Origin of the sequence: Paenibacillus sp. cl123 (assembly GCF_900101595.1) — a bacterium.
GTDB lineage: Bacteria > Bacillota > Bacilli > Paenibacillales > NBRC-103111 > Paenibacillus_G.
In genome coordinates, this window is record NZ_FMYY01000016.1 from 57,299 (window position 1) to 144,900 (window position 87,602).

Here is an 87,602-nt window from a genome sequence, read left to right on the forward strand (position 1 = left end):
CAAATGACGGAAATACGGCCAGCGGAATATCTGGAACAACAGCGCCAGCAAGGCCAGCACGTCCATCATGCCCAGCACAAGGTACATGCCAATCATCCGAGCTCACCTCTTCTCAATCAGTCCGGACATCTCTCTCAATATACGTGATGCCCGCCGGTATCGCAACCTTGTCCCGCGCGAACACAGGCGTATAATAAGAGAGACGCGGAAGCAGCGCAAGTTATCCTTCTTTTTTGTGCACGGAATGTCGGATAGGGCGCAGTCGTTCCTGATACGATGATGAAGCAGGGAGGTTATAGCAATGGATTTGCTTAAGAGCATGAATGGAGCCCTTCAGTACTTGGAGGACAATCTGCTCAATGAGCTGGATTACAAAGAAGTGGCGAAGCGGGCTTGCTGCTCGGAGTATCATTTTAAGAGAATGTTTTCCTTCCTAGCCGGCGTTACGTTGTCGGAATATATCCGCCGCAGGCGTCTTACGCTCGCAGCCTTCGAGCTGACCAGCGGCCAGGCCAGAGTGCTCGACGTAGCCGTCAAATACGGGTACAGCTCCGCCGACTCATTTGCGCGTGCTTTTCAAGGATTGCACGGCATATTGCCGTCGGAAGCGCGGCAGCAAGGCCAGCCGCTCAAAGCTTTTCCGAGAATGACCTTTCAGCTGACCATCCAGGGAGGGAATGAAATGAATTATCGTTTGGTTGAGAAAGAGGCTTTCCGCATTGTCGGCATCCATAAGCGAGTGCCGCTCATCTACCACGGGGTCAATCCCGAGATCGCGGCGATGTGGCAGAGCTTGACCGAGGACAACATTCGCACGATTAAACAAGCTTCGAACATCGAACCGCACGGACTTATCAGCGCATCCGTGAACTTTTCGGAAGGGCGGCTGGACGGAGCCGGGGAGCTGGACCATTATATCGGGGCGGCGACCACCTCGGAGTGCCCGGACGGCTTGTCTCACCTGGAAGTGCAGGCATCCGCCTGGGCCGTATTCGATTCGGTAGGACCGTTCCCGGCTACGCTGCAAAATATTTGGGGACGCATTTATTCGGAATGGTTTCCATCCTCCTCGTATGAAGCGGCGGAAGGACCCGAGATTTTGTGGAATGAACACAAGGATACGTCTTCGCCGACCTTCAGAAGCGAAATCTGGATACCCGTGAAGAAGAAATTGGCGGCGACCGACTAAAGCCGCGCCGGTCTGCGCCGCCATCCGGCGACAATGCCGGGTGGCCCAGGGCGCCCGGCAATCTGTATCAGTTCCTTTGGAATGGGGTAATATAGGTTATGCCCTTATTTCACAGGAAAGGAAAGATGTGCTATGAGTAAGCATAAAAAAGAACCGGATGTGTCCGGCACCTTTGCCGGGATTACCACACCGATGGATCAGCAGGACATGGCATCTACGGATAAAATCAGCGGTTATGTCGAAACCTTGATGGACCGTATGGCCGGCAATGAGGACAAGCTGCCGCATGAAGATAGGCCAAGCTACCGTGCCGAGGGGACGGCGTCCGACAAGCCCCGCCAGAATCGCTGATCCAGCCTGAGCCCCGAATGCGAATCAGCCGCTGTCTTCTCCCCCGCGGGGAAAGCAGCGGCTGATTGATGTGCCTGCCCAATCGCCGTCCTCAGCGCTTCTTCTCAACCCGGCTGATTTTCTCTCACGATAAATGCCATCCGCATTCCTCCCCTAACAACATTTGACACTTAGGGGAGTTTTCCTGCCTGGCCGGCGTCCTTCTACGTCTGTCCGCGTCTGTCCGGTTAATTCACCCGGTTCTTGTACTTGCCCGAATGCAGCAGCCTCAGCTCCAGATCAACCGTCTCCAGCTCCGTTATATCCTTCACCGGCTTGCCCGCTATATAAGTTTTCCAATCCTCATGGTGGTAACGGAACAGATCATCATTCAGATTGTAAATATCCGCATGGATGTCCAGACCTTTCTGGAAGGAGGTGCGAATCTGCCTGTCCACATCCTTCTTCACCCTCTCGATGATGGAACTCTCCTCCATATTTTTATACAATTCTTCGATAAATGCCGTCGCCTTCAGCTTCACGGTATATTTAACCTTCCCGCCCTCGATCCGGTAATCCACCCTGCAGTCCTTGACGTGGACAACCAGCGTAGCTAGCGTTTTTCCCGCCTCATGCAGGGTGACCGGCAGCCGGGACATTTTTTTATCCAAATACCTTTTGCCCATCATTTCCTCGAACAGCAGGCTCCCCTTATACATCCGGTCATGGAAGAAATACGCGCCTTTAAGCTTCATCTGCCGGCTCGCCTTCCCCCCTTCCTTCCACTCTGTCTCGGCGGACGACAATACCGGAAGCATTGCCGTCCTGCCTCGTTCGAGATAATCGGCCAGGAAGTCCACCAGATAGATCGGCTTAATGTCCGAATATTGCTGATAAGAGTCCTCAGGGTTCATCAGGATGGTCTGGTACGCCGTCATGCCGAAAAAGGAGTCCAGGTTGAACAAGCGCTCGATCGGCTCCTCCGTGGCGTACAGCCATACATTATAGCGGATTTCTCTGTATCTGTTGATAAAATCAACCAGTTCCTTTATATCCGCATGCTTGACGGCATTTTTGCTCAGGACGACCGCGCTCACATGCCCCCAATAGATGCGCATCTGCTCGCTCCTGTACAATTGGAAAATCGCATCCGTCAATGTCTCTCCCTTGGCGCTGCCGACGAGGATCGGATAACTTTTGCCGGTATCCCCGCCTTCCTGCTTGGCCAGGTCATTGAAATTCAGCGCCTGGAGATAAACGGTATATTGATCGTCCTTGTAGTCGATGCCGAAGGACGTTGTATAGATGAGATAGGTGAGCTCCTTATAGTCCCAGCAGCCGGGGACGACCAGCAGCACCGCCACTATAAGCTGCAGCTTGATGTAAAAGCTCCACGGTTTCACGGCAGCACCTCTTATTTTCTTTTTAGATGTTCCGGCTTCCTTCCACGCCACTTGCGGGGCAGCAGGATGACAGCGCGCAGCACATCCTTCGGATTGACGGGGGACAAGGGAGATAAGTACGGAATCCCGTAAGAGGTCAGGCCGGCTATATACACAATGACCAGAATGCAGGACAGCATAAATCCGTACATCCCAAGGACAGAGGCCAGCAGCAGATTAAAGTAGCGAATGACGCTGACCGTCCCCGTCAAGGTTTGGTTAATCAGGGTGGAGCCGGCCACTACGGATACGGCAGCCACCACAACGATCGTCGGAGACGTTAGCCCCGCCCGGATAGCGGCATCCCCGATGATAAGCCCCCCGACAACGGTAATGGTCTGGCCGATCGACGACGGAAGCCGGTAGCCCGCCTCGCGAAATACTTCCATCAGCAGCAGAATAAGCAGCATCTCGACAGGCACGGAAAAAGGTACGCCCACGCGGGTCATCGAGATCGTGGACAGCAGTGGAAAAGGCAGCTGATCCTGATGAAAGCCTGTCAGCGCGATGTAGAAGCTGGGCAGAAAAATAGACACGTATAAGCTGACCAGTCTCAGCAGCCGGCCGGACGTGGCGGATATGAAGTTAAAATGGGCGTCCTCGGCTGTTTTGAGCAGCAGGGTCATAGTAGCGGGAGCGACGATCGCTCCCGGCACGCCATCGATCAAGATGACGAACCGTCCCCGCAGCAGCGAGGATGTAATGAAATCGGTTCGCCCCGTATAGACGCTGAGCGGAAACAGGCTGTACGGCTGGTCGGAGATAAGCTCCTCCAGCTGGGTGGCGCTGCTCAGCTCCTCGATCTGTTGCTCCAGAGCGGATAATTTAGACGTGATCAGGGACAGCGTATCCGGCGAGAGCTTATCCGTACAATACATCAGGCCTACCCGCGTCTTCGATTTCGTACCGACCGTATAGGAGGTAAAGGCTACGGTAGGACTCGGCAGCCGTTGACGGATAAGTCCCAGATTCGTCATCAAATTTTCCACCAGACCGTCCTTAGGCCCGCGGATCGACACCTCGATATTGCTCTCCTCCGTATCGCGCGCCAGCCGCTTGCCGCCGTGATACGAGTAGCCAAGCCCTAGCCGGGGAAACCAGAGCACGACATTGCCCGCCAGCACCTGGCCGGCCAGCTCCGCGTCATTCAAGCTCTCGATCTCCTTCAGAGGAATCGTGGCCGCCCGTTCGATGGCCTCCCCGCTGGAGAAGCGCGTAAACAGATAGATCCGCTGCAGGTCGGGCAGCACGTCCTCAGTCAGCACCCTGGCGTCGCACAGCGTCCGGCATTGGATGATCGTGATCGTATCCCGGCCTTCCGGATCATAGCTTTTCTGCGTGGAGATGACGTCTTCGCAATGCGACAAGATGGCGAGTACAGCTTCGGCCCGGTCATTCATGAGCGGTTCCCCGCTTTCTGTGCGCGGATATCAGCACCAGTATGTAGAGGACAGCCACCAGAGCGAGCAGCCCGGCAAACATAAGCGGATAATAGCCATTTTTCATGAAATTGTAGAAGGTGATGTCTCCTACCGGATACAGCGCCCCGATGGCACAGAGCGCCGTAATGCCAACCAGGAAAAGATTCGAGGGAACGAACTGCCTGACAATGTACAGAGCCAGCGCGATGCGGACAAAAGCGCCGCCGACCCATTGAAAAATAGACAGAAAATCGACATGCTCCATATAATTGCCCACCTTCACCAAACGCCACTGCTCGAAGGCCGCATTGCGCTGCTGAGCCGCTTCGATCGGCCCGAACGCGCTGATCGCCCCCATCGTCGGTCCCAAGGTAAGCCCGGCCAGCAGCAGGCCGAGGATCAGCATTTGCCACATGCCTACCTTGCTGGACACCTGATGCTGCATGAACACCAGGAAAATCAGCTCAACGAAGCCTGCCCCGATATACATGACTCCTTTCCACATGGGCAGGGGTCCATATTCGAAGATGGGAAACAGCAGCGAATAGTCCTTGATCTGGAAGTTCGCCATCATCACGAACTCGCCCAGCAGTACGATAATCGGCAGGAAGATGCCGGCCGTCGCCACGAGCGTACGCAGCCCTTTCATCGCCGTATACAGCGCGGTGGCCAGGAAGGAGACCACAATGACTCCCATCGGGGTATTGGGCATATACGAAGCGTTCGTCCATATGCTCATATCTTTCGTCGTGATGATGATGGCGGCGGTCAGCAGCACGCCGGCCGCCGCGGAGAAAGCGACGCTCGCCCACCGGCCGTAGGCTTTGGTCAGCCACTTCCGGATGTCTTGCTGCCCCGTCTTTTTTATAATGTAGCCGATCGTCAGAAATACGGGAATAAACAGCGCGGTCGTCAACAGAATGGATAACCAGGAGTCGCGCGCTGCCACATCCAGGATCAGCGGAATAACTTGAACATGGTTCATCATGCCTACGGACAATAAAAAGACGGTCGACAGCTGAAGTATCGTAAATTTCTGCGGCGGCATCTGTTTCTCCCCTTTGCCAGCATTTGTCGTGTTACAATTATGCCTCAAATTGACTTGGTTATACTTGGCTGGAGGATGTTGTGGAGAAGCGGCCGCAGCCTTCCGGAGCATGCTTAAGAGGGCTGCGCGCAGCGCAGCCCTTCTCAATCCTTTTAGTTACACAACAAACGCACAACTAATAATCACCAGCAGAATGAAAAGCACCAGAATCGCGCCAGTGGAAGTATAACCGCCGCATCCGGCACCTGCGCCGCCAACATAACCCATTGAGGAAAACCTCCTTTTTCAGAAGATAATCCATCATATTGCACGGCGTCCTTCTCCGTCTGTGCGTTTGACCAGTTCCTTCATTATTCTTTGTTCCGCTGTCCCGGCCCGGCTTCTCTCCAAGGGTACGGCATCATTTCCCCGGCTTCTTCATCCGGTAGATCTGCTTGTTCTCCAGTACTCTTACCGGAGCAGACCATTCGTCGTTTGCGTTCATCGCATCCAGCGCGTCCTCGACAGCCTGAAGCTTCGCATCCAGCTGATCGATATGATGCAAAGCTACGGCTTCCGGCAGCTGAGGCTGCACCGGGCTTCCCCATTCGCCGAGATTATGATGCGACAGCACCAGATGCTGGAGGGCGATGACGTTCTCGGCGCCAGGGTCCAGTCCCAAGCGGATGGCCGCTTCGGTGATCCAGCCGGATACGAGGGAGATATGGCCGAGCAGCTTCCCCGTCAGGCTATACTCCCGCACCACGCCGAGTTCGGCATTCATTTCCTCGGTTTTTGCGATATCATGCAAAATAATGCCGGCCTTCAGCAGCTCCGCATTCAGGAACGGGCGCTGGCCCGCTATAAATTCGCCCAGCTCCAGCATCCGCGCGGTGTGGTAGGCGAGACCCGCGTAATAAGCGTGATGCATTCCTTTGGCCGCCGGGTAGTGCAGCAGCTTGTCGCCTGCCTTGGCGATGCAGAAATCGACGATCGCCCGCATCTCCTCATCGCGGATGCTCGCCGCGGCGCCTGCGATAGCTGCGACCAGATCCTCGGCCGCCACCGGAGCGGTGCGCAGAAAATCCTGTATCGAGCAGCCGTCTTCGGGGGTGACCTTCCGGATACGGGCTATTTTCAGCTGCAGCCGGTCCCGGTACAGCTGCACCACTCCCTGGACCTTGACGAGCATCATCGAAAAAAACGTTTCCTTGTCCGCGCTTGAGATATCCCACAGCTTGGCTGATATTTCACCGGTGCTGTCCGCCAGAATCAGATCGAAATAAGGCTTGGGCGGGGTAGCGTTCGTCTGCTTCACCTCCGCCAGCTTGAGTAGAAAAAAACCGGTAACCTCATCGCCATCCGCAAAGCTTTTAATTGCTGTCATTCTTCTTCCCCTCTCTTGCAACAGGCCCATCCCTCATGCTGCGGGCGGCCTATTCTCCCCTTTTTTCCGCTATTTAACTGTAAGCCATGCGCCCGGACAGATCAAGCCTAATATGATGAAGAAACCCCGGCAGGCAGACAAGTCATGTTCCCGCAGATTCTGCATAGTGTTAATAAAGGTGCAGGGCATGTACAAGGAGGAATGCAGGATGGAAGCGGAGCTTATCGCAATAGGGGCATTTGTCGGAATGCTTATCGGGATGACGGGCGTCGGGGGAGCTTCGCTGCTCACTCCGCTGCTCGTAGCTGCGGGCATTCAGCCTATGGCAGCCGTTGCTACCGATCTGGTCTATAACTCGGTAACTAAGCTGTTCGGCAGTATTCAGCATCTGCGCCAGCGAACGGTCGATCTGGCATTGGCCCGCCAATTCGCGCTGGGCAGTCTGCCCGGCGCCGCGGCCTCCATCCTGCTGCTGAAGTGGTACCCTCCGCTGCATGCGTATCAGGACCTGATTATCCGCCATGCGCTGGGATTCATGCTCGTCCTCGTCGCTTTGCTGAATCTGGTTCAGCTGGCTTTGAAGGACAAGGGGACCTCTCGTCTTCAGGAGCTGTCCCTGGAACGCAAGCTCCCGCTCACGATCATTATCGGCTTCGTCCTCGGTTTTATCGTCGGCTTCACCTCGATCGGCTCGGGCTCGCTGTTCGCGCTGGCCATGATGCTCTTCTACCGGATGTCCTCGGCGGAGCTCGTCGGGACCGATATTGTCCATGCCTTCCTGCTGGTTACCGCGGCCGGCCTGCTTCATATGGGCCTCGGTCATGTCCATTACGGGCTTGCTTTTCAACTGCTGATCGGCTCGGTACCCGGCGTTCTGCTGGGCAGCAGGCTGGCCCCCCGCATGCCGGCCAAGCCGCTCCGCATAGCCATAGCTCTGCTGATTCTTCTCAGCGGAGTGAAGCTCATCGCGCATTGAGTCCGAGGCGCGCGCATCTTTTTTCGAACAGCGGCCGGGGCCTTCTGTCTGAGACGGAGGCTGAGATCGTATGTTTATTTGACCGTTGATGCTCATAAACCGCTTGACATGATACATAATGTAACATATATTTACCTATGTGAGGATCATTCTCAAGCGCTAGACGTGTCTTATATGCCGGAGTGATGGAACGATTTCCCGGTTTTTATCGGCTCCTTGGCATGGCCCGTTACATAGTGTATCTCCCTCCACAGGGAGCACTGCCCTTTGTCGCGAACAAGTTGAACTTCTTATTCTTACTCCTGACCCTTGAAGGGGGATATATATGTCTTATTTGCTGGAGCTGAATATTGCCGAGCATCGTCTCGCGGTTGAATTTCCTTCCGACACCCTCTGTTCCTGGGCGGTGCGCACCTTCAGCGCCGTACCGGCTACAAGCTACACCTTCGCTTCTCCGATCGACATGCTCGTCAGCGTGGAGATGGGTTACGGCAGAGCCTGGGACGCTCGTCTGCCGCGGATTGTATTCACGGCGGATCGCGTCTGGTATTCGCGCAGCGATCTGCAGCTCTCCGCTTCGCGCGATTATGCGGAGGCGACGATCGACGCTTACGACGAGGCCGCTCTCGAGCACGCCCTGATGGTGCTGTATAACGCGCTGATTACGCAGCGCGAGTGGGGCTTGCTCGTCCGTGCCTCCTCTGTCGCCGAAGGAAACAAAGCCAGCTTGTTTATGCTGCCTGCGGACCATCCGGACACGAAACGTCTGCCGCAGCAGTCCGGCGCTCTGCTGGCCGACGAAGCCGCCGTGCTGAAGGTGTCGGGAGGACAGGTCCGGGTCTTTAACTCTCCCTTCCGTCAAGGCATCTGCCGCCAGCCGCAGGATATTCATCTGACGTATGACGTCGGCGCTTATTACCTGCAGCGCACCGCGCCGCTCCACCACCACTCGCCCATGAGCAGGACGGACGCCGTGCTTCAGCTGCATAGCTCCTTGCTGCTTAAGCCGCTCGATCCAAGCGACACCTCCAAAACGATCGCCATGTGCCGCAAGGCTACGGATAAAATCCCTTTCTATGAGCTGTACGCTCCGACGGACTGGCTATGGGAGAGGGATGTCGTAGGGACGGCCGGCATGCCGTCCAAGCGCCTCCAGCACGGCTAACCGCCATACGGCTGCCCTCTCTACGCTTTCCCGCCTCCCGGATTTCTGGTAAGATCGGGTGGATGAAAGGATGTGCAGGTTGTGAGAGACGAGAATCAGGTCAAGCGAAAGCTGAATGAGCTGCTCATGCAGCGCAAAATCATGGAAACGCAAGCCGAAGCCGCGGCCGGCTCCTCCCAAGCCTCTGCGGCGGGAGAACGGCTCGAACGGCTGGACGAGCAAATTCTTCTGCTCGAGTGGGTGCTCAACGAGCCGCGCGGCCGCTACCACGCCTAAGACCACAGGCATTCCCCGCTCCGGGCTGGGCCGCCCCGCCGGACGAGCGCAGGCGGCGATGCTGCCGCCTCCGGGACTAACGCTCGCCGCCGCATATGAGAGAAGACCGTCAGGACATAAGGGAAACGCCCCCTCCTGGTCAGCATGGACTGACGCTGGGGAGCAGGTTCCCTCATCCTGACGGTCTTTGGCACGCTTGGGCTTTGCTTGAGAGCCCGGCTCCGCGGCAGTTCGCTTCACGGACGGGCGCAGCCGCTCCCCCCCCCCCGGTTATACCATCGCCGTCGCTCTCGCCTTCTCCCGGCGCTCGGCGCGTTCCTCTTCCTTCATCCTCGGGCAGGTGTAGCAATAATAGCCGCCTTCTGTGCGGTAATACATACAGCAGGCATTTTTCATCCGCATCTGCTTGCCCGGCTCCTTCAAATCTTCGATCCAGCGGATTTTCACATCCAGCGGGTTCTTCTTGCGTCCGAACATCTCGGCCGGGAATTCCTCCCGCAGGTACCGGTAATCCTCCCGTACCCTCCCAAGCAGCGCCTCATCGGCGATCTCGGCTTCCCAGTACGCCATATAATAATTAAACTTGGTCGGGAACTGGCCCCACAGCTGTCCGATTTCGGCGCCCCCCGCCTCCGCCGCCGCCTCCAGCAACGGACGAAGCGTACATCCGTACAAGGCTTCGAGGGATGAGTCAAGCCAGGCGGTCCGCTCGCAAGCATTCTCCGGCGCAGACGTTTCCCCGCCCGCCCCCAGATTGAAGGTCATGATCGTATGGCCATTGTGCTCCTGCAGCATGATCTCCAGATTGGTCAACGACAAGTCCAGGGACGTATTGCCGGCGGACATGGCATATTGCTGGCCGAGAGCCAGGAAGCCGAGCCAGCTGCCGAAATAGACCGCTGCCACAGGCAGCTCGAGCGCCTTGATCCGCTGGGCGAACAGCTCCAGAAAATCCTTCATCACGGCGGGCTGGAGCAGCTCGGCCGCAGGGCTGGACCACAGCGGCGGCTGAAGCGGAGCTGCTTTGCGGATATAGAACTTATTCTCGATAAAAGCGTAATCTATCGTCATATGAATATCGCCTTCCTCCAAGCGTCAGCCTGCGGCAGCGGGCGGCGCTCCTTAATTGAATTATGTATGATAACGATTTTCATTTTCAATTATAATCGAAAACTTCTCATTTTTCCATCCTCTTCTTGAGAAAGAAAAAAGCCCCTGCATCGGGGGCGGACAAGTCTACTCTGGTCTACTCCTGCCCATTGCGCATTGTTCCCGCTCCGCTTCCGGAGAGGAGCGTCGAAGCTGCGCCGCCATGACGATCGGCCGTCTCCCCGGCCGGACCGTCCTTAACCTGCCCAGCCGTGAAGCACCAAAGTTCCCCATTGCGCCAGCCAGCGGAGCCAGCCGATCACCGCCATCCACAAAGGAATGCTGAGCAATGCCCCAAACGCCATGCCTACCGAAAACCGATTCTCCATTCCCCCGCACCTCCTGCATCGAGCTCCCCCCTAGCCGGAGACCGCCCGATTCGCTTTAGGCCAAGCATACCAAAGCTTTGTTGGGAATTTGTTAGTATATCGTTAGATTTCGGTCAGTCTGGCTTTCCTGGAAAAAAAGCGGGGGCGCGACAGGAGTCATAACCACCGGCTTAGCCGGTGGCTTCCATCAGCCCTATAAGGGCATGTTACTAGCAAGCGCCTAAGAAGGCGCACTGAAAGTCTGCCAACCGCGATGAGTCTCAGGCTTGCCCCTCAAAGGGGCTTCTTTATTTGCCCTTTCCTACCGACTCACCCGTAAACGGGTCGAACAGTTCCTTCATCGTGAGTTGTTCGTAGTTCTTGTCCTCCGTTAGCTGATTGCGAATGTATTCGGCGATCACTTTCTTGTTTCGTCCTACCGTATCCACGTAATACCCTCTGCACTAGAACTGGCGGTTTCCATATCGATACTTCAAATTGGCAAATTTATCGAAGATCATCAACGAGCTTTTTCCCTTCAAATATCCCATAAATTCTGACACACTCAGCTTTGGCGGAATACTCACCAACATGTGGATGTGATCGACACAAGCCTCCGCTTCCAGAATTTTCACGCCTTTTCGCTCACATAGCTCTCGAATGATTTTCCCAATTTCTCTTTTTAATTTCCCATAAATGACTTGCCTTCGATATTTCGGTGCAAATACGATGTGATATTTGCAGTTCCAACGGGTATGTGCTAGACTGCTCTTATCCATTCCCTTGTCCTCCTTGATTTGATGATGCGGTTGGCAGACCGGCTATCATTTTATCATAGAGGTCAAGGGATTTTTACTTATAGCTATAAGCTTTCCTGAACCCCCAGTCGAACTGGGGGTTTTCTTATACAAGAAAAACCCGGCCGGCGGCCGGGTGCTTGAAGATCTTTGGTACTGCTCCATACTTTTGGCGCGCGGGGAGAGATCGGCATGGGGGGCAGCCGCTCTTGCAGTCGTCCCTCTCCGATCTATTCCTTGCCTGGTTCTACTTCTGTCTTTCTTTCCCAGCCGGCTCCTATTTTTGTATGTTTTTCCATACAACCATGGCTCTGCGCAATACGGCTACGGCTATTTGTACGATTTTACGTATAATATATACGCTGCATCCGTTTACTTTAGCCTATTTATACGGCTTTTCGTACAAGTTCAAGCCTTATCCTATGATATCTAGCCGGTTATATGTTTTTTCGTACAAAGCGCCGCTCGCTCCCATTTTTTCATCGTCATAAGAGAAGCTCCCGGCTTCCGTACCCAACTGGTACGGCAGTCTGTCTAACTCTCGTATAATTCCAGCGGCAATCCGTCCGGATCGGCGAAGAAGGTAAAACGTTTGCCGGACGTTTCGTCCACCCGGATCGCTTCCACCCGGACGCCTCGGGCAGCCAGCTCGGCTGCCGCCGCTTCGACGTCATCGACCTCGAAGGCCAGATGCCGCAAGCCGCGGGCTTCCGGATAACTGGGCCGCTCCGGGGCGCCGGGGAAGGAGAACAGCTCGATCTGATACTGCCCGCCGACCGCAAGATCCAGCTTATACGAGCTGCGCTCGGCGCGGTAGGTTTCATTGACGACCTCCAGCCCGAGCACCTCCACGTAGAAGCGTTTCGATCTCTCATAATCGGAGCAGATAATGGCGGCATGGTGAATTTTTTTAATAGCAAGCATACAATGTGATCTCCTTAGATTTAAGTACTTTAGTAGCTGATCAGCGATGCCATCAATCCTCCGGAGGCGACGCTGAGGCAGAACGAAAAGATGCCTACCGATACGTTCCCCTTGGGAATTTCCGCGGTCACCCGAAATGGCGTCAACAGCTCGAATATGTAAAATACGATGATCTGAAACGCGATGCCGAGCAGTCCCCAGATGATCAGATCAAGCAGGCCGACGGAGTGGTATACCGCCGAAGCAAGCACCAGCACCTGACCGATCAGCTTGCCTCCCAGATCATAAGCCGCCGCCTTGCCCGCCGCGGCCTTGGCCGGATGCGCAACATCGCCCGCATCGCGGATCAGCGCGAACTCATTGTAGGGAGTCACCAGATTGAAAAACAAAATGCCAAGTCCCATCAAGGGAACCGTTACGCCCAAATACATCAAAAAGCTTAACACATTATCCAACTGGCTCACGTTCTCGACCTCCCGGTTATCTTCCGCCTTATTCTGTCTTCAAGGCACATGGCAAATAATAAGACATATTGCTTGTGATCGCTCCCCCGACCCGTGCAACTACCGCAGAGCCCTGCCCGTCGATCAGAAAGCAGCCCCACAGCAGCCGGCCGTCGAACGGCCCGTTCAGCGTCTCTACCCGGATGCGGGGAAGCTCGACGAACGGCTGGTACACCATCGGCTGATCCGCGTACTCCAGCTCGCCGCTCGACTCCAGCACCGCGCCGCTGCCGTCATAGATCGTAACGCTGCTGCCCTCGCGGCCCAAGATCGGCTTGCCTACATGAGGGATGCCGGCCTCCAGAGCCGTGGAAGGCTCCATATAGGTAGGCAGCATATACCGCCCGATGGCCGCATGCTCCTCTTCCGAGTAAAATTGCCCGCTCTCGTGCAAGCTCCAGATCAGCGCCTGCAGCGCCTTCGTCTGAGCGGCAAAGCCGGAGGGCGGATTAATGATCGCCACGCGGCCCGCCGCGATCAGCTCCAGCACATGGGCGCCCGTCGGATAACCGTCATCGTCCCGGTCCTCGGCCAGCTTCTCCAGCGCATGCAGCCGGTACAGCACGTCGACCGGGGCCATCGGCACCTCAGCGCCTTCACCGCCTCCCGCCGCTCCGGCCTCTGGAGCGAGCAGCCGGTCGTCCTGCACGCGCAGGTCTTCCAGCGGCACAAACACCGCGCCCTCCAGCCCGGACCGCTCCAGCAAATAGCGGGTCGTTCCCGCATCCTCTTCATGCCATCCGAGCGCGCTGAACACGATGCGGACTGTCCCGCAGCCGGCTTCCCGGTACAGCTCCACCATGCGCCGGAAGGCTCCGGCGAGCTGCTCCGAGCAGCCTGCATTCGGATCCGCTTCCCCATAGGCCGCACAGATGCGGCCGTTCGCGTGGAACGCCTCGACGATGCCGGTCGGCGTATCGCTGTTGAACTCCAGCATCTTCCAGCCCTCCGCAGTATGCGCAAAATCGAAGCGTCCGATCATCGTCGGCACGGATTCGTCGAATCGCAAGCGCAGCGCTCCGAACGCCGCTTCGGGCAATCCGAGCTCCGTCCATAGGGGCGGACCGCCCTGCTGCACGACGCTGACCGTTCGGGCATAGATGCGGCCCAGCGCTTCGGCAGCCTCGCGCATCTCCGCCAGCTCCCCGGGGCTTAGCTTATACAGCCCCGCAAGCGCATACTCTTCGCCGTACATATGGTCCCATGTAAATACGCCTTCGCGCCGCAGCGGCCCATAAAGCGCTTCGCGCCGGCTGATATAATCGCCCGGCATGCCGCCGTCGTCTTGCTTATCGCCTTGCAAGCCAGCACCTCCATTTCCCCGTCAGATTTTTTGCCGCTCCTGACCAGCCTCACTGCCCGCCTCGCGCATCAAGAGCTGGAGCTGCCGCTGCTGCCGATACCGCCCTTGCTGATGCCGGAGGACGGCTTGGAGGAGGCGCCGCTGTTCAGCTTGCTGCCGCTGCTGCCCGAGCTGCCGCCATAATAATAGCTGGAATGCCCTCCTCCTCCGTCATCGCAATATCCGTCCTTGTTGCGGTCGGTGCAATTGTTGTTCGTGCAGCCGGCCGTTGTGGCGGCTACCAGCGCAGATGCGACGAAGAGAGACAGGATACGGTGTGTTCGCGTATTTCCCTTCGGTGAATCCATATTGAATCTCCCCTCTCCCTAGCTGACCGGACAGACCGGATCGGAGCAGGCCAAACCGGCCGGTATATCGAAGCATTCGCGAAACGAAGGCCGCTCCGCTCGCCCGACTCGCCGGAACCTGCTGCGAGCCTCGGACTGCCGCCCGGTCCTTGGCCCTTTATACAGGTGACGCATAGAAAACGTACGTCTCGCGGTCCTCATCGACCTCCGTACTCATTCTCTCCCATTCCCGCTCTTCGGCGTACAAATAATTGGCCTGCATATGCAGCATCAGGTCCAGCGTATCCGCAAACTGCAGCGTTTCCACCAGTCTGTAGTCCGCCATGCCCTCCCGGTATTCCCTCAGCTCCATATAAATGCCGCGCGGTCCGTCCGCATCCGGACGGCGCCACGGCATCGTGCGCTCATCGGAGGCCTCCTTGACATAGATCACATAGGTATGCGCCTCTACGGCGCAGGACGTTTTCTCATATACCCGTCCGCCCTTGACGAAGTAGTCGCAGGCGAAGCGAAGCGCCGCCTCGTCCCGGCCGATCCGGTCGTATTCGTAAAGCACCGGAAACATGCTTTCACTTTCCGCATACAGACGATATTCCAAACGTGCCACGTTCTATTCCTCCTCTCCCGAAGCCTGGCTTGACGGCTTACCTTGTGATATACGCGCCAAAGCCGAACCGGATTCGCCTTTACCTCCCGGGTATCCGGATGTTTCCCTTCGCTTAGACGCAGCAAACCTCGGGAAAGTTGCGTTCTTTGCCCTGCGCGCAGCTTATGTAAACCGGCGGAAGATTGGCCTTAATGCGCATGCCCGTACGTCTGCTGACCCATCCAGATATACAGCGCCATCAGTCCGAACAGCAGCACGCAGAAATTAACCAATACAAAGGCATAGCGGCGCACAGCCGAGCCGTGGAACTGAAAAGGAGTTTTGAACGCCCCTCTTCCCTCGATCAGGAACATGATCAACAGCGTGTGGATGATCGTATGTCCGACGATCTCCTTGAAGCCGAACACCATCGTCGTTGTGACAAATACGAGCGTAACCAGAAGCGAGGTAAACCGGCTCAGAATGCCGACGATAAACGTCCAGGCCAGGCCAAGCTCGATAAAGCCGCTGATCAGCACGAACTCTTCGACCGTGAACCCGAACGTAGGGATATCGAACTCATGCACGATATCATAGGCCAGCTCCGGCAGCGTCATCTTCTCTAGCCCGACCCAGGCCAGCGAAAGCCCAGTGAACACATACAGCACCGGCGTCGCTCCGCGCCTCCACCGCGTGCCGGCCACGATCAGATAATAGACGATCCCGACATAGAACATATAATCCAGCCCATGGAACAAGCCGTATTTCCAGAGCGCGTACACGTACAGCACGGCTAGCGCGCCTCCGCTGACCGGCAGCAGCTTTCGGTGCAGCAGCCCTGCGAGGGCGATCGCCAGCATCGCCGTGACCCAGCTTCCGCTGGAAGCAAGCTCCGGCGCGAGGAAGGTTCCCGTGACGAGCTGCAGAAGCAGTCCGATCCCCAGCCCAAGCCGCAAAATTAGCGTTTCGTACGGCTTCAGCTTATCCAACAGACTGTGGATGCGGCGAACGGGACGCAAGCGCTCGAGCGGTTCGTCGAAGATTGCGGACAGCAGCAAGCCGGCCAGCGTTACCCCTAGCCAGAACAGAAAGGAGGGCGTAATTACCTCCGCAAACGAAAGCGGGGACCAATGCTGTTCCCCTGTAAACCATTTGACATGGGCATACATGCGCTTCATGCCGGTATCGGACAAAAACATAGCTCGCTTCATCTCCTCTTCCTCAGTAGATAGGCAGTCCGGCGGCGGCATCCGTTTTAGCGGCGCGCCGTTTCCCGCCGGTCCGGTCTGCATCCTTGATATGCCGGAGGGGGCCTGCCAGGCCGGGTTCTACCTTCTACTACCCGCTGCGCCCCGGCCCGAATAACGGCGGACTGGCGCTGCTGGACGCGGCTTTTCCATACATGCTATACGACGCTTTCGTTCTATACAGGCTTTGTACAGGCTTTAAACGTTCTGCTGCGCAAAAAACCTTGGAAAACTCCTCCAAGGTTCCTTGTTCACTTCACCATATAGCCTACGCCCGGATAAGTAACGATCAAGTCAAGAGTGTCGTCAGCCTGCTTTATTTTTTGCCGGATTCTTGCAATGGCTACCCGCAAATATTCGACGTCGTCGCGATATTCGTTCCCCCATATTTCGATCAGAAGCTGCTCGTGCATCATCACCTTGCCCGCATTTTGGACGAGCAGCGCAAAAAGATTATATTCCGTTTCCGTCAATTTAATCTCTCTCTCGCGAAACCATGTCCGCCTTTGGGCAAAATTGACTTTGATATCTCCCAATTGAATCTCGCTTGAAACGGCGTCTTGTACAGATATGCGCCCGTCCGTTCGGCGAAGCACGGCATTTACCCTGGCGAATAATTCCTCCAGCGAAAAGGGCTTTGTTAAATAATCGTCAGCCCCCAGATTCAAACCCTGCACCTTATCATGGGAATCGCTTCTTGCCGTCAGGACGATAACAGGCACGTTGCAAAAACTCCGCAAACGCCGAAGCACTTCAAATCCGTCCATGCCGGGCATCATAATATCCAGCAATATAAGATCCGGATCAAATATATCCACCATGTCGAGTGCCTCCGGTCCGCTTAAGCTGGAAGCTGTCTCATGACCCAAAGACTTTAAATTCGCCGATACAAAACGGATGATTTTCGGCTCGTCGTCCACGATGAGAATCTTATGCTTCTTCATGCCCGTCTCCCTCCTCCCAATCATATTTCGGTACGGAAATGATAAAGGAGCTTCCGGCGCCCGGACTGCTCGTTACGCTCAGGTATCCCCCGTGGGCTTCCATAATCCCTTTGCAGATCGTTAATCCGAGGCCGGTGCCTCCCGTTTGGCGGCTTGACGACACGTCTACGCGATAAAATCGTTCAAAAATTTTGTCCAGGTGCTCGGCTGCCATCCCGATCCCATTATCCTGTACCCGAATATGCACGTAATCCGCGTCCGGCTCGGCAGTTACCCGAATATGCGGCCGGTTCACATTATAACGGACAGCATTCAGGAATAAATTCACCATAACCTGTTCCAATCTGGATTTGTCCGCACGAATAAGCGGCAAGCCGCTATCCAGCTCTACCTCAAAGCGCGCATCGGCCATGCCGGCAAACCGCGGTATGCGCCGAATCGCGCTTTGGATCACAGCATGTAAACGTACAGGCTGCAGGTTAACCCGCAAGGCGCCCGATTCAATTTTGGAAATGTCCAGCCATTCGTCAATCAAATCCTGGATGCGCCCGATATCCTCGCGTATTCCTTCGAGCAGCTCTCGCTTAAATGCTTCGTCCCATTCGGCATCCGTTCGGAGCAGCGTTTCAACCCCGCCTCGAATACTCGTAATCGGCGTTTTAAATTCATGGGAGGCCAGCGAGATGAGGTCATTTTTAAGCGCATCGATTTCATGCTCCTTCGTAATGTCCCGCCAAATATATCCTTTTCCGAAGCTGCGTTCCTCGCCCATAACATGAAAAACGGAAACCGAAATAAACCGTTCCTTGCCGTTTTCGTCCAACACAGTACAGGTGGCGGGAATACGCGGATTCGTCCTTAACCCGGTCCATGCCCCGTCCTTCTTCAATAACTTGTCTTCCATGATCTGAAAAAGCTCGTCCTCCGTCATGGAAACCAATTGATTGTCCTCCAGCTGAAACATATCCGACATGCGTCGGTTGGCATACACAACTTTATGGTCCGTATCGATCAGCACGATCGCCTCCGACATGCTTTCCAGGACAGCGTTCCATGTCGCATGCTCGTGGCGGATGCTGCTGTGAAGCATATCGTTATGCAGGATGATGGCGGTCGTATTCGCGAACGTCTGCAGAAATCTCCTGTCGCCCTCGGCAAGGGAGCTTTCCGCGCTAGTCGGAAGAATCAGTCTGCCAAGCTCGACATTTCCGGCATGGATGGGCACAACCGGTCTGCGAACGTCCTCCTCATGTTCGGCCCGGCTGGCTTCCTGGAGACCGTCCCCTCCTGTTCTCCCGCCCAATGACAGCCTCCCTTGATGCGGATACAAATACAGCTTGACCTCCTGCCCGATTAAATCACGCAAGCTCGTCATGCTTTCTTCGATCAGATCGTTCGTCGTCCGATTGGGCATAACAGGCGTAAGCAGCCTATTGACTGCCGCCAGCTCCCGGTTTTTACGCAAAAGGCTTTGCGTCCGCTCCGTGACCCGGCTTTCCAGCTCGGCATTCAGCGCTATGAGCGCATGCTGGTTTTCCTTGATTTGTTCGGCCATCCGGGAAAAATGCTCCGCCAGCATCATTAATTCATAGGGTCCCCTGCGAGCGGCGATCGATTGTTTATCGGGCTCGCCGAAATCCCCGTCAGCCAGCTTTTCCGTATAGCCGACTAAGGCGTGGATGGTGTTATTTAACCTTTTGGCCAGCAGCGTACCTACGATGACAGTCACCAGCAGCGTCAGAACCAGCAATAAAAACGTTGTCCAAAGCGAATGGATGAAAGCGGCATTGACCGCTTGGTACGACCTCGCTACCCACACCGTCCAATCGAGATCCTGAATATGCTTGTACGTGATCAGCTCCTCGGCGGCTTCTACAGACAGACGATATTTCCCTTGTCCTTTTTCATGCGTCCTTGTATCGGAGACCACTTGTTCGCCGGATAAATCGGTCAATGCGTCGACGATGCTGCCGCTCGGGTGATAGATGGCTCTCCCCATGTTGTCCAGCACAACCGGATAAGCATCTGTCCCATAATCGTATTTGGCGACCAGCTGAGCGAACGCCTCCAGATCGAGCACGCCGACGATCAGTCCGTCCCACTGCTTCCATTCGTTATAAACCGGCGAGACGATGGCCAGCACCGGTTTCTTCGGGTTCTCGAAGCCGCGGAACAAGGGCGTAATCGTCGTCGTATTCGTCTTCTTCACTTCTTGAAAATAATCGCGGCCGCTCACATCGGCGCCCAACACGCTCGTTTGACCCCTGCCCGGGTAAGCGGCATTTATTTTACCGGCATTATCGACCACGTACAGCTCGGCAAAGCTCGGAAGGTTGCTGTGAACAGATTGCAGCTTAAGCGTCAGGCTTTCCCGGGTTCGAAACGGAGGGCTGGAGGCGCTGACGGTAGTTGCCAACGTTTCCACGGCGTTTTTATGATAATAAATATACGTTTGAACCGCGTCCGCAAGCCGGTATGTCGTCTGTGCCTGCGTCTTGTTGTAATCATCCGTAATCCTCTTGATCTGATATACCTGCAATCCGCCAAGGACCAGAATCGGGATCAGAGCAACGATGGCGAAAGCAAACGTTAAGTGCATCCTCATGGATTGATTGTTCACGGCTTCCTCCGTTAAGTTGAACTAACTTTAACATCTATTGTACCACGTCCGGTATCCGGACACTTGGAATTTGCGGCTCCGCTTAATCCAAGATGGCAATATCGAGCGGATAATCCGGAAGATTCATTTCCTTCGTCGCTTTCGTTGTCAGATCCACGACCGTCACCCCGTTCCAGCCGCTGTCCGCGAAGGTAACGCCGCCCGTGAGATACGCCAGCCTTCCATCCGGACTGCCCGCTACCATCTGATGCGTTTTGGCCAACGGAATAATTTCTTCATGCATAGTTTGTACATCCAATACGGTCAAGTTAGGATCACCGCTCGCGCTCCCGGCAGCCCCATTGCCGACAATAAACATTTTGCTGCCATCCTCGGACAGAGCGACGCCCTCCTGATGCGTGTTGCCCGTAAGCGGCTTCGTTTCATAGGTGCCCCGAACCGGGTCCAGAACGGCTAGCCCGCGCCCTTGATAGGGAAGCAGCAGCTTGCCGTCGTCCCGAACTACGGCATAATGAGGTTTCTCGAAGCCTCCCGCGCCAAATGGAGCAACTTTGATGCGCTTTGCGCTCCCTTGCAGCGGATCTACGATCGTAACGGAATAGGAATCATGATCAATGCTGTATACTTCACTGCCGTCCCGGCTTACTGCGACATCGAAAGGTCTGGTTCCGACAGGAACACTTCCGGAAAAAGCAAGCTTGCTCGTATCCATGATCTCCAGTTGGCTCTCCTTGCCCGGCAAATATACGCCGACATACACGTAACGGCCATCGGGAGACACGGCAATACCCATGCCACCCGGCCGGTATTCCCCGCTCGTGACCTTGTCAATGTTCGATTGGTACGGAACAAGGGCTATGCGCTTCCGCTGCTTGGTGTCGACGACCGCAACGCCTTCGGCCGTGGATACATAAGCTCTTTCGTCCCCGTATAAGACAAGGCCGAACGGGAAAGAGCCCACTTCCAGCTTATCCATTTTGCCCGTTTCCGAATCCGTAAACGATATATAATTCCCTTTCGAATGGGTGATCACTAATTGATAGGCTTTCATTGCGTCTTCCTCTCTTTTCGATACTGCCGGTGAGTTTGGCTGCTGCGCTTGACTATCCGATTGTTCAATGTCAGGGCGGCTAGAAGCCGTCTGGGTTTGACAACCTGATAAAGCGATCGCGAGCAAAAGAGCTATCCATACTGACATTCGTGCCATCCCTGGTCCTCCTCCCTGTTACTTCTTGGGGAGGAATGGATATGGGGTTCCAACCGCTTTCCCTTTTCCACCCCACATCCATTCTCTTCCTTCGACTTTATATTAAAAAAGGAGAGCCCTTCAGCAGCAGGCGCTCTCCCGGTACATTTATTTCCCGACAAGGCTGATATCCGCAGCTGCAGCCCAATTCCCTGCGGGGGTCACCGCATATGTCGTGCCGGCGGATAGTTTTTCCCCATTTTGAAGCTCGAATGTTCCTGTAGCGCCCTTTCTGCTCGTCAGCTTATATTGCGCGGTTAATGGAGCGCCTCCATTGGCGGGCGTCAGTGTTACGCTGCGAAGCGCAAACAGTTCGTCCTTCGGATCTTGTTTTAACGTGATGTTGATCGTGGTTTCGTTTACTTGTTCGGCCGACGCTATGGCGAGCGGAGCGATTTCTCTAGCTGTAAAAGTCGAATTGGCAATAGTCGCCCAATCGGAAGTGACTGTGTAAGTGACGCCAGGCTGGAATGTTTGCCCGGCGGGCAGCCGAAATTTCGGAGCCTGTCTGCCGTCAGTCGCTTGAGTGAACGGGATGTAATTAGCGATCATCGTTTCGCCGTTTTCAGGCGTAATGTATACCTGCTTGTCTCTCATGGAAGATAGAATGTCGTACTGTTTTCCGTTATACCTATTGTTTTCGTCGACAATAAAAGCTCCTTTACGGCTCGATTGATAAGCGGCAATAATATAGCCATAATCCGCTACGCCGTCCTCCAGGCTGGACTCGACTTCAAAGGTGTCGGCAGCGATCTGCTGAGTTTGGCGGAGCGCAAGCTTTTCGGTGTTCGCGCCGAAGGTTACGGCCGATTGTCCTTTATAGCTTAACGAATACGTCGTCGCTTCCTTTTGCGGAGTTACAGGCACGATATAAGTGGAGGCCGAACCCGACTTCAGCTGTGGAATATTCAACACGCCCAATCCATTGTCGAAAACAAAATTTTCCTTGGCCTTGGCAACCTCAACATCTTCTTGAGGAAGCGGCGCGGAGAACGTAATTTGTAGAGTTATTGCATTCAGCGGCGTAACGCTGACAATCTGCACCGGCGCTGCTTGCTGCGCGGCATAGGCGAAGTTTACCGCCTCTCCGCGGGAAACCAGCTGATCCTTGGCGTAATTGCCTCCTAATATTCCTTTCACCCTATCCGCATTATCGTGAAATAGGGAGGCCGCAATCTGTACAAGCTGCTCTTGGGTTACCGGCTGATTCGGATTAAATTTGCCGTTTTCAGTTTTCATAGCGCCCGTGTGCACGAGGGCTTCCGCATAAGGCCGGTACCAGTCGCTCTCAGCTACATCGGAGAGTGCCGAACTTTTTTCGGCGCTTTCTTGCACATGAAAAGCGAGTGCGAATATTTTAGCCAGCTCTGCGCGAGTGACGGGTTGACCGGGACGAAATTCATGATCGGAGTAGCCTGTGATGACATGCTGTTTAATCATCTCTTCGATAGCCGTTTTATACGATGCCGACGGTGGAACATCGGAAAATGCCGCCGCGAAAACCTGGTTCCCCCATAAAGATAAACTTACTGCCGAAGTGACGGCCAGAACTGCGATCTTTTTTCTCATCATCTTATGCTCCCTTGGCTTTATAATGTAAGATCCGTCATTGATCTTGTGTTCAGCATACACTCTCTAGCATTGCGATCGAATAAATAATCGCGGCGAAGCATTACAAAAACATAACAATATAAAGAAATGCTCACGGAGACGCCGTCATAATTTACCATAAAATTTTTCTTGAATAACGAATGTATGTTCGTAGTATAATAAGGAACAAGAATATATGTTCCTATGTCGGGTGGTGTTAGTTTGAGTATAAGTCCACGGATTGAAACAGAAGAAGATATTCAACTCATCAAGGATTATACGTTGCTGCCTATTTTGCTTGATATGCTGGCAAGAGATATCGATGAGCTGCAGCTGTACAAGGACAAAATTGTTTACCATCACGTTATCTTTCATCTGAGCGAGATCGAGAATGCCGTTCGTTCCGAAGTGCTGCGCCTTAAGAAGAAGATGAGGGCGGCGAACATCATCGTTCTGACCACGGACATGAATGCGTCCGGTATCGAGGTCGAATACAAGGTTCGCGGTTATATCCATCATTTCAAGATGCTGAGAAGCTTGGTGAAAGCGGAATTGTCGAGCTTGCTTGCCGACATGCGGAGGCGATCAGGATGAGCAGCGCTGAAGAAAAATCCACCATCCTGTTGGCGGACTGCCTCAGCTTCTACGCCAGCATAGAGAAGGCGGATCATCCGGAGTGCAAACATAAACCTGTTGCCGTGGCAGGCGACCCTTCCCGCCGATCCGGCATTATCCTGGCTGCTTGTCCGATCGCCAAAAAGTACGGGGTGACGACAGCGGAACGATTGGGCGCGGCTCTGGCCAAATGTCCCGAGCTTGTTGTCATGCGCCCTCGCATGCAGCATTATATCGATGTGTCGCTCATGATCACGGACATTTACAAGGAATACACGAACCTGGTCGAGATATTTTCCATAGACGAGCAATTTCTGGACATTTCGGGGAGCCTTGCCATCTTTGGCGATGCTGAAACGGTCGCCCGGTCCATTCAGCAAAAAGTGCTCAAGCAAACAGGAGTCTGGGTGAGGATAGGCATTAGCTCCAATAAGATGCTTGCCAAAATCGCTACGGATATTTGGGCGAAAAAGAACGACTGCGGCATTTTCACCTTACCCAAATCGGATATCGAGACGCTGCTCTGGCCTCAGCCGGTACAAAAAATGTTTGGGGTCGGATCGCGTATGACCGCTCATTTTGCAAGGCTGGGCATGCTGACGATAGGCGATATTGCGAGAACTCCCCTGCCGCGGCTTAAGGAGAAATTTCGGGTTCGCTTCGGCAAACAAAGCGATATCCACGCCGAAGTGATGTGGCGCACGGCCAATGGCCTGGATGACTCCCCCGTTACCCCCGGCACCTTCCGGACGCCGCCCAAATCCATCGGCCATATGATGACGCTGCCCAGGGACTATCAGAAGAACAGCGAAGTCGAAACGATTCTGCTGGAGCTTGCCGAGGAGGTTTGCCGGGACTGCCGCCGCAAAGGATATATGGGCTGGGTGGTTTCCGTCAACTGCATGTGCAGCCCTTACGAGGCTCCGACCGGATTCTCCAGGCAGATGAAGCTGCCGGACCCCACCAACCATACGAATACGGTCTTCGAGGCCGTCAAGCTGCTGTTCTATCGTTTTTGGGATAAAATGCCGGTTCGCCGCGTCGGAGTCACGCTGAGCGGCCTTGTAGACGATCAAGATTACCAGTTAACGCTTTTTGAGGATCAAGTGAAGTCGCGGGCCCTGGATAAGGTGACGGACTGTATCAAAGACCGCTACGGCAGCGCCGCCCTCATGAGAGCTTCCTCTCTGACCGCATCCGGGCAAGCGCTTGAAAGGTCGCAGAAGATCGGGGGACATTATAAATGAGCAAGAAGCTCCAGGGCAACGGCTTGTGGGAATCTCACCGCATGATGCTGCCGCAGCACAAAGAGCAATCGATGCTGAACGAGGACAACCAGACCTCCCCGTCCGCCAAACCTCCTACGAGCAAGGAATTCGAGATGATGCGAGACTCCGTTGTCCTTTCGGTTGCGCTTCAGATTGTGGAGAAGAAAAGCATAGAGATGGAAACCTCCTCCCACATGCTCCAACTGCTGTATTCGGCCGCAGCCAAGGTGCTGGTTCAGATGATGAGGGAGGATATGCGCAAGCTCAAAAAACATCTGCTCGAAAAACATATTCGCGTGTACGAAGCGGCGAAAGACGATGCCTCGCTTCATTACCGTTTCGTCTGCCGCGGTCAGGAAGACGGATTTACGATGACCAGGGAGTTTATGCGGGGAGAAATCAGCAGAAGGATCGGCAGCTACGTCAAAAAGCTCGTGACTACCCTTCATGAGGGAGCTAGGAGCAAATAAGAGAAAACGGCAGCCATCGCCTGGGGCATACAGGCGCGGACTGCCGACGTCTTATATTTTGATACTGACCACGAGTATCACGGTAACGATCAGCGCCATGAACACGGACAACACCGCGATATAACGCGACACCTGAACGGCTCTTGCCTGGCCGGCCTGCTGCGCTGCGCCCGTCTGTCCGACGGAAGCCTCCTGGGCAAGTTTTTTCGTCAGCCGGCTTCCCATGATCCCGAGCACAACCAGCGCCAGCAAAATCAAGGTGCCGCCCCCCTTTTCCATCACTTCCAGCCAAAGCGGCTTGTCCTTGCCCAGATCCATCTGGATGATCATATATACGCCGCTCCCCAGAACCGCCACCGCTCCCGAATGACCGAGCCGCTGGAAGATGCGGATCAGCCTCGCGCCAAGCGCCTGGAGCCCGCCTGCCTCCTGCTGACGCTGACGGCTTATGGCCGACAACGTAACAGCTGCAGCCAGCAGCGCGCCGAGCCAGAGGAACAATCCTGTAAAGTGCAGAAATAACATCAAACCGAACATCATCCTTGCCTCCCTTTCTCGTGCTGGTTTGCCTCACCTCTCTTATAGTAGCTTTCTTATATAAACGGAAGGTAAACAAAACATTACAAACCGGATTTGGCGCGGAGCGGCAATCTGACGGTGAAGACAGCTCCCTGCCCCGGCTCGCTCCCCGCCTGTATGGTTCCGCCATGCAGAACGACGATCCGCTGCGAGATGGCCAGCCCCAGGCCGCTGCCGGTCGATGCGCCGCGGCTACGAATCTTATCGGCCTTATAGAAGCGGTCAAAGATATGAGGCAGATCCCCCGGGGCAATACCGGCTCCGGTATCGCTGACGGTTACGATCGCCCCCTCGCTCTCAGCCGCAAGGCTTATCCGGACAGTTCCTCCTTCCGGGGTAAACTTAATCGCATTCGCGATCAGGTTAAGCCAGACCTGAAGAAGCAGCCCGGCGTCAGCGGATATCATAACCTCATCGAGCTCCGGCTCGACGGCCAGCCCTTTCCCGGTCCACTGCCATTCCGTCAAGATCAGCGCCTGCCGGATCTGCTCGTCCAGCCGGAACGAGGCGGCTTGCCTGACGCCCTCCTCCTGATCCAGTGCGGCCAGCGTCAGGAGCTGCTTGCCCAGCGAAGATAACCGCCGGCTCTCTTCCTCAATGAAAGCGAGATACCGCCGCCCTTCCTCTTCCGTAGCTTCCCCGGAGCGCATCGCCTGCGCGAAGCCCTGAATCGTCGTAAGCGGAGACTGAATCTCATGAGACACATTGGCGACGAACTCCTGCCTCATGCTGTCCAGCCGCTTAAGCGATTCGGCCATGTAGGCAAAGTGGCGCGACAGCTCCCCCAGTTCATCCTGCCTGGCCGTATCCGCCTGGATGCTGTAATTGCCGCCGGCAAGCGCCCGCGTAGCCTGAGTCAGCCGCTTGACCGGCTTGACGATATAGCGGGTGCAGATCATCATAAACACGATGCTCAGCACGAAGGTCATCCCCAGCAGCACGGCGAGCATATTTCGGACCTCGCCGACCTGCTGCCGCATGTCCGGACGGATAAATAACGCGTAAGCTTCCCCCTCCCACATCACACGCAGCCCGACTGTATTCACCACGCTATTTTCGAAGTAGCCGTTCACCATCAGGAGCCTGCGCTCCTCGAGCAGCCCCTGGTAGACCTCCCCTTGCAGCACCCGGCGGATAACCTCTTCCCCCAGTGCCGTATCCTTGAACGGGGCGCCGTAAAATTCTCCGTGCCGCTCTCCGTCAGCCGCATAAATCTGGAAGCCCATATTCCCCATACGCGACAAAAAAGCAGGCAGCTCCGCACCGGGCAAGCTCTCGTACAAGGTGCGAATCTCGCTCGCCAGATGCAGCGCCCGGCGTTCGCTGAATGATCTTAAAGTCTCCAGGTAATACCAATTGGTCAGCAGCAGAGCCAACACGCCGCTCACCATGGCGATCACCACATAAGTCAATACGATCCGTACGTATAACGTCTTCACCCTTCGCGCACCTCGAGCTTATAACCCAGGCCGCGCAGCGTCTTGATGGCAAAATCGTCCGAGCGGCTCTGAAACCGCTCGCGCACCCGGTTGATATGCACGTCGACCGTCCGGCTCCCGCCTTCATAATCCGCTCCCCAGATCAGTTGAAGCAGCTGCTCGCGCGTGAAAATGCGGCCGGGATGCGCCGCAAGCTGGGCAAGCAGCTCGAACTCCTTCAGCGGCATCGCAACCGCGGCGCCGTCGACCGTCACCTCATAGCTGCTGCGGTTTATAACTGTGCCGTTCAGCCGGATCATCTCCGGCGATACGACCTGATAACGGCGGAGCAGCGCCTTGATGCGGAACAGCAGCTCTTGCGGCTCGAACGGCTTTACGATGTAATCATCCGTGCCGGAGCGGAAGCCCTGCTCCTTATCGCTCAGCTCTCCTCTGGCCGTCAGCAGGATGACCGGGATATCGTAGTGCTCGCGAATATCCCGGCACAGCTCCCAGCCGTTCCGGAGCGGCATCATCACATCGATGACCGCTAAGTGAACCGGCTCGCTCTCCAGCAGCCGGGCCGCTTGCTCGCCATTCTCCGCCTCGTATACGTGATAACCTTCCTTCCGCAGCACAAGTCCGAGCAGCTCCCGGATAGGAGGATCGTCATCGGCCACCAATATGCGCGCTCTCATTGCCCACCCTCCTTTGATCATGCATCGGCATCGGGCCTGCAGTCTGCTTGCGCCCATTCCGCGGCAAAGCCTCTTTGTCGCTAGTATGCCCGCTTCGCGCTTGCGGCTTGTCCATGTCGAAGAAGCCCGGCTGCAATCGCCGGGCTTCCGGGTACTCCTTGGCTAGAAACCGGTGCGGACGGTATCCTGGCCTTTATCGGAGATGGCCTCCCCGTTGGCCGCTCCGCCATTGCCGAAGACGGCATTGGCCTGACAGCGAGGCGAAGCGAGCTGCACGCCCGCTTCCGTGCAGCGGAACAGCGTATTGCCGGTGATGACGTTGTCGCGGCAATACGAGCCTTCTTTCTCTCCCTGCACCGCGAGACGGATGCCGGCCTTGGACCGCCGCACATCATTGCCGGTTACCGCGTTGGCATCGCCGTTCACCAGCGCGATGCCGGTCGGACAATCGATCAGCTGATTGCCCGTGATCTGATTGCCGCTCAAACGCTCCGTCGCCGACGCAGCATCGCCCTCCAGCAGAATACCGGTCTCGGCGACCCGGGCGATTCTGTTGCCCTCGATCACATTATCGATGCAATAGCCCTTCAGCACGATACCGTGCTTGCCGCTGGTCTCGCCTTTGGCCAGTCCTGTGGAGGACACCTGGTTCGCGCCGATCCGCAAGTAAGCGCAGGACTTCAGCGGAGACGACACCGTCACCAGCGGGGCTTTGCACTGCTCGGACACATTGCCGGCAATGACCGAGTGGGAGCATCCGGCCGATACATAGATGCAGGAGTTTTCCAGCTGCATGAACCGGTTGTTCTGCATCAGATTGTGCTCGCCCCCCTCCATATAGATGCCGTAGCCGTGAGAGGTGTTGTCGATAGGAATAAAGCGATCGAAAGAGCAGTCCTCGATGGTTACCCGGCGGCTGTTTTTCACGCCGATCCCGTTAACGATCCAGTGAAAGGAGCAGTTCCTCACAAGCACCTGCTCGCAATCCTTCAGATCGATGCCCCGTTCGACAAGCTGGTTGTCGGCGGAGACGACCATTCCTTGCCCCTCGAAGGACAGCCGTTCAATGATCGCCTTTTTCACTTGATGTCCGAGCAGCAGCGGCATGCTGGCGCGGGTCGATTTGATCATCGTGGCTCCGAACCCGTCCCCAACCAGATGAACGTTGGACAACAGGACCACGCTGGCATCAATCAGGTAAGTCCCGGCAGGCAAATAGACCGTACCGCCGAAGCGGCCTTGGCCCGCCGCGTGGATCGCGGCTTGAATGGCGGGCGCATCGTTCTCATAAGCAAACCCGTTGCCCTTGGCGCCATAATCCTTCACGTTCAGCCAGCCTGCAGCATTCCCGCTCCCGGGAGCCCCAGGAGGCAGGGCGGCGGCTGCCGCCAATTGCTGACCCCCGCCGCCAAGCATAAGCCCTGCTGCCGTCGTCCCCATAGCGGCGAGCAGCTTGCGGCGCGACCATGTCGCTTCGCTCCGCGTATCCGAATCCTTAGACATTCCGATCCCTCCAGCCAGCATTCTAGTTCTCTATGAAAATTATAGCTTTGTATGCATCCATTTACAATTCATAGTTTTTCTTAGGTGAGAGGCTTGGCGTGTCCTGAAATGGGCAAAAAACCGGAAGCGCCGCCTCCGGTTCCTGCACGGCTTCCGGAGCTATTCCGGAAACCGTAAACTCATGTATGCCGCATGCCTGCCGCCAGGGGCCGCACGCGCTCTTCCCATCAAAATCAGCGAAACATCGACCACAGCTTAATCAGATGAAACGTGTTGTTAGGATCGATCCTCTGCGAGATGACAAAGCTCACCAGATGCTCGGCCTGCTGGTCTGTCACTTTCTCACCCAGCGCCTTGGTCAGCATGCCGACAAATCTGCGAACTTTGGCTCTGTCCTGCAGATCGGCTTTCGTGACGCCGTGCAAAATCATCTTCACCCGTTCCTTCGTCTCCGGATGCTTCATCTTCTGCTTAATGCGCTCGATCTGCACGGGATCAAAACCGTGTTTCAAATAGCCCATGGGCACGCCCCTCCGTTTCTGTTCCGACTTTGACTTTATAGCCTAACCCTACAAAGTAAGTCTATGACGGTGGGCCTGTCCATGTGTACCGATTTTATTGAAAGGACAGGGATAACCCTGCCCGGGCAGATCAATCCAGCATATCGCTGTCGAATATATGCTCGCGATGGAGGAAAGCCCGCAGCGGCAAATAGGCGGCTCCCGTCCAGAAGTCGGACAGCTTGACCAGCTCGGCCGCATCGTCGCGAGCCTGCTCCATCGTCTCGAAATCGACGACCATATCAGCCAGACGGAAGTCCGGAACGCCGCTTTGCTTCGTGCCGAAAAAATCGCCCGGCCCCCGCAGCTCCAAGTCGCGCCGGGCGATCTCGAAGCCGTCGTTCGTATCCGTCATCGCCTTCATCCGTTCTTTGCCAACCTCATTTTTCGGATCGGCGATCAGCACGCAATAAGACTGATGCTCGCCCCGTCCGACACGCCCGCGCAGCTGATGCAGCTGCGACAGTCCGAACCGGTCCGCGTCGTAAACGATCATCAGCGTCGAATTCGGCACATCGACGCCAACCTCGATAACGGTTGTCGAGACGAGCACATGCACGCGCCCTTCACTGAACTCGCGCATGATCTCATCCTTCTCGGCTGAAGCCATGCGCCCGTGCAGCAGCCCGACCCGGTAAGCCGGAAACGCGAATTGCAGCTGGGCATGAATATCGATCGCATTCTGCACGTCCAGCTTCTCCGACTCCTCGATAAGCGGGCAGATCACATAAGCTTGTCTGCCTGCATCGACTTCACGGTTGATAAAGCCGAGCACCCGCTCCAGCATCGAATGCGGCACCGAATACGTCAGGATCGGCTTGCGTCCCTTCGGCAGCTCGCGCAGCGTGGAGACGTCGAGATCCCCGAATGCCGTAATGGCCAGCGTCCGCGGAATCGGCGTCGCCGTCATTGACAGCACGTCCGGGTTCATCCCTTTGCGCCGCAGTACGCTCCGCTGATTCACCCCGAAGCGGTGCTGCTCATCCGTCACAACCAATCCGAGCGACCGGAAGAAGACATCCTCCTGGATCAGCGCATGCGTCCCCACGACGATATCGACCATCCCCATCTGGATGGAGCCCAGCACATCCCGCCGCTGCCGGGCCGTCAGGCTACCAGTCAGCAGCGCTACCTGAATGCCGTACGGCTCGAACAGCCGCTCCAGCGAGCGCTTATGCTGCTCGGCGAGTATCTCGGTCGGCACCATCAACGCTCCCTGATACCCGGCCTTGACGACGGCAAACAGCGATATCGCGGCCACAACCGTTTTCCCCGCACCCACATCCCCCTGCAGCAGCCGATTCATACAATACGGACGCTGCAGATCGTCCAGAATCTCGGCCGTTACCTTCTTCTGAGAATCCGTCAGCGTGAACGGCAGAGACCGGACGAAGGCGCGAACCGCCGGCAGATCGACCGGATGCGCCACCCCGTCGGCCCGCTTATGATTAAGCGCCCGGTAAGCCTGCATTTTGAGCTGGAACAGAAACAGCTCCTCATATACCATCCGCCGCCGCGCTCTCTGTCCCCGAGCGAGCTGGCCCGGCATATGCAGCAGGCTGACTGCCGTCTTGCGCGGCAGCAGATCGTACTTGCGCATCAGCTCGGCCGGCAGCACCTCGGGGATCAGCTCGGCGAACTGGGTCAGCGCCTGCTTGGTAATTTGCCGGAACCACTTCTGCGTGAGCCCCGCAGTCAGCGAATAGACCGGCTGCAGCGTCCCGGTCTGCGAGCTGCCCTGGCCGGGAAACTCAGCCTCCGTCACCGTCAGATGCATCCGCTTCTGATCCCACTTGCCGGTCAAAATAATTTCGGCCCCGTTCAGCAGCCTGTCCTTCATAAAATGCCTGTTGAACCACACGGTCGTCACAAACCATGTGTCCACCATCACCTTGCAAGTCATCCGGGACTTGGTACGGCCGTACATCTGTACTTGCGGCAGCCCGACAATTTTGGCCTGCACCGTAACCTTGTCCCCGTCCTTCACCTCGGTCAAATCACGCAGCGTGTAGTCTTCGTAACGGAAGGGATAATAGTCAAGAAGCTGCCCCACGCTTGAGATTCCAAGCGCGTGCAGCTCCTCCAGCTTTTTGCCCTTCACGCCGACAACCTGATTGACCGGTAGGGTGTACAAATCTATCGACATGGTCAATCACTCCTGGCGTTAGTGTTCCAAGCCTGCCCTTGCCCTTGCATGAGCATCCGGAACTTGACTAAAATGCGGGATAAGCGAATACCGCGATCGTCCCGGGCCCCGTATGTGTCCCGATGACTGAGCCGATCCGGGTGTAGCCGATGCTCTTGACCTGCAGCAAGGGCTTAAGCTGCGTCTCCAGCTCCCGCACATCCTCTTGGTTGTTCGTATAAGCGAGAATCAGATGAACCGGACGATCGCCGAAATCCTTCAGCAGCATCTCGCTGATCCGGCCGATCGCTTTTTTGGTGCCTCTTACTTTATCGACGGAATATACTTGGCCTTCATCATGAATGGATAATATCGGCTTGATATTCAGCAGAGAGCCGACCAGCGCCGCCGCTTTGCCGATCCGGCCGCCCCGCTGCAAATATTCCAGCGTATCGACCAGGAAATAAATCCGGGTGCCGGCACGCAGCTTCTCGATCAACTCGAGGATTTCTTCCTTGCTTTTGCCCGCCTTGGCTGCTTGGGCCGCAGCGACCGCAAGCAGCCCGAAGCCGTAGGACGCCGACTTGGAGTCGTAGACCGTCACATCGGCCTTATCCTCCAGCATGGACATTGCCAGCTGAGCCGATTGGTAAGTGCCGCTCATCGCCGAGGACAGATGCAGAGAAATGATAGGACCGTCGCCGGCTTCCGCCAGCCTCTGATACACCTCAAGAAATTCAGCGGGCGAAGGCTGCGACGTTGTCGGCGAAACCTTGGAGCCTGCAAGCCGGCTATAGAAAACGTCCGGGCTAATGTCCACCGCATCGCGAAAAGCTTCGGTGCCGAATAATACTTGAAGCGGCACCATCTCGATCCCGAGCTCCTTCCGAAGCTCTGCGGGAATGTCCGAAGTACTGTCCGTTACGATGCGTACTTGGCTCATAGGCCCCCTCCTGTTCGATTCATATTGATATAAAGCGCGGCATTCCCCCGGACGAGCCGCAAGACTGACAGCCTCACGTCCCGCCTGGCGCTACTCTGCCGAAATAATGTAATAGTAAAGCGGCTGTCCGCCGTCATGCACTTCCACCTCGACATCCGGGTGGGCTTCCTGCACATAGCTCTCGAGCAGCCCGGTGACCTCTTCTTCAGCATCCGTGCCGGCGTATAAGGTCAAAATCTCCGCCCCGTCTGCAAGCAGACTGTCGATAAGCCTGCTGCACGAAGTGATCAGGTCGGGATCGGATGCTACGATCCTGCCGTTATGAATGCCGATATAATCGCCCTGCTTAATAGCTATGCCGTCCATCTGCGTGTCGCGGACCGCATACGTAACCTGTCCAGCCTGCACCTGTCCGATTGCCCGCCCCATGGCTGCCGTGTTATCCTCCGGAGTCTCCGTCTCCTGGAAGGCAATGACGGCCGCTATGCCTTGAGGAATCGACTTGCTTGGAATGACGATCAGCGATTTGTCCTCGATCAGCTGAGACGCCTGCTGTGCGGCCATAATAATGTTCGAGTTGTTAGGCAGCACAAATACCGTTTGCGCTTCCACCTCCGATACCGCCTTAACGATATCCTCGGTGCTCGGGTTCATCGTCTGTCCGCCGTGCAGCACCTTGTCGACCCCGAGACTGGCAAATATGCCACTCAGCCCGTCGCCGACCGAAACAGCTACGAATCCGTAAGGCTTCAGCCCGCTACCGGCAGCCGCTTCAGGCTCCGAATCAGCCGAGGAAACAACCTCCTCCGCTTGAGCAGCACCGGTCTGGACGTCTGCATGGGACTCCGACTCCAGAATATGCGTATGCTGGTCCCGCATGTTCTCGATTTTGATCCGGCTGAGCTCTCCGTACTGCTGGGCATGAGTCATGACCGTTCCCGGATATTCCGCATGGATATGCACCTTCACGATATCGTCGTCGGCAACGACAAGCAGAGAATCGCCGTAGGCGGACAGCTCGTCGCGGAATCGGCTCTCTTCGAACGTCTGGGAACCAGGCCGGGCTTTATCGAGCCGTACCATAAATTCGGTGCAATAACCGAATTCGATGTCCTCCGTCGCCATATGCGCCTGGGCGCTTCTCGGTTCAGCCCGCACGCCGGCGCCAACCGCCGGCTTCACGGCTTCCGCGAGGTCGTCCAGCGGCTGCACCGCTCCGAATGCCACATAAGGCATATCCGCAGGCTCCTCGATCTCCCGTTCCGATTCCAGCACCGCCAAAAAGCCTTCATAGATCAGCTGCAGGCCTTGTCCGCCTGAATCGACAACGCCGACCTGCTTGAGCACCGGCAGCAGCTCAGGGGTATGATCGAGCGCCTCCTGCCCGCTGCGGACCAGCTCAGCCATGACGGCCGCAATGTCCGTCTGCCGCTTGGCTGCCGCTACCGCATGCCTCGCCGCTTCCTTGGCTACAGTGAGGATCGTCCCTTCCACCGGCTTGACGACCGCCTTGTAAGCCATGTCCACGCCATTCTGGAACGCGGCCGCCACCGCTTGCGAGCTTGCCTTCTCTTGATCGGCCACCGCCTTGGAGAAGCCGCGGAACAGCTGCGACAGGATTACGCCCGAATTGCCCCGCGCGCCCATCAGCAGCCCCTTGGCCAGCGTCTCGGCGGCCTTCCCCAGATGGGCGGTAGGCTTGCGCCGCAGCTCCTCGACGCCAGAGGTCAGCGTCAGATTCATATTCGTGCCTGTATCTCCATCCGGAACCGGAAAAACGTTAAGCGCATTGACCCGGTCGACATTCGTCCTGAGCCGGAGTGCTCCTTCCTCCACCATGCGGATAAAATCCGTTCCGTCTAATTCAATGAAGCGCTTACTCAAAAAGACCATTCCCCTTCCTGCTGATCCCTATCGCGCCGGCCATGCCGGTCACCGTGCTGCCTAAGTAGTCTTATTGTGCAATACGTACGCCTTGAACAAAGATGTTGACAACTTCCACGTTAAGTCCCGCTACCTCGCGCAGCATATATTTGACCTTGGTCTGCACATTATGTGCGACTACGGATATTTTCGTACCGTAGCTGACGACAATATAGAGATCGATAGCCAGAATGCCGCTATCGTCGCGGTGAACCTCGACGCCCCTGCTCAGGTTGTCCCTGCGCAGCAGCTCCGCAATCCCATCCTTAAACTGGTTGCGCGAAGCCATCCCGACCAGGCCGTAGCAATCCAGCGCGGCAGAGCCTGCCAGGACGGAGACCACGTCGTCGGTCACGTAAATTTTGCCGTATGGTGAAGCCAGTTCAATAGCCATCCGCAGAACTCTCCTTTTAATTGAAATACGATGGGCTATATGCAAAAATCAGTCGTCTGCCAGGACGCTTGGACGGCTCGCCGGCCGCGCCATGCGATTCCGAGCGCAGAACAAGCCCGCCCTGCAGGCTGCAGCTTTGTTCCATTGTACTATAATCGCAACAAGAAATAAACAAACAAGCGGGGAAAAGCGGCAAGATTCCCCACCGCCCGCGTTGACGGCCCAATCGCTCTATGCTATGATGTTTAAGTATGTTTATGAGTGCGCATGTTGTAAGGAGGTGTAATCGATGTCCCGTAAATGTTTTATCACAGGTAAAAGTCCTAGCACCGGTAACCATGTTTCCCATGCTAACAACAAAGCGAAACGCACCTGGGGAGTCAACGTCCAGAAGGTCCGTATTCTGGTGGACGGCAAGCCTAAGCGTGTTTGGGTAAGCACCAAAGCTTTGAAATCCGGTAAAGTTACCCGTGTGTAACTTCCTGCCTGCAGACAAAAAGCACCTGTTCCAGGTGCTTTTTTTGTTGGCCTCCGGCCCTCCGGGGCGTGGAAGGGAAGGCGGGCTGGAAGTGTTGAGCGCCGCAGGGCTTTTGGCCCAATCTTCTTAGGATGACATGTGGAAGATGCTTTAGACCGCTTCTGGTTCCCGGCTCCCCGCTCGTGTTGTGCCGGACCTCTAGTTTTTGCTGAATGTGTTCAGTACGGCCTTCACGAATCCACCTAAAAACTTCGGAAGCTTGATTGTGTAAAATTTCATTGCGCACCCTCCTTCCAAGCTTTGCTTGCAAAGCCACTTCGCCAGCAGGTCCATCCGGGCTTCGCTTCGTCAACTCTTTCCTCCGCTGTGCTCTGTCTCTAGCAGGGCCGGATGGCGGAGTCCTTCCCTTCCGCTCCGCAGCCGCCTTGCCGCCTGTACGGGCACTGCCCGCACCATCGTCTCCTCAGAAGTATATTCCGCCTGCGGCCAAAACGTGACTTGAATCCTCTGCCGGCCGCCAGTTTTTGAGAGACGTCCGGCTTTCCGGCGTCCGGGCTCGTTTGTCTTCCCCCGCGGTACACACGGTACAACACGCTACACACAAGGATAAACGCCTCGCGGCGCCTTTGGAAACCGTGTGTTGGCCGGGAAATTGAAACAATCTCCGGAGCTTATACTTTCTGAAATTGCAAAAAAGGCTACAAAAGCCTTTAACTTTTGTAACCATGTTATGCCGCCTTACGGCCGTTTATGCTCTTTTTTGTCCTAGCCGGCTGATCCGAATGAACACCCGGGCCTCTATGCTTCCGGCAGAGGCAGCTGAGTGAACTGGTAGACGGCGTAGAAAAAGGTGTATATAAAATAGAAGACAATCGACGTACACACAAATCCGATACGCATGCCGCGGGAATCGTTGCGGGTGAAAAACTGATAGCCGATATACAGCGCCCCCAGCGAGAACACATATTTCAACATGTCATTCCAGATGGAGAACACGAAAATCAGGCCGCCGCATAACATGCCGAATAAAATAACTTTCCATACACGCATCTGCTCGAATCAGCTTCCTTCCCCGCGAATCGCCCGAATAGCCGCCGCGCGATCCGGCTGTCCGAATATCGCGTTGCCCGCTACCAGCACATTCGCTCCCGCTTCAATAACCTGCCGGGCCGTAACCGGGTTAATACCCCCGTCCACTTCAATATCGACATGGGACAATCCTCTGCCGTCCAGCAGCCGGCGCAGCTCGGCTATTTTGCCAAGCATGCTCGTAATAAAGCTCTGTCCGCCGAACCCCGGATTGACCGTCATGACAAGCACCAGATCCAGCAGCTCCAGCGGCGCATAGGCAATAGACGATAACGGGGTAGCCGGATTCAGCACGACCCCCGCCTTTACGCCCGCTTCCTTGATGCCATGCAGCGTCCGGTCCAGATGCACGCAAGCTTCTGCATGGACGGAGATAAGGTCGGCTCCCGCGCGTGCGAAAGCCGGTATGTAACGGTCAGGCTGCTCGATCATCAGATGAACGTCCAGCGGCAGCTGCGTCTTGGGACGCAGCGCCTCCACCACAAGAGGTCCGATTGTCATATTGGGAACGAAATGGCCGTCCATCACATCGACATGAAGCCAATCGGCCCCGCCGCGCTCCACATCGGCGACCTCCTCGCCGAGTCTCGCGAAATCCGCGGATAATATAGATGGCGCAATGCGCAGCATCGCTAATACCTCCTCTTCTGCTCTCGAATTTCCTCGAGAAATTGATTGTAGCTGGAATAGCGCGAAGCGGCGATCAGCCCCTTCTCCTGCGCCTCCTGTACCCGGCAGCCTGGCTCATGCAGATGCAGGCAGCCGCGGAAGCGGCATTCCGCCGCATAAGGGGCAAATTCGCGGAAGCAGGCTCCGAGCCCTTCGGCGTCGACCTGCAGAAAATCCAGCTGGCTGAAGCCCGGCGTATCCGCCACGATGCCGCCTCCAGGCAGACGGAGCAGCTCCACATGCCGGGTCGTATGTTTCCCGCGGCCCAGCTTCATGCTGATCTCGTTGGTCTCCAGCTCGAGCCCCGGGATCATCGCATTCAGCAGCGACGACTTGCCTACGCCGGATTGGCCCGCGAATACGCTGATGCGGCCGGCCAGGCGATCCAGCACCTGATCGACGCCAAGCCCTTCCTTCGCGCTTGTCAGGATTACTGTATAGCCAATCGATTCGTAAAGGCGCACAGCCCGGTCCAAATCGTCGGCGCTGGCATCCTTCTCCTCCTGCCCCATACCTTGCTCCGCCTCCGGCGAAGACCACAGATCGCGTTTGGTCAGGCAAATAATCGTGTCCAGGCCTGCGCTTTCGGTATGTACGAGAAACTTGTCCAGCAGCGGCAGGTTCAACGCCGGCTCATTGATCGAGAAGACGAGAACAACCTGGTCCACGTTCGCGATCGGAGGACGGATCAGCTCCGAGGTGCGGGGATAAATCTCCGTCACCGTCCCCTCTCCGTTATCCGTCAATTCATACCCGACGCGGTCCCCGACTAGCGGGGACACGCCGCGTTTCTTAAATACGCCCCGGGCCCGGCATTGAATCGACTCCAGCTCGCCGGTGTGCTCCGGAAGCACATAATAATAACCGCTCAACGCCTTGACGATCAGTCCGATTGCCATTATGGATTCGCGCCTCCCGTTGCCGTATTCGCTCCCGCCCGGCCCGCCGGAGCGTTGGCGCCCCCGGCAGGAGGAGCCGTTGCTCCGCTTGTTCCGCTGGTTCCGTTAGCTGCACTTGTTCCACCCGTTCCGCCGCCGGCTGGAGGGTTCGCTCCCGAACCGGAACCGGAGCCACCGCCTTCACCAGGCGCCGTTCCCGTTCCGGTTCCCCCTGTCCCCGTGTTCGGCGTTCCGGTGCCCGGCGTGACGGGCTTCCCGCTTTTCTGAGCCAAATAATCCGTATAGGTCACCGTTGTCAGATCCGCCGTCGTGTTATCGACCTTCACCTGGATGACGGCGTTTTTATCCGGAGAAACGATAAGCTTCACCTGCAGCATTTCCGTTGTTGTCACATTGCTTAGCGTCTGATATTCAAATGGCGTGTCGTTGGCGGCATCCGTAAGCAAAATTTTGATGGTGGACGGATGTCCTTCCCGGGCCGGCTTGAGCGGGATATTCACCGACATCGGTCCCGCCTCCGGAGGAAGTCCCGAGCTGACCGTAATGGAAATCTCCGTTCCCGGCGCCACGTCGTCATTTGGCTCGAACGGGAACTGCTTAATCACTTTTCCTTTGGACTGCTTGTAGTTCGCTTCCTGGGTGACGCCGTCCTTGGCCAGCTTCAAGCCGCTGACCAGAATCATGTTTTTCGCTTCGTTCTCCGTTTTGCCGATGAGGTTAGGCATCTTCACCTTTTCCCTGCCCTGCGATACGGTCAGCTTCACCATCACCGCCGACGGGTCGGCGAACTCGGTTGCGGCCGCAGGGAACTGGCCTACGACGGTGTCCACCTCGGCATCCATGAATTTCGGCTCGACGACGATGTTGTTGTCCGGGATGCCCAGCGCGACGAGCTGAGCCTTGGCGTCGGCGACCTTGAGCTTGTTCAGCTCGGGGATCTTCAGCTTATCGGGGCCTTGGCTGACCGTCAGCTTCACCTTGGAGCCTACGGTAACCTTCATCTTCTCCGGGCTTTGCCTGAACACCGTGTCCTTGGGCGAGTTTTTCTCGTCCTTGGCATACTCGAACTCCGGCTCCAGCCCGGCGTCAATCAGCTCCTGCTGCGCCTGCACGAGCATCTTGCCGACGACAGGCGGAACCTCGACAGTCTGGACCGCGACCCGATTCTTGACCTCTCCGACGGCATACCACATACCGCCGAGCAGCCCCAGCATCACGATCACGATAATCAGCGGCTTCACCCAGCGATTCTTCCGCCGCGGCTCCTCTTCCTCCTCCGGTTCATCGTCATCCGCTCCGGGACCCGGCGGCACCCGGACCGGCTCATAGCTGCCCGGCCTCAAGGCCGGCATGACGCGCGTCCGCTCCTCGTCCAGCTCATCGTCGTCGAGGAAGCTTGTCTTCGGCTCGTTGCGCCGGTGCGGCAGCAGGCAGGTCTCCAGATCGGCCAGCATGTCGATGGCTGAGCGGTATCTTTCCGTCGTGCTTTTGCGCATCGCGCGCAGGATGACATTCTCCACGCTCTGCGGGATAAGCGGATTGACCTTGCGCGGTTCCTCCACATCCTCCTGCAGATGCTTAAGCGCCACGCTGATCGGACTTTCGCCCAGGAAAGGGAGCCGTCCCGTCAGCATCTGGTACATCACGATCCCGAGCGAATACAGGTCAGACTGCTCGCCGGTCGGCGTTCCTTTTGCATGCTCCGGGGAGAAATAATGAACCGAGCCGACGACGGAGCCGGTCTGGGTAATCGTTGAGGAGGTAACGGCCCTGGCGATGCCGAAATCGGTTACCTTGACGCGTCCGTTTTTGCCGATCAGAATATTGTGGGGCTTGATGTCGCGATGAATGATTTGATTATGATGGGCGTGGTCGAGCGCATCGCAAATCTGGCTGGCAACATGCACAGCCTCCTCCACCTGCAGAGGCGCTCTCGCTTTGATCAGATCATTAAGCGTGGTGCCCTCGATATATTCCATGACAATATAATGCACATCTTCTTCCTGACCGACATCATAGATGCTGACTACGTTCGGGTGGGATAAGGAAGCGGCTGCCTGAGCTTCCCGGCGAAAGCGCTGGATGAACTCCTCGTCGTGCACATACTGCTGACGAAGCACCTTGACGGCCACATGGCGGTGCAACAGCATATCCAGCCCTTTATACACGATAGCCATCCCGCCTCCGCCGACCCGCTCGAGAATTTCGTACCTTCCTCCTAGCTGTCTGCCGATCATTCCAGTCCTCACCCCGCTTCTCCGTCAGATTGTACCGCACCCGGCTCCGCTGCATTTTCGATCAGGATCACCGTTACATTGTCATCCCCGCCCGCCGAGAGCGCTTCCTCAACCAGCAAGCGTACTTTGTCCTCCAGCGGGCTGTCCGTCCGGACCGCCTTAAGCATCAGCTGCCGCTCGACCAGATTGCTGAGGCCGTCGCTGCACAGCAGCAGCACGTCTCCGGGCTGCCAGAGGATTTCCTGCACGTCCACCTCGATAGTGGACTCTGTGCCGAGCGCCCGTGTCAGCACATTGCGCCGCGGGTGATGCTCCGCTTCCTCGCGGGTGATCTGGCCGTTTTTCACCAGCTCGTTAACGAGGGAATGATCCTCGGTAAGCAGCTCGATCTGTTCTCCGCGGATGCGGTAAGCGCGGCTGTCCCCGATATGGCCGATGACGGCATGATGACGGGAGGCCAGGACGGCGACGACCGTCGTCCCCATCCCGTGATAGTTCTCCCGCTCCGAAGCAAATTCAAATATTTTGCCGTTGGCCGCTTCGATCGCGGCCCTCAGCCGCTCCCCGCGCTGCTCGCCGGTCAGATGAGCTTCCAGCGACTGCAATCCGCGGGGAATCCATTCGATCGCCATCCGGCTCGCCACATCCCCGGCCTGATGGCCTCCCATACCGTCCGCGACGATAGCCAGCGACCAACCGTCTCCCTGCTCTTGGACGAAGGCGCTATCTTCATTAACAGCCCTAACCAATCCCACGTCGGATAAATAGGCCACTTTCAGCATCGCTTTGCTCACCTCGCACCCGATTCCATATGTTTCGCCCTCAGCTGGCCGCATGCGGCGGCGATATCGCTGCCCTGCTCGCGGCGAATCGTGGCGTTGACCTTATTTTTCTCGAGGATACGCTGGAAGGTGAAAATGTCATTGCGCGGCGTGCGCACATAATCGCGCTCCGAAACGAAGTTCACCGGAATCAGGTTCACATGCGCCATCGGGAACGTCTTCAGCACCTGAGCCAGCTCTTCCGCATGCTCAGGACGGTCGTTGACATTGCCCATCAAGGCATACTCGAACGTAATGCGGCGGCCCGTTTTGGCCACATAATACCGGCACGCCTCCAGCAGGTCGCTGAACGGAAAGCGGCGGTTGACCGGCATCAGCTTCGAGCGCAGCTCATCATTGGGAGCATGGATCGAGATCGCCAGATTAATCTGCGTATCTTCATCGGCGAACCGGTAAATGTTCGGCACGATGCCGCTCGTCGACACCGTAATATGACGCTGTCCGATATTCAGCCCCTTAGGATGAATCATCACCTTCAGAAACTTCATCACGGCATCGTAATTCTCGAACGGCTCCCCGATCCCCATGATGACGATGCTGCTGACCCGCTCTTCCGTCGCGTCGAGCAGCTGCTGGGCTTTGACCACCTGCGCGATGATCTCGCCGGAGGTCAGATTGCGCTTCAGCCCTCCGAGCGTAGAGGCGCAGAACGTACAGCCCACCCGGCAGCCGACCTGCGTCGTCACGCAGATGCTGTTGCCGTAGCTATGCTTCATGATGACCGTTTCGATCGCATTCTTATCCGTCAACTCGAACAGAAACTTGACCGTACCGTCCTTGGAGCGGTAATGGGCAACTTCATTGAGCGTAACGAAATCAAACTGTTCGCGCAGCTTGTCCCGCAGCGACTTCGGCAGATTCGTCATCTCGTCGAAGCTTGAAACTCTTTTCACATACAGCCAGTCGAAAATTTGTCCGGCCCGAAAGCCCGACTCTCCCTGCTGCTTGGTCCACTCCTGCCAATCCTCCAGCGTATAATCGTATACGTAAGGCTTCAGATTGGTAGGCATCTTGCTTGCCGGCACATCCATCATTTATCACAACCTGTTTTGTCTAAAGTGAAGGCCTTTCGGACATTGCACCCGAGAAGGCCACGTTTTATTTTACCACAATTTGCGGGATTATGCTTGCTTGCACAGCCGGGCGATAAAAAATCCGTCCGAGCCGTACTCATACGGCATGATCTGCACCATCGCCGCAGCCGGCGTCCCGGGATCGGATGATCCGGACGGCGCCGCCGAAAGCGGCGGCGCATCCAGCCTAAAACCGTCATGCTCGGCCAAAAATTGCTCGACCGCCTCTTCGTTCTCGCTGCGCTCTACCGTGCAGGTGCTGTACACCAGCACCCCGCCCGGTTTCAGCAGCGGCGCGACAGCAGCCAGCAGCTCGCGCTGGAGAGCGGCAATTTCCGCAATCTCCGCTTCCGACTTGCTCCACTTCAGATCCGGCTTGCGGCGAATAACGCCCAGACCGGAGCAAGGGGCGTCAAGCAGAATGCGGTCGAAGCTGGCCGGCGGATAATGCTCGGCCAGCCTCCGCGCGTCAGCGGTCAGCGTATGAATCGACTTCAGCCCCAGCCGCTCCGCTTGTCCAGCGACCAGCTGGCGCTTATGCTCATGCAGATCGCATGCGATCACCTCGCCGCGGTCTCCCATCTTCTCCGCCAGATGAGTCGTTTTGCCTCCCGGCGCGGCGCAGCAGTCCAGTATCCGCTCCCCCGGCTGGGGATCGACCCATTCGGCGACAAGCATGGAGCTCTCATCCTGAACCGAGAACAGGCCCCGGGCAAATTCGGGCGTCAGCGCCATGTTGCCGCCGCCCCGGATGATGAGACCGGACGGCGCAAACGCCGAAGCTCCGGCCTCCAGCCCTTGCGCGCGAAGCCGGTCCATCAGCTGCGCCGGCTCGGTCCGCAGCCGGTTGACGCGCACGCTGACGCGCGGCGCTTCATTATTGGCCCGGCAGATCGCAATCGTCGCCTCCTCGCCGTATTGCTCCAGCCAACGCCCTACCAGCCACTCCGGATGCGATTCCTCCAGAGCGATCCTCGCGGCGGGAGCGAGCCCCTGCGGCAGAGCGAGCTCTGATTTACTGCGAATCACGCTGCGCAGCACCCCGTTCACCATGCCCGAGATGCCGGCATGGCCGCGCCGCTTGGCCAGGTTCACCGCTTCGTTCACCACCGCATGATCCGGCACCCGGTCCAGATAGTACATCTGATAGAAGCTGAGCCGCAGCAGGCAGCGCACCCAAGGCTCCAGCTTGGCTAACCCTTTGGAGACGAACGGTCCCAGGAAATAATCGATTGTGTTCAAGCGCTGCACCGTGCCGTACACGATCTCCGTGGCCAGCCCGGCATCCGGCTTGTCCAGCTTGTACTGCTGCAGCGTCTGGTTCAGCAGCAGATTGCTGTAGGCCAAGTCCGTCTCCACACGGGTTAGGACATCCAGCGCAGCCTCCCGCGCCGTTCCCTTCCTCGTCTTGCCCGGCGTGCCGGGAACCTGCTTGCCGGACTTGGCGCCCCCGGCGCCGGGCTTTCCGGCAGCCGGACGTCTGCCGCCGCCTTTGTCCGCAGCCGGTGCGCCGCCACTTCCGCCTGTCCCGGCCTGCTCAGGCTTCCGCTTCGAAATGTGCTTTGAACCTTGTTCCAAACTTTGCTTCGGCACCCGCTTTGATGTTTGCTTGGATGTTTGCTCGCTCACAGGCTGCCCTCAGCTCCGTCCCCGGCAGCTGGCCCAAGCACCGTACCCGGCGTCAACTGACCGCCCCGGGCGAAGGTGGCTGCGTCCATCGCCTTCTTGCCGGCCGGCTGCAGCTCGATAATTCGCAGCACGCCGCTGCCTGTCGCTACATCGATCCCGTCCGGGCCGACGCGGAGCACCGTGCCCGGCTGGGCGGACGAGCTCCCAGCCGATTCCGCCGGCTTGGCGCAGGCCCATACCTTCAGCACTTCGCCGTTCCAGAGCGTAAAGGCTCCCGGCTTCGGATGAAGGGCCCGTACCAGCCGCCAGATCTGCTGCGCCGGAGCATGCCAGTCGATCTGCTCCTGCTCGCGCGTAATATTGGGGGAATAAACCGCTGCGCTGTCGTCCTGCGGGACAGCCTGGAGCTCCCCGGCCAGCAGCCCGGGCAGCGTGCGCTGCAGCAGCTCCGCGCCGGCGACGCTCAGCTTGTCGAACATCGTCCCCGTCGTATCCTCGTCGCCGATCGGCACGGTAACCTGGCTGATCATATCTCCGGTGTCCAGCCCCGCTTCCATATACATAATCGTGACGCCCGTCTGGGCGTCTCCGTTCATCACGGCATAATGAATCGGAGCGCCTCCCCGGTACAGAGGCAGCAGCGAGGCATGCACATTGATGCAGCCCAGCCTCGGCAGTTCCAGCACCGCCTTCGGCAAAATTTGCCCGAAAGCGGCCGTCACGATCAGGTCGGGCCGCAGCTCCCGCAGTTCTTCTACCGCCTCGCCCTTCCGCAGCCGTTCGGGCTGAAGCACCGGCAGTCCATGCGCAAGCGCCTCCACCTTCACCGGCGTCGGGGTCAGCACGCGTTTGCGCCCGACGGGACGATCCGGCTGGGAAACAACGCCGACGACCTGAACCGACTCATCGGCCAACAGCGCCCGCAGCGAAGGAACCGCGAACTCGGGAGTCCCCATAAAAACGACTCTAGGCTTGTCGGTCATGCTTCCTCCTCGTCGGTCTCATCGACAGAGCGGTACACCGTTTCCGCCAGATCTGTATACAGAATACCGTCCAGATGATCCACCTCATGCTGGATGCAGCGGGCCAGCAGCTCGGTTCCCTCGACGATAATCTCTTCTCCGTCGCGGTTCAGGCCCTTAACCTTCGCTCTGGCCGCCCGCTTTACGTCTCCGCGCAGACCCGGGATGCTCAGACAGCCCTCAGCCCCGAACTGCTCGCCTTCCAGCTCGATGATCTCCGGATTGATCAGCTCGATCAGTCCTCCATGCTCCTCGCCGCAGTCCATGACGATAACGCGCTTCAGAATGCCGATCTGCGGAGCGGCAAGCCCCACCCCTTCCGCGTCGTACATCGTATCGGCCATATCATCCAGCAGCTTTACAATGTTCGGCGTAATTTTCGGCACCGGCTTGCATACCTCGCGCAGCACCGGGTCCGGGTCTTTCACAATGATTTTGATAGCCATCTATGTCAGCACCTCTCCAGCTTTCTAAAGTGTTGCTTTTCTTATATCCATATGGGGTCCTACATCAAGATTTGCGGGTCCACATCGATCGATACGAGCAGCTTGTGCTGCTTCACCGTCTCGTCGAGCACCGCCGCCGCCTGTCTGACAAGCTCGGCGACCAGGCTTTCCCCCCGATATTTTATCATGCATTGGAAGCGATATCTATCTTTGATCCGCGAGATGGGCGAGGCCACAGGCCCCAGCACCTCCAGCTCCTCCGTATCCCGGGGAAGCTCGGCAGCCAGCTGCTTCAGTCTGGAAGCCAGCGCTTCTCCGGAGCGAATCAGCAGCGGAACCTGCTCGTGAGACAGCGTAACGAGCACCAGCTGATGGAACGGCGGATAATTATGCAGCTTGCGCATCAGCATCTCCTTGCGCATAAAGCTCATATAATCATGGCGGCTGGCATGGATGATGCTATAATGCTCGGGCGTATACGTCTGCACGAACACTTCGCCCGGCAGATGATGCCGTCCCGCCCTTCCCGCCACTTGGGTCAGCAGCTGGAAGGAGCGTTCCGCGGCACGGAAGTCAGGCAAGTTCAGCACCGAATCGGCGGCGAGTGCGCCAACCAGCGTCACATAAGGAAAATCAAGCCCCTTTGCCACCATCTGGGTGCCTAGCAGCACATCGGCCTGCCGGTTGCGGAACAACGTCAGCCATTTCTCATGCGAGCCTTTCTCCGACGTCGTGTCCACATCCATCCGAATGACCCGGATGCCGGGAAACAGCTTGCCGAGCTCCTCCTCCACGCGCTGCGTGCCTGTGCCGAAATGCCGGATATGCTCGCTGCCGCATTCCGGGCACAAGGGAAGCTCGCGCTCCGCGTACCCGCAATAATGACAGCGCATCGCCCGCGAGCTCTGATGATAGGTCAGCGAGATGTCGCAATGCGGACACCCGGCCACATAGCCGCAGGTGCGGCACATAACGAACGTGGCATATCCGCGCCGGTTCAGCAGCAAAACGATCTGTTCCTTCTTGTGTAACCGTTCCTCGATCGCTTTATACAGCTCCCGGCTGAACATCGAGCGATTGCCGTTTTTCAGCTCCTCCCGCATATCCACGATCCGGACGGGAGGCAGCGGCCTTCCTTCCACGCGGCTCGGCATCGACAGCAGCTCGAAGCGGGGACGCTCGTCCGTTGCCAGGCGCGCCGCCTCGGCGCTTGTCCGGTACATGCTCTCCAGCGATGGCGTGGCGGAGCCCAGCACGACCGAAGCGCCATGCTCGCGGGCGCGGGCGATAGCCACGTCTCGGGCGTGGTACTTCGGACTCTCCTCCTGCTTATAGGTCGACTCATGCTCCTCATCGATCATGATCAGACCGATATTGCGAAACGGGGCAAAGATGGCGGAGCGCGCGCCGATCACGACGCTGACCTCGCGGCGCGTAATTTTGCGCCATTCGTCATAACGCTCTCCGTTCGACAACCGGCTGTGCAGCACGGCGACCCGGTTGCCGAATCTGCCCTTGAAGCGCTCCACCATCTGCGGCGTCAGCGAGATTTCGGGCACCAGCACGATCGCCTCCCGCCCTTCCTCCAGGCAGGTCTGGATCGACTGCAGGTAGACCTCCGTCTTCCCGCTACCCGTTACGCCATGAAGCAGAAATACGCGCTGTTCCCGGGACAGCACAGCCGAGCGGATGCGGTCGTAGACGCCTTGCTGCTCCGGCGTCAGCGGCAGCGGAGTTGTCGGCCGGAAGGTGCGGGACGCGTACGGATCGCGCTGCACCTCAACCTCCTCCAGACGTATCCAGCCCCGCTCGGCCAATCCCTTGACGGCCGAAGCCGTAATATGCAGCCGGGTCAGCAGCTCGGTCAGCTTGATCGGCTCCGGATGCTCGCGCAGGTAGCGCAGCACCTCCTGCTGCTTGGCCGCGCGGGCGGGAAGCTCGCTGATCCAGCCGTCCAGCTGCTCCGTATCATCAGGAGGGATCACGGTCAGCGCCTTCTTCACCGCCATCCGGTCCTTCACCATCTGCTGCTCCTGCAGGACGCCCTCCTCCAGCAGCTGCCGAATCCGCAGGCCGTCCTCGGGAAAACGTTCCAGCAGCGTCTCCAGCTCGATCGCTCCCTGTTTGCGCACATACCCGATGATAGCCTCATCCTGGGGCAGCAGCAGAGCCATGTCCATGAGCGTACGAGCATCTGCCCCGCCCGCCGGGCCGCTCGCAGCAGCGGCGGCCGCTGCCGGTCCCGTCTGCTGCCGACTGTCTGCAACCGTAATATGGCGTTCATACTTCGCCTTAAGCGCCCCCGGGATCATCGCTTGCAGCGCGGTAATATCGTGGCAGGCATACGTTCGCCCGATCCACTGGGCCAGCTTCACCAGTTCGGGCGTGAGCGGCGGCGTTACATCCAGCACCTGCCGGATCGCTTTCAGCTTATTCGGAGCCAGTGCCGAGTCCTCCAGCAGCTCGACTACAAAGCCCTGAACGACCCTGGGCCCGAAAGGCACGCCGACCCGGCTGCCGACGGCAATAAGCCCGCGCTGAGGCTCGGGCACCGCATAATCGAACGCACGGTTCGTTGGCTTGGCGGGGACGTCAACGATCACTTTAGCGATCATGAATCGGCCGCTTCCCCCTTCCTTTGCCGGTCGGCGATCAGATGAAGCAGACGCGAGGCCACCTCGCGCTTGCCCATCATCGGGAGCGCCTCGACCAGGCCGTCCGGATCATAGACGCGGACCACATTCGTATCCGTCCCGAAGCCGGCGCCTTCCATGGATACATCGTTGGCGACCAGCAGATCGCACCGCTTGCGGCGCAGCTTATCCATGGCGAACTGCTCGAGATTGCGCGTTTCCGCGGCAAAGCCTACGACAAACTGATGCGTTTTCCGCTCCCCGATCTGCTGCAAAATATCCGGATTTTTCACCAAAGTCAGCGTCAGCTCTTCCTCCGACTTCTTCATCTTATGTTCATGCCGCTCAAGCGGACGATAGTCGGCGACAGCCGCCGCCTTGATAATAATATCCTGGTCAGCCAGCCTGGAGAGCACGGCTTCCTGCATATCAAGCGCAGACTCCACGAGGACAAGCTCGGCGCCCGACGGGGCGGGGACCGACGCCCTGCCGCTGATCAGCGTGACCTTAGCCCCCATCCGAACCGCCGCCTCGGCAAGCGCATATCCCATTTTTCCCGACGAATCATTGGTCATATAACGGACCGGATCGATGCGTTCGACCGTCCCTCCCGCCGTCACCAGTACCCGCCTGCCTGCCAGCCGTCCGCGCTCGGCGAAATGCCGCTCGACCGCCTGCACGATATCCTCGGGCTCGGCCAGCCGGCCTTTGCCCACATAGCCGCAAGCCAGCTGACCGGTCCCAGGCTCGATGAAGCGGATGCCGCGCTCAGCCAGCGTCTGCATATTGCGCTCTACAGCCGGATTTTCATACATGTGCACATTCATCGCCGGCGCTACCAGGATCGGAGCCGTCGTGGCCAGCAAAGTGGTGCTCAGCATATCGTCACCGATCCCCAGCGCTATTTTCGCGATCGTATTGGCTGAGGCCGGCGCTACTACGACCAGATCGGCCCGGTCGGCCAGATCGATATGCTGCACGACCGCCGCGTCCTTCTCATCGAACGTATCCGTCGCCACCTCATGCCTGGATAAGGTCTGAAATGTAAGCGGCGTGACGAACTTGGTCGCTGAAGCGGTCATGATGACGCGCACCTCCGCTCCCGCCTGCGTCAGCTTGCTGCACAGCGCAGCAGCCTTATAGGCAGCTATGCCGCCGCAGACGCCCAGCACGATTGTTTTTCCGTTCAAGGCTTTCATGGACAAAACTCCCCTTCGCCTCGCGGCTTTCATTGAGTAAAAAAATAACAACCCGAAGGTTGTTTACTTTAAGTCTGCTTTTTCTCTGTCTTTTTCTTTGCTGGGAAGCTTCTCATACGAGATAAAATCTTCATAGATTTCTTCCAGCGCTTGGCCGACCTGTTTATGGGAGCGTTTGTTGCGCAGCTCGCTTTTGGCTCCGTCACGCAGCAAACGCGCGCGCTTGGAAGCGGCGACGACCAGCGAGTACTTGCTGTCCACTTTGTCCAGCAGTCGATCGATTGAAGGATACAGCATTATTTTTTCACCTCAGCCATCCATTGTTGAATTTTGCAAACCATGCGGTCCTTGCGGCAATGCTCGGCCGTGAGAATGCTGCGAATGCGCGAACAAGCGAGATCGACCTGATCGTTGACGATCGCATAATCGTATTGCTCCATCATCGCGATTTCATCGACGGCGACGGACATACGGCTGCGGATCGACTCCTCGGACTCGGTGCCTCGTCCCACAATCCGGCTTTCCAGCTCGGGCAGCGACGGGGGCAGCAGGAAAATAAACACGCCGTTCGGAAACTTCTGCTTCACCTTCAGCGCACCCTGGACTTCGATCTCCAGTATAATATCTTTACCGCTGTTCAGCGTGTCTTCCACGAATTTGCTCGGCGTCCCGTAGTAGTTGCCCACGTATTCCGCCCATTCCAGCATCTGGTCCTGATCGATCAGCTGTTGAAATTGTTCCCTTGTCTTGAAAAAATAATTAACGCCGTCAATCTCGCCTTCCCTCGGAGTCCGCGTCGTTGCCGATACCGAGTACACAATATCGGGGGCACAGGAGCGCAGCGCCTTGCAGACGGTCCCCTTGCCTACGCCGGAAGGTCCGGATAACACAATCAAAATGCCTTTTTCCGAAGGGGAAATCCCCACTTTACTCGTCATGATCATCGTCCTTATTGGAAAGTCGGTGTGCGACCGTCTCCGGCTGGACGGCAGAGAGGATCACATGATCGCTATCCGTAATGATCACAGCACGGGTACGGCGACCATAAGTCGCATCAATCAGCATATGGCGGTCGCGCGCTTCTTGGATAATTCGTTTGATCGGCGCCGATTCCGGGCTGACAATGGAAATGATTCGGTTAGCGGAGACGATATTCCCGAATCCGATATTGATAAGTTTGATCGCCATAATGTACGGTTCCCCCTGGTTCTTCGCACTCCTTCCGGACAAGCTTGAAGGGCGGCGCGAAGAAAAGTCATCCATTTTATTCGATATTTTGAATCTGCTCCCGCACCTTCTCCAGCTCCGCCTTCATGCCCAGCACAATCCCCGCCAGCTCGGCATGATTGGCCTTGGAGCCGATCGTGTTGACTTCCCGGTTCATCTCCTGAACAAGAAAATCAAGCTTGCGTCCGACCGGCTCCCTCTCCTCAAGAGTCCGGCTGAATTGGCCCAGATGGCTCTTCAGCCTCGTAAGCTCCTCATCGATGCTGGACCGGTCGGCCAGCAAGGCCACCTCCAGCGCCAGACGGGCCTCGTCGGGCTCCGGCTGCTCCAGCATCTCCCGGATACGCAGCTTCAGCTTGGCCGCGTAGTCCTTCACGACCTGCGGCGCCAGCCGGCCGGCCTGCTCAAGCAGCTGATCCAGCAGCAGCAGACGGGCGGAGAGATCTTCCTGCAGGGCCGCTCCCTCCTGGTTCCGCATGGCGGCCAGCCTGATCGCGGCTTCAGCGGCGCAGGCGGCCAGCTCGGCTTCCAGCGCCTCATCGTCTACATCCGGCTTGTCGCGGAAGGCGACGATGCCAGGGAGCGCCAGCAGATCATGCAGCGTCAGCTCGCCGGAGAGCGCAAGCTTCGCGCGAAGCGAGTCGGCAGCCTGCCGATAGCTCCCGGCCAGCGTCCAGTCCACTTCCAGAACCGGCGCCGCGCCGGGGTCCCGTTCCACAGTAACGAACACGTCGACGCGGCCCCGCTTCACATGCTGCTGGATCGCTTGCTTAACCGTGCTCTCGTAACGGCCGAATTCGCGGGGCATCCGGACCGCTACCTCGCAGTAACGATGATTGACCGACTTGAGGTCAATCTGCAGCCGGAACCCGGCAAATGAGCGCTCCGCTTGTCCGAAGCCGGTCATACTCGTTACCATGACTCTCACATCCGTTATCCTATTTTAATTCATTTTGCAAGAGGGGACAAGTGGGAAACGCTGCGGCCCGATTTCTCCCATACATAGCGGGTCAGCTCCACCGTCATCTCATAAGCCATAAACGGAGTCATCAGATAGATGCCGTTGAAATGACGAAGCGCCACGTCCAGCAGCTCGCGGGCAATCTGCACGCCCATCGCTCTGCCCTCTTCGCCCTTCAGCCCGCTCATCCGGCGGCGCACTTCGTCGGACAGCTGCACGCCCGGCACCTCATTGTGCAGAAACTCGGCGTTCCCCCCGCTGGCCAGCGGCGCGATGCCGATAAAGATCGGAACGTCCAGATGCCTGGTCTGCTCACGAATTCTCTCGATCAGCTCCGCGTCGTAGACCGGCTGCGTCATAATATAATCCGCGCCGGCTTCGATCTTGCGCTCCAGACGCTGCACGGCTTTGTCCAGATGCTTGACGTTGGGATTAAACGCCGCGCCTACGACAAACCCGGCCCGCTTCTTCAACGCCTTGCCCGAGAAGGCGATTCCCTCGTTCAGCTGCTTGATCATCCGGATGATCTCGAAGGAGGTCAGATCGTACACCGAGCTGGAGCCCGGCAGGTCGCCGAACTTGGCCGGATCGCCCGTAACGGCGAGCACATGGTCGATATCCAGCGCATGCAGTCCCATCATATGCGACTGCGTGCCGATCATGTTGCGGTCGCGGCAGGCGATATGAATGAGCGGGCGGATGCCTACCTGCTCCTGCACGAGCGAACCGAGCGCCATATTGCTCATCCGGGTGACGGCCAGCGAGTTGTCGGCCATCGTCAGCGCATCGGCCCCGACTGCCTTCAGCGCCGCCGCGCCCGCCATGAACTTGGCGATATCCAGATCGCGCGGCGGGTCCAGCTCCACGATGACCGTGACGCGCTCCTTCACCAGATCGACGATGTTCGGCTGCACCGGTTTCAAAGCTGCGGCGCTGCTTGTCAAGGCGGCAAGCGCCGCCGGCTGCTCAGCTCCGCCGGCCGGCGTTTTCTTGTCCGCCGCCGCATGCGGCTGGGGCACGTAGTCGGCCAGCGAAGCCGCGATAGCCGCGATATGCTCGGGCGTCGTGCCGCAGCAGCCGCCGACGATGCGCGCTCCTTGATCGACGAATCGTCTGGCCGTTTCGCCGAAATATTGCGGTGTCGCGGCAAAGGTGTACCGGCCGTCCACATAATCGGCCAGGCCCGCGTTCGGAAACACCGACATCGGCGGCGAATCCGCCAGGCCGGATACATGCTCCAGCGAGCGCAGCAGCCCGTTCGGACCGCTGCGGCAGTTGAAGCCCACGACGTCGGCTCCCGCAGCCAGCAGCCGCTCGAACGCTTCCTTGAGCGGCACGCCGTCCATCGTAGCGCCCGCGCCCTCCGTGGCGAACTGGCAGATGACCGGCAGCGGCGACAGCTTGCGAATCAGCTTCAGCACAAGCAGCATCTCTTCCAGATCGAAGAACGTTTCCAGCAGCAGACCGTCAACCCCGGCATCAATGAGCACCTCGATCTGCTGGCGCAAATCCTCCTTGATTTTGGCGGTGCGCACATTTTTCCGTTTGCCCGCCCGTATGGAGCCTACCGCTCCCACGACATACGCGTCATCGCCGACAGCCTGGCGCGCAAGCGCGACACCGGCCCGGTTGATCGCCTCCACTTCGCCCTCCAAGCCGAACTTGGACAGCTTCTCGCGGTTGGCGGAGAACGTGTTCGTCTCGATCAGCCTAGCGCCGGCTTCGTAATACCGCCGGTGCACGTCCCGAATGACGTCCGGCTTCAATAAATTCAGTTCCTCATAAGAGATGCCGACGGGAAAGCCCATTTGGTATAAATAGGTCCCCATCGCGCCATCCCCGACCAGCACCCCGCGGCGCAGCGCTTCTCTCAAATCCGGTTTCACACGAGGCTCCCCTTCCCCTGGTAAAGTCTAAGCCGGCCAATGCCGCCCTTAATCCTGCGGCGTCCACGTCCCCTTGAATACGGTGCGGGCCGGCCCCGTCATATAGACGCGGTTGTCCGCTTCGTCCCACTCGATCTGGAGCTCGCCTCCGGCCAGCGAAACGATGCCCTTGCGATCCATCCGGCCGGTCAGCACCCCCGCCACCAGCGTAGCGCAAGCTCCCGTCCCGCATGCCAGGGTGGGGCCGGCTCCGCGTTCCCACACCCGCATATCCGCATAGTCCCGGCTGCGCAGCGACGCGAACTCCACATTGGTGCGGCGCGGGAAGTACGGATGGTTTTCCAGCTCAGGTCCCCAAGCGTGCAGCTGGGCCGAACGCGCATCCTCCACAAAGATTACGCAATGCGGATTGCCCATGGACACGGCGGTAAATCTGAACTCGCGATCCCCCGCCGCAATGGGCTGCTCGATGATCGCGGCTTCGTCCAAAGTCGTCGGCACCGCCAGACCGTTCAGCACCGGCTCGCCCATATCGACGCGCACGCTGGCAACACGGCCCTTGTCCACCACAAGCCCTGTTCGCTGCGCGCCGGCTCCGATCGTCTCGATCGTCAGCTCGCGGACGGCCGCATCGACAAGCCCGTTCTCATATAAATAGGTAGCCGCACAGCGGATCGCATTGCCGCACTGCTCCGCTTCCGATCCGTCGGAATTTATAATACGCATCATATAATCAGCTTTGCTTGAAGGCAGCAGATACACCAGACCGTCGGCGCCTATGCCGAAATGGCGGTCGCACAAACGGACGGCTTGCTCGGCGGCGTCGGCAGGCAAGCTGTCCAAGCCGGCAAGTACGATAAAATCATTGCCCAAGCCCTGCATTTTGGTAAAATTCATCGTGAAAACTCCTAATTTTGCGGTTTACCCCCTACTATAGCGCAAATGCTCAGGGATGCATAGCGATTCCGCAAAATTTTACATCATTGCTCCCGAAATTGCAAACAGCCGGAGTGTCGGCCTAAGGCCAAAACTCCGGCTGCCGGCCGCGGAGACAGGTTTTGCGAACCTCCGCGACATGCTTAAGGTTTTGTTGACGGCTTACCGCACGACCGGCTTCATCGATCGGGGTCCGCCCTTGCGCCGCGACGATTTGCCGCGAGAGGTCGAAAGCACGCTGCCGATCCCCATCAGGAAGGTCGGAATACCCGCGAACAGGAGCACCAGCGCCCAGTCGGCAACGCCGAGAGGAACCGTCTTGAAGATCGGCTGGAGAGCGTCCACATAAAGCACGGGAATCATCAGCAGCAAGGAGGACGCTACGGCAAGCACCAGCCAAATGTTCTGCAGCGGATTCCGGTGGAAAATCGAGCGCGAGCTCCGGCAATCAAACACATGAATCAGCTGAGCCATAACGAGCGTTGCGAACGCTACCGTCTGCGCCTTCATCAGCGCTTGAGGACTGTCGGATGCCGCCGTCAGCGCGATATAGAAGGCGGCCAAAGTGCAGAGGCCGATCAGAATGCCGCGGCTGACGATCTTCCAACCGAGCCTGCGGGCGAAAATATTTTCTCTGGCGGAGCGCGGCTTCTGCGTCATCAGATCCTTCTCCGCCTGATCGACGCCAAGCGCCATCGCCGGCAGGCCGTCGGTTACCAGGTTCACCCACAAAATCTGGATCGGCACAAGCGGCAGCGGCAGCCCGGCCATCATCGCCAGAAACATCGTCATAATTTCGCCGACGTTGGAGGCCAGCAGATAGCGGATAAATTTGCGAATATTTTCGTAAATGCCCCGTCCTTCCTCGATCGCCGAAACGATCGTGGCGAAGTTGTCGTCCGACAGCACAAGCGCCGACGCCTCCTTCGACACATCCGTGCCGCTGATGCCCATCGCGATTCCGATGTCCGCCGCCTTGATCGCAGGCGCATCATTCACGCCGTCGCCGGTCATCGCCACCGTATGGCCCTTGCGCTGCAGCGACTTGACGATCCTCAGCTTATGCTCGGGCGAGACGCGGGCATACACATAGATATCCTCGACATGACGGTCGAGATCGTCATCGCTCATCGCGGCCAGCTGCTGGCCGTTCATCACCTTGCCCTCCTGCGGCAGGATGCCCAGCTGACGGGCGATGGCCTCGGCCGTCGTCTGGTGATCGCCCGTGATCATCACGGTCTTGATCCCGGCCCGGCGGCATTTCGTGATGGCGTCGCGGACTTCGCGCCGCGGCGGGTCGATCATGCCGGTCAGGCCGATGAAGACGAGCTGGCATTCCACCCCGGCCTCATCCAGCTGCCGGTCGGAATCCTTCAAGTCGCGGTAGGCGAGCCCCAGCACACGCAGCGCATTCTGAGCCATCCCGTCGGCGGCGGCGCTCACCTTCTGCTTCAGCGTCGGCGTGAACGGAATCACCCGGTCGTCCCACAACACGTATGCGCACTGCTGGATCAACAAATCGGGCGCTCCTTTCGTGCAGGCCATCCGCCCCCCCTGATGCTCCACGATGACGGACATCCGCTTGCGGTCCGAGTCGAACGGAAGCTCGAGCGTGCGCCGGTACAAGCTTTCCAGCGAGCTTTGCGTCAGCCCGGCCTTGGCCCCCAGCACGACGAGCGCTCCCTCGGTCGGGTCGCCCTTTATCGTCCACACGTCCGCTCCGTCCGCGTCCTTCTTCTTGCTCTCCTGCTTCTCCTGGTGCAGGGAGGCGTTATTGCAGAGCACCGACACCTGCAGCAGACGCCGCAGCATCTGATTATTGCGCAGGTCGACCGGCTTGCCCTCCTTCACGATCACCCCTTCAGGCTCGTAGCCGTCCCCCGTCACTTCCATCATCTGGCCGCCGACCCACAGATGGGTCACCGCCATTTTATTTTGCGTCAGCGTGCCTGTCTTGTCCGAGCAAATAACCGACGCGCAGCCCAGCGTTTCAACGGAAGGGAGCTTGCGTACGATCGCCTTGCGCTGAATCATCCGCTGAACGCCCAGTGCCAGGGCGATCGTTACAATGGCAGGCAGGCCTTCCGGTATGGCGGCTACCGCCAAGCTGACACCGGCCAGGAACATGCCGTACGGCTCTTGCCCGTGCAGGATGCCCGCAACGACAACCATGACCGTTAGCGCGAGCGCCACAATGATCAATATTTTGCCAAGCTGCTCCAGACGGCGCTGCAGCGGAGTTTCCAGCGCATCCGTATTTTGAATCATATCGGCGATCTTGCCCATCTCCGTCTGCATGCCGGTGCGTACAACGACGCCTTTCGCCGAGCCGCGCGTCATCATCGTCCCCATAAAACCGAGATTGCGCTGGTCGCCGAGCGGAATATCGTCCAGATCCAGAGCGGACGTGTGCTTGGATACCGGGACAGATTCGCCTGTCAGGGCAGACTCCTCCGCATAAGCGCCGGACGTTTCGATAAACCGGATATCCGCCGGGATACGGTCCCCGCTCTCCAGCACGACCAGATCGCCTGGCACAAGATCGCGGGCCGGGATGGACTCCAGCTTCCCCTCCCTGAGCGCCTTGGCGTTCGGCGCCGACAGCTCCTTCAGCGCGCGCAGAGAGCGTTCGGCGCGGAATTCCTGAAGGAAGCCCAGTATGCCGTTCATAATAATGATGGCGATGATCGTCACTGCGTCCAGATACTCGCCCAGCAAGCCGGATACCAGTGTCGCGCCCACCAGCACCAGCACCATGAAGTCTTTGAATTGGTTGAGGAACAGCGTGACCGGCGAGACGCTTTGGCCCTCCGCCAGCTCGTTTTTGCCGTGCGACGCCAGCCGCTTGTCCGCCTCCTCCCAGCTAAGGCCTTGCGAGGGTTCGGTTCCCGACGACTGCAGGATCTCCTCCGGCGTCCATTGATACCATGGTTTCTGACTCATCTGCTCTTTCCCTCCCAAAAGGTTGTCTAGCCTAAATGTATTCAGACAAGCCGCAAATTAGCACGGTTTCCTGCTTTGCCCCGAACTCTCTCCCGGCTGGGCGCGATTATGTCCCGGGCAGTCCGGGAGCCGCCGTTTCTCGGCAAATTAGGTATAAGTCAATTAAGGCCTTAAGTTTTTCGCCAAACTATGGCATGATAGGATGAGATTGAAACAGATTGGAGTTGTTGTCCCCCATGTCTTTCGACGGTCTCGTCATTCATGGTCTCGTTCAGGAGCTGCAAGGGCTGCTCCCGGGCCGTATCAATAAAATTCAGATGCCTTCCGGCAATGATATCGTGCTGCAGCTCAGGGCGTCCGGGAAAAATCTCAAGCTGCTGCTGTCAGCCAGCCCGACATATCCCCGGGTCCATCTGACCGAAGAAAATTTCATCAATCCGCAGGAAGCGCCGATGTTCTGCATGCTGCTCCGCAAGCATTGCGAGGGCGGCATCATCGAGTCGGTCGAGCAGTCGGGGATGGAGCGGGTGATCCGGTTAAACATTCGGCAGCGCGACGAGCTCGGCGACTTGAGCCTGAAAACCATGATCGTGGAGATCATGGGCCGTCACAGCAACCTGATCCTGCTCGATCCCGCCTCGAACACCATAATCGACGGCATCCATCATGTCACGCCGGCTATCAGCAGCTACCGGGTCGTGATGCCAGGCGTTACCTATGTGCATCCGCCCGAGCAGCATAAGACGAATCCGCTCGAAATTGAATCTGAGGACATGTTCAGCCGGCTGCTCGGCGATACGGCTCACATTCTTGTTGAGGAAGGACAGGCAACGGGCGGCAAGCTGTGGGAGCAGGCGCTGGTGCAGCGGTTCAGCGGCTTCAGCCCGCTGGCGGCGCGCGAGCTCGTCTACCGCGCCTGGGGAGGCGCCCCAGGCGCAGCCGTCGGCCCGGAGGCGCATGCCGAGGCAGAAGGCGCTTCCGCATCGGCTGAGGCTAGCGGATATGCCGAAGCCGCCCGGAAGCTGTGGCCGCATTTCCTCCGGCTCACGGAGCAGCTTCGCAGCGGGAAAACGGAGCCTGTGATCGTCACCGTACCAGACTCGGGCAAAAGCTATTTTTCCGTCACGGAGCTGTCTCATCTGCAAGGAGAAACCCGAAGATTCGATTCCATCAGCAGCTGTCTGGAAACCTATTACAGCGATAAAGCGGAGCGCGATACCGTCAAGCAGCGGGTCAGCGATCTGTTCCGGCTGCTCACAAACGAACGGAACAAAAATATCAAGAAGCTGGAGAAGCTGGCGGAAACGCTGGAGGATGCGCAGCAAGCCGACCGCTTCCGTATTCTCGGCGAGCTGCTGACGGCATCGATGCATCTGATCCGCAAGGGCGAGAGCCGTATCCAGGTGATCAATTATTATGACGAGGAGCAGCGCCCGATCGAGATCGAGCTCGACCCGCTGCTCGCTCCGTCGGATAACGCTCAGCGGTATTTCAAGAAATATACGAAAGCCAAAAACAGTCTGGCCGTCGTCGGCGAGCAGATGACTCAGGCTCGGGAGGAAATCGTCTACCTGGACAATCTGCTGCAGCAGCTTGCAGGCGCGGGCATGCAGGATATTGAGGAAATTCGCGAGGAACTGGTTGAGCAGGGCTACCTGCGCAGCCGGGGCAAGAAGCACAAGAAGAAAAAAGCGAACGCCAAGCCGCTGCTTGCCTGCTATACATCCAGCGAGGGCATCGCGATCTATGTGGGCAAAAACAATACGCAAAACGAATATGTCACCAACCGGCTTGCGCATAGCGGAGACACCTGGCTGCACACCAAGGATATCCCCGGCTCTCACGTCGTCATCCGCAGCGCGGAGTTCGGAGAAGCGACGCTGCTGGAGGCGGCGCAGCTCGCTGCCTATTACAGCCAAGCCAAGGAATCCAGCGGAGTGCCTGTCGATTATACGCTCATCAAGCATGTGCGCAAACCAAGCGGCGCGAAGCCCGGATTTGTGATCTATGATCACCAGAAAACGCTGTTCGTCACGCCGGATGCGGACAAGCTGAAGCAGCTTCCGATGACGATCAAGTAAACCGCTTCATATTGACCAACAACAAAAGGAGCTAGGCGGCCGGTTTCCGCTTAGCTCCTTTTGTTGTTGGCGAACCGCTCCAACCTATTCCAACCCGTTACACGGAAATCAGCGACATTTAGACAAGCAAATGAAGCGAAAAACGGACTGTATGGCTCGTTAAGGAGCTCCCGGTTCCGTTACAAATGAAAATCGGTCGATTTCATGCGCTTACGGTCGCTGATTTCCGTTACAACTCCGCTCCGTTGCGTCCCCGCCTGCTTCTGCGCACTCTCCGGACGAGGCCATGCGCGGCTCCAGCGGCTTCAACTTTCACAACATTACCCGCCGGTAATGCCAAGCCGCTTGCGCAGGTAAGCCTCAAGCGGCCCTTTCAGCTCCTCGCGCTCCAGCGCGATCTCGATGGTCGCTTCGATATAACCGAGCTTGTCCCCGACATCGTAACGCCGGCCCGTTATCGGATGCATGACCATCCGCTGCCGGCCGTTCAAGATGCGCAGAGCATCGGTCAGCTGAATCTCGCCGCCGCGTCCCGGAGCGCTCGTCTCCAGAATATCGAAGATATCCGGCGTCAGCACATAGCGGCCGATAATCGCCTGATTGGACGGGGCCGACTCGCGGTCCGGCTTCTCGATCAGATCCTCGATGTAGGCATAAGCGGACGCCGTCTCAGCCGGCGACAAAATGCCGTACTTGTGGACATCCTCCCAAGGCACCTCCTGCGTGCCGATCACCGACGTTTTCGTCCTGTCGAACAGATCGATCATCTGCTTGAGGCATGGCGGGTCGGATTGGATAATATCGTCGCCGAGCAGTACGGCAAACGGCTCGTCGCCGATGAACTTTCGGGCGCATAACACGGCATGTCCCAGACCGAGCGGCTGCTTCTGGCGGATATAATGGACATCGGTGAGATTGGAGATGGTCTGCACCAGCTCCAGCAGCTCGTGGTTGCCCTTCTCCTCCAGCACAGCCTCCAGCTCCACGGAGCGGTCAAAATGATCCTCGATCGCCCGTTTGTTCCGGCCCGTCACAATAATGATATCTTCGATGCCCGAAGATATCGCTTCTTCAACAATATATTGAATCGCCGGCTTATCGACGATCGGCAGCATTTCCTTCGGCTGCGCCTTGGTGGCCGGCAGGAACCGCGTTCCAAGCCCTGCGGCCGGTATAATGGCCTTGCGTACTTTCATAGCTGCTCTCCCTTTCGCTTATACAATTGATCGATGACCGAGGCTTCGATACGCCTAGCTCCGATCGGGGCATGGAATACGACGCCCCCGCGTTCTCCATGGTAATCGGAGCCTGCCGTGATCAACAAGCCATGCTCCCGCGCGATAGCGGCATAAACGCCCTCCTGCTCAGGGGTGTGGTCGGAATGGTAGGCCTCCAGCCCGGCCAATCCACGCGCCGCAAGCTTCGGAATCAGCTCGTCGCAGCCATACAGACCCGGATGCGCCAGCACCGGCGCGCCGCCCGCCTCGCGTATCCAGCGGATCGCCTCGGCAGGCGTAATGCGCGGAGGGTTGGCATAGGCGGCCCCGCCGCGGCCCAAATAGCGCTCGAACGCCTCCTCCATCGAGCCGACATAACCTTTGCGCACGAGCGCATCGGCAATATGCGGCCGCCCGATCGAGTCCCCTTCTCGCTTGAGCGAGCTGACCGACGCAAGGACGTCGTCCATCGTTATATCGAGCCCCAGCCCGCACAGCCGCTCGATAATCATCTCATTGCGGCGGTCTCTGACGCCGCGCAGCTGCTCCAGACGCTCCAGGAAAACGGAATTTCTCCAGTCAATCCAGTAGCCCAGCACATGGATATCGATGCCTTCGTGAATGGTGCTGATCTCAATGCCGGGCACTACCGTAATTCCATAGGTCTGCGCGGCGGCCAGAGCCTCCTCCAGCCCGCCGACCGTATCGTGATCGGTAACGGCTACCGCCGCAAGGCCCGCAGCGGCAGCCAGCTGAACATTATGCGATGGCGTCCCCGTTCCGTCGGACGCTATCGTATGCGTATGCAGATCCGCATAGGACATCATTCTGCACTCCTCTCTGGTATCAAACGCCATCAGCTGAGGTCCGCTTCTCTGCGTCCGCGGCTACAGCCACTGGCTCAAATCCCGCTCTCTCAGGAAAGTCAAGAAGGTAACGGCGGAGATGGGCAGCAGCGTAGAGCTCAGATAGATGGCATGGAAGCTGCGCGCGAAGCTGACATCCTGCACGTCCTTGACTTGAAGCACGCCCAGCGCGGCTTCATGCTTCAGCGAGGATTGCGATAGGATGGAGATGCCGAGCCCCGCTTCGACCGCCGATTTCACGGCGCCGGTGCTGCCGAGCTCCATGACGATTTTGAGCGACGATATGTCGCAGCCCGCACGGGCCAGCTCTTCCTCCATCACCTTGCGCGTGCCGGAGCCCTGCTCCCGCAGCACGAACGGATACTCGCGCAGCCGCTCGACCGGAACCTTGTCATATTCGCCGAGCGGATGGTCCTTCGGCATAATAAGCTTCAGTTCATCGCTGAGCACGGCTTCCGTATGCAGATCAGGATGGTTGACCTCGGCTTCGACGAGACCGAAGGTCAGCTGGTGGCTTAGAACCTCTTCCAGAATCTGCTTCGTGTTGATAACCTTCATACTGACGGAGATATGCGGATACTCCTGGCCGAACGGACCAAGCAGCCGCGGCAGGATGTACTCCCCTACGGTCAGACTTGCGCCCAGATGCAGCCGTCCCTCCAGCATATGGGTGAATTTGGACATGCCTACGTCCGTTTCCTTAATCAGATCGATACTGCGCCGTGCGAACGGCAATAAGGTGCGCCCCGCTTCCGTGAGCTCCACACGCTTGGTAGAGCGGATGAACAGCTTGGTGCCGAAATATTCTTCCAGCGATTGAATCTGCATCGTCACGGCGGGCTGAGTCATATGCAAGGCGCCGGCCGCATGAGAGAAGCTACCCTTCTCGGCAACCGTGTAAAAAATATGAAGTTGGTGAAAGTTAAGCGCCATCATGACCTCCGCAAAGCGTATTCCTCCAAATTATATATAATAACCTGCCCGGAGGCCAATGCATTCGCGCATTTCTTCAAAAAAAGAGCGGGCATGCCGTTCCAGCCGGCATACCCGCATGTTGCAAAAATGAACATCGAGCGGCTTTATCTCCGCTTGCGGCTGTTTTTGATAAGCGTCATCCGCCGGGAATGGCGCAGCCAGGAGTAATAGGAGCGAAGATCCCGCAGCTCCATTGTCTCGGACATTCTGCCCAGGAAGGTGATAACGATCATTTTGTAGACCGGCGTCTTCGCAAGGGACAGGCGCGATCCGTCCATCTCGGCAAATTCGGCCACCATCACCAGGTCGTCATCAATCAGAAATACATCCTGCTCATTTTTATAATAGGTACGGATAGAGCGGTTTCTCAGCTTGTTCCCTATAAATTCGGCAATATCGGCAAAGCCCGTTTTCTTCGATTCGATGCGGTCCGTCCAGCGGCTGCGGGCATGGTGGGTAATAATAATCTCCCCTATCACCCTGCTGCCGAGGGTCATCGGGCCGCTTCCGTTACGGGAATTGAATTCGCCTGAATTTAAGTGAGCCATAACAAACCCTCTTCCTATAAAAATAGTCCGTTCATCCTATATACATGCCTACTCTCTCTTATTCTAACTTATTGTCGTATAGAATCAACTTAAAAAATCTTTAGATTTCGCCCACGGCAAATAACCCCACGACGTGGGGCTGGCAGGATGCCGGCTTGGCTCGGCCTATTTCGCAGACAACTCGCCCGAGGTCGAGAGCCCCGCCCGCGCGAAAAAGCTTTCGCTTGGCAGTTTGCCATGAGCATGCTACAGCGTGTAGAATCTTGTTTTGTCAGGCATATTACTATTATATTCGGTCGGAATTTCATTGCGGTGGGACCGCTCCACTTTCTTGACGAACGGCAGCCGCTGAAGCTGCTTGACCGTTTCATCAAGACGGCTGGCATAAATGTACATTGCGGCATAGTGCAGCTTTTTCGAAATAAAATGCACATTGCCATACTTCTCCAAATGCTTGGCCGCCGCTTTCACATCGGAAACCCATACGATAATGCCGGCTCGCTCGGTAAACATGGCAATACCTTCTTTCTGCAGTTAATTTAGGGAAAGGGATGAACCCTCTGTATGTCAACTCATCTATCGGCACCTTTCGTGGCCGTCACACGCGGTTCGCTCACCGAAAGCGTACACCGCGGCCATCTGGCGGCAGTCGACGCATCAGGACGCCTGATCGCCGGCGCCGGCGACAGCCGGTTCTATACCTATGCCCGCTCGACCGCCAAGCCGCTGCAAGCCATCCCCTTGCTGGAGATGGGCGGAGCAGAGCGTTACGCCTTGACGGAGCCCGAAATCGCGCTGATCTGCGCCTCCCACAACGGGGAGCCGGCTCATACCCAGACGGCTTTATCGATTCTCGGCAAAGCCGGTCTGGATGTAAGCGCTCTAGACTGCGGGCCCCAGGAACCTCTGCTGAAGCGCGAAGCGGATAAGCTCAAATACGATCACATGCCGGCGACGGCGATTCATAACAATTGCTCAGGGAAACATGCGGGCATGCTGGCCCTGGCGCGCCTTATGCAAGCATCTACTCATCAGTATACTCGCCCTGAACATCCTGTCCAGCAAAAAATGCTGCATGCCATCAGCGAGATGTGCGAAGTCCCGGTCAGCGACATTCAGCTGGGCATCGACGGCTGCGGCGTTCCCGTCTTCGCCATGGAGCTGTCGGCGCTTGCCCTGGGCTATGCGAAGCTGGGCAGACCGGACTCGCTCGCGCCGGCCCGCGCCCAGGCATGCCGCCTTATTGTGCAGGCCATCGGCCGCTCGCCGTTTTATCTGGCAGGCACCGACCGCTTCGATACCCGGCTGGCCGAGGTAACCGGAGGTCGTATCATCGGCAAAATGGGAGCGGAAGGCGTATTCGCCGCGGCCATTCCGGCGGAGGGAGCCGGGATCGCACTCAAGCTTGAGGATGGCGCCGAACGCGCCTTATACCCCGCCGCGGCCGAAGCGCTGCTCCAGCTCGGCTTCCTGACGGAAGAGGAAGCGGAGAAGCTCCGGCCCTATCACCGACCCGATGTCGTAAACCGCAGGGGCGAAATCGTGGGCAAGCTGGAGCCCGTTATCCGCCTTGCCCGCTGAACTTGCCACGGCAAGCTTCCGCTTAAAGCAAAAGAGGCCCGGGAGGGGCCTCTTCCATATTAGCCGCACTTGCCGCTGCAGCTGCCTCCGGAGGAGCATCCGCCGGTACTGGCAAGCGGATCGTTCGACGGCACCTTGATCGTCTCGGAGACGGCCCGTGCGATCGTCTCCGACACGGAGTGGAGCAACTCGTCGAGCTTGCGCTCCGCTTCCTTGAAGCGCCGGACCGGCTCCAGCAGGTCCAGCTTGGCTTCGACGGATCTCACCTCATCCAGCGCCTCATGGTAATTCGGGTGATAATGTCCGAAGCGTTCGCATTCCGCGAACCTCTCCTTGCTTTTCTGAAACTCCTTCACCAACCGCTGCACCTCGGCATCGGCGTCTTTTGCCTGCTTCCAATATAGATAATCCGCTGTTTCAACGGAATTTTTGATCAAATCGGCCAAGTCGTAGGCTCCCATCAGCATAGCTGACATATCGAGCGTTCGGGATTCCATAACCGCCATCCAACAGCACCTGCCTTTCGGGTACGGATAATTAGGCTTACTCTGTCAGTATACCATATTCGTCTATCGGCGTGCCCAATTAATATTTGTCGTTGATCCCGGGCAGGATAAGCTTCATTTCTTCCCAATCCTCGCCGAGCAGCCGAATTTCCGGCAGACGCTCCCGTTGTTCGCGCTCCCCCCCGGCCCAATCCGCGGAGTACGGCCCCGCTTCCATCCCGGTCAGGCACCAGGTTCCGCGGGTTTCCTGAAGCTTGCGCGGCACGATCCGGTAATCGGCTCCGTTCTTGCGAATCTGCAGCAGCGATCGAAGCTGGATCGCCTTCTCCACCATCTCCTTGCGGGTCGAAGGATGGTAGTTGCGGTAATCCTTGAGCCACGAGGAGGGGATATCCCGCAGATCGGGATAAAGATCCGCAGACTCGGGCCACCCCGGGTCCAGTTGAAAGTAGCCTGTTGCATGCCTGGCGTAAACAAGTCCTTGACCCATAGCCTCGGGCTCTTGCCAGGGCAGCCGGACGGCCGCGAGCTCCTCGCCTTCCAAGGACGGATAACCCGCCGCGCCGCCATCCTCCTGGTCGAGCTGCATCCCGGCCATATAACCCGCCTTCTCCAGCGCTGCGGCCAGCGCCTTCACATCGCCCGGCTCCACAACGTAATCCTTGTCGCCCAGCGGCTCGCGCAGCAGGCCTGCCAAAGCCGGCAGTCTGCCGAGCATCGCAGCCGTCTCCGCATCGGCGCAACGGAGCAGGGTAACCTGAACGACATTCGTTAAGCCGAACGGTTTCGCCCACTGCTCGACCGTAAGCCTTACATGCTCAGGCACCCCGTAAGCCGCATGGCGCTCCAGAAACCCGAGCACCTCCTCCCTTGTGCGGCCGTTCTCCAGAGCAAACTTCAAGCTGGCCTTCGTCAGCTTGCATACGCTGAGCACATCCCGTACAGGCTCTTGCGCGAGACAGCAGAGCTCCCATTGAACACGCAGCGGCACGTCCGGCGGCACCAGAATGTCGAAGTCGGGCTGGACGATCAGCCCGCCGACAGAGCCGTCCGATTCCGGTTCGGCCGGCTGATGAGGATGCCTCCGCCAGCGGTAGCGCGGCGGCGGGCCGGCGTCAACGCCCGCCTTCCCGTCTCCTGTGCCGGACCAGGGCGAGTCGGCGGGCTCCCTCTCCAGCCATCCGAGGCAGCGGAGAGGCTCCAGCCATTGCTCTTGCAGCAGCCGCAAGCGTTCCTCGAACTCCAGCGGCTCCGACGGCGCGTCCAGGAGGCAGGATTTCACAAGCAGCTCCAGGATGGCGCCGGCCTCGAAGGAAACGGCGGCAGGCCAAGCCTCCGCCAGCAGCGCTGCATGCTGCAGCCATACGGTATCCGGGAAAGCGATATCTTTCCACCAGACATACAGCCGACTGTTCTGTGCGGAGCGGGGCAAGGCCAGGAAGCGCCGCAGCGCTTCCGGTTCTACCCGGAGCTCCTCTTCCTGGCGCACAAGCAAATTAAGCTTCAACAACGCGTCAAGCGCCAGCGCCACTTTCGGCGGGTAGATGTCGGCATGGGCGTATTTTAAGACGACTCCTTGCAGCCGGGCTTCCTCCCAGGCCGCAAGCTCCGCTATGCGCTGAAGATTGCGCTTGGTCAACGTGCCGCTTTTGGTCAGCTTCAGCCGCTGCTTGGCCGCATAGACAAGAAGATCGAACAGGGGCAGCACCGGATCAAAGCCGTCCTGCAGCGCTTCGACTTGCCCCTCTCCATCCCCGCGCTCCCTGAAGAACGGTTGCAGGCCGGGGCACATAATTCGCTGCCACCGGGCCAAACCATCCTCGGGCAGCACGTATACATGCTCGCCCCATGATTTGCGGAAGGCAAAGATCAGTCCCTTGCGGCGCAGTCCGGCGCAGCCAGCGTGAATTTCGGCTCCGGACAGGCGGGCCGCGGCCGACCGTTCCAGGCGCGCATCATCGAAGGGCGTGCAGCCGATCCGCCTAACGATGATGTCCAGTACTGCCCGCTCCGCCGCAGACAGCCGATTATATACCGTTTCCAGCACAACCTCGTCCTGCCAGAGGCTCTCCAGCGTGCTCCCGTTCTTCAGCCAAGGAGCGTATACCGTCTCGCCCTCCATCCTCTGGCGCAGCTCCGTGGGCAGCAGTCTGGCCAGCTCTGCATATTTCATGGACCAACCGCCTCCCTGCAGCGCTCCGACTTGTCTGCGGCTGCGCCGGAATGATCTCCCGCGGCTATGATCAGATCGGCGTACTCAGGATCTGCCTGCGTGTCCAGGGACCGGTACGAATAGCCCTGCTCGATCAGAAACAGCTGGCGGTTCATCGCAAATTCCTGCTCCTTCGTATCCGAGCTGACCAGCGAATAGAAATAAGCCTTGTTGTCGCCCGACTTCGGCCTCAGGATACGTCCCAGACGCTGCGCTTCCTCCTGGCGCGAGCCGAAGCTGCCGGAGATTTGAATCGCCACCGCCGCGTCCGGCAGATCTACCGCAAAGTTGGCGACCTTCGATACGATCAGCACCGACAGCTCCCCGCACCGAAACGCCTTGTACAGCGCCTCCCGCTTCTCATGCGCCATCTCCCCGCTGATCATCGGCGCTCCCGTCCGCCTGGCCAGCTCCTCCAGTTGATCGAGGTATTGTCCGATCAGCAAAATCTGCTCTCCCCGGTGCCTGCGCAGCAATGCTTCCGCTACCTTCAGCTTGGCGGAGTTATCGCTGGCGATGCGTATCCGCTCGCGCTCTCCCGCCATGCGGTAGCTCTCCATCTCCTGGGGCGGCAGCGGGACCCGCAGCTCGATGCAGGCTACCGAGGCGATCCAGCCTTGGGTTTCCAGCGTTTTCCACGGCATCTCGTACCGCTTGGGTCCGACCAGCGAGAACACATCCTCCTCCCGCCCGTCCTCCCGGATCAGCGTAGCCGTCAATCCAAGCCTGCGCGTGGCCTGAATATCCGCCGTCATCCGGAATACAGGCGCAGGCAGCAGATGGACCTCGTCATAGACGATAAGTCCCCAATCTCTTTTATTGAACAAATCGATATGGACAAAGGGGCCGTTCTTGGACTTGCGGTACGTCAAAATTTGATAGGTCGCTATCGTAACGGGGCGAACTTCCTTGACCGTGCCTGTATATTCGCCCACCATGTCTTCCGTCAGATCGGTTTTGCTTAAAATTTCGCGCTTCCACTGCTTCACGGACGTGCTGTTCGTCGTCAAAATCAGCGTGGCGCACGATAGCTTCCCCATCGCCGCGATGCCGATCACCGTCTTGCCCGCTCCGCATGGCAGAACCAGCACCCCGCTGCCTCCTTGCAGTGAACCTTCGCGGTAGAAGGAGTCGACAGCGGTCCGCTGGTAGTCCCGGAGCTCGAAGGAAGCCTGTTCACCCGCTCCCGCACGCAGCCGAATCGGCAAAGCCTCTCCCTGGCTGTAGCCTGCCAGATCCTCGACCGGAAACCCAAGCTTGATCAGCTCCTGCTTCAGCAGCCCGCGATATTGGGGAGAGAAGCGCAGCGTCCGGGCATCGGTCTGAACCACGCCGTAAGAGCGGAGCGACTTGAAGGAAACCATCTCCTTGATGACCTGCAAATCATCCGATATAAGCAGCAGCTCATCCCCGAGCCGCTCCAGCCGAACGAGTCCGTATCGTTCGATATAGCGGACGATATCCTGCTTCACTGCTGCCGGAACGCCAAACTTGGCGTGTTCTTCCAGGAAGGCGACGACTTCCTCCGATGTCATGCCCGAAGCCGCCGCGTTCCACAACGACAAAGAGGACATCCGGTACGTATGGATGTTGTCCGGAGATTTCACCAGCTCAGCGAAGGCGGCGAGTCCTGCGCGCACCTTCTCCATCTCGGGATGGCGCGCTTCCGCCAGGATACAAAAATCATGCTGTACGATCAGCGGCTTGTCTTTACGATAAACAGCCATGTCGAGCCGATCCCTCCAAACTTTAACAGATAAACTTAGTATGAGGGAACGCGGCTGGATTTAAACCTCCTCTCACTTGAAAACCGCCGCCAGGTATGGAAAAATAGAAGGATATGCCACGCATCGTCCTATGAGATGATGACATCTTGACAGAAAGGAGCCGCTGCTTTGACCTCTCTCCGCCTGCTTTTTCTCGCCGCAGTCCTGCTCCTGACAGCCGCCGGCTGCAGCTCCCGGCCCGCCGGCGCACCGGCGGCTAACGAAGCTTTCCTGCAAGCCGTTTATGAGCAATATCCGGATCTTCGCGACAAGCCTTACCAGATTGCTCAAGTAAAGCGCGTCGTTGACGGCGATACGTTCCAAACCGCAGACTCCGCCAAAGTGCGGCTGATCGGAGTCGATACGCCTGAAAGCGTCGGCAAGGTCGAGCATTTCGGCAAGGAAGCGAGCGAGTTCACCAAGAAAGAGCTGACGGGCCAGACCGTGTATTTGTTCTCCGATGCCGGGGATACCGACAAGTATGGAAGACTGCTGCGCTACGTGTTCAAAGAAGGAGAGCCGCTCATGTATAATGAAAAGCTGGTGCAGGAAGGCTACGCCAATCCAATGACGGTTCCGCCCAACGTCTTGTACGCCAAACGATTCGTCAGTGTCGAAAGAGAAGCGCGGACGAAAAAAGTCGGCTTATGGGCAGCATCGGCTTCATCGTCGTCTTCTTCCAAAAAGCCGGCTTCGTCTACCGCTCCTCCTACCGTTCCCGAGGACGGGAAAAGTTGCTCTAATCCACAGATCAAGGGCAATATCAATGCGAAGAAAGAAAGCATCTACCATGTGCCGGGCGGCCGATCTTATGAGCAGACCAAGGCCGAACGTATGTTTTGCACCGAGAAGGAAGCCGAGGCTGCCGGATTTCGCCGCGCAAAGGAATGACGGTTCCTTGCCGGCTAATGACTACGGACATACGAAAAAACATTCTCCCGTGAGCTGGGAGAATGTTTTTTCGTATGCAGGTATTCATTAGCCGGATGAATGCCCAGGCTACATGACCGGCTGCTTGTGATTTTCGGAAATTTGGCTCAGCGCTTCTCCGGCTTCATCTTCAAACTTATCGCGCACGGCCAAGTCTCCGATCGAGACGATCCCGACGAACTGACCGTTCTCGACAACCGGGAGACGACGAATTTGCTCCTTGGCCATAACCTTTGCCGCTTCGTCTACAGTCGTATCGGGAGGCACGGACACCACCCGGTCGCTCATGACTTCCTTAATCGCCGTCGAGCCTTCCTTCTTGGCCGCGAATCCGCGGATGACCAAGTCGCGGTCGGTCAGCACGCCGATCAGCTTCGTCCCATCCACAACGGGAATAAAGCCGGTATCCTCCTGCTTCATCTTGACCGCTGCTTCATACACATTATCTTGAAGCGTCACCGTTGCGCAGTCCTTCGTCATAATTTCCCGAAGTGTTCTAGCAGCCATAGCGCTAATCCCTCCTGAGATGAAAAGTTCGGGCTCGCCCTCCGACGTCGATCCGATCCGGATGCTTCGTCAGGCCCCGTCTCCCATATGCTCTCCTGGCAGGAGATGCGCCATTCGCTTTTCACTTGTCACATAACGGAAAACCCTGCCCGGCGGTTCGGGTGTAATCCAGCAGCATGTCCACGAACAGCTTCGCTGCATGCAGCATCGACCTCTCGTCGATATCGAACCGGGGATGATGATGGGGATGCACAATCCCGCGCTGCGCATGGCCGGCGCCGACGAACATGAAGCAGCCGGGCACCTTCTCCAAGTAATACGCGTAGTCCTCGCCGGCCATAATCAGCGGAGATCTTTGCGCATGCTCGCCGAACGTCCGGCGCGCCGCGCGGTCGAATCGCTCGGCTTCCTCCGGATGGTTGATGACCGGCGGGTAGCCCATCTTGTAGTCCAACTCATAGGTCGCTCCATGCATCAGACATGTTTGCTCCACGATCGTTTCGAGCCGCTGCCTTACCTTCATCCGCAGCGAGTTGTCGAAAGTTCGCACCGTTCCCTTCAATACGGCCGTCTCGGCGATGATGTTGAATGTTGTTCCGCTATGGATCGAGCCGACGGATACGACGCAGGGCTCGGTCGGGTCGGCCGAACGGCTGACGATCGACTGCAGATTGACGACCAACTGAGAGGCGACCAATACGCTGTCGATCGCCTCATGGGGCAATCCGCCATGCCCTCCTCTGCCTGTTATCTCAATAACGAATTCATCCGCAGCCGCCATCGCAGGACCCGGCCTGCAGGCCGCAGTCCCTACCTCGAACGGCGTCCATAGGTGAATGCCGTAGATCACATCGACATCCTCCAGCACGCCTTCCTCAATAAGGCCAAGCGCGCCCCCGGGCGTCGTCTCTTCCGCAGGCTGGAAAATGAATACCACTTGCCCGCGCACAGATTCCGGATGCTCGCTCAGCACTTTGGCTACTGCCAGCAAGGTAGCAGTATGCGCATCATGTCCGCAGGCATGCATAACTCCCGGTACGGTTGAAGCATAATCGCAAGCTTTCTCATCTTGTATAGGCAATGCGTCCATATCCGCCCTCAGCGCTACGGTCGGACCAGGCGACGCCCCGCGCAGACGCGCCACCACCCCGTGGCCTTTACCGGCTTGCTCCCGAACTTCCAATCCCCATCCGCGCAGCTTCGAGGCTACGAATGCGGCCGTCTCCGACTCGCGGTACGACAGCTCGGGATGCCGGTGCAAATGTCTTCGCCACTCCACCATATCCGGGTAAGCCGCTTCCAACGCTTCATATATATCCATAAGCATGCCTCCGATGAACGGTTCTGTTTCGATCGATTATCGTCTATTGTAGCAAAAGCGCGAAGCCGTTTCATCCCATGTGTCACAATTTTTCAAACTTTCCCTTAAGGGCCATCGGGAGGGGCATGCATTAGGGTTGCACAAGTAAGGGAAACATACTATCATGGGTAAAGTGATGTACATAGATTAGGAGGGCTTGCTGTGATTATTGAAAACAGTGGTTTGAAGGGCTTGAAGAGCGATCTCGCCCACTTGGACGAATGCATGGAGCAGCTTGGTTTTGTACGCTGGCAGTGGGAATATTACCGCGCCACTTACGATCTGAAGCTGGAAGATAAAGCAAGCCGCAGCGAATATTTTCTGCGCATCAATACGCGCGTAGAAACGGGCAAGCTGGAATCTCCTTACGCGATCCTTTACGTGGAAGATACTTATATTGGAAAGGCCACTTTCCCGCACGGACTCGACTACAATTCGCCGATTCCGGACTTCATTATGAAGGCAGCGGCCGGCAAGCTGGCTGAGCTGAAGTCGAAGCTGACCCACTAGGCGGAAGCTTACGATGAGCGCCCCGCGACGAGGAACGCCTGACTTTCTGCTTCTTTTTCTGACGTTTGCACTCGTTTGCTTCGGTCTGGCGTTTGTGTTCAGTGCCAGCGTAGCCGAAAAGGACCCCTGGTCTCTCGTGATCAGCCAGGGCAGCAAGGTTTTGCTTGGAACCTTCATCATGTTTTTCTGTATGAATGTCGACTTCCGCAAATTTCAGAGATGGGTCGCGCCGTTCCTGACCTTCTCTGTTGTCCTGCTGCTTCTCGTTCCGGTCATCGGTATTGAGATCAATAATGCCAAAAGCTGGCTAAGCCTCGGACCCTTGGGCTCCATACAGCCAACGGAGTTCGCCAAGCTTGCCGTTATTTTGTACCTGGCCGCTCTAATCAGCAAAAAAGGCGAGAAAATTCAGGATTTCAAGCGAGGACTTGCTCCTCCTCTGCTGGTAGTCGCTTTCATCTGTTTGCTTATTATGCAGCAGCCTGATCTTGGCTCCACCCTGATTCTCGTGATGAGCGCTGCGCTGGTTATTGTCGTCGGCGGAGCCAGCTTCAAACATATCGCAACTTTGGCTATAGGCGGCGTCATGGCTTTGGCGGTAATCGGCACGGTCTACTTTCTTAAGACGGAAGGAAACAGCTACCGCATCGGACGATTCACCACGTATCTCAACCCGTTCGCTGACAAGGAAGGCGAGGGCTGGCAGATCGTGCAATCGCTTTACGCCTTCGGGCATGGAGGACTGACCGGAGCGGGCTTCGGCCAGAGCATCCAGAAGCTGCATTACCTGCCGCTCGCCTACAATGACTTCATATTCGCAGTCATCGGCGAAGAGCTCGGATTTATCGGCACCGCCATTTTTCTGCTGGTGTATCTGCTGTTTTTGCTGAGAGGATTAGTTGTGGCGCTGCGCTGCAAAGAGCTGTTCGGGATGCTCGCCGGGGTCGGCATCGTTGGTATGATCGGCATTCAAGCCTTCATCAATATCGGGGGCGTGACCAATACGATCCCGATGACCGGTGTCACCCTGCCACTGATCAGCTATGGAGGCACCTCGATGATGGTGACGCTGATGAGTCTCGGAATTTTGCTAAGCATATCGAGGGAACAAAACGCTCAGGTCAAGGAGCCGCAGCAGCGGGTGCATGGCAGGAAGAGAGCCGTATAGGCTCTCTTTTTTTGTATGGATATAGACAGGCCAAGTAAAGGGTGCCTTTAGGATATAAATTCTTTATCTTCAAAAAAGACAAAGCAGGGAGCCGCTTCACGCTACTCCCTGCCGTCCGGCCCCGGTTTATTTGACACGATGATGTGGATCTTCCGTATGTATCAGTTCCTTCTCTTCTTCGCGGAAAGCTACGCCCTCTACCTTCACGTTCACCTCAACGACCGACAGCCCGGTCATATTCTCCACCGCTTCGCGAACGTTCTCCTGCAGGTCGCGGCATACTTCCTGAATTTTGCTGCCGTAGTTGACAATGACTCGCAGATCAATGGCGGCCTCGACTTGGCCCACTTCGACCGAAACGCCCCGTTGAACGTTTTTACCGCTCAGGCGCTTCGCCAGACCCTCCGAAATCCCTCCTGACATGGCTGCGATCCCCGGCGTCTCTAAAGCAGCGAGCCCTGCTATAGTGGAAACGACGTCATCTGAAATGCGGATAAGTCCTGTCTGAATTTCTTCGCTCATGAGGATCACTCCTTCAAGGATTATAAGTCTATTGTAATAAGTTCCGGGTTGGAAAGCAAATACACGCTGTTCGCCTTGACAAACTTCGACGCCTTGACCTGTCAGCGAATAGGTTGTTCGCTTTTTCCCGCGCGGCGCTGCCGGTCAACCGGATCAGCCATTCTTTCGAAGCTTGACCGGGGTGCTGCGGCGCCCCGTCATGCAAGAAGACAAGGCATCCCTGTCAAGGAACGCATTGTCTTCTTACTGCTAGTGGCCTGTACTCGGGATCGATTCGGATTCGGCCACTCCGGCCGTCCGCGTCACACGAATGCGTCGGATCCGGTGGCTGTCTCTCTCCAGCACCTCGAAGGAGAGATCGCCGTACGAGTACACGGAACCCGGCTTCAGCTCGGGATTTTGCTTAAACAGCCAGCCTCCGATCGTGTCTACATCGTCATTATTGAGCTCCGTGCCCATCAGATCGTTGACCTCATCCAGCAGCACCTTGCCTTCGAACACGTACCGGTTATCGTCCAGCTTATCGATTGCCTTGACCTCATCGCTGTCGAACTCATCCCGGATCTCGCCGACGATCTCTTCCAGTATGTCTTCAATCGTAATCAAACCGGCTGTCCCGCCGTATTCGTCAATAAGAATCGCGATATGAACCTGCTGCTGCTGCATTTTCTTAAGCAGCGACTTGATCGGAATCGAGTCAGGCACCGTCAGCACCGGATGGATCAGCGCCCGGTAATCATAATTCTCATCATTCTGATAGTTCAGGAAAAACTGCTTCGTGTTGATCATCCCGATAATTTTGTCTTTGCTTTCCGAAGCGACCGGAAATCTCGTGTATTGCTCCCGGCGAATAATTTCCATATTCTCCTCAAGCGACAGATTCGTATACAAGCAAGCCATATCCGTCCGCGGCACCATAATTTCTCTGGCCAGCAAGTCATCAAAGGCAAATATCCGGCTGACATATCCGTACTCCGTCTTGTTAATCTTGCCGCTTTGGAAGCTTTCAGACAAAATAATCTGAATCTCTTCTTCGGTGTGAGCGTCCTCGTGCTCTTTGGCCGGCTTCATGCCGAACAAGCGGATTAACGAATTGGCGGAACCGTTTAAAAGCCATATGAACGGGTACATAATTTTATAGAAGAACATGATGGGCTTGGCTACGAGCAAGCTGATCTGCTCAGCCTTCTGGATCGCGAGCGACTTCGGGGCCAGCTCGCCCAGCACGACGTGAAGATAAGTGATGGATATAAAGGCGATAAGGAAGGAAAGAATGCTGCTGGCTTCAGATCCGAGTCCCATGGAATGGAACAGAGGATCAAGCATCTTCTCAACCGTCGGTTCACCGAGCCAGCCGAGGCCCAGTGCCGTGATCGTAATGCCGAGCTGGCAGGCGGACAAATAGCCGTCAAGATTGCGGGTCACCTGCTGTACGGCCAAAGCGTTTTTGCGGCCCTCCATGACGAGCTGGTCGATACGGCTGGACCGCAGCTTGATGATGGCGAACTCGGTAGCTACGAAAAACGCGGTCAAAATAATCAGCAAAGCGACTAAAACTAAGTTTACAATCATGTTTACCTTCCTTTTCTTTTAGAACTATTCATTGTATAAGTTCTTATGAACTTATTATAGGAGCTTAAAATTGAATACACAACCGAGAAAGGAGTCAATATAAGCGCATATCCGTTCATTTTCGGCCCTGGATTGAGCTGTGCCATTCCCGCACGCTTATTATTTCCCTTTGACAACCGATTTTCTAACTCTTAAGATGAGTTCATATGAACTTCAGTATTCAGAAACAGAGGTATTCACATGGAAACCTTCACTTTGACACGTAAGGAAATGTCCTCCCTGCTCATTTCGCTGCAAGGACGTTCTCCTAAAAAACCTATAGCTATTCTTCAGGAAGCTTGGTCCAAGCATCATCAGCATGAGCTTAGACAAGGAGCTTCCTTGACTGCCTTCCTTTCAACCCGGCTGCCGGGCGTGTTCGAGAAGCTGCTGAAGACAGATCGGATCGACGGCCTTTCCCTGCAGGAAATCGTCGCGCTGGGCAATCAGATCGAATATACGAATTACTCCATTACGTCGGTGCAGAATTGGGTAAAGCGCGATTTCAAGGAATTTCTCGGCGCGCCACAGGCAGGCAAAAAATATTCGCTCCAGCAGGCCGCTCTCCTGTTTATTATCGAAGATCTAAAAGGCAATCTGGACTTCGAATCCATTCGGAGCTTGTTCCATATCATCTTCCGCAAGCCTGAGGTCGAGCATGACGACTTGATCCGTCCGCTGGATTTATATGTAGCCTATACGCATCTTTTCGAAGAACTGGATCAAAATAACGATCAGATGCTGGACGTTCAGGGGCATGAGGAAGGCAAGCGGAATCATGATGTGCTTATGGAGAATATGCTGCGCATTCGTTCCGATCAATATGTAGGCCAGCTGGCCGAATTAACGCCCGAGCAGCGGGAAGCGGTCCGCAATGTCGTGTTTATCGCGATGGTTTCGATTCAGACTGCTTACTTTCATTCGCTGGCCCGTCAGTACTTGAATGCCACCTTGTTTTTGCAGGATCTGCATGATCGTTAGAGCTAAAAAATTCAGTGTTGCTATATTCAAATGACAGGATTAGAATAGATTTGGTTCATTTGAGGGATACTTTTCCATACGAGGTGATAAGGCTTGAAACGCCACGGATTTACCATCGGGCTTGTCGGCAGCTTCGCGCTGAGCGGCATTGCCCATTATGCGGGTGGAGCTATATTCAGCTCGACGGTGCAATTTTTCATTTCGGCCATCTCCATTATTTTTGTGGCCGGCTTTTTAGGAAAAGCGACGGAAAGCGTGGCTCACTATGCGGGAGAGCGCATCGGAGGATTTCTTAACGCTACGTTCGGCAATGCGGCGGAGCTGATCATCTCTATATTTCTGATCAAAGACGGATTGTTCGATGTCGTTAAAGCCAGCATAACGGGAGCGATAATCGGTAATATGCTGCTGGTGCTCGGCCTTAGCGTTCTGCTCGGAGGCATGAAGTTCCGCGAGCAAACGTTCAACGTGAAGCTGGCAGGCCATAATGGCTCGCTTATGCTGCTGGCCGTCATCGCGCTCTTCATCCCGGCAGCTTTCACCCGCAGCCTGACCTCGAATGAAACGATCAACTTGAGCATTATTGTTTCGGTGATTTTGATCATCGCGTATTTGCTCTGGCTGTTCTTCTCCATGGTCACCCACAAGGACGATCTGACCGACCCGGTCGTTGAGCATGGCGAGGCCGCTTGGTCCAAGGGCAGGTCTGTTCTGTACCTGATACTGGCTACGGTCATGGTCGGCTTCGGAAGCGAATGGCTGGTCGGCACCCTGGATGAGTTCAGCCACCAATTCGGACTGTCGGAGCTGTTCGTGGGTGCCTTCCTGATCGCGATAGTCGGCAATGCCGCCGAGCACAGCGCCGCGATCATCATGGCTCGCAAAAACAAGATCGGTGCCGCCATCGAAATTGCCATCGGCAGCTCTCTCCAAGTCGCGTTGTTCGTCGCTCCGCTGCTTGTGCTGCTGTCCATGCTGTTCGGCCAAACAATGGACCTCGTGTTCACCACTTACGAGCTGATCGCCATCGGAGTCGCGGCTTTTATCGCCAAATCGATCTCCCAGGATGGGGCGACAACCTGGTATGAAGGCGTGCTGCTGCTCGTCGTGTATGTGGTGCTCGGGATTGCCTTCTATCTGGTATAGGGAATCGGACAAAAAAATAAAAGGTAACCTTCCAACAGGAGGTTACCTTTTATTTTGCAGTTCCATCGCCTCATAGAGAGAAGCCAAATTGCGCTCAAGCTTCACCAGGATCTGCTTGCCGGTCGACTCGGTAATTAAATCCGCGCGTATAGCGAAATCAATTTCCCTCGATAGTCCGTAAATTTGCGTATCTAAGACCTCTTCATACAGAGGACATTTGCGTGTGGTCAAATTTTCCATCTGCACTTCAATCAGCTTCTCGATCTTATCCGCATCCTCTTGCAGCAGATGCAGCGCTTTCTGCGATAAGCTGAGCAGCACATCCGACGACATGGCGCTCCCCCCTGTAATTCCCGTAAGCTTGATCTCCGAGCCATCCAGGCGATCGCTCGAGTTGTTCCGAAACCATGCAAATCTGCAATACGGCTTGTTAGTTTTATATTAGTCTAAAATGAGCTATTACACAAGTCCAACTGTTAATAAATGCTCCCGATCGCGGCTACCGCCTCCTGGTTCTGCCCTTGCATGCAAAAAGGCATCCCCGCTGGCGCGAGAATGCCTGTGCTGCCGTCTCTTATTAATCCTGAATGCTGTTGATGCTCAGACCATGCTTCGCGAAAACTTCAGCCATTGCTTTCTTGGCATCGTCCGCGTCAGGACCGTGAACATGCAGGTCATACTGGCTCGACGTCAGAAGCGTCGTGAACAAGCCAAGAATGCTTTTCACATCGATAAACTTATTGTCATACTGAAGGACAATGGAAGATCTGAATTTGTTAGCGGTTTGCGAAATCTCCACAATAGCAGCGTTGTTAGCGTTAGGCATCTAAAAATCCCTCCAAGCTTTAATGGAACGAATGGAAAAAGAAGTCGCTTTCTTTCTTATGATAATACATGGGAAGGCCGCAACATGCAACTAGATTTTTTGGCAATATTTATTTCAAGCGCTCCGGATTCAGCCCCTCCAGCTCAGGGATGACGAAGCGTCCGTCTTTGCGGATCAGGCGGTCGTCGAAATAAATCTCCCCTCCTCCGAATTCGGGCCGCTGAATCAGCACCAGGTCCCAATGAACCGAGGATCGGTTGCCGTTGTCCGCCTGCTCATAAGCTTGGCCGGGAGTGAAGTGGAGGCTGCCGTCAATTTTCTCATCGAACAGCGTGTCCTTCATCGGGGTCGATATATAAGGGTTGAAACCCAAGCTGAATTCGCCGATATATCGCGCCCCCTCGTCCGTATCGAGGATGTCGTTCAGCCGTTTTGTATCGTTCGAGGTCGCTTCCACGATCTTGCCGTTCTCGAATCGGAAGACGATGTTCTCGAAGGTCACATCCGAGTTAATCGAAGGGGTGTTGTAGGCGATAACCCCGTTTACCGATTCCCGGACCGGCGCCGTGTACAGCTCGCCGTCCGGAATATTGCGTCGCCCGCAGCATTTCACCGAGCCGATGCCCTTGATTGAGAAGGAGATATCCGTAGCCCCCGGTCCGACGATCCGCACCCGGTCTGTCCGGTTCATCAGCTCCTGCAGCGGGTCCATGGCGCTGGACATCGCGGCATAATCAAGATTGCATACATTGAAGTAGAAGTCCTCGAACCTCTTCGTGCTCATGCCGGCCAGCTGAGCCATGGACGCATTGGGGAACCGCAGCACGACCCAGCGCGTCCGCTTCACCCGTTCCTCCAGATGCACGGGCTTGGCGTACAGCTGCTTGTACAGCTTCATCTGGGCGGCCGGCACATCCGCCAGCTCGCTGACATTGTCGGCAGCACGAATCGCTACATAGCAATCCATCGCCTTCATTCGCTCCAGATCGCGGCGGGACCACTCCTCCAACTGTTCGGAGGTGATTCCGGTCAAAAGTGCCGCTTGTACGCGCGGGTCGATCAGCTCCGCATACGGATGCCCTCCGCGGGCATACACTTCTTCGATCAGGCAAGCTACCAGCTCTCTGTCGCTTCCGGTCATCTCGATCAATACTTTCTCGCCCGGCTGAACATCCAGCGAATACTGGACAATATTGCGGGCCAGCTTATGTAAACGCGGATCTTGCATCGCAGCTCTCTCCTGACTTTTTACCGTTTGGTCATATCGGTAGTATTGGTGGTGTTGCTTGTGCTGCCTGTATTGCCGGTTTTGGCGCTTCCCGCAGACCGGTTGGGCCCGTTAGAACTCGTCCGCGTCCACTTCTTGCGGAAGTAGGCGCCGAGGCCGAACATAAACAGCAGAATAGCTCCAAGTATAAGAAGCCTTCCCTTATGCTGCCCAAAATGAAGCAGATCGTGCCCCACCATCGACTCCAACCAAATCATAGGGATATTTCCGATCAAGGTGCCCAGGATGAAATGCCTTGTACGAATCTTCATAAAAGCGGCGCCGATGCTGATAACCGATGCAGGGAGCACGGGGATCACCCGGCTGGCCGCTACGCACCATAGTCCGTACCGCTCCAGCATGCTGTTCACTTTGCCCAGGAAGCTGTAGTCCGCCAGCTTGCGCTGCACCCAAACGCGGCCTAGATTGCGGGCGAGGAAATAGGCGATTATAGCGCCCAGACAGGCAAAGCTGTAATTAACCGCCAAACCGCCCCAAAAGCCGAACAGCAGCACATTAACGCCGGCGGCGACCACAAAAGGAATAAAGGGCAGCAGCGAGTGCAGCAGGATAAGCAGCGCCCCTCCGACATATCCCAACCATCCGAGCGAGCCGAGTACTTCCGAAACATGCTCCACATTCCATGGGCTCACAGGCTTGGCCTCCCTCCACAGTCGCCTATTATTGTATCAAAAAAGTCCGTATTTCACGAGTCAGACCTTTTGTTTGATTTTCCTGCCGTATCACTTGACATGACCCACCTGCTTCTTATAGAATTAGAAGTCGAGATAAGCGAGTGTGCTTCGGAAGAGTCATGCTTGCTTATGGTGGAAGATTGAGTCACCCTCTATAGATTTTGTTGCCGACAGGACCGCGGCTGGGTACTTCCTGTCGTTTGCTATCGCCATCGATAGTATGACAAAATCGGGCCCTTCTTCACCCGTTGCTTTACCCTACACTATACCCAATTTTAAAGGAGCTACCATACATGTCCCGTTATACCGGTCCTAAGTTCAAATTAAGCCGCCGCCTCGGCATCTCCCTCAGCGGAACAGGCAAAGAATTGAAGCGCCCATTCCCTCCAGGTCAGCACGGCCCTGGACAACGCAAGAAAATGTCCGGCTACGGCGTTCAACTGCAAGAAAAGCAAAAGCTTCGCCATATGTACGGTTTGAATGAAAAACAATTCCGCAACCTGTTCGACAAAGCTTCCAAGCAACAAGGTATCGCGGGTGAAAACTTCATGTTCCTGCTCGAAAGCCGTCTGGACAACCTGGTTTACCGTCTGGGCCTTTCCAACTCCCGCGCCGGCGCGCGCCAATTGGTCGCTCACGGTCATATCACAGTCAACGGCAAGAAGGTAGACATTCCTTCGTACATCGTATCGACTGGCGATGTTATCGGTCTTCGCGAGAGAAGCCGCGGCCTGTCCGCAGTCAAAGAAGCTCTGGCTAACCGCAACTACCTGCCGGCTTACCTGGAATTCAACGAAGCCGCTGTAGAAGGCAAATACGTTCGTCTTCCTGAACGTTCCGAGCTTGCTCAAGAAATCGATGAGAAGCAAATCGTCGAGTTCTACAGCCGTTAATAGAAATTGGCACACACACACAAGCCGCTCCTGCCGGAGCGGCTTTTTTTGCGTTTTCTTGCAGCCGCACCCAGCTTGTCCGACCCAATCAAAAAAAGCATTCGCAACTCAGCTGCTAAAAAAGCTGAATTACGAATGCTTTTGAATAAAACAGGCTCAAGGTGCCTATCCCAGCTTGATCCGCGCAAACTTACGCTTGCCTACCTGCACAATGTCGCCGTCGGCAGGCGTCAGCTCCGCATTCGGATCGTCCACCTTCTGCTCATTGATCTTGACCGCGCCCTGCTGCAGACTGCGGCGCGCTTCGCTGCCGGATGCCTGCAGGCCGAGTGTGACGAGCAGCTTGGCCGCACGGATCATGCCGCCCTCCAGCGCTTCCGCCGGCAGCGTTACATCCTCGATGTCCTCGGGCAGCGCACGCTGCTGGAATACGGTCACAAAGTGCTGCTGAGCCTCGTCCGCTGCCTGCGCCCCATGATACATCCGCACGAACGTATGCGCCAATCTCATCTTGGCGTCGCGCGGGTGAACGCTTCCGTTCTCCAGGCCGCTGCGAAGCTCGTTCAGTTCTTCATTGCTCAGATCTGTAGCCAGCTCGTAGTATTTAATCATCAGCTCGTCCGGAACGGACATCGCTTTGCCGTAAATTTCTTGAGGCGCCTCGTCGATGCCGATGTAGTTGCCGAGACTTTTACTCATCTTGTTCACGCCGTCAAGACCTTCAAGCAGCGGATTCATAATCGCGATCTGAGCCTCGACGCCGTATTCCTTCTGCAGCGTGCGGCCCATCAGCAGGTTAAACTTCTGATCTGTGCCTCCCAGCTCGATATCGCTCTTCAGCGCTACAGAATCGTAGCCCTGCATCAAGGGGTAGAAAAACTCATGGATATGAATCGGCTGGCCGCCGCTGTACCGCTTCGAAAAATCATCCCGCTCCAGCATCCGCGCCACCGTCAGCTTCGCCGACAGCTCCACCACATCCGCAAAGTTCAGCGCTCCGAGCCATTCCGAATTGTAGTATAAATTCGTCTTGCTCTGATCCAGAATTTTGTAGATCTGCTTCTGGTACGTTTCCGCATTGCGCTTGACATCCTCTTCCGTCAGCTGCTTGCGCGTCTCGGACTTGCCCGTCGGATCGCCGATGCGTCCGGTAAAGTCGCCGATAATAAGCTGTACCTGATGGCCAAACTCCTGAAATTGACGCAGCTTGTGCAGAACTACCGTATGCCCCACATGAATATCGGGCGCCGACGGATCGAGACCAAGCTTTACATTCAGCGGCTTCCCGGTGGCGACCGAATGAATAAGCTTGCGCTTCAGCTCATCCTCGGGGACAATCTCCACGACCCCGCGGCGGATTGTTTCGAGCTGACGCGTTACCTCCTGCTGCTGCTCTTGCGATAATTCTTCCCATTTCGCCATGACCTGCCTCATCCTCCTCTGTATGTTCAAACATGCCTGACCACGCAAAAAAGCCCTCTCATCCACAAGGGACGAGAAGGCTATGTCTCGCGGTACCACCCTACTTAAAACCGCAGATGCTCTAGTTGGCAGAAACATGCTCTCTACCAGTGGCGTCATAGCGGTTTTCACTTTGACAGGATAACGGGAACACCCGATCGGAAGCTACTGTTTGCGCTTTATAAGCAAAGTTCCCTTCCGCTGCTCCGGACCGTAATTCAGATCAAAGTCGCGTACCGGTTCACACCCGCCACCGGCTCTCTGCAAGCGCCATTCTTTGTCCTACTGATTGTCCATCCAAGCATTTGACCATATGCAAGTTTCTCTTATTTAACCATACGCCTCGCCGAATTGTCAAACATGCGCTCTCCCCCTCTGCCTGATAGGCCAAATGTCATCAAAGAATCATGAAAGCATGCGTCTGGATCGATGTTCGGCTTGACGGGGTATGCTATAATAGGATGGAATGTTTTCCATTATCGGGAGGTACCGGCTTACATGGATACGGAGAAAACGGAGAAAGAAAAAGGCTCTGCCAAAAAAGTGCTGCGGGCAACTGTCAAATATACGCTGCTAACCTTCAAATGGCTGTTCATTATGGGGATTATCGCAGGATTTGTGGCAGGAGGCGCAGCCTTCGGTTATGTGTCGGCGCTGGTCAAGGATGATCCTGTGCGCGACAAGGAAACGATGCTGCAGCAGATGAATGACGACGCGTTAACCGGATTCGTTTATTTCCGGGACGACACGGTAGTGGGGCAGCTTCGAACGGAAGAAGACCGCAGATTGGCCGGCTTGAACGATATCCCGCAGATCGTGCTGGACGCCGTCTTCGCCATCGAGGACAAAAACTTTTATGAACATATGGGCGTAGACATCAAGGGAACCGCCCGAGCCGTTGTACAGAAGCTGCTTAATTTGGATGTACAGACCGGCGGCAGCACCATCACTCAGCAAGTGGCCAGGCGAGTGTTTTTGTCGCTGGACAAGGCCGACAGCCGCAAAGCGAAAGAAATTTTCCTGTCGATGCGTCTTGAGCGGATGATGTCCAAGGAACAGATTTTGCTTGCGTATCTGAACAAAATTCCTTATGGCAACGGCTCGTCCGGCTACAATGCTTATGGCATCAAAGCGGCCGCCAAGGGTATATTCAACATCGAGGATCTATCCAAGCTGAATCTGGCCCAAGCTGCCTATCTGGCGGGTCTTCCTCAGATGCCAAGCAACTTCTCCGCCTTTAGCAGCAGCGGAGTGTTTGACGGAGCCGCCTTCAAAAGAGCCGTACAGCGGCAACAGCTTGTCCTGCGCCGCATGCTGGAAGAAAACAAGATCACCCAGCAGCAGTACGACGAAGCGATAGCCTTCGACTTGCAAAGCACGCTCGCCGAACGTGTCAAAAAAGCTTATTCTACATATCCGTTCCTGATGATCGAGGTAGAGAAAGAAGCAGCCAAGGCGCTGCTGAAGGCAGAGCAGCCGGCGCTGGACGCCCAGAAGCAGCCGGATGCCTACAACGAGGCGCTGAAAAGCATGCAGGCCAAGCTTAGCCGGGGCGGATATCATGTCTACACCACGATAGACAAAGAAATCTATGAGTCGATGCGCGACATCGCCCAGAACGCCAAAAACTTTACACCGGATGACAAAGTCAAAGGCGTGGAGCAGGTCGGCGCCGTGATGGTCGAGAATAAAACCGGCGCCATACTCGGGATGCTGGAGGGACGCGATTTCTTCAAGGAGCAGATGAATCATGCTACCCAGGCTTATCGTCAGCCGGGTTCGACCATGAAGCCGATCGCCGCTTTCCTCCCTGCGCTCGAGAGCGGAGCGATTCAGCCGGCCACAGTCATTGACGACGTCCCGATCGTCCTGAAGGACGGGACCAAGGCCGGCTACCATATTCCCGAGAACTGGGATGACGGCTACCACGGTCTAGTTACCGCCAGACACGCGCTGAATCAGTCGTACAACATACCGGCCATCAAGCTTTTTACGGAAACGGTCGGTATCAAGGAAGCTTGGGAGTTCGCTCGGAAGATGGGCATCCAGTCGGTGACGGAAGCGGATTATGTCGCGCAGACCGGCGTAATCGGCGGTCTCAAGTACGGGGTTACGGTGAAAGAGCTGACGAATGCCTACGCCACAATCGGCAATCAAGGTGTGTACAACGAAGCTTTTATGATCCGGAAAATTACCGACTCCAACGGCAAAATCGTTTACGAGCATGAGAACAAGCCGACCACCGCTTTCTCGCAGGAGACGGCGTACCTGATGAGCGATATGATGCGTACGGTCATTACATCGGGAACCGCAACCGACTTGAAGACCAAGTACAAGTACTACAATAAAATACCGATCGTCGGTAAAACCGGCTCCACTCAGGACGATGCCGATGCCTGGTTCATGGGCTACACGCCCGATGTCACACTTGGCGTCTGGGTAGGTTATGAGCTGCCCATTCACAAGCTGACGAAGAAAAGCGGAGGAACCAACAGAGCCAAGGACGTATGGGCCATGGCTTTGAATGCAGCCATCGAAAAGCATCCGGATCTGTTCCCGACCAAGGAGTTCAAGCGGCCGCCGAATATCGTCGATATGACCGTCTCCAGTCTGTCCGGGAAGCTGCCAAGCGATGCGATCAAAGCCGCAGGCAAGCTGAATAAAGATATTTTCAACAAAAAGTTCGTGCCGACCGAAGAGGATAATGTCCTGACTCGCCTGCCGATCATCACGTTCAACAAAATAAATTATATCGCTCAATCGGGAACTCCCGCAGAATTCGTCAGCGAGAAAACGGTGATCAAACGCGAAAAGCCGCTCGGCGATTTGTTTAAGCAAATCGCATCCATCATGAATCGGTTGCCCGCTGACCGCAAGCGCAGCATCGATTTCTTTAAGCCCAAGGATTATGATGAGGATGCTCCTTCGGAAACGGACCCTCGCACGGATGACGGCAAACCGCCGGTTGCTCCGGGGACCGTGGCGGCCACTCATTCGGGCCAAACGAGCGTGATCACCTTCCAGGCCAGCCCCAGCGAGGACACGGTCGGCTACCGGCTCTACCGGTCGACCAGTCAAGGCAGCTACCAGAAGGTTGAAGGTAAAGTGCTGCTTGCCGGCGAAGAAACCAAGTTTACGGATCAAGCAGGCCCCGGCGTATTCGGGTATTACGTTACGGCGGTAGATGTAGCAGGCCGTGAGTCCGTGCCAAGCAAGGCCGCTTACACGGACGGAACCTCCGTAGACTTGCTATTCCTCACTCCGGATAGTGACGGGGCCATTGACCCGGCGGGAGTAGCTCCTCATCCTGGCCAAAATCCAACGCCTGGCGGCAAGCCCGATACCGGTGCTTCCGACAAGCCGGATGCCGGCGACGAAGAGTGGAAAAAAGCTCCCTCCGCTCCTGCAGCGCCTGCCGTCAAATCAACAGGCGGAGGCATCGAACTAAGCTGGAAGGCTAATGCCGCCAAAGAAAAGGTAAAGTCTTATACCGTGTATTTCAGCGCTAAAGAGGACGGCGAGTTCACCAAGCTTGGCACGGTCTCCCAAGCGACTCAATTCCGCTATTATGCGGTTTCGACCGAAGGATTCTATCGGATTACGGCGACCAATGAGCATGGCGACTCCAAGCCATCGCCGGCCAAAGCGTTTAAGAAAAGCAGCGATTAATGGAGCCGATTAAGCAGTTGAGCATCAAGATAAATAATCCTCGGCTATCTCAGTCTGCTGCGTATTGCCAGATTGCCCGGCCTCGCCTACGCGAGGCCGTTTTCATTTTGAAAATACATGAAATCAACTGAATCAAGTACACACCATAATGATATTGCCATCCGGATCTTTAAAGGAGAACTCCGCCAAATCGGGATGTGTTATGATATCGGTTATTAGCTCAGCTCCCATCTTAGTGACATGGTTAAAGGCTTCGTTAATGTCAGATGCGCTAAAGTTAAATAACGGTTGATTGGTGGGAATAAACCTATAATCTTTCTCAAAGCAATGGTTATCAAGGGTTATCCCCGGGCGCCCGTCTCCCATATTCAAGATATATATAGGTCCGTTATATGCCTCGTCCCTTACCTCGAGCCCAAGTAGTTTACTGTACCAACGTACCGATCGTTCTAAATCGGTCACGTGAACAAAAAACGTATCTATCCTATTTTCAATTGCTTTTAACAATTAACATGCACCTCCATTGCATTTGTGTTGCTGCGGTAGCTTTTCTTGTCATAAAGAAAAACCTAGCCTGCGGCTAGGTCCTTGTCTGAACCCATACTTTCGAGCATGGGGAGGGAATTGGATATGGGCTTCCAACCGCTGTTAAAGTCGTGTTCTTTGAATGTATGAAGTGGTATGAACACGACTTTAAAGGCGGCCGCTATCGCTTTTCCACCCCATATCCATTCCCTTTCTTCTACTCTGTGCTTTCTTCTCTAGAGCCGATCCTGTCTTCAATCCGGTACTCGTATCCATGAACTCCCTTGTAATATTCCGGGTACATTTCCCCCTCACATGCTTCGCATGAAAACTGCGG

At 56.7% G+C, this 87,602-nt stretch carries 82 protein-coding genes, 1 pseudogene and 1 other annotated feature (1 of these 84 cut by a window edge); of the genes and pseudogenes, 18 read left to right on the forward strand and 65 right to left on the reverse strand.

The features are described from left to right. Positions 1–96, reverse strand: the start of a protein-coding gene (locus BLR08_RS21480; RefSeq protein WP_072334593.1) for a hypothetical protein. Its footprint begins 567 nt before the window's first position; 96 of the gene's 663 nt are visible here — the first part of the coding sequence; its start codon is at positions 94–96; its stop codon lies beyond the left edge, outside the window. 205 nt (positions 97–301) lie between these two features. On the opposite strand from BLR08_RS21480, the gene BLR08_RS21485 reads away from it, so the two are divergent. Continuing rightward, positions 302–1,189: an AraC family transcriptional regulator gene (locus tag BLR08_RS21485; protein ID WP_072334590.1), complete on the forward strand. Its 888-nt coding sequence runs from the start codon at positions 302–304 to the stop codon at positions 1,187–1,189. A 132-nt stretch (positions 1,190–1,321) separates the two neighbouring features. Then, positions 1,322–1,540, forward strand: coding sequence for a hypothetical protein (locus tag BLR08_RS21490; protein ID WP_072334587.1), 219 nt, complete (start codon positions 1,322–1,324; stop codon positions 1,538–1,540). A 227-nt stretch (positions 1,541–1,767) separates the two neighbouring features. Here the strand turns inward: BLR08_RS21490 and BLR08_RS21495 are convergent, their stop codons facing one another. The 5 genes from BLR08_RS21495 to BLR08_RS21515 form a co-directional block, all read right to left on the reverse strand. Beyond that, entirely contained in the window at positions 1,768–2,922 is a 1,155-nt protein-coding gene (locus tag BLR08_RS21495) for a Ger(x)C family spore germination protein (protein WP_072334584.1), read from the reverse strand. 11 nt (positions 2,923–2,933) lie between these two features. Continuing rightward, a complete protein-coding gene (locus tag BLR08_RS21500; protein ID WP_072334581.1) occupies positions 2,934–4,361 on the reverse strand; it encodes a spore germination protein in 1,428 nt (475 codons plus the stop codon). Further along, the gene (locus BLR08_RS21505) at positions 4,354–5,430 is read right to left on the reverse strand and encodes a GerAB/ArcD/ProY family transporter (protein WP_072334579.1); all 1,077 of its coding nucleotides are present in this window, start codon (positions 5,428–5,430) and stop codon (positions 4,354–4,356) included. The genes BLR08_RS21500 and BLR08_RS21505 overlap by 8 nt, the downstream gene beginning before the upstream one ends. Positions 5,431–5,586: 156 nt before the next feature. Beyond that, complete coding sequence (locus BLR08_RS21510; RefSeq protein ID WP_072334576.1) at positions 5,587–5,697, reverse strand: YjcZ family sporulation protein; 111 nt, start codon at positions 5,695–5,697, stop codon at positions 5,587–5,589. 133 nt (positions 5,698–5,830) lie between these two features. After that, complete coding sequence (locus BLR08_RS21515) at positions 5,831–6,796, reverse strand: 3'-5' exoribonuclease YhaM family protein (protein WP_072334572.1); 966 nt, start codon at positions 6,794–6,796, stop codon at positions 5,831–5,833. 208 nt (positions 6,797–7,004) lie between these two features. Here BLR08_RS21515 and BLR08_RS21520 point away from each other — a divergent pair, with 208 nt between their 5' ends. The 3 genes from BLR08_RS21520 to BLR08_RS21530 all read left to right on the forward strand — a co-directional run bounded on the left by BLR08_RS21520 (position 7,005) and on the right by BLR08_RS21530 (position 9,213). Then, positions 7,005–7,772 (forward strand): sulfite exporter TauE/SafE family protein, encoded by a 768-nt coding sequence (locus BLR08_RS21520; RefSeq protein ID WP_072334569.1) that lies wholly within the window; start codon positions 7,005–7,007, stop codon positions 7,770–7,772. A 325-nt stretch (positions 7,773–8,097) separates the two neighbouring features. Continuing rightward, complete coding sequence (locus tag BLR08_RS21525) at positions 8,098–8,937, forward strand: hypothetical protein (RefSeq protein WP_072334566.1); 840 nt, start codon at positions 8,098–8,100, stop codon at positions 8,935–8,937. Between the two features lie 81 nt (positions 8,938–9,018). Then, positions 9,019–9,213: a hypothetical protein gene (locus BLR08_RS21530; RefSeq protein ID WP_072334563.1), complete on the forward strand. Its 195-nt coding sequence runs from the start codon at positions 9,019–9,021 to the stop codon at positions 9,211–9,213. Between the two features lie 270 nt (positions 9,214–9,483). Here BLR08_RS21530 and BLR08_RS21535 read toward each other — a convergent pair whose 3' ends face one another. From BLR08_RS21535 to BLR08_RS21590, 13 genes and pseudogenes are all read right to left on the reverse strand, one after another. Next, the gene (locus BLR08_RS21535; protein WP_072334775.1) at positions 9,484–10,284 is read right to left on the reverse strand and encodes a (2Fe-2S)-binding protein; all 801 of its coding nucleotides are present in this window, start codon (positions 10,282–10,284) and stop codon (positions 9,484–9,486) included. A gap of 275 nt (positions 10,285–10,559) precedes the next feature. Beyond that, positions 10,560–10,691 (reverse strand): hypothetical protein, encoded by a 132-nt coding sequence (locus BLR08_RS31840; RefSeq protein WP_256257735.1) that lies wholly within the window; start codon positions 10,689–10,691, stop codon positions 10,560–10,562. 287 nt (positions 10,692–10,978) lie between these two features. Further along, positions 10,979–11,449: pseudogene (gene tnpA / locus BLR08_RS21540) on the reverse strand (IS200/IS605 family transposase). Positions 11,450–12,001: 552 nt separating this feature from the next. Further along, a complete protein-coding gene (locus BLR08_RS21545) occupies positions 12,002–12,391 on the reverse strand; it encodes an SMU1112c/YaeR family gloxylase I-like metalloprotein (RefSeq protein WP_072334554.1) in 390 nt (129 codons plus the stop codon). Positions 12,392–12,420: 29 nt separating this feature from the next. After that, complete coding sequence (locus tag BLR08_RS21550) at positions 12,421–12,822, reverse strand: DUF350 domain-containing protein (RefSeq protein ID WP_072334770.1); 402 nt, start codon at positions 12,820–12,822, stop codon at positions 12,421–12,423. Between the two features lie 61 nt (positions 12,823–12,883). Further along, positions 12,884–14,167 (reverse strand): glutathionylspermidine synthase family protein, encoded by a 1,284-nt coding sequence (locus BLR08_RS21555; RefSeq protein WP_072334767.1) that lies wholly within the window; start codon positions 14,165–14,167, stop codon positions 12,884–12,886. A 98-nt stretch (positions 14,168–14,265) separates the two neighbouring features. After that, positions 14,266–14,544: a hypothetical protein gene (locus BLR08_RS21560; RefSeq protein ID WP_072334551.1), complete on the reverse strand. Its 279-nt coding sequence runs from the start codon at positions 14,542–14,544 to the stop codon at positions 14,266–14,268. Positions 14,545–14,701: 157 nt separating this feature from the next. Continuing rightward, the gene (locus BLR08_RS21565; protein WP_072334548.1) at positions 14,702–15,151 is read right to left on the reverse strand and encodes a hypothetical protein; all 450 of its coding nucleotides are present in this window, start codon (positions 15,149–15,151) and stop codon (positions 14,702–14,704) included. 188 nt (positions 15,152–15,339) lie between these two features. Then, positions 15,340–16,299 (reverse strand): hypothetical protein, encoded by a 960-nt coding sequence (locus BLR08_RS21570; RefSeq protein WP_083537399.1) that lies wholly within the window; start codon positions 16,297–16,299, stop codon positions 15,340–15,342. Between the two features lie 329 nt (positions 16,300–16,628). Beyond that, positions 16,629–17,321 (reverse strand): response regulator transcription factor, encoded by a 693-nt coding sequence (locus BLR08_RS21575; protein WP_072334543.1) that lies wholly within the window; start codon positions 17,319–17,321, stop codon positions 16,629–16,631. Further along, positions 17,308–19,941, reverse strand: coding sequence for a HAMP domain-containing histidine kinase (locus BLR08_RS21580; protein ID WP_072334540.1), 2,634 nt, complete (start codon positions 19,939–19,941; stop codon positions 17,308–17,310). Before BLR08_RS21580 ends, BLR08_RS21575 begins: the two co-directional genes overlap by 14 nt. 82 nt (positions 19,942–20,023) lie before the next feature. Beyond that, on the reverse strand, positions 20,024–20,992 hold the full coding sequence (locus BLR08_RS21585; protein WP_083537391.1) for a YncE family protein: 969 nt from the start codon (positions 20,990–20,992) through the stop codon (positions 20,024–20,026). Between the two features lie 303 nt (positions 20,993–21,295). After that, on the reverse strand, positions 21,296–22,756 hold the full coding sequence (locus BLR08_RS21590; RefSeq protein WP_218131594.1) for an S-layer homology domain-containing protein: 1,461 nt from the start codon (positions 22,754–22,756) through the stop codon (positions 21,296–21,298). A 243-nt stretch (positions 22,757–22,999) separates the two neighbouring features. Here BLR08_RS21590 and BLR08_RS21595 point away from each other — a divergent pair, with 243 nt between their 5' ends. Genes BLR08_RS21595 through BLR08_RS21605 form a run of 3 tightly spaced genes read left to right on the forward strand, consistent with a single transcriptional unit; the run spans position 23,000 to position 25,130 of the window. Further along, positions 23,000–23,371, forward strand: coding sequence for a YhjD family protein (locus BLR08_RS21595; protein WP_072334531.1), 372 nt, complete (start codon positions 23,000–23,002; stop codon positions 23,369–23,371). Beyond that, positions 23,368–24,639 carry a DNA polymerase IV gene (locus tag BLR08_RS21600; protein WP_072334527.1) on the forward strand — a complete coding sequence of 424 codons (1,272 nt, stop codon included), beginning with the start codon at positions 23,368–23,370 and terminating at the stop codon, positions 24,637–24,639. Before BLR08_RS21595 ends, BLR08_RS21600 begins: the two co-directional genes overlap by 4 nt. Further along, positions 24,636–25,130, forward strand: a complete 495-nt coding sequence (locus tag BLR08_RS21605) for a YhjD family protein (protein WP_072334524.1) — start codon at positions 24,636–24,638, stop codon at positions 25,128–25,130. Before BLR08_RS21600 ends, BLR08_RS21605 begins: the two co-directional genes overlap by 4 nt. Before the next feature lie 51 nt (positions 25,131–25,181). Here the strand turns inward: BLR08_RS21605 and BLR08_RS21610 are convergent, their stop codons facing one another. The 9 genes from BLR08_RS21610 to BLR08_RS21650 all read right to left on the reverse strand — a co-directional run bounded on the left by BLR08_RS21610 (position 25,182) and on the right by BLR08_RS21650 (position 35,273). Beyond that, a complete protein-coding gene (locus BLR08_RS21610; protein WP_072334521.1) occupies positions 25,182–25,667 on the reverse strand; it encodes a hypothetical protein in 486 nt (161 codons plus the stop codon). 83 nt (positions 25,668–25,750) lie between these two features. Further along, a complete protein-coding gene (locus tag BLR08_RS21615; protein WP_072334518.1) occupies positions 25,751–27,148 on the reverse strand; it encodes a HAMP domain-containing sensor histidine kinase in 1,398 nt (465 codons plus the stop codon). Further along, a complete protein-coding gene (locus tag BLR08_RS21620; protein WP_072334513.1) occupies positions 27,145–27,825 on the reverse strand; it encodes a response regulator transcription factor in 681 nt (226 codons plus the stop codon). Before BLR08_RS21620 ends, BLR08_RS21615 begins: the two co-directional genes overlap by 4 nt. Positions 27,826–27,987: 162 nt before the next feature. Continuing rightward, the gene (locus BLR08_RS21625) at positions 27,988–29,328 is read right to left on the reverse strand and encodes a right-handed parallel beta-helix repeat-containing protein (protein ID WP_072334511.1); all 1,341 of its coding nucleotides are present in this window, start codon (positions 29,326–29,328) and stop codon (positions 27,988–27,990) included. Between the two features lie 233 nt (positions 29,329–29,561). Beyond that, on the reverse strand, positions 29,562–29,849 hold the full coding sequence (locus BLR08_RS21630; RefSeq protein ID WP_072334508.1) for a stage VI sporulation protein F: 288 nt from the start codon (positions 29,847–29,849) through the stop codon (positions 29,562–29,564). A gap of 130 nt (positions 29,850–29,979) precedes the next feature. Beyond that, positions 29,980–32,034 carry an ATP-dependent DNA helicase RecG gene (gene recG, locus BLR08_RS21635; RefSeq protein WP_072334505.1) on the reverse strand — a complete coding sequence of 685 codons (2,055 nt, stop codon included), beginning with the start codon at positions 32,032–32,034 and terminating at the stop codon, positions 29,980–29,982. 67 nt (positions 32,035–32,101) lie between these two features. Then, a complete protein-coding gene (locus tag BLR08_RS21640) occupies positions 32,102–32,956 on the reverse strand; it encodes a DegV family protein (protein WP_072334502.1) in 855 nt (284 codons plus the stop codon). A gap of 90 nt (positions 32,957–33,046) precedes the next feature. Next, positions 33,047–34,849, reverse strand: a complete 1,803-nt coding sequence (locus tag BLR08_RS21645; RefSeq protein ID WP_072334499.1) for a DAK2 domain-containing protein — start codon at positions 34,847–34,849, stop codon at positions 33,047–33,049. 61 nt (positions 34,850–34,910) lie between these two features. Further along, positions 34,911–35,273 (reverse strand): Asp23/Gls24 family envelope stress response protein, encoded by a 363-nt coding sequence (locus BLR08_RS21650; RefSeq protein WP_072334496.1) that lies wholly within the window; start codon positions 35,271–35,273, stop codon positions 34,911–34,913. Between the two features lie 289 nt (positions 35,274–35,562). On the opposite strand from BLR08_RS21650, the gene rpmB reads away from it, so the two are divergent. Beyond that, the gene (gene rpmB, locus BLR08_RS21655; RefSeq protein WP_054798201.1) at positions 35,563–35,751 is read left to right on the forward strand and encodes a 50S ribosomal protein L28; all 189 of its coding nucleotides are present in this window, start codon (positions 35,563–35,565) and stop codon (positions 35,749–35,751) included. 198 nt (positions 35,752–35,949) lie between these two features. Here the strand turns inward: rpmB and spoVM are convergent, their stop codons facing one another. From spoVM to BLR08_RS21750, 19 genes are all read right to left on the reverse strand, one after another. Next, on the reverse strand, positions 35,950–36,030 hold the full coding sequence (spoVM, locus tag BLR08_RS21660) for a stage V sporulation protein SpoVM (RefSeq protein ID WP_014652194.1): 81 nt from the start codon (positions 36,028–36,030) through the stop codon (positions 35,950–35,952). Between the two features lie 519 nt (positions 36,031–36,549). Then, complete coding sequence (locus BLR08_RS21665) at positions 36,550–36,801, reverse strand: hypothetical protein (RefSeq protein WP_072334492.1); 252 nt, start codon at positions 36,799–36,801, stop codon at positions 36,550–36,552. Between the two features lie 9 nt (positions 36,802–36,810). After that, positions 36,811–37,470: a ribulose-phosphate 3-epimerase gene (rpe, locus tag BLR08_RS21670; protein WP_072334489.1), complete on the reverse strand. Its 660-nt coding sequence runs from the start codon at positions 37,468–37,470 to the stop codon at positions 36,811–36,813. Positions 37,471–37,472: 2 nt separating this feature from the next. After that, the gene (rsgA, locus tag BLR08_RS21675; RefSeq protein ID WP_072334486.1) at positions 37,473–38,408 is read right to left on the reverse strand and encodes a ribosome small subunit-dependent GTPase A; all 936 of its coding nucleotides are present in this window, start codon (positions 38,406–38,408) and stop codon (positions 37,473–37,475) included. Further along, positions 38,408–40,645: a Stk1 family PASTA domain-containing Ser/Thr kinase gene (pknB, locus tag BLR08_RS21680; protein WP_072334483.1), complete on the reverse strand. Its 2,238-nt coding sequence runs from the start codon at positions 40,643–40,645 to the stop codon at positions 38,408–38,410. The genes rsgA and pknB overlap by 1 nt, the downstream gene beginning before the upstream one ends. A gap of 8 nt (positions 40,646–40,653) precedes the next feature. Next, positions 40,654–41,427 carry a Stp1/IreP family PP2C-type Ser/Thr phosphatase gene (locus BLR08_RS21685; RefSeq protein WP_072334765.1) on the reverse strand — a complete coding sequence of 258 codons (774 nt, stop codon included), beginning with the start codon at positions 41,425–41,427 and terminating at the stop codon, positions 40,654–40,656. Positions 41,428–41,435: 8 nt separating this feature from the next. Further along, entirely contained in the window at positions 41,436–42,521 is a 1,086-nt protein-coding gene (gene rlmN, locus BLR08_RS21690; RefSeq protein ID WP_083537389.1) for a dual-specificity RNA methyltransferase RlmN, read from the reverse strand. A gap of 87 nt (positions 42,522–42,608) precedes the next feature. Further along, entirely contained in the window at positions 42,609–44,117 is a 1,509-nt protein-coding gene (gene rsmB, locus BLR08_RS21695; protein ID WP_072334762.1) for a 16S rRNA (cytosine(967)-C(5))-methyltransferase RsmB, read from the reverse strand. Between the two features lie 68 nt (positions 44,118–44,185). After that, complete coding sequence (fmt, locus tag BLR08_RS21700) at positions 44,186–45,172, reverse strand: methionyl-tRNA formyltransferase (protein WP_371117574.1); 987 nt, start codon at positions 45,170–45,172, stop codon at positions 44,186–44,188. Then, positions 45,169–45,657 (reverse strand): peptide deformylase, encoded by a 489-nt coding sequence (gene def, locus BLR08_RS21705; protein WP_072334476.1) that lies wholly within the window; start codon positions 45,655–45,657, stop codon positions 45,169–45,171. The genes fmt and def overlap by 4 nt, the downstream gene beginning before the upstream one ends. A 59-nt stretch (positions 45,658–45,716) precedes the next feature. Continuing rightward, positions 45,717–48,272 (reverse strand): primosomal protein N', encoded by a 2,556-nt coding sequence (priA, locus tag BLR08_RS21710; protein WP_072334473.1) that lies wholly within the window; start codon positions 48,270–48,272, stop codon positions 45,717–45,719. Further along, the gene (coaBC, locus tag BLR08_RS21715; protein WP_072334470.1) at positions 48,269–49,489 is read right to left on the reverse strand and encodes a bifunctional phosphopantothenoylcysteine decarboxylase/phosphopantothenate--cysteine ligase CoaBC; all 1,221 of its coding nucleotides are present in this window, start codon (positions 49,487–49,489) and stop codon (positions 48,269–48,271) included. The genes priA and coaBC overlap by 4 nt, the downstream gene beginning before the upstream one ends. Positions 49,490–49,552: 63 nt before the next feature. Then, positions 49,553–49,786, reverse strand: coding sequence for a DNA-directed RNA polymerase subunit omega (gene rpoZ, locus BLR08_RS21720; RefSeq protein WP_072334467.1), 234 nt, complete (start codon positions 49,784–49,786; stop codon positions 49,553–49,555). Then, positions 49,786–50,427, reverse strand: coding sequence for a guanylate kinase (gene gmk / locus BLR08_RS21725; RefSeq protein ID WP_072334756.1), 642 nt, complete (start codon positions 50,425–50,427; stop codon positions 49,786–49,788). Before gmk ends, rpoZ begins: the two co-directional genes overlap by 1 nt. Next, positions 50,417–50,677 carry an extracellular matrix/biofilm regulator RemA gene (remA, locus tag BLR08_RS21730; protein WP_009672664.1) on the reverse strand — a complete coding sequence of 87 codons (261 nt, stop codon included), beginning with the start codon at positions 50,675–50,677 and terminating at the stop codon, positions 50,417–50,419. The genes gmk and remA overlap by 11 nt, the downstream gene beginning before the upstream one ends. 76 nt (positions 50,678–50,753) lie before the next feature. Continuing rightward, positions 50,754–51,635, reverse strand: a complete 882-nt coding sequence (locus tag BLR08_RS21735) for a YicC/YloC family endoribonuclease (protein ID WP_072334464.1) — start codon at positions 51,633–51,635, stop codon at positions 50,754–50,756. A 29-nt stretch (positions 51,636–51,664) separates the two neighbouring features. Beyond that, positions 51,665–53,563, reverse strand: a complete 1,899-nt coding sequence (locus BLR08_RS21740) for a bifunctional homocysteine S-methyltransferase/methylenetetrahydrofolate reductase (protein WP_072334461.1) — start codon at positions 53,561–53,563, stop codon at positions 51,665–51,667. A gap of 48 nt (positions 53,564–53,611) precedes the next feature. Continuing rightward, on the reverse strand, positions 53,612–54,460 hold the full coding sequence (gene dapF / locus BLR08_RS21745; RefSeq protein ID WP_072334458.1) for a diaminopimelate epimerase: 849 nt from the start codon (positions 54,458–54,460) through the stop codon (positions 53,612–53,614). Positions 54,461–54,661: 201 nt separating this feature from the next. Beyond that, the gene (locus BLR08_RS21750; RefSeq protein ID WP_072334454.1) at positions 54,662–57,442 is read right to left on the reverse strand and encodes a calcium-translocating P-type ATPase, SERCA-type; all 2,781 of its coding nucleotides are present in this window, start codon (positions 57,440–57,442) and stop codon (positions 54,662–54,664) included. A 236-nt stretch (positions 57,443–57,678) separates the two neighbouring features. On the opposite strand from BLR08_RS21750, the gene BLR08_RS21755 reads away from it, so the two are divergent. After that, positions 57,679–59,523: an Rqc2 family fibronectin-binding protein gene (locus BLR08_RS21755; RefSeq protein WP_072334451.1), complete on the forward strand. Its 1,845-nt coding sequence runs from the start codon at positions 57,679–57,681 to the stop codon at positions 59,521–59,523. Positions 59,524–59,843: 320 nt separating this feature from the next. Here the strand turns inward: BLR08_RS21755 and galU are convergent, their stop codons facing one another. The 5 genes from galU to BLR08_RS21780 all read right to left on the reverse strand — a co-directional run bounded on the left by galU (position 59,844) and on the right by BLR08_RS21780 (position 63,642). Continuing rightward, positions 59,844–60,719: a UTP--glucose-1-phosphate uridylyltransferase GalU gene (galU, locus tag BLR08_RS21760; RefSeq protein WP_072334448.1), complete on the reverse strand. Its 876-nt coding sequence runs from the start codon at positions 60,717–60,719 to the stop codon at positions 59,844–59,846. Further along, positions 60,716–61,564 carry a PHP domain-containing protein gene (locus BLR08_RS21765; protein ID WP_083537388.1) on the reverse strand — a complete coding sequence of 283 codons (849 nt, stop codon included), beginning with the start codon at positions 61,562–61,564 and terminating at the stop codon, positions 60,716–60,718. The genes galU and BLR08_RS21765 overlap by 4 nt, the downstream gene beginning before the upstream one ends. A gap of 63 nt (positions 61,565–61,627) precedes the next feature. After that, the gene (locus BLR08_RS21770) at positions 61,628–62,539 is read right to left on the reverse strand and encodes a selenium metabolism-associated LysR family transcriptional regulator (RefSeq protein ID WP_072334442.1); all 912 of its coding nucleotides are present in this window, start codon (positions 62,537–62,539) and stop codon (positions 61,628–61,630) included. Positions 62,540–62,685: 146 nt separating this feature from the next. After that, positions 62,686–63,129 (reverse strand): hypothetical protein, encoded by a 444-nt coding sequence (locus tag BLR08_RS21775; RefSeq protein ID WP_072334439.1) that lies wholly within the window; start codon positions 63,127–63,129, stop codon positions 62,686–62,688. 246 nt (positions 63,130–63,375) lie between these two features. Further along, positions 63,376–63,642 carry a YlbG family protein gene (locus tag BLR08_RS21780; protein WP_072334436.1) on the reverse strand — a complete coding sequence of 89 codons (267 nt, stop codon included), beginning with the start codon at positions 63,640–63,642 and terminating at the stop codon, positions 63,376–63,378. Positions 63,643–63,693: 51 nt separating this feature from the next. On the opposite strand from BLR08_RS21780, the gene BLR08_RS21785 reads away from it, so the two are divergent. Further along, positions 63,694–64,710, forward strand: a complete 1,017-nt coding sequence (locus tag BLR08_RS21785) for an asparaginase (RefSeq protein ID WP_072334433.1) — start codon at positions 63,694–63,696, stop codon at positions 64,708–64,710. A 59-nt stretch (positions 64,711–64,769) separates the two neighbouring features. Here the strand turns inward: BLR08_RS21785 and BLR08_RS21790 are convergent, their stop codons facing one another. From BLR08_RS21790 to BLR08_RS21800, 3 genes are all read right to left on the reverse strand, one after another. Further along, positions 64,770–65,216, reverse strand: a complete 447-nt coding sequence (locus BLR08_RS21790) for a YlbF/YmcA family competence regulator (protein ID WP_072334430.1) — start codon at positions 65,214–65,216, stop codon at positions 64,770–64,772. Positions 65,217–65,295: 79 nt separating this feature from the next. Further along, positions 65,296–67,389: a helicase-associated domain-containing protein gene (locus BLR08_RS21795; RefSeq protein ID WP_072334427.1), complete on the reverse strand. Its 2,094-nt coding sequence runs from the start codon at positions 67,387–67,389 to the stop codon at positions 65,296–65,298. Further along, positions 67,386–69,155 (reverse strand): DNA repair helicase XPB, encoded by a 1,770-nt coding sequence (locus tag BLR08_RS21800; RefSeq protein ID WP_083537387.1) that lies wholly within the window; start codon positions 69,153–69,155, stop codon positions 67,386–67,388. Before BLR08_RS21800 ends, BLR08_RS21795 begins: the two co-directional genes overlap by 4 nt. 168 nt (positions 69,156–69,323) lie before the next feature. Here BLR08_RS21800 and BLR08_RS21805 point away from each other — a divergent pair, with 168 nt between their 5' ends. Beyond that, complete coding sequence (locus BLR08_RS21805; RefSeq protein WP_072334424.1) at positions 69,324–70,085, forward strand: thermonuclease family protein; 762 nt, start codon at positions 69,324–69,326, stop codon at positions 70,083–70,085. 108 nt (positions 70,086–70,193) lie between these two features. On the opposite strand, the gene BLR08_RS21810 is transcribed toward BLR08_RS21805, so the two are convergent. Both BLR08_RS21810 and BLR08_RS21815 read right to left on the reverse strand, forming a co-directional pair. After that, positions 70,194–70,631 carry a CBS domain-containing protein gene (locus BLR08_RS21810; RefSeq protein WP_072334421.1) on the reverse strand — a complete coding sequence of 146 codons (438 nt, stop codon included), beginning with the start codon at positions 70,629–70,631 and terminating at the stop codon, positions 70,194–70,196. Positions 70,632–70,752: 121 nt separating this feature from the next. Next, complete coding sequence (locus tag BLR08_RS21815; protein ID WP_371117580.1) at positions 70,753–71,952, reverse strand: M20 metallopeptidase family protein; 1,200 nt, start codon at positions 71,950–71,952, stop codon at positions 70,753–70,755. A gap of 201 nt (positions 71,953–72,153) precedes the next feature. On the opposite strand from BLR08_RS21815, the gene BLR08_RS21820 reads away from it, so the two are divergent. After that, positions 72,154–72,501, forward strand: coding sequence for a YugN family protein (locus tag BLR08_RS21820; RefSeq protein ID WP_072334415.1), 348 nt, complete (start codon positions 72,154–72,156; stop codon positions 72,499–72,501). A gap of 13 nt (positions 72,502–72,514) precedes the next feature. Then, entirely contained in the window at positions 72,515–73,669 is a 1,155-nt protein-coding gene (ftsW, locus tag BLR08_RS21825) for a putative lipid II flippase FtsW (protein WP_072334412.1), read from the forward strand. A gap of 126 nt (positions 73,670–73,795) precedes the next feature. Here ftsW and BLR08_RS21830 read toward each other — a convergent pair whose 3' ends face one another. Beyond that, on the reverse strand, positions 73,796–74,191 hold the full coding sequence (locus BLR08_RS21830) for an Asp23/Gls24 family envelope stress response protein (RefSeq protein WP_072334409.1): 396 nt from the start codon (positions 74,189–74,191) through the stop codon (positions 73,796–73,798). Positions 74,192–74,440: 249 nt separating this feature from the next. Then, entirely contained in the window at positions 74,441–75,763 is a 1,323-nt protein-coding gene (locus tag BLR08_RS21835) for a hemolysin family protein (protein WP_072334406.1), read from the reverse strand. Between the two features lie 240 nt (positions 75,764–76,003). On the opposite strand from BLR08_RS21835, the gene BLR08_RS21840 reads away from it, so the two are divergent. Both BLR08_RS21840 and cax read left to right on the forward strand, forming a co-directional pair. Beyond that, positions 76,004–76,783 (forward strand): DUF1836 domain-containing protein, encoded by a 780-nt coding sequence (locus tag BLR08_RS21840; protein ID WP_072334404.1) that lies wholly within the window; start codon positions 76,004–76,006, stop codon positions 76,781–76,783. Positions 76,784–76,876: 93 nt separating this feature from the next. After that, entirely contained in the window at positions 76,877–77,929 is a 1,053-nt protein-coding gene (gene cax / locus BLR08_RS21845) for a calcium/proton exchanger (RefSeq protein WP_072334401.1), read from the forward strand. A gap of 42 nt (positions 77,930–77,971) precedes the next feature. Here the strand turns inward: cax and BLR08_RS21850 are convergent, their stop codons facing one another. From BLR08_RS21850 to BLR08_RS21865, 4 genes are all read right to left on the reverse strand, one after another. Beyond that, on the reverse strand, positions 77,972–78,262 hold the full coding sequence (locus BLR08_RS21850) for an Fpa/YlaN family protein (protein WP_072334398.1): 291 nt from the start codon (positions 78,260–78,262) through the stop codon (positions 77,972–77,974). Positions 78,263–78,506: 244 nt separating this feature from the next. Beyond that, positions 78,507–78,755, reverse strand: a complete 249-nt coding sequence (locus BLR08_RS21855) for an HPr family phosphocarrier protein (RefSeq protein WP_072334395.1) — start codon at positions 78,753–78,755, stop codon at positions 78,507–78,509. 109 nt (positions 78,756–78,864) lie between these two features. Further along, positions 78,865–79,983 (reverse strand): aminopeptidase, encoded by a 1,119-nt coding sequence (locus tag BLR08_RS21860; RefSeq protein WP_072334393.1) that lies wholly within the window; start codon positions 79,981–79,983, stop codon positions 78,865–78,867. Between the two features lie 20 nt (positions 79,984–80,003). Next, positions 80,004–80,675: a TVP38/TMEM64 family protein gene (locus BLR08_RS21865; RefSeq protein ID WP_072334390.1), complete on the reverse strand. Its 672-nt coding sequence runs from the start codon at positions 80,673–80,675 to the stop codon at positions 80,004–80,006. 335 nt (positions 80,676–81,010) lie between these two features. Between BLR08_RS21865 and rpsD the strand changes: the two genes are divergently transcribed. Next, the gene (gene rpsD / locus BLR08_RS21870) at positions 81,011–81,610 is read left to right on the forward strand and encodes a 30S ribosomal protein S4 (protein WP_072334387.1); all 600 of its coding nucleotides are present in this window, start codon (positions 81,011–81,013) and stop codon (positions 81,608–81,610) included. A 165-nt stretch (positions 81,611–81,775) separates the two neighbouring features. Here rpsD and tyrS read toward each other — a convergent pair whose 3' ends face one another. Next, positions 81,776–83,032 (reverse strand): tyrosine--tRNA ligase, encoded by a 1,257-nt coding sequence (gene tyrS / locus BLR08_RS21875; protein WP_072334384.1) that lies wholly within the window; start codon positions 83,030–83,032, stop codon positions 81,776–81,778. 64 nt (positions 83,033–83,096) lie between these two features. Beyond that, positions 83,097–83,380: a binding site (T-box leader), on the reverse strand. A 189-nt stretch (positions 83,381–83,569) separates the two neighbouring features. Between tyrS and BLR08_RS21880 the strand changes: the two genes are divergently transcribed. Continuing rightward, positions 83,570–86,740, forward strand: coding sequence for a transglycosylase domain-containing protein (locus BLR08_RS21880; RefSeq protein ID WP_072334381.1), 3,171 nt, complete (start codon positions 83,570–83,572; stop codon positions 86,738–86,740). 132 nt (positions 86,741–86,872) lie between these two features. Here the strand turns inward: BLR08_RS21880 and BLR08_RS21885 are convergent, their stop codons facing one another. Beyond that, entirely contained in the window at positions 86,873–87,247 is a 375-nt protein-coding gene (locus BLR08_RS21885) for a VOC family protein (protein WP_090586425.1), read from the reverse strand. Between the last annotated feature and the right edge of the window lie 355 nt (positions 87,248–87,602).

Bases quoted from the DNA above. Each gene is read 5' to 3' on its own strand.
- coaBC (WP_072334470.1), bottom strand. From the start codon at position 49,489: ATGAAAGCCTTGAACGGAAAAACAATCGTGCTGGGCGTCTGCGGCGGC.
- BLR08_RS21575 (WP_072334543.1), bottom strand. From the start codon at position 17,321: ATGAAGAAGCATAAGATTCTCATCGTGGACGACGAGCCGAAAATCATC.
- BLR08_RS21800 (WP_083537387.1), bottom strand. From the start codon at position 69,155: ATGGCTGTTTATCGTAAAGACAAGCCGCTGATCGTACAGCATGATTTT.
- BLR08_RS21630 (WP_072334508.1), bottom strand. From the start codon at position 29,849: ATGGGCTATTTGAAACACGGTTTTGATCCCGTGCAGATCGAGCGCATT.
- BLR08_RS21860 (WP_072334393.1), bottom strand. From the start codon at position 79,983: ATGCAAGATCCGCGTTTACATAAGCTGGCCCGCAATATTGTCCAGTAT.
- BLR08_RS21750 (WP_072334454.1), bottom strand. From the start codon at position 57,442: ATGAGTCAGAAACCATGGTATCAATGGACGCCGGAGGAGATCCTGCAG.
- BLR08_RS21560 (WP_072334551.1), bottom strand. From the start codon at position 14,544: ATGGATTCACCGAAGGGAAATACGCGAACACACCGTATCCTGTCTCTC.
- tyrS (WP_072334384.1), bottom strand. From the start codon at position 83,032: ATGGCGAAATGGGAAGAATTATCGCAAGAGCAGCAGCAGGAGGTAACG.
- BLR08_RS21840 (WP_072334404.1), top strand. From the start codon at position 76,004: ATGGAAACCTTCACTTTGACACGTAAGGAAATGTCCTCCCTGCTCATT.
- BLR08_RS21520 (WP_072334569.1), top strand. From the start codon at position 7,005: ATGGAAGCGGAGCTTATCGCAATAGGGGCATTTGTCGGAATGCTTATC.
- BLR08_RS21790 (WP_072334430.1), bottom strand. From the start codon at position 65,216: ATGGCGGTTATGGAATCCCGAACGCTCGATATGTCAGCTATGCTGATG.
- BLR08_RS31840 (WP_256257735.1), bottom strand. From the start codon at position 10,691: ATGGAGAATCGGTTTTCGGTAGGCATGGCGTTTGGGGCATTGCTCAGC.
- BLR08_RS21795 (WP_072334427.1), bottom strand. From the start codon at position 67,389: ATGAAATATGCAGAGCTGGCCAGACTGCTGCCCACGGAGCTGCGCCAG.
- spoVM (WP_014652194.1), bottom strand. From the start codon at position 36,030: ATGAAATTTTACACAATCAAGCTTCCGAAGTTTTTAGGTGGATTCGTG.
- BLR08_RS21855 (WP_072334395.1), bottom strand. From the start codon at position 78,755: ATGCCTAACGCTAACAACGCTGCTATTGTGGAGATTTCGCAAACCGCT.
- BLR08_RS21835 (WP_072334406.1), bottom strand. From the start codon at position 75,763: ATGATTGTAAACTTAGTTTTAGTCGCTTTGCTGATTATTTTGACCGCG.
- BLR08_RS21605 (WP_072334524.1), top strand. From the start codon at position 24,636: ATGAGCAAGAAGCTCCAGGGCAACGGCTTGTGGGAATCTCACCGCATG.
- BLR08_RS21810 (WP_072334421.1), bottom strand. From the start codon at position 70,631: ATGGCTGCTAGAACACTTCGGGAAATTATGACGAAGGACTGCGCAACG.
- BLR08_RS21555 (WP_072334767.1), bottom strand. From the start codon at position 14,167: ATGCCGGGCGATTATATCAGCCGGCGCGAAGCGCTTTATGGGCCGCTG.
- priA (WP_072334473.1), bottom strand. From the start codon at position 48,272: ATGATCGCTAAAGTGATCGTTGACGTCCCCGCCAAGCCAACGAACCGT.
- rpsD (WP_072334387.1), top strand. From the start codon at position 81,011: ATGTCCCGTTATACCGGTCCTAAGTTCAAATTAAGCCGCCGCCTCGGC.
- def (WP_072334476.1), bottom strand. From the start codon at position 45,657: ATGGCTATCAAAATCATTGTGAAAGACCCGGACCCGGTGCTGCGCGAG.
- rpoZ (WP_072334467.1), bottom strand. From the start codon at position 49,786: ATGCTGTATCCTTCAATCGATCGACTGCTGGACAAAGTGGACAGCAAG.
- rpe (WP_072334489.1), bottom strand. From the start codon at position 37,470: ATGCTGCGCATTGCGCCATCTATATTATCCGCGGATTTCGCGAGACTC.
- BLR08_RS21780 (WP_072334436.1), bottom strand. From the start codon at position 63,642: ATGTTTACCGAGCGAGCCGGCATTATCGTATGGGTTTCCGATGTGAAA.
- BLR08_RS21490 (WP_072334587.1), top strand. From the start codon at position 1,322: ATGAGTAAGCATAAAAAAGAACCGGATGTGTCCGGCACCTTTGCCGGG.
- BLR08_RS21650 (WP_072334496.1), bottom strand. From the start codon at position 35,273: ATGGCTATTGAACTGGCTTCACCATACGGCAAAATTTACGTGACCGAC.
- BLR08_RS21850 (WP_072334398.1), bottom strand. From the start codon at position 78,262: ATGTCGTCGGATGTGCTGCTCAGCTTATCGCAGAAAGCGCTGCATCTG.
- BLR08_RS21880 (WP_072334381.1), top strand. From the start codon at position 83,570: ATGGATACGGAGAAAACGGAGAAAGAAAAAGGCTCTGCCAAAAAAGTG.
- dapF (WP_072334458.1), bottom strand. From the start codon at position 54,460: ATGAATTTTACCAAAATGCAGGGCTTGGGCAATGATTTTATCGTACTT.
- rsgA (WP_072334486.1), bottom strand. From the start codon at position 38,408: ATGGCAATCGGACTGATCGTCAAGGCGTTGAGCGGTTATTATTATGTG.
- BLR08_RS21735 (WP_072334464.1), bottom strand. From the start codon at position 51,635: ATGGTAACGAGTATGACCGGCTTCGGACAAGCGGAGCGCTCATTTGCC.
- BLR08_RS21545 (WP_072334554.1), bottom strand. From the start codon at position 12,391: ATGCTTGCTATTAAAAAAATTCACCATGCCGCCATTATCTGCTCCGAT.
- BLR08_RS21505 (WP_072334579.1), bottom strand. From the start codon at position 5,430: ATGCCGCCGCAGAAATTTACGATACTTCAGCTGTCGACCGTCTTTTTA.
- BLR08_RS21685 (WP_072334765.1), bottom strand. From the start codon at position 41,427: ATGCTGAAAGTGGCCTATTTATCCGACGTGGGATTGGTTAGGGCTGTT.
- BLR08_RS21640 (WP_072334502.1), bottom strand. From the start codon at position 32,956: ATGAGCCAAGTACGCATCGTAACGGACAGTACTTCGGACATTCCCGCA.
- fmt (WP_371117574.1), bottom strand. From the start codon at position 45,172: ATGACCGACAAGCCTAGAGTCGTTTTTATGGGGACTCCCGAGTTCGCG.
- rpmB (WP_054798201.1), top strand. From the start codon at position 35,563: ATGTCCCGTAAATGTTTTATCACAGGTAAAAGTCCTAGCACCGGTAAC.
- BLR08_RS21775 (WP_072334439.1), bottom strand. From the start codon at position 63,129: ATGGCTCACTTAAATTCAGGCGAATTCAATTCCCGTAACGGAAGCGGC.
- recG (WP_072334505.1), bottom strand. From the start codon at position 32,034: ATGTCGATAGATTTGTACACCCTACCGGTCAATCAGGTTGTCGGCGTG.
- BLR08_RS21815 (WP_371117580.1), bottom strand. From the start codon at position 71,952: ATGGATATATATGAAGCGTTGGAAGCGGCTTACCCGGATATGGTGGAG.
- BLR08_RS21770 (WP_072334442.1), bottom strand. From the start codon at position 62,539: ATGGCGCTTAACTTTCACCAACTTCATATTTTTTACACGGTTGCCGAG.
- BLR08_RS21515 (WP_072334572.1), bottom strand. From the start codon at position 6,796: ATGACAGCAATTAAAAGCTTTGCGGATGGCGATGAGGTTACCGGTTTT.
- BLR08_RS21590 (WP_218131594.1), bottom strand. From the start codon at position 22,756: ATGAGAAAAAAGATCGCAGTTCTGGCCGTCACTTCGGCAGTAAGTTTA.
- BLR08_RS21570 (WP_083537399.1), bottom strand. From the start codon at position 16,299: ATGTATGCCCATGTCAAATGGTTTACAGGGGAACAGCATTGGTCCCCG.
- BLR08_RS21500 (WP_072334581.1), bottom strand. From the start codon at position 4,361: ATGAATGACCGGGCCGAAGCTGTACTCGCCATCTTGTCGCATTGCGAA.
- galU (WP_072334448.1), bottom strand. From the start codon at position 60,719: ATGAAAGTACGCAAGGCCATTATACCGGCCGCAGGGCTTGGAACGCGG.
- BLR08_RS21785 (WP_072334433.1), top strand. From the start codon at position 63,694: ATGTCAACTCATCTATCGGCACCTTTCGTGGCCGTCACACGCGGTTCG.
- BLR08_RS21525 (WP_072334566.1), top strand. From the start codon at position 8,098: ATGTCTTATTTGCTGGAGCTGAATATTGCCGAGCATCGTCTCGCGGTT.
- BLR08_RS21830 (WP_072334409.1), bottom strand. From the start codon at position 74,191: ATGAGCGAAGAAATTCAGACAGGACTTATCCGCATTTCAGATGACGTC.
- pknB (WP_072334483.1), bottom strand. From the start codon at position 40,645: ATGATCGGCAGACAGCTAGGAGGAAGGTACGAAATTCTCGAGCGGGTC.
- BLR08_RS21645 (WP_072334499.1), bottom strand. From the start codon at position 34,849: ATGGTCTTTTTGAGTAAGCGCTTCATTGAATTAGACGGAACGGATTTT.
- BLR08_RS21485 (WP_072334590.1), top strand. From the start codon at position 302: ATGGATTTGCTTAAGAGCATGAATGGAGCCCTTCAGTACTTGGAGGAC.
- BLR08_RS21625 (WP_072334511.1), bottom strand. From the start codon at position 29,328: ATGTCTAAGGATTCGGATACGCGGAGCGAAGCGACATGGTCGCGCCGC.
- BLR08_RS21620 (WP_072334513.1), bottom strand. From the start codon at position 27,825: ATGAGAGCGCGCATATTGGTGGCCGATGACGATCCTCCTATCCGGGAG.
- rlmN (WP_083537389.1), bottom strand. From the start codon at position 42,521: ATGATGGATGTGCCGGCAAGCAAGATGCCTACCAATCTGAAGCCTTAC.
- BLR08_RS21535 (WP_072334775.1), bottom strand. From the start codon at position 10,284: ATGACGATAGATTACGCTTTTATCGAGAATAAGTTCTATATCCGCAAA.
- BLR08_RS21510 (WP_072334576.1), bottom strand. From the start codon at position 5,697: ATGGGTTATGTTGGCGGCGCAGGTGCCGGATGCGGCGGTTATACTTCC.
- BLR08_RS21755 (WP_072334451.1), top strand. From the start codon at position 57,679: ATGTCTTTCGACGGTCTCGTCATTCATGGTCTCGTTCAGGAGCTGCAA.
- remA (WP_009672664.1), bottom strand. From the start codon at position 50,677: ATGGCGATCAAACTTATCAATATCGGATTCGGGAATATCGTCTCCGCT.
- BLR08_RS21600 (WP_072334527.1), top strand. From the start codon at position 23,368: ATGAGCAGCGCTGAAGAAAAATCCACCATCCTGTTGGCGGACTGCCTC.
- BLR08_RS21585 (WP_083537391.1), bottom strand. From the start codon at position 20,992: ATGAAAGCCTATCAATTAGTGATCACCCATTCGAAAGGGAATTATATA.
- gmk (WP_072334756.1), bottom strand. From the start codon at position 50,427: ATGACGAGTAAAGTGGGGATTTCCCCTTCGGAAAAAGGCATTTTGATT.
- BLR08_RS21610 (WP_072334521.1), bottom strand. From the start codon at position 25,667: ATGTTCGGTTTGATGTTATTTCTGCACTTTACAGGATTGTTCCTCTGG.
- BLR08_RS21665 (WP_072334492.1), bottom strand. From the start codon at position 36,801: ATGCGTGTATGGAAAGTTATTTTATTCGGCATGTTATGCGGCGGCCTG.
- BLR08_RS21765 (WP_083537388.1), bottom strand. From the start codon at position 61,564: ATGTCCTATGCGGATCTGCATACGCATACGATAGCGTCCGACGGAACG.
- ftsW (WP_072334412.1), top strand. From the start codon at position 72,515: ATGAGCGCCCCGCGACGAGGAACGCCTGACTTTCTGCTTCTTTTTCTG.
- BLR08_RS21550 (WP_072334770.1), bottom strand. From the start codon at position 12,822: ATGTATTTGGGCGTAACGGTTCCCTTGATGGGACTTGGCATTTTGTTT.